At 67.7% G+C, this 111982-nt stretch carries 110 protein-coding genes and 1 tRNA gene (1 of these 111 cut by a window edge); 70 read left to right on the top strand and 41 right to left on the bottom strand.

From position 1 onward, the window contains the following. From ACOTSS_RS00555 to ACOTSS_RS00540, 4 genes are all read left to right on the top strand, one after another. On the top strand, positions 1-268 hold the 3' end of the coding sequence (locus tag ACOTSS_RS00555) for a TonB-dependent receptor (protein ID WP_448689626.1). The gene continues 2588 nt to the left of window position 1, outside the view; only the last 268 of its 2856 coding nucleotides appear in the window; its start codon lies off the left edge, out of view; it ends in the stop codon at positions 266-268. A 91-nt stretch (positions 269-359) separates the two neighbouring features. After that, positions 360-1106, top strand: coding sequence for a FadR/GntR family transcriptional regulator (locus ACOTSS_RS00550; RefSeq protein ID WP_448689625.1), 747 nt, complete (start codon positions 360-362; stop codon positions 1104-1106). Positions 1107-1125: 19 nt separating this feature from the next. Then, a complete protein-coding gene (locus ACOTSS_RS00545; protein ID WP_448689624.1) occupies positions 1126-1908 on the top strand; it encodes a 2-keto-4-pentenoate hydratase in 783 nt (260 codons plus the stop codon). Beyond that, entirely contained in the window at positions 1905-2924 is a 1020-nt protein-coding gene (locus ACOTSS_RS00540) for a sugar kinase (RefSeq protein WP_448689623.1), read from the top strand. The genes ACOTSS_RS00545 and ACOTSS_RS00540 overlap by 4 nt, the downstream gene beginning before the upstream one ends. On the opposite strand, the gene ACOTSS_RS00535 is transcribed toward ACOTSS_RS00540, so the two are convergent. Next, positions 2921-4156 (bottom strand): histidine-type phosphatase, encoded by a 1236-nt coding sequence (locus ACOTSS_RS00535; RefSeq protein ID WP_448689622.1) that lies wholly within the window; start codon positions 4154-4156, stop codon positions 2921-2923. The two genes, ACOTSS_RS00540 and ACOTSS_RS00535, sit on opposite strands and share 4 nt — an antisense overlap. Before the next feature lie 360 nt (positions 4157-4516). Between ACOTSS_RS00535 and ACOTSS_RS00530 the strand changes: the two genes are divergently transcribed. From ACOTSS_RS00530 to ACOTSS_RS00515, 4 genes are all read left to right on the top strand, one after another. Continuing rightward, a complete protein-coding gene (locus ACOTSS_RS00530; protein WP_448689621.1) occupies positions 4517-6997 on the top strand; it encodes a TonB-dependent receptor in 2481 nt (826 codons plus the stop codon). 228 nt (positions 6998-7225) lie between these two features. After that, positions 7226-8260 (top strand): 2-oxoadipate dioxygenase/decarboxylase family protein, encoded by a 1035-nt coding sequence (locus ACOTSS_RS00525; RefSeq protein WP_448689620.1) that lies wholly within the window; start codon positions 7226-7228, stop codon positions 8258-8260. After that, a complete protein-coding gene (locus tag ACOTSS_RS00520) occupies positions 8260-9648 on the top strand; it encodes an FAD-binding oxidoreductase (RefSeq protein WP_448689619.1) in 1389 nt (462 codons plus the stop codon). Before ACOTSS_RS00525 ends, ACOTSS_RS00520 begins: the two co-directional genes overlap by 1 nt. A 6-nt stretch (positions 9649-9654) precedes the next feature. Further along, the gene (locus ACOTSS_RS00515; protein WP_448689618.1) at positions 9655-10857 is read left to right on the top strand and encodes an acetylornithine transaminase; all 1203 of its coding nucleotides are present in this window, start codon (positions 9655-9657) and stop codon (positions 10855-10857) included. 45 nt (positions 10858-10902) lie between these two features. On the opposite strand, the gene ACOTSS_RS00510 is transcribed toward ACOTSS_RS00515, so the two are convergent. From ACOTSS_RS00510 to ACOTSS_RS00490, 5 genes are all read right to left on the bottom strand, one after another. After that, entirely contained in the window at positions 10903-12327 is a 1425-nt protein-coding gene (locus tag ACOTSS_RS00510) for an amino acid permease (protein ID WP_448689617.1), read from the bottom strand. Between the two features lie 117 nt (positions 12328-12444). Next, positions 12445-14832 (bottom strand): TonB-dependent receptor, encoded by a 2388-nt coding sequence (locus ACOTSS_RS00505; protein WP_448689616.1) that lies wholly within the window; start codon positions 14830-14832, stop codon positions 12445-12447. Between the two features lie 99 nt (positions 14833-14931). Continuing rightward, on the bottom strand, positions 14932-15942 hold the full coding sequence (locus ACOTSS_RS00500; protein WP_448689615.1) for a DUF1611 domain-containing protein: 1011 nt from the start codon (positions 15940-15942) through the stop codon (positions 14932-14934). Positions 15943-15965: 23 nt separating this feature from the next. Beyond that, positions 15966-17504: an N-acyl-D-amino-acid deacylase family protein gene (locus tag ACOTSS_RS00495; RefSeq protein ID WP_448689614.1), complete on the bottom strand. Its 1539-nt coding sequence runs from the start codon at positions 17502-17504 to the stop codon at positions 15966-15968. Positions 17505-17860: 356 nt separating this feature from the next. Next, positions 17861-18781 (bottom strand): LysR family transcriptional regulator, encoded by a 921-nt coding sequence (locus tag ACOTSS_RS00490; protein ID WP_448689613.1) that lies wholly within the window; start codon positions 18779-18781, stop codon positions 17861-17863. 93 nt (positions 18782-18874) lie between these two features. On the opposite strand from ACOTSS_RS00490, the gene astD reads away from it, so the two are divergent. After that, positions 18875-20314 (top strand): succinylglutamate-semialdehyde dehydrogenase, encoded by a 1440-nt coding sequence (astD, locus tag ACOTSS_RS00485; RefSeq protein WP_448689612.1) that lies wholly within the window; start codon positions 18875-18877, stop codon positions 20312-20314. Here astD and iolG read toward each other — a convergent pair. Further along, positions 20304-21290, bottom strand: a complete 987-nt coding sequence (gene iolG / locus ACOTSS_RS00480) for an inositol 2-dehydrogenase (protein ID WP_448689611.1) — start codon at positions 21288-21290, stop codon at positions 20304-20306. The two genes, astD and iolG, sit on opposite strands and share 11 nt — an antisense overlap. Before the next feature lie 149 nt (positions 21291-21439). Between iolG and ACOTSS_RS00475 the strand changes: the two genes are divergently transcribed. The 10 genes from ACOTSS_RS00475 to ACOTSS_RS00430 all read left to right on the top strand — a co-directional run bounded on the left by ACOTSS_RS00475 (position 21440) and on the right by ACOTSS_RS00430 (position 33527). Continuing rightward, positions 21440-22312, top strand: a complete 873-nt coding sequence (locus ACOTSS_RS00475) for a MurR/RpiR family transcriptional regulator (protein ID WP_448689610.1) — start codon at positions 21440-21442, stop codon at positions 22310-22312. A 94-nt stretch (positions 22313-22406) separates the two neighbouring features. Beyond that, positions 22407-24344 carry a bifunctional 5-dehydro-2-deoxygluconokinase/5-dehydro-2-deoxyphosphogluconate aldolase gene (locus ACOTSS_RS00470; RefSeq protein WP_448689609.1) on the top strand — a complete coding sequence of 646 codons (1938 nt, stop codon included), beginning with the start codon at positions 22407-22409 and terminating at the stop codon, positions 24342-24344. Beyond that, positions 24341-26176: a 3D-(3,5/4)-trihydroxycyclohexane-1,2-dione acylhydrolase (decyclizing) gene (gene iolD / locus ACOTSS_RS00465; protein ID WP_448689608.1), complete on the top strand. Its 1836-nt coding sequence runs from the start codon at positions 24341-24343 to the stop codon at positions 26174-26176. The genes ACOTSS_RS00470 and iolD overlap by 4 nt, the downstream gene beginning before the upstream one ends. After that, on the top strand, positions 26173-27066 hold the full coding sequence (gene iolE, locus ACOTSS_RS00460) for a myo-inosose-2 dehydratase (RefSeq protein WP_448689607.1): 894 nt from the start codon (positions 26173-26175) through the stop codon (positions 27064-27066). The genes iolD and iolE overlap by 4 nt, the downstream gene beginning before the upstream one ends. Next, the gene (iolB, locus tag ACOTSS_RS00455; protein WP_448689606.1) at positions 27066-27857 is read left to right on the top strand and encodes a 5-deoxy-glucuronate isomerase; all 792 of its coding nucleotides are present in this window, start codon (positions 27066-27068) and stop codon (positions 27855-27857) included. Before iolE ends, iolB begins: the two co-directional genes overlap by 1 nt. A gap of 9 nt (positions 27858-27866) precedes the next feature. Next, positions 27867-29375 carry a CoA-acylating methylmalonate-semialdehyde dehydrogenase gene (locus ACOTSS_RS00450; RefSeq protein WP_448689605.1) on the top strand — a complete coding sequence of 503 codons (1509 nt, stop codon included), beginning with the start codon at positions 27867-27869 and terminating at the stop codon, positions 29373-29375. An 84-nt stretch (positions 29376-29459) separates the two neighbouring features. Beyond that, complete coding sequence (locus ACOTSS_RS00445) at positions 29460-30794, top strand: MFS transporter (RefSeq protein ID WP_448689604.1); 1335 nt, start codon at positions 29460-29462, stop codon at positions 30792-30794. A gap of 10 nt (positions 30795-30804) precedes the next feature. Continuing rightward, positions 30805-32211 (top strand): alkaline phosphatase D family protein, encoded by a 1407-nt coding sequence (locus tag ACOTSS_RS00440; protein WP_448689603.1) that lies wholly within the window; start codon positions 30805-30807, stop codon positions 32209-32211. Positions 32212-32214: 3 nt separating this feature from the next. Further along, the gene (locus ACOTSS_RS00435) at positions 32215-32415 is read left to right on the top strand and encodes a hypothetical protein (protein ID WP_448689602.1); all 201 of its coding nucleotides are present in this window, start codon (positions 32215-32217) and stop codon (positions 32413-32415) included. After that, positions 32412-33527, top strand: coding sequence for a Gfo/Idh/MocA family protein (locus tag ACOTSS_RS00430; protein ID WP_448689601.1), 1116 nt, complete (start codon positions 32412-32414; stop codon positions 33525-33527). Before ACOTSS_RS00435 ends, ACOTSS_RS00430 begins: the two co-directional genes overlap by 4 nt. Positions 33528-33833: 306 nt before the next feature. Here the strand turns inward: ACOTSS_RS00430 and ACOTSS_RS00425 are convergent, their stop codons facing one another. Next, positions 33834-34625, bottom strand: a complete 792-nt coding sequence (locus ACOTSS_RS00425) for an inositol monophosphatase family protein (RefSeq protein ID WP_448689600.1) — start codon at positions 34623-34625, stop codon at positions 33834-33836. A gap of 100 nt (positions 34626-34725) precedes the next feature. On the opposite strand from ACOTSS_RS00425, the gene ACOTSS_RS00420 reads away from it, so the two are divergent. After that, entirely contained in the window at positions 34726-36759 is a 2034-nt protein-coding gene (locus ACOTSS_RS00420) for a phytase (RefSeq protein WP_448689599.1), read from the top strand. Between the two features lie 148 nt (positions 36760-36907). On the opposite strand, the gene ACOTSS_RS00415 is transcribed toward ACOTSS_RS00420, so the two are convergent. The 7 genes from ACOTSS_RS00415 to ACOTSS_RS00385 form a co-directional block, all read right to left on the bottom strand. Next, positions 36908-38119, bottom strand: a complete 1212-nt coding sequence (locus ACOTSS_RS00415) for a copper resistance protein B (RefSeq protein WP_448689598.1) — start codon at positions 38117-38119, stop codon at positions 36908-36910. Continuing rightward, positions 38116-39909 carry a copper resistance system multicopper oxidase gene (locus tag ACOTSS_RS00410; RefSeq protein ID WP_448689597.1) on the bottom strand — a complete coding sequence of 598 codons (1794 nt, stop codon included), beginning with the start codon at positions 39907-39909 and terminating at the stop codon, positions 38116-38118. The genes ACOTSS_RS00415 and ACOTSS_RS00410 overlap by 4 nt, the downstream gene beginning before the upstream one ends. 89 nt (positions 39910-39998) lie before the next feature. After that, complete coding sequence (locus ACOTSS_RS00405) at positions 39999-40589, bottom strand: RNA polymerase sigma factor (protein ID WP_448689596.1); 591 nt, start codon at positions 40587-40589, stop codon at positions 39999-40001. After that, entirely contained in the window at positions 40586-41020 is a 435-nt protein-coding gene (locus ACOTSS_RS00400; protein WP_448691382.1) for a periplasmic heavy metal sensor, read from the bottom strand. The genes ACOTSS_RS00405 and ACOTSS_RS00400 overlap by 4 nt, the downstream gene beginning before the upstream one ends. 5 nt (positions 41021-41025) lie before the next feature. Then, positions 41026-41274 (bottom strand): hypothetical protein, encoded by a 249-nt coding sequence (locus ACOTSS_RS00395; protein ID WP_448689595.1) that lies wholly within the window; start codon positions 41272-41274, stop codon positions 41026-41028. Positions 41275-41527: 253 nt separating this feature from the next. Further along, complete coding sequence (locus tag ACOTSS_RS00390; protein ID WP_448689594.1) at positions 41528-42139, bottom strand: helix-turn-helix transcriptional regulator; 612 nt, start codon at positions 42137-42139, stop codon at positions 41528-41530. Between the two features lie 70 nt (positions 42140-42209). Continuing rightward, a complete protein-coding gene (locus ACOTSS_RS00385) occupies positions 42210-42605 on the bottom strand; it encodes a hypothetical protein (RefSeq protein ID WP_448689593.1) in 396 nt (131 codons plus the stop codon). An 86-nt stretch (positions 42606-42691) separates the two neighbouring features. Between ACOTSS_RS00385 and ACOTSS_RS00380 the strand changes: the two genes are divergently transcribed. Further along, positions 42692-43642: a hypothetical protein gene (locus ACOTSS_RS00380; RefSeq protein ID WP_448689592.1), complete on the top strand. Its 951-nt coding sequence runs from the start codon at positions 42692-42694 to the stop codon at positions 43640-43642. A gap of 23 nt (positions 43643-43665) precedes the next feature. On the opposite strand, the gene ACOTSS_RS00375 is transcribed toward ACOTSS_RS00380, so the two are convergent. The 5 genes from ACOTSS_RS00375 to ACOTSS_RS00355 all read right to left on the bottom strand — a co-directional run bounded on the left by ACOTSS_RS00375 (position 43666) and on the right by ACOTSS_RS00355 (position 45797). After that, positions 43666-44160: a hypothetical protein gene (locus ACOTSS_RS00375; protein ID WP_448689591.1), complete on the bottom strand. Its 495-nt coding sequence runs from the start codon at positions 44158-44160 to the stop codon at positions 43666-43668. 15 nt (positions 44161-44175) lie between these two features. After that, positions 44176-44511, bottom strand: a complete 336-nt coding sequence (locus ACOTSS_RS00370) for a hypothetical protein (protein WP_448689590.1) — start codon at positions 44509-44511, stop codon at positions 44176-44178. Between the two features lie 10 nt (positions 44512-44521). Next, entirely contained in the window at positions 44522-44998 is a 477-nt protein-coding gene (locus tag ACOTSS_RS00365) for a hypothetical protein (protein ID WP_448689589.1), read from the bottom strand. A 7-nt stretch (positions 44999-45005) separates the two neighbouring features. After that, positions 45006-45464 (bottom strand): hypothetical protein, encoded by a 459-nt coding sequence (locus ACOTSS_RS00360; protein WP_448689588.1) that lies wholly within the window; start codon positions 45462-45464, stop codon positions 45006-45008. A 259-nt stretch (positions 45465-45723) separates the two neighbouring features. Continuing rightward, positions 45724-45797, bottom strand: a tRNA-Cys gene (locus ACOTSS_RS00355). A 235-nt stretch (positions 45798-46032) separates the two neighbouring features. On the opposite strand from ACOTSS_RS00355, the gene ACOTSS_RS00350 reads away from it, so the two are divergent. From ACOTSS_RS00350 to ACOTSS_RS00340, 3 genes are all read left to right on the top strand, one after another. After that, a complete protein-coding gene (locus tag ACOTSS_RS00350; protein WP_448689587.1) occupies positions 46033-46695 on the top strand; it encodes a protein-L-isoaspartate O-methyltransferase family protein in 663 nt (220 codons plus the stop codon). A gap of 36 nt (positions 46696-46731) precedes the next feature. Further along, positions 46732-48243: a TolC family outer membrane protein gene (locus ACOTSS_RS00345; protein WP_448689586.1), complete on the top strand. Its 1512-nt coding sequence runs from the start codon at positions 46732-46734 to the stop codon at positions 48241-48243. A gap of 75 nt (positions 48244-48318) precedes the next feature. After that, positions 48319-48726: a DUF2497 domain-containing protein gene (locus ACOTSS_RS00340; protein ID WP_448689585.1), complete on the top strand. Its 408-nt coding sequence runs from the start codon at positions 48319-48321 to the stop codon at positions 48724-48726. A 178-nt stretch (positions 48727-48904) separates the two neighbouring features. Here the strand turns inward: ACOTSS_RS00340 and nudC are convergent, their stop codons facing one another. Genes nudC through ACOTSS_RS00325 form a run of 3 tightly spaced genes read right to left on the bottom strand, consistent with a single transcriptional unit; the run spans position 48905 to position 52058 of the window. Next, positions 48905-49774 (bottom strand): NAD(+) diphosphatase, encoded by an 870-nt coding sequence (gene nudC, locus ACOTSS_RS00335; protein ID WP_448689584.1) that lies wholly within the window; start codon positions 49772-49774, stop codon positions 48905-48907. Further along, positions 49774-51060, bottom strand: coding sequence for a serine hydrolase domain-containing protein (locus ACOTSS_RS00330; protein WP_448689583.1), 1287 nt, complete (start codon positions 51058-51060; stop codon positions 49774-49776). The genes nudC and ACOTSS_RS00330 overlap by 1 nt, the downstream gene beginning before the upstream one ends. After that, positions 51057-52058 (bottom strand): A/G-specific adenine glycosylase, encoded by a 1002-nt coding sequence (locus tag ACOTSS_RS00325; protein WP_448689582.1) that lies wholly within the window; start codon positions 52056-52058, stop codon positions 51057-51059. Before ACOTSS_RS00325 ends, ACOTSS_RS00330 begins: the two co-directional genes overlap by 4 nt. A gap of 196 nt (positions 52059-52254) precedes the next feature. Here ACOTSS_RS00325 and ACOTSS_RS00320 point away from each other — a divergent pair, with 196 nt between their 5' ends. From ACOTSS_RS00320 to smc, 4 genes are all read left to right on the top strand, one after another. Further along, the gene (locus tag ACOTSS_RS00320; protein ID WP_448689581.1) at positions 52255-52821 is read left to right on the top strand and encodes a DUF721 domain-containing protein; all 567 of its coding nucleotides are present in this window, start codon (positions 52255-52257) and stop codon (positions 52819-52821) included. Positions 52822-52841: 20 nt separating this feature from the next. Next, positions 52842-53567, top strand: a complete 726-nt coding sequence (locus ACOTSS_RS00315) for a thioredoxin domain-containing protein (protein WP_448689580.1) — start codon at positions 52842-52844, stop codon at positions 53565-53567. A gap of 34 nt (positions 53568-53601) precedes the next feature. Next, entirely contained in the window at positions 53602-54354 is a 753-nt protein-coding gene (locus ACOTSS_RS00310) for a thioredoxin domain-containing protein (protein WP_448689579.1), read from the top strand. 212 nt (positions 54355-54566) lie between these two features. Further along, positions 54567-58010, top strand: a complete 3444-nt coding sequence (smc, locus tag ACOTSS_RS00305) for a chromosome segregation protein SMC (RefSeq protein WP_448689578.1) — start codon at positions 54567-54569, stop codon at positions 58008-58010. Here the strand turns inward: smc and ubiA are convergent, their stop codons facing one another. The 4 genes from ubiA to ACOTSS_RS00285 form a co-directional block, all read right to left on the bottom strand. Next, the gene (ubiA, locus tag ACOTSS_RS00300) at positions 58011-58919 is read right to left on the bottom strand and encodes a 4-hydroxybenzoate octaprenyltransferase (RefSeq protein WP_448689577.1); all 909 of its coding nucleotides are present in this window, start codon (positions 58917-58919) and stop codon (positions 58011-58013) included. It abuts the gene before it with no gap. Between the two features lie 64 nt (positions 58920-58983). Beyond that, positions 58984-59565 (bottom strand): TadE/TadG family type IV pilus assembly protein, encoded by a 582-nt coding sequence (locus ACOTSS_RS00295; protein ID WP_448689576.1) that lies wholly within the window; start codon positions 59563-59565, stop codon positions 58984-58986. 83 nt (positions 59566-59648) lie between these two features. Then, positions 59649-60245 carry a TadE/TadG family type IV pilus assembly protein gene (locus tag ACOTSS_RS00290; protein ID WP_448689575.1) on the bottom strand — a complete coding sequence of 199 codons (597 nt, stop codon included), beginning with the start codon at positions 60243-60245 and terminating at the stop codon, positions 59649-59651. Further along, on the bottom strand, positions 60242-62137 hold the full coding sequence (locus tag ACOTSS_RS00285; RefSeq protein ID WP_448689574.1) for a TadE/TadG family type IV pilus assembly protein: 1896 nt from the start codon (positions 62135-62137) through the stop codon (positions 60242-60244). Before ACOTSS_RS00285 ends, ACOTSS_RS00290 begins: the two co-directional genes overlap by 4 nt. 208 nt (positions 62138-62345) lie before the next feature. Here ACOTSS_RS00285 and ACOTSS_RS00280 point away from each other — a divergent pair, with 208 nt between their 5' ends. From ACOTSS_RS00280 to ACOTSS_RS00255, 6 genes are all read left to right on the top strand, one after another. Continuing rightward, positions 62346-63098 (top strand): 16S rRNA (uracil(1498)-N(3))-methyltransferase, encoded by a 753-nt coding sequence (locus tag ACOTSS_RS00280; protein ID WP_448689573.1) that lies wholly within the window; start codon positions 62346-62348, stop codon positions 63096-63098. A 35-nt stretch (positions 63099-63133) separates the two neighbouring features. After that, positions 63134-65122 carry a proprotein convertase P-domain-containing protein gene (locus ACOTSS_RS00275; RefSeq protein ID WP_448689572.1) on the top strand — a complete coding sequence of 663 codons (1989 nt, stop codon included), beginning with the start codon at positions 63134-63136 and terminating at the stop codon, positions 65120-65122. Positions 65123-65162: 40 nt separating this feature from the next. Further along, positions 65163-66536 (top strand): glutamate--cysteine ligase, encoded by a 1374-nt coding sequence (locus ACOTSS_RS00270; protein ID WP_448689571.1) that lies wholly within the window; start codon positions 65163-65165, stop codon positions 66534-66536. A gap of 140 nt (positions 66537-66676) precedes the next feature. After that, positions 66677-67315: a 50S ribosomal protein L25/general stress protein Ctc gene (locus ACOTSS_RS00265; RefSeq protein ID WP_448689570.1), complete on the top strand. Its 639-nt coding sequence runs from the start codon at positions 66677-66679 to the stop codon at positions 67313-67315. A gap of 145 nt (positions 67316-67460) precedes the next feature. Further along, positions 67461-68030 (top strand): aminoacyl-tRNA hydrolase, encoded by a 570-nt coding sequence (gene pth / locus ACOTSS_RS00260; protein ID WP_448689569.1) that lies wholly within the window; start codon positions 67461-67463, stop codon positions 68028-68030. A gap of 2 nt (positions 68031-68032) precedes the next feature. Continuing rightward, complete coding sequence (locus ACOTSS_RS00255; protein WP_448691381.1) at positions 68033-68437, top strand: GNAT family acetyltransferase; 405 nt, start codon at positions 68033-68035, stop codon at positions 68435-68437. An 18-nt stretch (positions 68438-68455) separates the two neighbouring features. Here the strand turns inward: ACOTSS_RS00255 and ACOTSS_RS00250 are convergent, their stop codons facing one another. Further along, positions 68456-69118, bottom strand: coding sequence for a CAP domain-containing protein (locus tag ACOTSS_RS00250; RefSeq protein ID WP_448689568.1), 663 nt, complete (start codon positions 69116-69118; stop codon positions 68456-68458). 201 nt (positions 69119-69319) lie between these two features. On the opposite strand from ACOTSS_RS00250, the gene ACOTSS_RS00245 reads away from it, so the two are divergent. The 3 genes from ACOTSS_RS00245 (at position 69320) to ACOTSS_RS00235 (ending at position 72730) form a co-directional block, all read left to right on the top strand. Next, positions 69320-71188 carry a PhoX family protein gene (locus tag ACOTSS_RS00245; protein ID WP_448689567.1) on the top strand — a complete coding sequence of 623 codons (1869 nt, stop codon included), beginning with the start codon at positions 69320-69322 and terminating at the stop codon, positions 71186-71188. Positions 71189-71260: 72 nt separating this feature from the next. Then, positions 71261-72358: a redox-regulated ATPase YchF gene (gene ychF, locus ACOTSS_RS00240; protein ID WP_448689566.1), complete on the top strand. Its 1098-nt coding sequence runs from the start codon at positions 71261-71263 to the stop codon at positions 72356-72358. A gap of 93 nt (positions 72359-72451) precedes the next feature. Next, positions 72452-72730, top strand: a complete 279-nt coding sequence (locus ACOTSS_RS00235) for a GIY-YIG nuclease family protein (RefSeq protein WP_448689565.1) — start codon at positions 72452-72454, stop codon at positions 72728-72730. Between the two features lie 129 nt (positions 72731-72859). Here the strand turns inward: ACOTSS_RS00235 and ACOTSS_RS00230 are convergent, their stop codons facing one another. Beyond that, positions 72860-73261 (bottom strand): MerR family transcriptional regulator, encoded by a 402-nt coding sequence (locus ACOTSS_RS00230; RefSeq protein ID WP_448689564.1) that lies wholly within the window; start codon positions 73259-73261, stop codon positions 72860-72862. A 41-nt stretch (positions 73262-73302) separates the two neighbouring features. On the opposite strand from ACOTSS_RS00230, the gene ACOTSS_RS00225 reads away from it, so the two are divergent. After that, complete coding sequence (locus ACOTSS_RS00225) at positions 73303-74049, top strand: glutaredoxin family protein (RefSeq protein WP_448689563.1); 747 nt, start codon at positions 73303-73305, stop codon at positions 74047-74049. Positions 74050-74125: 76 nt separating this feature from the next. Here the strand turns inward: ACOTSS_RS00225 and ACOTSS_RS00220 are convergent, their stop codons facing one another. Continuing rightward, positions 74126-75151 (bottom strand): DUF2167 domain-containing protein, encoded by a 1026-nt coding sequence (locus tag ACOTSS_RS00220; RefSeq protein ID WP_448689562.1) that lies wholly within the window; start codon positions 75149-75151, stop codon positions 74126-74128. A 159-nt stretch (positions 75152-75310) separates the two neighbouring features. Between ACOTSS_RS00220 and ACOTSS_RS00215 the strand changes: the two genes are divergently transcribed. After that, on the top strand, positions 75311-76882 hold the full coding sequence (locus ACOTSS_RS00215) for an alkaline phosphatase D family protein (RefSeq protein ID WP_448689561.1): 1572 nt from the start codon (positions 75311-75313) through the stop codon (positions 76880-76882). A gap of 159 nt (positions 76883-77041) precedes the next feature. On the opposite strand, the gene ACOTSS_RS00210 is transcribed toward ACOTSS_RS00215, so the two are convergent. Next, positions 77042-78649, bottom strand: coding sequence for a M20/M25/M40 family metallo-hydrolase (locus ACOTSS_RS00210; RefSeq protein ID WP_448689560.1), 1608 nt, complete (start codon positions 78647-78649; stop codon positions 77042-77044). 135 nt (positions 78650-78784) lie between these two features. Between ACOTSS_RS00210 and ACOTSS_RS00205 the strand changes: the two genes are divergently transcribed. Together ACOTSS_RS00205 and ACOTSS_RS00200 are read left to right on the top strand one after the other, a co-directional pair. Continuing rightward, the gene (locus ACOTSS_RS00205; RefSeq protein WP_448689559.1) at positions 78785-79996 is read left to right on the top strand and encodes an alkaline phosphatase family protein; all 1212 of its coding nucleotides are present in this window, start codon (positions 78785-78787) and stop codon (positions 79994-79996) included. A gap of 41 nt (positions 79997-80037) precedes the next feature. Next, a complete protein-coding gene (locus tag ACOTSS_RS00200) occupies positions 80038-80496 on the top strand; it encodes a MaoC family dehydratase (RefSeq protein ID WP_448689558.1) in 459 nt (152 codons plus the stop codon). Between the two features lie 9 nt (positions 80497-80505). Here the strand turns inward: ACOTSS_RS00200 and ACOTSS_RS00195 are convergent, their stop codons facing one another. Both ACOTSS_RS00195 and ACOTSS_RS00190 read right to left on the bottom strand, forming a co-directional pair. Beyond that, the gene (locus ACOTSS_RS00195) at positions 80506-80988 is read right to left on the bottom strand and encodes a hypothetical protein (protein ID WP_448689557.1); all 483 of its coding nucleotides are present in this window, start codon (positions 80986-80988) and stop codon (positions 80506-80508) included. 148 nt (positions 80989-81136) lie between these two features. Further along, a complete protein-coding gene (locus ACOTSS_RS00190) occupies positions 81137-82528 on the bottom strand; it encodes a methyltransferase family protein (protein ID WP_448689556.1) in 1392 nt (463 codons plus the stop codon). A 271-nt stretch (positions 82529-82799) separates the two neighbouring features. Here ACOTSS_RS00190 and ACOTSS_RS00185 point away from each other — a divergent pair, with 271 nt between their 5' ends. Further along, positions 82800-84011: a M23 family metallopeptidase gene (locus ACOTSS_RS00185; RefSeq protein WP_448689555.1), complete on the top strand. Its 1212-nt coding sequence runs from the start codon at positions 82800-82802 to the stop codon at positions 84009-84011. A gap of 1 nt (position 84012) precedes the next feature. Beyond that, entirely contained in the window at positions 84013-84414 is a 402-nt protein-coding gene (locus ACOTSS_RS00180) for a bactofilin family protein (RefSeq protein ID WP_448689554.1), read from the top strand. 12 nt (positions 84415-84426) lie between these two features. Here the strand turns inward: ACOTSS_RS00180 and ACOTSS_RS00175 are convergent, their stop codons facing one another. The 3 genes from ACOTSS_RS00175 to ACOTSS_RS00165 form a co-directional block, all read right to left on the bottom strand. Then, complete coding sequence (locus ACOTSS_RS00175) at positions 84427-84798, bottom strand: STAS/SEC14 domain-containing protein (protein WP_448689553.1); 372 nt, start codon at positions 84796-84798, stop codon at positions 84427-84429. Between the two features lie 58 nt (positions 84799-84856). Beyond that, positions 84857-85249 (bottom strand): GFA family protein, encoded by a 393-nt coding sequence (locus ACOTSS_RS00170; RefSeq protein ID WP_448689552.1) that lies wholly within the window; start codon positions 85247-85249, stop codon positions 84857-84859. A gap of 97 nt (positions 85250-85346) precedes the next feature. Next, positions 85347-86855 (bottom strand): YifB family Mg chelatase-like AAA ATPase, encoded by a 1509-nt coding sequence (locus tag ACOTSS_RS00165; protein ID WP_448689551.1) that lies wholly within the window; start codon positions 86853-86855, stop codon positions 85347-85349. A gap of 183 nt (positions 86856-87038) precedes the next feature. Here ACOTSS_RS00165 and ACOTSS_RS00160 point away from each other — a divergent pair, with 183 nt between their 5' ends. The 22 genes from ACOTSS_RS00160 to ACOTSS_RS00055 all read left to right on the top strand — a co-directional run bounded on the left by ACOTSS_RS00160 (position 87039) and on the right by ACOTSS_RS00055 (position 101454). Then, complete coding sequence (locus ACOTSS_RS00160) at positions 87039-87746, top strand: TetR/AcrR family transcriptional regulator (protein WP_448689550.1); 708 nt, start codon at positions 87039-87041, stop codon at positions 87744-87746. Positions 87747-87784: 38 nt separating this feature from the next. Beyond that, complete coding sequence (locus tag ACOTSS_RS00155) at positions 87785-88225, top strand: VOC family protein (protein WP_448689549.1); 441 nt, start codon at positions 87785-87787, stop codon at positions 88223-88225. Between the two features lie 22 nt (positions 88226-88247). After that, positions 88248-88664 carry a DoxX family protein gene (locus ACOTSS_RS00150; protein WP_448689548.1) on the top strand — a complete coding sequence of 139 codons (417 nt, stop codon included), beginning with the start codon at positions 88248-88250 and terminating at the stop codon, positions 88662-88664. Between the two features lie 54 nt (positions 88665-88718). Beyond that, positions 88719-89684, top strand: coding sequence for an alpha/beta fold hydrolase (locus tag ACOTSS_RS00145; RefSeq protein WP_448689547.1), 966 nt, complete (start codon positions 88719-88721; stop codon positions 89682-89684). Between the two features lie 40 nt (positions 89685-89724). Next, positions 89725-90399 (top strand): glutathione S-transferase family protein, encoded by a 675-nt coding sequence (locus tag ACOTSS_RS00140; RefSeq protein WP_448689546.1) that lies wholly within the window; start codon positions 89725-89727, stop codon positions 90397-90399. Between the two features lie 51 nt (positions 90400-90450). Further along, entirely contained in the window at positions 90451-91170 is a 720-nt protein-coding gene (locus ACOTSS_RS00135) for a DUF1428 domain-containing protein (RefSeq protein WP_448689545.1), read from the top strand. Positions 91171-91220: 50 nt separating this feature from the next. Next, a complete protein-coding gene (locus tag ACOTSS_RS00130; RefSeq protein ID WP_448689544.1) occupies positions 91221-91952 on the top strand; it encodes a DUF899 family protein in 732 nt (243 codons plus the stop codon). Further along, on the top strand, positions 91949-92746 hold the full coding sequence (locus ACOTSS_RS00125) for a VOC family protein (protein ID WP_448689543.1): 798 nt from the start codon (positions 91949-91951) through the stop codon (positions 92744-92746). Before ACOTSS_RS00130 ends, ACOTSS_RS00125 begins: the two co-directional genes overlap by 4 nt. 45 nt (positions 92747-92791) lie before the next feature. Next, positions 92792-93214: a VOC family protein gene (locus ACOTSS_RS00120; RefSeq protein ID WP_448689542.1), complete on the top strand. Its 423-nt coding sequence runs from the start codon at positions 92792-92794 to the stop codon at positions 93212-93214. Then, positions 93211-93699, top strand: coding sequence for a VOC family protein (locus ACOTSS_RS00115; RefSeq protein WP_448689541.1), 489 nt, complete (start codon positions 93211-93213; stop codon positions 93697-93699). Before ACOTSS_RS00120 ends, ACOTSS_RS00115 begins: the two co-directional genes overlap by 4 nt. Further along, on the top strand, positions 93696-94154 hold the full coding sequence (locus ACOTSS_RS00110; protein WP_448689540.1) for a hypothetical protein: 459 nt from the start codon (positions 93696-93698) through the stop codon (positions 94152-94154). The genes ACOTSS_RS00115 and ACOTSS_RS00110 overlap by 4 nt, the downstream gene beginning before the upstream one ends. Further along, positions 94154-94807: a glutathione S-transferase family protein gene (locus tag ACOTSS_RS00105; protein WP_448689539.1), complete on the top strand. Its 654-nt coding sequence runs from the start codon at positions 94154-94156 to the stop codon at positions 94805-94807. The genes ACOTSS_RS00110 and ACOTSS_RS00105 overlap by 1 nt, the downstream gene beginning before the upstream one ends. Next, positions 94807-95193 (top strand): VOC family protein, encoded by a 387-nt coding sequence (locus tag ACOTSS_RS00100; protein WP_448689538.1) that lies wholly within the window; start codon positions 94807-94809, stop codon positions 95191-95193. The genes ACOTSS_RS00105 and ACOTSS_RS00100 overlap by 1 nt, the downstream gene beginning before the upstream one ends. A gap of 74 nt (positions 95194-95267) precedes the next feature. Continuing rightward, positions 95268-95660: an SRPBCC domain-containing protein gene (locus tag ACOTSS_RS00095; protein ID WP_448691380.1), complete on the top strand. Its 393-nt coding sequence runs from the start codon at positions 95268-95270 to the stop codon at positions 95658-95660. Between the two features lie 81 nt (positions 95661-95741). Beyond that, positions 95742-96533 (top strand): alpha/beta hydrolase, encoded by a 792-nt coding sequence (locus tag ACOTSS_RS00090; RefSeq protein ID WP_448689537.1) that lies wholly within the window; start codon positions 95742-95744, stop codon positions 96531-96533. A 339-nt stretch (positions 96534-96872) separates the two neighbouring features. Next, on the top strand, positions 96873-97184 hold the full coding sequence (locus tag ACOTSS_RS00085; protein ID WP_095386837.1) for a PGPGW domain-containing protein: 312 nt from the start codon (positions 96873-96875) through the stop codon (positions 97182-97184). A gap of 101 nt (positions 97185-97285) precedes the next feature. Continuing rightward, positions 97286-97420, top strand: a complete 135-nt coding sequence (rpmH, locus tag ACOTSS_RS00080; RefSeq protein ID WP_448689536.1) for a 50S ribosomal protein L34 — start codon at positions 97286-97288, stop codon at positions 97418-97420. A gap of 41 nt (positions 97421-97461) precedes the next feature. After that, a complete protein-coding gene (gene rnpA / locus ACOTSS_RS00075; protein ID WP_448689535.1) occupies positions 97462-97800 on the top strand; it encodes a ribonuclease P protein component in 339 nt (112 codons plus the stop codon). A 166-nt stretch (positions 97801-97966) separates the two neighbouring features. After that, positions 97967-98179, top strand: coding sequence for a membrane protein insertion efficiency factor YidD (gene yidD / locus ACOTSS_RS00070; RefSeq protein ID WP_095386836.1), 213 nt, complete (start codon positions 97967-97969; stop codon positions 98177-98179). A gap of 46 nt (positions 98180-98225) precedes the next feature. Further along, positions 98226-99983 carry a membrane protein insertase YidC gene (gene yidC, locus ACOTSS_RS00065; protein ID WP_448689534.1) on the top strand — a complete coding sequence of 586 codons (1758 nt, stop codon included), beginning with the start codon at positions 98226-98228 and terminating at the stop codon, positions 99981-99983. A gap of 97 nt (positions 99984-100080) precedes the next feature. After that, complete coding sequence (gene yihA, locus ACOTSS_RS00060; protein WP_448689533.1) at positions 100081-100734, top strand: ribosome biogenesis GTP-binding protein YihA/YsxC; 654 nt, start codon at positions 100081-100083, stop codon at positions 100732-100734. 48 nt (positions 100735-100782) lie between these two features. Next, positions 100783-101454: a glutathione S-transferase family protein gene (locus tag ACOTSS_RS00055; protein ID WP_448689532.1), complete on the top strand. Its 672-nt coding sequence runs from the start codon at positions 100783-100785 to the stop codon at positions 101452-101454. On the opposite strand, the gene ACOTSS_RS00050 is transcribed toward ACOTSS_RS00055, so the two are convergent. Continuing rightward, the gene (locus ACOTSS_RS00050) at positions 101451-101918 is read right to left on the bottom strand and encodes a cupin domain-containing protein (protein ID WP_448689531.1); all 468 of its coding nucleotides are present in this window, start codon (positions 101916-101918) and stop codon (positions 101451-101453) included. The two genes, ACOTSS_RS00055 and ACOTSS_RS00050, sit on opposite strands and share 4 nt — an antisense overlap. A gap of 95 nt (positions 101919-102013) precedes the next feature. Between ACOTSS_RS00050 and dapE the strand changes: the two genes are divergently transcribed. Next, complete coding sequence (gene dapE, locus ACOTSS_RS00045) at positions 102014-103147, top strand: succinyl-diaminopimelate desuccinylase (RefSeq protein WP_448689530.1); 1134 nt, start codon at positions 102014-102016, stop codon at positions 103145-103147. 3 nt (positions 103148-103150) lie between these two features. On the opposite strand, the gene ACOTSS_RS00040 is transcribed toward dapE, so the two are convergent. The 3 genes from ACOTSS_RS00040 to ACOTSS_RS00030 all read right to left on the bottom strand — a co-directional run bounded on the left by ACOTSS_RS00040 (position 103151) and on the right by ACOTSS_RS00030 (position 105953). Continuing rightward, the gene (locus ACOTSS_RS00040; RefSeq protein WP_448689529.1) at positions 103151-103726 is read right to left on the bottom strand and encodes a Smr/MutS family protein; all 576 of its coding nucleotides are present in this window, start codon (positions 103724-103726) and stop codon (positions 103151-103153) included. Positions 103727-103728: 2 nt separating this feature from the next. Further along, positions 103729-105042 carry a murein transglycosylase A gene (gene mltA / locus ACOTSS_RS00035; RefSeq protein WP_448689528.1) on the bottom strand — a complete coding sequence of 438 codons (1314 nt, stop codon included), beginning with the start codon at positions 105040-105042 and terminating at the stop codon, positions 103729-103731. A 242-nt stretch (positions 105043-105284) separates the two neighbouring features. Then, complete coding sequence (locus tag ACOTSS_RS00030; RefSeq protein WP_448689527.1) at positions 105285-105953, bottom strand: Tim44/TimA family putative adaptor protein; 669 nt, start codon at positions 105951-105953, stop codon at positions 105285-105287. A gap of 260 nt (positions 105954-106213) precedes the next feature. On the opposite strand from ACOTSS_RS00030, the gene secB reads away from it, so the two are divergent. The 4 genes from secB (at position 106214) to ACOTSS_RS00010 (ending at position 110383) form a co-directional block, all read left to right on the top strand. After that, entirely contained in the window at positions 106214-106729 is a 516-nt protein-coding gene (gene secB / locus ACOTSS_RS00025) for a protein-export chaperone SecB (protein WP_095386829.1), read from the top strand. 203 nt (positions 106730-106932) lie between these two features. Then, positions 106933-108543 (top strand): murein biosynthesis integral membrane protein MurJ, encoded by a 1611-nt coding sequence (gene murJ / locus ACOTSS_RS00020; RefSeq protein WP_448689526.1) that lies wholly within the window; start codon positions 106933-106935, stop codon positions 108541-108543. A gap of 3 nt (positions 108544-108546) precedes the next feature. Then, positions 108547-109563 (top strand): tryptophan--tRNA ligase, encoded by a 1017-nt coding sequence (gene trpS, locus ACOTSS_RS00015; RefSeq protein WP_448689525.1) that lies wholly within the window; start codon positions 108547-108549, stop codon positions 109561-109563. 124 nt (positions 109564-109687) lie between these two features. After that, positions 109688-110383: a DUF4136 domain-containing protein gene (locus tag ACOTSS_RS00010; RefSeq protein ID WP_448689524.1), complete on the top strand. Its 696-nt coding sequence runs from the start codon at positions 109688-109690 to the stop codon at positions 110381-110383. A gap of 237 nt (positions 110384-110620) precedes the next feature. On the opposite strand, the gene dnaA is transcribed toward ACOTSS_RS00010, so the two are convergent. Next, the gene (gene dnaA, locus ACOTSS_RS00005) at positions 110621-111982 is read right to left on the bottom strand and encodes a chromosomal replication initiator protein DnaA (RefSeq protein WP_448689523.1); all 1362 of its coding nucleotides are present in this window, start codon (positions 111980-111982) and stop codon (positions 110621-110623) included.

Here is a 111982-nt window from a genome sequence, read left to right as displayed (position 1 = left end):
CCCGGTGTCGCTGCAGGCGATCTACAACTACCGGTCGAAATATTATCAGGACTTCGTCGGCGGCAACAGTCAGCTGCGCTTCGTCGGACCCAGCGAAACCGTGGATTTCCGCGCTTCGCTCGCGCTGATGAAGGGAGTATCGCTGCGCTTCGAGGCGCTCAACATCTTCAACGAGCCCAAGTCGACCTATATGCCGGTCTATGGCAGCAGCCGCCAATATCATTATTACGGCTCGAAATATTTCATCGGCATCCGGGCGCGAATCTGACGAGGCCGGCACGACGTTCGGTCATGGCTTCAAAATTGTCATACCTGATTGTATGCAGGGGCTGACGCCTATGTGGGGAGACGATTGAGTCATGGCCGAACGCCGCCTTTTTGAAGACATCGCCGACGCGATTCGCCGGCTGATTCTCGACGGAACCTATCCGCCGGGAACCCGGCTGCCCGGCGAGCGCGAGCTTTCCGAACGCTTCGAGGTCAGCCGCGTCACGATTCGCGAGGCCGAAATCGCGCTGCAGGCGACGGGGTGGATTCACATCCGCACCGGCGCGGGCGCCTATGTCCAGGCCAAGCTCCCCGGCGATGGCGGCATATTGCCGCAGGTCAGCGCCTTCGAACTGACCGAGGCGCGCTCGCTGTTCGAGGCCGAAGCGGCGGCGCTCGCCGCACCGACCATCTCGGCCGAAACGCTCGCGACGCTCGAGGGGCTGCTGGAGGCGATGGCGAACGAGGACGCGTCCGAGGACGAGATCAGCGCGATCGACCGCGAATTTCACATGACGATCGCCGCCGCGTCGAACAACAAGGCGATCATCCACGTCATCGAAAGCCTGTGGCGGATGCGGATGGAATTGCCCGAGGTGCGAACCAGCCATTCGATGATCTGCCGCAAGGACGGTGAGGCGCGCCAGGCCGAACATGCCGGCGTCGTCGAAGCACTGAGGAAGCGCGACGCGGGCGGCGCGCGGCTCGCGATGCGGCGCCATTTCAACCGCCTGCTCGAATCGATGCTCGACGAGACCGAGGAACGCGCGATGGTCGAACTGCGCCAGCGCGCCGCCGAAAGCCGCGAACGCTATCTTCTGAGCGCCAAGCTCGCCTGATGTCCCGCGGACGCCTCGCATGAGCGCCGCATCGGGCGCGGTCGCCGCGCTGCTTGACGCGCGCCGCTCGGGCCTGGCGCTCGCCGCCTTTCCCGCACCGGTCCCCGCGAACCTCGCCGACGCCTACGCAGTCCAGCGCGACCTCTGCGCTGCGCTCGGCGCGCCGGTGCTCGGATGGAAGGTCGGGCGCATCCCGCCGGCGCTCGTCGATGCTCTCGGCACCGAGCGCCTCGCCGGGCCGGTCCTTGGCGTCACGGAGCTCGATGGCGAAGCCCCCGGCGACGCGCGGGTCTTCGCGGGCGGCGCGGGCGCGATCGAGGCCGAGGTGATGCTCCGCCTGTCCGCCGTCCCCGGCCACCGCCTCGCGACCGAGGCCGAAGCGATGGCTTTCGTCGACACCATCCGCGCCGGCTTCGAGATCGCAAGCTCGCCCGCGCCCGACGTTCACGATCATGCCCCCTATGGCATCATCGCCGACATCGGGATCAACAACGGCCTGCTGCTCGGCCCCTGCCTCGACGCGGACGGCTTCGACCGGGTCGAGGTCGTCACCGAGATCGACGGCGCCCGTGTCGGCGCCGGTCGCCCCTGCGATGTTCTCGACGGCCCGCTCGGCTCGCTCCGCTTCCTCGCCGGCCTCCACCATGATGGCGTGATCAGGCTCGAGCCGGGGCAATGGATTTCGGCGGGCGCGATTACCGGCGTCCATCCGATCGCCCCCGGCCAGACCGCGACCGCGCGCTTCGGCGAAACGGTGCGCATTGTCTGCACCGCCCGGCCCGACCCCGGATTCGCGCCATGATCGACCCGAACAAGACCATCGCCTGCTTCGGCGAGATCGTCCTTCGCCTTGCGATCCCCGCGGGCGAGCAGCCGCTGCAGTCGCCGCGCTTCGACGTCCATGTCGGCGGCGCCGAAGCCAATGTCGCGGTCGCGCTCGCCGCGCTCGGCCACCGGGTGCGCATGATCAGCGCGCTTCCCGAAGGCCCGATAGGCGACGCCGCGATCGCCGAACTGCGCCGCCACGGCGTCGACACCGGCGCCATCCTGCGCCGGCCGGGACGCGTCGGCCTCTATTATCACCTGCCCGGCGGCCCGGCGCGCGCAAGCGAGGTCGTCTACGACCGCGCCGACTCCGCCTTCGCCGCCGCCGAGCCCGGCGCGTGGGACTGGGCTGCGCTGCTTGCCGATGCGGGCTGGCTGCACCTGTCGGGTGTCACCCCGGCGCTCGGCCAGCACGGCGCCGACGCCGCGCTCGCCGCCGCGCGCACCGCGCACGCCGCGGGGATCGGCCTGTCCTTCGATGGCAATTGGCGCGGCCGTCTGTGGGAGCGCTGGGACGGTGATCCGGCAACGATCCTGCGCGCGATCATCGGCGAGGCGACGCTGCTGTTCGGCAACCACCGCGATGCCGCACTGCTCCTCGGCCGCGATTTTTCGGGTGACGGCGGCGAGCGGCGGCGCGACGCCGCGCTCGCGCTGCTCGCGGCCTTCCCGAATCTCGACCTCGTCGCCTCGACCGCGCGCCACATCGTCGGCCCCGATCGGCACGAGATCGCCGCGCGGATCGACCGGCGCGCCGCGAGCTGCCAGACCGAAGCGCGCGTGGTCGCGCCGATCGTCGACCGGATCGGCACCGGCGACGCCTTCGCCGCCGGGGTGCTGCACGGCCTGTTCACGGGCGCAGATATCGAGGGTGCGGCGCAGCGGGGTCTTGCGCTCGCCACGCTCAAGCACGGCCTGCGCGGCGATTTCGCGCCCTTCTCCTCCGCAGCGCTCGCCGGCGCCACCGCCGGGTCTAGCGACGTCGCGCGCTAGGTTCCCGCAGCCTTGCGCGCCTCAATCAGCTTTGAAAAAGCCTCCCAGGAGCAGGCCTCGGCGGCGATTGAATCGCCGCAGCCGGGAATCGGAAGATATTGGCGGAAGGCCGCATCGCCGCCGGTCAGCGGGCGCAGCTCGCGTAGCTGGTCCATCGTCTGCGCACGATAGAAGGCGCGGACATAGCGCTGCCCTCCCGCGCCGCTGAGTAGTTCGAACCCCAGCGCGCTGCCCGGCGGGATTTCGTCGGCAGGGTAGCTCGGCACCTTCCAGTGCAAACGGAGGAAGCCGCCGACGTCGGCGATATTGGTGTCGTGCCCGGCGAGCAAGGTCAACCGCGGGCCATCGGGCGCGCCGAAAGCCGAGGCGATTTCGCTGGCGATCGGCGCCGCGGCGGCGCGCGCGACATAATCGGGCCGGTTCGCATATTTGAACTTGAGCGGGTGGAATTGCAGCAGTTGCTCGATCTCGTCGCGGCTGACGCGGCCCCAGCCGACATCCTTCATCGGCATGCCCTCCAGATATTCGAGCAGAAAGGTCTGGCTCGCGGTCGAGGCGACGTCGAACGGCCCTTCCATATCGGGGCGGTCGTGCGCGGCGGCGACCAGCCGGTTGGGTTCGGTCACAACCGGGCAGGCAGGGAGCGCGCAACCGAGCACTCGCGCGAGCAGCAGCAGGTCGGCGCGGTGCGCCTTTTCCTCTGCGGCGAGCCCGCCTTCCGGCGCCTGCGCGAGCGCCGCGGCATAGGCGTGCTGGCCGTCGAACCACGCGGGCTCCCCGTCGAGACCGTGGAAGATCGGGTCGGGCTGCCCCTCGCCCGGATGCGCGACGGTCGCGGGACAATCGGGCATGAAGCCTTCGGCCCAGCTCTCGGCGGTGCGGATCGCGCGCTGCTTGTTGCTCGCGTGGAGATCCACCGTCCCCGCCGCGGGGCAGCCCGCAGGGAGCAGCCCGCGCGCTTCATAATAAGCGCGGTCGCTCGCGCCGAGCAGCTTGACGCCCGCGGCGCCGCGCTCGGTGAGCAGGCCATAATCGACCGTCCACGCCGGCCAGGTCTCGGGCGAATAGCCCTCGGGAACGACCTTCGCCTTCGTCGGCGGGCGGATGCCGTGGCGCATCAGCATGACGACGCGTTCGAGCTTGAGCGCGGGCGCCGCCTCGGGCTCGGCCCGCGACGCGCTCGCGGTGCAGGTGACGATCAGGGCAGCGGACAAAAGAAGCGCAGGTTTCACGGCATCCTCCATATAGAACATAAATTTTGAATATGTGTTATATTAGAAAATTCCGTTTATCAATGACCAGCGCTCCCGCGCGATCTCGACCCGGTCAACGAGCGGCCCGTCGCGCGCGACGCTGCGCGGCGGCATCCTGGCCCGGCTTCGAACCACCGTTGCCCCTGCACGAGACCTCCCCACGGGACGGCACATCACATCCTTGCAAGAATTTTTCCATTTTACTTGCATTATGGAATAAACGTGCCATTATTGCATCGAGAGTGACGCGCCGAAGAGTCGCGCGCGAAAGGAGAGGGGATGATTATGAATCGCCGGTTCGCAAGAGCGCTTTTGCTCACCACCTGTTTCATGGCTCCAGTGTCCGCCTGGGCCCAGACCGCCGACGAGACCGCGCCGCAGGACGAGATCATCGTCAGCGGCCGCCGCGCCGCCGACCGCGCCGCGCTTGAATCGAAACGCGATTCGAACGCCCAGGTCGACGAAGTCCGCGCCGATGACGTCGGCCGCCTGCCCGACCAGAATGTCGCCGAAACGCTGCGCCGCCTGCCCGGCCTCAGCGTCGCCAACGACCAGGGCGAAGGGCGCTACCTGACCGTTCGCGGCGTGTCGCCCAATCTGCTCAACGTCACGCTCAACGGCCAGACCGCAGCGGCGCCCGAGCCCGACTCGCGCCAGGTCAAGCTCGACGACATTCCCTCGGCGCTGATCGGCGCGGTGACCGTGTCGAAGACGCTGACCCCCGACATGGACGCCAATGCGATCGCCGGCGCGGCGAATATCGAAACCGTGTCGGCGTTCGACCGCGCGGGAACCTTCGGCAGCGTGCGTGGCTCCTATGGCCGCTACGATCTCGGCGGCAGCCATCCTTATGAAGTCGACGGGTCGGTCGGCACCCGGTTCGGCGCCGACCGCCAATTCGGCGTCGTCCTTGCGCTCAACTATTCGAACCGCGAATTCATCGCCGAGAATGTCCAGTCGGGTGCAAGCTGGGAAGAGGTCAACGGCCAGTTCCTGCCGCTCGAACAAACGCTGCGCCGCTACCAGACGCACCGCCAGCGCTATGGCGCGGTCGCCAATTTCGACTGGCGTCCGACCGACGACGTCAAGACCTATCTGCGTTTCCTTTATTCCAAATATAAGGACAAGGAGTCGCGCCCCGGCTTCACTGTCGAACTCGACGAGGATGCGATCACCAACCAGACCGCGACGAGCGGCGACTTCACCGGCGCCGACGGCGCGCGGGCGCTACGCTCGCGCGAGGAGGATTCGGACACCTTCACCGCCTCGCTCGGCGGCGAGTTCAACCTCGGTCCGAACTGGCTGCGCGTCGAGGGAAGCTTCACCCGCGCCAACAAGCGCGACCCGCATCGCGACGAATGGAAGTTCGAGTCCGAGGACATCGGTGGCTCGTACGATCTTTCCGAAAGCATGCCGCTCTTCTCACCCGACGCGAGCGCGTTCGATCCGGCGAACTATGAGTTCCACGAGACGAGCTACGAGCATCGCAAGGCGCGCGAGGACCTCTACCAGACACGCGCCGATTTCCGGACCCCGATCGCGGTCGGCGACGATTCGAGCATCCAGGTGGGCGTCAAATATACCAAACGCCACAAGACCAACGAGATCGATTCGCGCATCTATGGCGACTATTCGGACGACCTGACGATGGACCAGGTTCTCGGCAGCCCGGTGAGCGGCATCTATAACGGCCGCTATCCGTTCGGACCGACGATCAGCCGCGCCGCCGCCGACGGTTTCTTCGACGCGCACAGCGGCGATTTCGAACTCGACGAGGAGGGCACGGTCGGCGACAGCCTTGCCGGCGACTATCGGATCAACGAAAAGATCTTCGCCGCCTATGCGATGGCGACGTTCAAGGCCGGCAACTTCACCGCCATCCCCGGCGTCCGCATGGAAAAGACGAAGAGCGACTATGCCGCGAAGGCGGTGCTCGATTCCTCGACCATCGCCGATCTGTCCAAGGGTTTCGATTCCTTCGGATCGCAAAGCTACACCGACTGGTTTCCGGGGCTGAACTTGCGCTGGAACGCCACCCGATCGCTCGTTCTCCGCGCCGCGGTGACACGGGCGATCGGCCGGCCCAATTACGAGCAGCTCGCGCCGACGGTGAGTGTCAACACCGGCGACAACGAGGTCACGATGGGCAATCCCAATCTCCTGCCGCTGAAATCGACCAACTACGACATCGCCGCAGAATATTATCTCGGCCGCAGCGGCATCATCAGCATCGCGGGTTTCTACAAGACGATCTCGAACCCCATCTATTCGTCGACGGTCGAGCAGTCGGGGACCTTTGCCGGGCGCGATCTCGTCGATGCGCAGGTCACCCTGCCGGTCAACGCCGACAGCGCCTTCGTGAAGGGGATCGAGATCAACGCGCAGACCGAACTCAGCTTCCTGCCCTCGCCGCTCAACGGCTTCAGCGTCGGCGGCAGCATCACCTTCGTCAAGTCGCGCGCCAAGGGCATTCCGGGCCGCGATGGCGAGCGCCTCCCGCTCGCCAACCAGTCGAACCGGGTCGCGTCGGCCTATCTTTCCTATGAAAAGGGCGGGCTGTCGGCGCGCATCGCCTACACCTACCGTTCGGCCTATCTGCTGGAACCCGGCGAGGACACCGACAACGACACCTATGTCGGCGCCTTCAACCAGTGGGATGCGCGCATCGGATATGATGTCGTCAAGAATGTCACGCTGTTCGTCGAAGGGTCGAACCTCAACGACGAGCCCTACCGCGTCTATCAGGGCATCCCGAGCCGCATCGACGAGGTCGAACGCTACGGGCTTTCGGTGAAGGGCGGCGTGCAGTTCAAATTCTGAGCCTGCTGCTGGGTCGCATCGCCCCGGGGGGCGGAAGGAAAGGCCGGGGAATTCCCCGGCCTTTCTGCTGTCCGGCGAAGAAAGACAGCGCCCTCCCCATGGGCCGCCAGCGGTCGCGTCATTAGGCGCCAGCCTATATTCCAAAACGGAAAGAATAGCTGCCGAACCATTGTTGGCATTCCCCTTGTCTCAAGCGCATCGGAAGCGAGTTGAGTGGAAGGGGTATATATGACGATTCGGGATGGAAAGCCGCTGTTGGCGGCATTGGTGAGCCATGTGCTGGGCCGGGACCGGGCGGCGCAGGCCATGACCGGCCTCGAACTCGCGGGCGGCATCTTCGCGGAGACGGCGGAGGACCGTGCTTCCGGCCCACTGATCGCGATGGCGCTGAATATCATCCTGTTCGCCGAACTGCTCGATCGCGTGCCCACGGCACACCGCTGGGTGGCGGCGGAGCGCGCGGCGGGGCGCGGCCGGACGCTGGATCATGGCGCGGTGCGGACGATGCGCTTTCCTGGCCGGGGGACCGGCGCGCTGCCCGGCGGCGTCGACGCCATCGCGCGCATCCTGGGGCCGCTGGGCTATGCCGCGGTCGAGGTTTATCCGCTGCCCCGCCTGCGCATGACCGGCTATGCGTTCCGCCACCGCGCGCTGCCGGCCGATGTGCCGCAATTCTTCATCAGCGAGCTGGACGTCGCACAATTCGACCCCGAGTGGACCGAGGTCGCGGCGCGGGTCTTCGCCTCGAGCCGCGATCCGCTCGACCCCGCGACACTGGCGCTGCTCGCGCTGCTCGAAAGCCGGGGATGGCTGACCCGCACGCAGGCGCATGCGCTGCTACCCGCCGTCGCGGGCGCCTTTGCCCGCACCCACAATCCGCCGTCGCTCGCCGATTATGAATCGCTGAAGAGCCGATCGGCGGAGGCGGCGTGGATCGCCACCGAGGGCAACGCCTTCAACCATGCGACCGAGCGCGTGGCCGACGTCGATGCGCTGGCGCTGCGGTTGAAGGAGCAAGGCTATCCCGTGAAGGCGGCGGTCGAGCATTCGGCGACTGGGCGCGTCCACCAGACCGCGTTCCGCGCCGATCCCGTCCGCCGCGTCTTCCGGGGTACGGAAGGGGCGACGGAGGAACGCGAGGTGCCGGGATCCTTCTATGAATTCATCACCCGCGATATCGACCCCGCCACAGGCCGCATCGACCTCGCCTTCGACAGCAGCAACGCCACCGGCATCTTCGCCGTGACGCGAGCGGCGGCCTGATGGCGCGCGATCTGATCCGCGCTCTCGTCGATCTGGTGGGCGAGCGGCATGTGATCGCCGACCCGGCCGAGCTCGAGGCCCTGGCGCGCGACGGGCGCGGCGTCGCCGGAAGGCCGCTTTGCGCCGTGCGCCCCGATGGCGCCGGTCAGGTGGCCGAACTGCTCGCATCATGCCGCGCGCATGGCGTCGTGGCGGTGCCGCGCGGGGCCGGCACCGGCCTGTCGGGCGGCGGCTGCGCCGACGACAGCGGCACCCAGATACTGGTGCTGACCGACCGGATGAACGCGCCGCCGGTGATCGACCCGATCAACCGCACCGCGGAGGTCGGCGCGGGGGTGCGCCTGTCGGCGCTGAACGCGGCGGCGATGGCGCATGGCCTGTTCCTGCCGATCGACCTCGGCGCCGATCCGGCGATCGGCGGCATGATCGCCACCAACACCGGCGGGGCCCGGCTGCTCCGTCACGGCGACATGCGCCGGCACGTTCTGGCGGTCGAAGCGGTGTGCAGCGACGGCACGGTGGTGCGGCTCGGCCGCGGGTTGTGGAAGGACAATAGCGCGCTCGACCTGAAGCAGCTCTTCATCGGGGCGGGCGGCGCGACGGGCATCGTCACCGCGGCAACGGTCGCACTCGAGATCGTGCCGTCGCATCGGGTCACGGCGATGCTCGCGCTGCGCGACGCACGCGACGCCCCGGCGCTGCTCGCCGCCGCCGAACGCCAGTTCGGAACGCTGCTCGCGGCGTTCGAGGGCCTGTCGCCCAATGCCATGCAAGCTGCGCTCGACCATGTGCCGGGCCTGCGCCCACCCTTTCCCAATCACCCGGACGCCTATGCCCTGCTGATCGAACTGTCGGGAAACCCGCTTTGCGATTCGGCGATGCTCGAGGAGGCGCTCGCCTGCTGGTGCGAACCGCATATGACGGGCGGCGATGCGGCCGTTCTCGATGCGGTCACCGACGGCGGCTCGCGTCATTGGGCGATCCGCCACGCGGTCCCCGACGGCATCCGCGCGCGCGGCAACGTCATCGCCTGCGACATCGCGATGCGCCGCGGCGCGGTCATGGACGGCCGCGCGCTGCTGATCGACCGGGTCGCGCGGCGCTGGCCCGAGCTGGTCGTCCATGATTTCGGTCATATCGGCGACGGCGGCCTGCACTTCAACATGGTCTGGCCCCACGCGGCCGGCCTCATGCCCGCCGGCCTGACCGAAGCAGTGCGTACCGATGTGTTCGATCTCGTCGCCGGCCCGCTGGGCGGCAGCTTCAGCGCCGAACACGGCGTCGGCCCGCGCAACATCAGCCATTACGAGCGGCTGACCCCCGCCGCGGTGCGGACGCTTTCGGACCGCATCGCCCGCCAATTCTCCATCACCACCAGCCAAGGATGACCGGCCATGACCATTACTCCCCTGTTGCCCGTCTATAACCGCGCCGAACCCGTCTTCACCCACGGCGAAGGCGCGTGGATCGTCGCCGACGACGGCCGCCGCTTCCTCGATTGCGTCGCCGGCATCGCCACCAACGCGCTGGGCCATGCGCACCCCCGTCTGGTCGACGCGCTGTCGCGGCAGGCCGGGAAACTATGGCACGTTTCGAACGTCTTTCGCGTGCCCGGTCAGGAAGAGCTGGCCGAAAAGCTGATCGCCGCCACGTTCGCCGACACCGTCTTCTTCGCGAACAGCGGCACCGAAGCGATCGAATGCGCGCTGAAGATGGCGCGCAAATATCATGCGGCGAAAGAACAGCCGGAGCGGATCGACATCATCGGCTTCGCGGGCTCGTTCCACGGACGCAGCTATGCCGCGGTGAACGCATCGGGCAACGCCGCCTATTTGAGCGGCTTCGGCCCGCGCCTGCCCGGCTATGTCCAGCTCACCGTCGACGACATGCCCGCGCTGCTCGCGGCGATCGCCGCGCCGACCACCGCCGCGGTCATCGTCGAGCCGGTTCAGGGCGAAGGCGGCGCCCGGGCGCTCTCCGGCGAATGGCTGCAGACGGTGCGCCGCGCCTGCACCGATGCCGGCGTGCTGCTGATCTATGACGAGGTGCAGGCGGGCATGGGCCGCACCGGCAAGCTGTTCGCACATCAATGGGTGGACGATGCCGCGCCCGACATCATGGCGATCGCCAAGGCACTCGGCGGCGGCTTCCCGGTCGGCGCCTGCGCCGCGACCGAGGACGCGGCGAGCGGCATGGGGGTCAGCGCGCACGGATCGACCTTCGGCGGCAACCCGCTCGCCATGGCGGTGGCGAACGAGGCGTTCGACCTGATCAACGCTCCCGGTTTCCTCGATCGGACGGTTGTGGTCGCGGCCCGGCTGCGCGCCGGACTGGAGCAGCTGGCGGCGCGCCACCCCGGCCTCATCGTCGATGTGCGCGGCAAGGGCATGCTGATCGGCGTCAAGCTGACCGGCAACAACCGCGAATTCATGGCGATGGCGCGCGAGAAGCTGTTGCTGGTCGCGGGCGGCGGCGACAATTGCGTACGCCTGCTGCCGCCGCTGAACCTGAGCGAAGCGGAGGCCGACGAAGCGGTCGCGCGCTTCGCGGCAACGCTGGACCTCGCCGCCGAGCGTTGGGCCAAGGAAGCGGCCTGATTGCCCCCCAGCCCGGCGGGCAGGCGTTTCCACGCCCGCCGGTGATCAGGCGGACAGACCGTCCGCCCGCCGCCGGGGCCGCGAATAGCAGAGATAGATGACCGTCCCCATGATCATCCACAGCAGCAGCCGGATCCAGGTGTCGGCCGGCAGGCTGACCATCAGATAGAGGCTGCTGAGGATGCCGACGACCGGCACCAGCGGCGAGAAGGGGACGCGGAACGGACGCGGCGCATCGGGTATCCGCCGGCGCAGCACCAGCACGCTCCAGCACACGAAGGCGAAGGCGAGCAGCGAGCCGATCGACACCAGTTCACCCAATATATCGATCGGAAACAGTCCGGCGATCAGCGCGCAGGCGAGGCCGACGATCACCGTGCCGTGCGCCGGGGTGCGGAAGCGTGGCGCGATGCGCGCGAAGAGGGGCGGCACCATGCGGTCCTGCGCCATCACATAGAGGATGCGGCTCTGGCCATAGAGACCCATCAGGATCGCCGAAGCGAGGCCGATCACCACGCCGATATTGACCAGCGAGCGCAGCCAGTCGAGGTCGCCGCCCGCCGCCGCGAGCGCGACCGACACCGGGTTGGCGACGTTGAGGGTGCGATAGTCGGCCATTCCCGTCATCACCATCGCCATCGCCACATAGAGGATGGTGCACGCCGCGAGCGCGCCGATGATCCCCCAGCCGATGTCGCGCTGCGGGTTGCGGCTTTCCTGCGCGCTGGTCGACACGCCGTCGAAGCCGAGGAAGGCATAGAAGATCACCGCCGATCCGCGCAGTACGCCGCTCCAGCCATATTCGCCGTAATGCCCCGTGTTTTCGGGAATATAGGGGGTGAAATGCTCGGCCCGTACATAGGCGGCGCCGAAGCCGACGACGAGCAGGATGATCCCCACCTTGATGATCACCATCGCGATATTGGCGCGGTTGGTTTCCTTGATGCCGACGATCAGCAGCCCCGTGACGAGACCGACGATCAGCGCGGCGGGCAGGTTGAAGATCGCGCCCGTCGCGACGGGGTGGCCCGCCTTGTCGAAATTCACCGGCGCCGCCGCGATCCATTCGGGAATCGGCAGGCCGATGCTCGCGACCAGATCGGCAAAATAGCTCGACCAGCCAACCGCCACCGTCGAGCAGGCGACGAGATATTCGAGCACCAGGCACCAGCCGACCGTCCAGCCGATCAGCGGTCCCGAGCTGGCGAGCGCATAGCTGTAGGCCCCGCCCGACTTGGGCAGCAGCCCGGCAAGCTCGCCGTAACAATAAGCGGTGCACAGGCAGACGAGCGCCGCGAAGGCGAAGGACAGGGTGATCGCCGGACCCGCATATTGCGCCGCCGCCGTCCCCGTGATCACGAAGATGCCCGAACCGATCGTCGACCCGACGCCGGCGGCGACGAGATGCCAGCGGCCAAGGTGCGGACGGAGCGTCAGATCATCGTCGTCGATAGCTGCAACCTGCGTCATGTTCGGAATATCCTCGCAGAGGTCATGAGCGAGCGAACCGGGACGCCAGCGAACGGCGTCCGGTGAGCAATGGAAGGATGCCCCGTCCCGATGGGTGGGACGGGGCGCCCCTCCCGCTTAGAATTCGGTGCCGAGCTTCAGCCCGAAAAACCGCGGCTTCGTCGGGTAGACCCGGCGATAGGGGCCGCAGAAAGTGGTCGCGCAATAAGTGTTGAGGCTCAGCTGCCCGCGCCGGTCGAACAGATTTTCGATGAACGCCTCGACCTTCCAGTCGCCGATGTGCATGCCCGCCGACAGGTCGAAGGTGACGAACCCTTTGGTCGCCCCGATCGCGGCGAAATCGGCGTCGGTCAGGAAGGACCGCGTGCCGTCCTGGAAGAACATCGACGCCTGAACGAACGCCTTGTTCTCCGCACCCGCGGGGAATTCGTAGCGCGCGGTGAGATTGCCCTTCACCTTGGGCTGGACGGGCAGCCGCGTCCCCTTGGGCGCCGCGGCGGGGATGCCGGCCAGGCAGACGATATTCTGGGTGACCGGATCGATCTGGCAGAAATTGGTCGCCAGCCGCGCATCGATATAGGCGATGGCGCCCACCAGGCTGAAGCCGTTCGCGCGATAGGAAATATCGCTCTCTATGCCGTAGATGTTCGCATCGCCGGCGTTGTAGATGTTGGTGATGCCATTGTTGTTCAGCGGCACCAGCCCGAACTGCATGTCCTTCCATCGCTGGTAAAAGGCCGCGCCGTTGAGGGTGACGCGGCCCAGCCCCGCCTTCCAGCCGACCTCGTAATTATAGAGCTTGTCGGCCTTGAACGGGTCGACATTGGCACGGCGGTTGTTGCCGCCGGGCCGGAAGCCGCTGGACACGGTGGCGTAAAGCATCAGGTCGGGCGTCGGTTTCCAGCTCAGGTTGAACTTGTAGGTATAGCTGGTCTGCCGGGTGCTCTTGTCGATGTTGATGCAGACCTTGTCGGGCGTCGGCGACGGCCGGATGCAGCTGTCGATCGAGCTGCCGGTGGCGATGCCCGAAAAGCCGACGATCGAGTTTTTCGTCCGAAAGCCGCGAACACCCGCCGCGAGGGTGAGGTTCGGCCGGATGTCATATTCGCCCTGGGCGAAGACCGCGTAATCCTTGTCGACGCGATAGACGCGGGTCATGTAGATCGAATCGGGATCGCCGGTGCTGGCGGGAAACGGCGTCGCCCAGATCGGCAGCGGGATGCTGCCGATGCCGGGAATGTCGTAATTGGTCCGCGCCCTGTCGCTCTGACGTTGATAGAAGAGCCCGGCGGTCAGCCGGAACCGGTTTTCGGACGGCGACGAGACGCGCAGCTCGTGCGTCTGCTTGGTATAATCGTCGTGCCCATAATAGGTCTGCTGCGGGTCGAGGAAGCCGCCGTTCCCGTCGGGGAAGTAGTTGGCGTAATAGCCGTAAGTGTCGTAAGCGACGGTATAATAAGAATAATCGACCGTATTATCGATCGTGCGCTCGAAATATCCGCCCGAATAGACGAGGTCCCAGTTGCTGATCTTGCCCTCGACGGTCAGCGCCGACTGAAACCAGCGGTCGAGGTTGCGCGACGGGCGATAGTCGGTGACGTTGAGGTCGCCCTTGCGCGGATCGTACAGGAAGCCGCCGTGGGTGAGCTGGCGCTGGTAGATGAACTGCGGGGTGATCGTCCAATCCTCGTCGAGATCGATCCCCAGCGCGACCCGCCCGCCATAGGTTTCGGCGTCGTTGAAGTCGTTCTCGACGAGCGTGTGATTGTCGACGGTGACGTTGGTGTCGGGGTCGGCATCGTCGAGCGTGAAGGTGCGGGTGCCCGGGATATTGTCGATATAGCCGCCTTCCTTCTGGTAGAAGCCGACCACCCGCAGCGCCGCGGCGGGCGATAGCGGCAGGTTGACATAGGCTTCGAGCGTGCCGCCGAAATCGCCCTTGCCATATTTGTTCGCCTGCGCGTCGACCGAGCCCGAGAAACCCGACGGATCGGGCTTGTTGGTGATGATCCGCAGCGTGCCCGACAGCGAGCTGGCGCCGAACAGCGTGCCTTGCGGGCCCGACAGCGCCTCGACGCGCGCGATGTCGTAGACGTGGAAATCGACCGAACCGAAGATGGTGGTCACCGGAATCTCGTCGATATAGAGGCTGCTGGTGGGCAGCGACCCCGTCTGCAGCCCGTCGCTGCCGCTGGTGACGCCGCGAAAGACGATCTGCGCCTGGCTCGGTCCATAGGACTGCGAACTGACGCTGGGCAGCAGCTTCTGATAATCGTCGAAGCTGGAAACCTGGGCATTTGCGAGGCGGGTCTCGCCCAGCGCCTGGATACTGATCGGGACGTCCTGAAGATTCTGTTCGCGTTTCTGCGCGGTCACAACGATGTCATTGTCGTTACCTCTGTCCGCGCCGCTCGCTTCCTGCGCCAGCGTCGGGCCCGCGCCCAATATGGTGGTCGTGAGCAGCGCGGCGAGCAAACGGCCAACGGGCTGATGATATCCTCTCATAAAACCTCCCGAATTATTCGGCGATCAAGCTGTTGTTATTATTATATATTCAATCTCCATGGCGACATGATGCCTTATCCGCCCCGGCCCGTTCCGGCATCACGTCCCGAATTCCCGGACGAGATGATCGACGATATCGCCCGCCCCCCAGCGGAGGGGGTCGACCGCAGGCAGCCCGAGTTGGTCCTCCGCGCGCTTCAGCGCGTCGCGCGCCGCCGGTTCGTCGAGCGTCGAAGTGTTGAGGCCGACGCCGGCGCCGCAGGCTTCGGGATTGGTGAGGCGCGCCGCTGCGACATGGACATCGAGCGCCTCGCGCAGCGAAGGACAGGTGAAATGGCCTTCATAGCCCTGCAGATCGACCCGCCCTGCCTCGTGACAGACGATGATCGCGTCGGGCTGGCTGCCATGCACCAGCCCCAGCGTGACCCCGGCATAGGCCGGGTGGAGCAGCGTGCCCTGCCCTTCGATCAGGTGCCAATGATCGGGATCGGCGGCGGGCGACAGCCATTCGGCCGCCCCCGAGATAAAGTCCGCCACCACCGAATCGATCGCGACGCCGCGTCCCGTGATCATGATCCCGGTCTGGCCGGTCGGGCAGAAGGTGGCGGGGAGCCCGCGCCGGCTCATCTCGCGCTCGATCGCGAGCGCGGTATATTTCTTGCCCACCGCGCAGTCGGTGCCAACGGTCAGCAGCCGCTTGCCCGGCCGTTTCCTGCCCGTGCCGGGGGAGAAGCTGCGATCGGGTCGGCGCAGGTCGGACAGCGTCCGGCCCGCCTCGCGCGCTGCCGCCGCAATCCGGGGATGGTCGGCGAGCCGCTCGTGCAGACCGGCGGCCAGATCGAGCCCGGCCCGCAGCGCCGCCTCCAGATGCGGCACCCAATGTTCGGCGATGAAACCGCCGTCGTTGGCGATGCCGATCACCAGCGTGCGGACGCCCGCTGCCCTGGCCGCCGCGAAATCCATGTCGGGCAGGCCCAGGTCCACCTTGCATCCGACCAGCCGATATTGGCCCGCGCAATCCTCCGGCCGCCATTGGGCCAGCCCGGATGCGGTCTTCGCCCAGCCGATATCGGGCGCGTCGCCCAGGAAGAGGAGCAGTGGTGGGATCATTCGATCGTCTTTCAACACGCCGGTCAGTTGCGGGCCGGAGCGGGCTGCCGGCGCAGCACCTGGCCCGGCGTCGCCCCGGTGGGCGCGCCCTCGTTCATCACCATCACGCCGTTGACCCAGACCGAGCGGATGCCCACGGGCCGCGCGGCGGGGTTGGCGAAGCTCGATCCGTCGGCGATCGTCGCCGGGTCGAACAGCACCAGATCGGCCGCCATGCCCGGAGCGATCCGCCCGCGATCGGCAAAACCCATATGGTCGGCGGCGAGCCCGGTCATCTTGTGGACCGCCTGCTCGAGCGTCAGCGCCTTCCGCTCGCGCACCAGCCAGGCGAAGACGCGTGGGAAGGAGCCCGCGCCGCGCGGATGGCGATCCTCGAGCTGGCCGTCGGAGCAGATGTTGGTGTTCGCCCAGCCGATCAGCGTCGCGACATCGTCCTCCGACATCGCGTGGCCCATCACGCCGCTGCCTTCGCCTTTCGCGGCCGCCTCGCGGTTCAGCGCCAGGAACGCCTCCGCAGGCGAAATGCCGCGCAGCTTCGCGACGTCGGCAACCGATTTGCCGACCAGCGACGGATCGGGCGGGAAGTCCGTCAGCACCAGCCCCTCGGGCGGCGCCAGATGATCGAGCGCGAACTGCGCCGCCTTCAGGTCCGTGAAATCGCGCGCGGGCAGCAGCACGTCCAGCCCCGACTGCCACCAGGCATAGGGATAGGCGTCGGCGGTGACGTCGATTCCTTCCGCGCGGGCGGCATCCAATCGCCGCAGCACCGTCGCGGCATCGCCCCACCGGTCGACCAGCGCGATCTTGAGGTGCGAGATCTGCACGGGCATCCCGGTCGCCCTGCCGATCGCGAGCAGTTCGCCGATCGCGTCGTCCAGCCCGACGTCCTCGCTGCGCATATGGCTGATATAGCGTCCGTGATGCGCCGCCGCGACGCGGGCCAGCTCCAGCACCTCCGCGCGGGTCGAATAGATGGCGGGATCATATTCGAGGCCGGTCGACAGACCGAGCGCGCCGGCGTCCATCGCCTTCGCCACCAGCTCTTTCATCCGCTCGATCTCGTCGGGCCGCGCCGGCCGCTTCGCATCCTGGCCCATCACCGCTTCGCGCACGCTGCCATGGCCGACATAGGAGGCGATGTTCACCGCCGCCGGCTTCGCCGTGAACGCCGCGAACTGCCCGGCGACCGGCAGGGCGCTGAACCCGTCCTGTCCGACGACGATCGTCGTCACTCCTTGCGATGTCACAGGCACCGCTTCAGGCTGCTCGGCCAACCCCTCGCCATGATGGCTGTGCGTGTCGATGAAGCCCGGAGCAAGCGTCAGCCCCGCCGCATCGACCCGCTGGTCGCCGCGTGCCGCGCGGCATTTGCCCACGCAGCGGATGCGCCCGTCGACGACCCGCACCGTCCCCGGCCGCGCCGGCGCGCCGGTGCCGTCGACGATCGAGGCATTGACGATCACCAGCCCCGCATCGGCCGGCGCGAACGCCCCTGCCGGCGCACACCACATGCCGGCGGCCATGGCCAGAGGCAGGACACCCGATTTCAGAACCGCCCGCATCAGCCGCTCCCCTCGCTATGATGTATAATGAACTTATACTATCTTCTGTTATCTTTCTAACAATAATGGATACTCGATGCAAGCGGCGATTGCATCCCGCTTCGAACGGGACGGGCCGGAGCGATTCAGCCTTATTGCGGCGGACGATCGGGAGGCCGGGATTCCGGCAATCGGCGCACATGGCGGCGGCGAAATCCGATTGCCACCCCAAAGTCCCGGACGGGACAAGGTGGCGAGCGGCAGAGCCTCATCCGCGACGAGGGTTGCGCGCGGAGATCATCATGACGCGTCTGTATTTATGTCAGTTAAATAATATGATGCCTCAAGGACCGACACGCGCGAAGGCGTTCGCGGGCTCAACGCCCGCCGCCGACCTCCCCTCGCATCCGCGACGCTTCCGCCACGATCCAGTCGCGCAGCAGGCGGAACCTCGGATAGCCGAGCCGGTCGTGCGGATAGACCAGATAATAAGCGAGTCGACTCTGCAGCGGCCGATCGACGGGGATGACCAGCGCACCGCTCGCCAGCTCCTGCTCGACCAGAAAGCGCGGCATCATCGCCACGCCGCCCCCCGACACCGCCGCCTGCGCGAGCATCATGAAATGATCGAACCGGCCCGACAGCTTGACCGGTCCCGCAACGCCGGCCAGCGCGAACCATTCTTCCCACGCGGACTGGCGGAGCGACTGGCCGAGCAGCGGACAGCCGATCAGGTCCGCCGCCCGCACGATCGGATGCGCGGCCAGGAAGGCGGGCGCGCAGACCGGCACCGATTCCTCGGGAAACAGCAGGTCATGCGCGGCATTCTGCCAATCGGGCCGGCCATAATGGATGGCGGCGTCGAAGCCGCTCGCCGCCAGCTCGAACGGTTCGGAGCGCGCGGCGATGTTCACGATCATCTCGGGATGCGCGCTGGTCAGTTGCGGCAGGCGCGGAGCGAGCCAGCGCATTCCGAAACTGGGCAGCGTGGCGATGGTGAATTCGCCCTCGCGCCGCTTCGCCATCGCCTCTCCCGTCGCGCGGCGGATCGCGTCGATCGCCGGGCCGATGGCGGCGGCATAGGCGGCCCCCGCCTCGGTCAGCGCGATGCGCCGGCCGGTGCGATGGAACAGCGGCCGCCCGACGATCTCTTCGAGCTGCGCGACCTGGCGGCTGACCGCACTCTGCGTCAGCCCGGTTTCGCGCGCCGCCACCGAAACGCTTTCGTGGCGCGCCGCGATCACGAAACTCTGCAGCACCCCGATGGGCGGCAGCAAGCGCCGGCGCAGATCGTTCATTCCATATCCTCATAAGCAATTGCCGCAATCTCGTTGGATATACAGGCAGCCTGATGGCTAGAAATATGACGAACATGGACAAGGAGCGCAATCATGGACGTCGCCTTCCAATCGACCTGTCCGGCGGACGGCAGCCTGATCTGGGAGGGGCGCGCCGATGATGCCGCCGCCTGCGCCGCCGCCGTGGCCCGCGCCCGCGCGGCGCAGGCCGGCTGGGCCGAAACACCGCTCGACGCGCGCACCGCCGTCGCCCGGCGCTTCGCCGAACGGGTGCGGGCGCAAGTCGACGATCTGGCAACGCTGATCGCGCGCGAAACCGGCAAGCCCCTATGGGAAACCAGGACCGAAGCGGCAGGCGTCGCCGGCAAGGTCGATCTCTCCATCGCCGCGCAGGCCGAGCGCGCGGGCGAACGCCGGTCCCCGGCCGCCTTCGGCGAAAGCGTGCTGCGTCACCGTCCGCACGGCGTACTGGCGGTGCTGGGGCCGTTCAACTTCCCGGCGCATCTGCCGAGCGGGCACATGATCCCCGCGCTGCTCGCCGGCAACGCCATCGTCTTCAAACCGTCCGAACAGACGCCGGCAGTGGGCGAGATGCTCGTCCGCCTGTGGCGCGAGGCGGGGCTTCCCGCAGGCGTGCTCGAACTGGTGCAGGGCGGGCGCGAGACCGGCGCGGCGCTGGTCGATTGCGACCTCGACGGCCTGCTCTTCACCGGGTCAGCGCGGGCGGGGCTGCATTTCCAGCGGCATTTCGCCGCGCGGCCCGGCTTCATGCTCGCGCTCGAACTGGGCGGCAACAATCCGCTGATCGCGTGGGACGGCGATGCCGGGGCGGCCGCCGCGATCATTGCGCAATCCGCCTTCCTGACCGCGGGGCAGCGTTGTTCGTGCGCGCGGCGGCTGATCGTGCCCGACGATGCGCGGGGGACCGCGATCGTCGATGCCGCCGCCGCGCTGGCCGGCCGGCTACGGATCGGCCGATGGGACGCCGACCCGCAGCCCTTCATGGGATCGCTGATCTCGACCGAGGCCGCGGCGGGCGTCGATCGCGCGATCGACCGACTCAAGGGGCAGGGCGGCGTCGTGCTGACCGACGCGCGGACCGATCTGCCCGGCCGGGCATTCCGCGCGCCCGCGATGATCGACATGAGCGACGCCGCGCGCGACGATGAGGAGATTTTCGGCCCCGTTCTGCAAGTGCTGCGGGTGCCCGATTTCGATGCCGCGATCGAAGCCGCGAACCACACCGCCTATGGCCTGTCGGCGTCGCTGCTGAGCGCCGACGACGCGCTGTGGGGCCGCTTCCTCGCGCGGTCGCGCGCGGGCGTGGTCAACCGCAACCGGCCGACCAACGGCGCCGCCTCGAACATGCCCTTCGGCGGCTCGGGCGCGTCGGGCAACCATCGGCCGAGCGCCTGGTACGCCGCCGATTATTGCGCCTATCCGGTGGCGAGCGCCGAGGCGCCGTCGCTCGACGCCGCGCCGCCGGACCTGGCGCCCTTCGTGGACGCCGGGCTCCCGATCCTCAAAGCCTGACGCGCTCTCCCGTCGTCGCCGAGCGCGCCGCCGCCTCGGCGAGGGCGAGCGCCGCGACCCCGTCGCGATAGCCGACCAGCGGCGCGGTCTTGCCGTCCAATATGTCGGCGAAATGCTCGGCCTCGCGCGCATAGGCCACCGCGTAGCGGTCGAGGAAGAAATTCTGGAACCGGTCGGCCGCCGCGCCGCCCTCGCCCCAGGTTTCGACCGTGGTTTCGAGCTGGTTCTGCGCGCGGATCATCCCCTGCGACCCGAAGACCTCGATGCGCTGGTCATAGCCATAGCCGCTGCGCCGGCTCGACGAGATCATGCACAGCCGCCCCGACGCGGTGCGCAGGATCGTCTTCGCGGTGTCGGCGTCGCCCGCGGCGCCGATCGCGGGGTCGACGAGCACCGACGCGCTCGAGAACACCTCGGTCACTTCCTCGCCGAGCAGCCAGCGCGCCATGTCGAAATCGTGGATCACCATGTCCTTGAAGATGCCGCCCGACACCTTGATGTAATCGACCGGCGGCGGCGCGGGATCGTGGCTGATGATGTGCAGCGTTTCGAGCGCCCCCACCGCGCCGTCCGCGAGCCGCGCCTGCAGCGCCGCGAAATTGGGGTCGAAGCGCCGGTTGAACGCCAGGAACAGCCGCGCGTCCAACTCGGCGAAGCGCGCCGCGGCTTTCTCGGCGCGCGCGAGGTCCTGGTCGAGCGGCTTTTCGCAGAAGATCGCCTTGCCCGCGGCCGCGGCGGCGAGGCTGTAGTCGAGATGCGTGTCGGTCGAGCTCGCGACGACGACGCCCGCGATCGCGGGATCGGCGAGCGCCTCGTCGAGGGTCGAGACCGCCGCGCCATGCTCGGCCGCGATGGCCGCGGCCGCGTCGGCGAAGGGATCGACCACCCGCGCGAGCCGCAACCGCGGGCTCGCCGCGATATGGCCGGCGTGGATCTTGCCGATCCGGCCGGCGCCGATCAGGGCTATGTCGTGCATTCATCCTCTCCTGTTGGAATTCATATTTCACACATATATTGTGCAGAACATTCATTCCATAGCGCGATCTGGTGCGCCTTGCGATAGTTGCGTTACAAGAATTGAACAGATATTCCGTTTTTCAGGAACGACCGGGGAGAGACGAACCGATGACCGACGCCACGACCGCTCCCGCCACCGCGGAAGCGCTGCGCGCCGAGATCGTGCGCCGATACGAGACGCTGAGCAAGCGGCTCAAGCAGATCGCGCGCTATATCCTCGACGAGCCCAACGACATCGCGCTCGAAACGCTGGCGGTGATCGCCGAGCGCTGCGGGGTGCAGCCGTCGGCGATCGTGCGTTTCGCCAAGAGCTTCGGCTTCGAGGGCGCGAGCCAGATGCAGCGGCTGTTCCGCGACGGGCTGCTCAGCACCAACGCCGCGCTCGGCTATTCGGAGCGCGTCCGTCAGCTCGATCAGGCGACCAACGCGAGCGATGCCGAGCCCGCCGACCTGCTCGCCGAATTCGTCGAGGGCAACACGCTGGCGATCCAGAATCTGCTGCAGACGGTGTCGGGGCCCGACATGCGCGCCGCGGTCGATCTGATCCTCGCCGCCGATACGGTCCACGTCGTTGGCTTTCGCCGCTCCTTTCCCGTCGCCTCCTACCTCGCTTACTCGCTGCTCCAGGCGGGCAAGCGCGCGGTGTTCGTCGACGGGGTCGCGGGCCTCGCCAAACAGCAGGTCCAGATGATCGGCGCGAGCGACCTGCTGATCGCGGTCAGCTTTCACCCCTATTCGGAAGAGACGGTGGGCATCGTCGACATCGTCCGCGCGAACGGCGGGCGAATCCTCGCGATCAGCGACAGTCTGGTCAGCCCGGTCGCGAAACCCGCCGACCATGTCCTCCAGGTGCGCGAATCCGAAGTGCGCAAGTTCCGCTCGCTGTCGGCGTCGATGTGCCTTGCGCAGGCGCTGGTGATCAATTTCGCCTTCGAAGCGACGCGCGCGCCGGCCGCGACGAAGGGCCGCGCGCGGAAATAGAATTCCAGTTCAGGCAAATTGTGAAACATATGTTGCAAAACTTCTAAAGTTGGAATAGGCGTTACAGACCAAGGAAGAAGGTGGTCTGAAACTGATGGTGCAACAGCGGGCAGCAGGCGGGGAGCGCCGACTGGATATCCTCACGCTCGGCCGGGCGGGGGTCGACCTATATGGCGAACAGATCGGCGGGCGGCTCGAGGATATGGCGAGCTTTGCCAAATATATCGGCGGCAGCCCGACCAACACCGCGGTGGGCGCAGCGCGGCTCGGCCTCCGCGCCGGGCTGATCACCCGCGTCGGCGGCGACCATTTCGGCCGTTTCATCACCGAAGAACTCGAACGCGAGGGCGTCGAGACGCGCGGCGTGACGGTCGACGTCGACCGGCTGACCGCGCTCGCGATCCTCGGCATCCGCGACCCCGACACCTTTCCGCTGATCTTCTACCGCGAAAATTGCGCCGACATGGCGCTCTGCGCCGCCGACATCGACGCCGATCTGGTCGCGTCGGCCGGCGCGCTGCTGGTGAACGGAACGCATCTGTCGCAGCCGAACGTCTTCGAGGCGAGCCTGAAGGCGGCGACGCTGATGAAGGAAAGCGGCGGACGAGTCGTGTTCGATATCGACTATCGCCCGGTGTTGTGGGGGCTGGCGGGCAAGGATAATGGCGAGGATCGTTTCGTCGCGAGCGCCGGGGTTACCGCGGCCTTGCAGCGCATCCTGCCGCTCTGCGACCTGATCGTCGGCACCGAGGAAGAGGTGCATATCCTCGGCGGCACCACCGACACGCTCGCGGCGCTCCGCGCCATTCGCGAGCAGAGCGACGCGCTGCTCGTCTGCAAGCGCGGCGGCGCCGGATGCGTCGCCTTTCCCGGTGCGATCCCCACCGACCTCAGCGACGGCACGGTCGCGCGCGGCTTTCCGATCGAGGTGTTCAACGTGCTCGGCGCCGGCGACGCCTTCATGGCGGGCTTCCTGCGCGGCTGGCTGAAGGACATGCCGCTCGAAAAATGCTGCGAGATCGCCAATGCGTGCGGCGCTATCGTCGTGTCGCGTCACGGCTGCGCCCCGGCGATGGCGTCGTGGACCGAGCTTCAGCATTTTCTGGCGGGAAGCTGGCCGCACCGCCTGCGCGAAAGCGCCGAGCTCGAACAGCTGCACTGGTCGACCAACCGCCACGGCGACCGCGACGAGCTCACCGTTCTCGCGATCGACCATCGCAGCCAGTTCGACGACCTGCTCGCCGATCTGGGCGCGGGCAGCGAAGAACGCGTGTCGCGCTTCAAGGACCTGTCGCTTCAGGCGCTCCACGGGCTCGCCGACGGCGACGGCAATTACGGCATGCTGCTCGACGGCCGGTTCGGCGCGCGCGCGCTCGAGGCGGCGGCCGACCTCCCCTATTGGATCGGACGCCCGATCGAGGTGCCGGGATCGCGCCCGCTGGCCTTCGAAGGCTATGCCGACGTCGCGATGACGCTGCGCGAATGGCCGGCGAACCATGTCGTCAAGGTGCTCGCCTTCTATCACCCCGACGACGATGCCGAAATGCGCGCGCGGCAGGACCGCCAGCTGCTGCGGCTGTTCGACGCGTGCCGCCGCACCCGCCACGAGTTGCTGGTCGAGATCATCGCATCGAAGCACGGCGCGATCGAGAGCGACACGATCGCGCGGGTGATCGACCATCTCTACGGGCTCGGCATCTACCCCGACTGGTGGAAGCTCGAACCCACCGCCGACCCCGAAGCGTGGGCCGCGAGCGAGGCGGCGATCCTGCGCCACGATCCCTTGTGCCGCGGCATCGTCCTTCTCGGCCTGTCGGCGTCGCAGAACGAGGTGCTCGCGGGCATCGTCGCCGCGGCCGCCTTTCCGCTGGTCAAGGGCTTCGCGGTCGGCCGCACGATCTTTCACGACGTCGCGCAGCAATGGCTCGCCGGGACGATCGACGACGCCGAGGCGGTGGCGCGGCTCGACGCCAATTTGCGGGTCCTCGTCGATGGCTGGCGAACTGCCCGGCGTGCTATGGTGCCGGCATGACAAAGCATGTGCGATTGACGATGGCGCAGGCGCTCGCGCGCTGGCTCGCCGCGCAGCGGGTCGAGATCGATGGCGTCGAGTTGCCCTATTTCGCGGGCGTCTGGGCGATCTTCGGTCACGGCAATGTCGCGGGGCTGGGCGAGGCGCTCGCCGGAATGGAAGCCGAGCTCCCGACCTTCCGCGCACACAACGAACAGGGGATGGCGCACGCCGCGATCGCCTTTGCCAAGGCGTCGCGCCGCCGCCGCGCGATGGCCTGCACCAGCTCGATCGGGCCGGGCGCGACGAACATGGTCACCGCGGCGGCGCTCGCGCACGTCAACCGCCTCCCCGTGCTGTTCCTGCCCGGCGACGTCTATGCGAGCCGCCGCCCCGACCCGGTGCTCCAGCAGATCGAGGATTTCGCCGACGCGACAATCAGCGCCAACGACTGCTTCCGCCCGGTATCGCGCTATTTCGACCGCATCACCCGCCCCGAGCAGATCATCGACGCGCTGCCGGGCGCGATGGCGGTGCTCACCGACCCCGCCAATTGCGGGCCGGCGACGCTGTGCCTGTGCCAGGATGTGCAGGCCGAAGCCTTCGACTATCCTGAAAGCTTTTTCGCACCGCGCGTGTGGCGTCAGCGCCGCGTGCGCCCCGATACGGGCGAACTCGCCGCCCTCGTCGCGGCGCTGCGCGGGGCACGGGCGCCGCTGCTGGTCGCGGGCGGCGGCGTCCTCTATTCGCGCGCCGAGACCGAACTCGCCGCCTTCGCCGCACACAGCGGCGTTCCGGTCGCGGAGACGCAGGCGGGCAAGGGCGCGCTCGCCTGGGACCATCCGCAGGCGCTGGGCTCGATCGGCGTCACCGGAACGAGCGCCGCGAACCGCGCCGCCGAGGGCGCCGACCTGATCGTCGGCATCGGCACGCGGCTCCAGGATTTCACCACCGGATCGCGCACCCTGTTCGCGGGCAAGCGGCTGTTCCAGATCAATGTCGCGCCGCACGATGCCGCCAAGCATGGCGCCGAGGCCGTGCTGGGCGACGCGCGCGAGACGCTGCGCGCGCTCGCCGACACGCTCGAGGACTGGCACGTCGACGCCGCGTGGCACGACGCCAATGCCGCGGCGGTCACCGAATGGAACGCGGCGTGGGACGCCGCGACCGCGCCCGGCGACGCGCTGCCCTCGGATGCGCAGGTGATCGGCGCGGTGTGGCGGCAAGCCGATGACGACGCGACCGTCGTCTGCGCCGCGGGCGGCCTCCCGGGTGAACTCCACAAGCTTTGGCGCAGCCATCGGCCCGGCGGCTATCATGTCGAATACGGCTTTTCGTGCATGGGCTACGAGGTCGCGGGTGGGCTTGGGGTCAAGATGGCCGACCCGGCGCGCGACGTCTATGTGATGGTCGGCGACGGCAGCTATCTGATGCTCAATTCGGAACTCGCGACCTCGGTGATGCTGGGGCGGAAGATCACCGTCGTCCTGCTCGACAACCGCGGCTACGGCTGCATCAACCGGCTCCAGCAGGGAACCGGCGGACGCCCGTTCAACAATCTGCTCGCCGACGCGGCGCACGAGAGACTCCCCGACGTCGACTTCGCCGCCCACGCCCGCAGCCTCGGCGCCGCGGCCGAGAAGGTTGGCGGTCTCGCCGAACTCGACGCGGCGCTCGCCCGTGCGAAGGCGTCGGACAAAAGCTATGTGATCGTGATCGACACCGATCCCGCCATCACGACCGAGGCCGGCGGCCACTGGTGGGACGTCGCGGTGCCCGAAGTGTCGGACCGCGCCGAAGTGCGCGCCGCGCGCCGCGATTACGAGGCCCGCATTCAGGGAGAGAGACAATGACGATCCGCTGGGGCGTGAGCCCGATCGCCTGGTGCAACGACGACATGCGCGAACTCGGCGGCGACACGACGCTCGACGAACTGCTCACCGACGTGCGCGACATCGGCTTCGACGGGGTCGAACTCGGCAACAAATTTCCGCGCGACCCAGAGGTGCTGGCGCCGATCATGGCGGGTTACGGCCTCGACATCGTCGGCGGCTGGTATTCGTCGAATCTGCTCGTTCGCGATGCCGACGCCGAAATCGACGCGCTGTCGAAGCATCTCGCGCTGCTCGACTATATGGATTCGAGCGTCTTCATCCTCGCTGAAACCTCGAACGCGGTGCATTGCGACCGCTATGGCAGCCGGCTCGACACCCACCCGGTGCTGCCCGCCGCCGACTGGGAACAATTTGGTGAGCGGCTCAATACGGTGGCGCGCTTTATCAACGATCGCGGGCTGCGCTTCGCCTATCACCATCACTTGGGAACGGTCGTCGAGACGAAGGACGAACTCGACCGCTTCTTCGATGCGACCGGCGACCATGTCGGGCTGGTGCTCGATACCGGTCACGCGCTGTTCGGCGGGATCGAGCCGATCGACGTGATCAAGGCGCACCCCGAACGCATCGCCCACGTCCACTGCAAGGACGTCCGCACCGCTAAATATGACGAATTTCTCGCCAATGGCACTAGCTTCCTCAACGGCGTCGTCGGGGGCATGTTCACCGCGCCGGGCGACGGCGATTACGACTATGCCCCCTTCATGCACGCGCTCGCCGACATGGATTATTCCGGCTGGATCGTGATCGAGGCCGAACAGGACCCCGCGATCGCCAACCCGCGCGAATACAGCCAGCTCGGGCTCGACACGCTGAAGCGGCTGGCCAGCCAGGCGGAGCTCGCCTGATGTCGCTGCTCGTCCGCCCGCACGCCCCCGACGCCGACGGCGCGGTGCTCGATATCACCCCCGAAAGCGCGGGCTGGAAATATGTCGGTTTCCGCGTCGTTCGCCTCGCCGCGGGCGCGCGATACAATCGTGTCGAGGATGGGCGCGAGGCGTGTCTCGTGATCCTGACCGGCACGGTGTCGGTCGAGACGGGGGGCGAGCGCTTCGAGGCTATCGGCGGCCGCCAGACGGTGTTCGACGGTGCCGCGGCCTCGGTCTATGTGCCCGCGGGCCATCGCTATACGATCGAGGCGGCATCCGACGCCGAAATCGCGGTCTGCACCGCGCCCGGAACCGGCGCCGGGACCGTCCGCCTGATCCGCTCGGACGCGGTCGAGGTGCGCGGCAAGGGCACCAACACCCGCCACGTCCGCAATATCCTCTCGGATGCCGACGAAGCCGAAAGCCTGCTCGTCGTCGAGGTCATCACCCCCGGCGGCCACTGGTCGAGCTATCCCCCGCACAAGCACGACCGCGACGCCTACCCCGAGGAGACTTTCCTCGAGGAAACCTATTATCACCGCCTGTCGCCGCCGCAGGGCTTCGCCTTTCAGCGCGTCTACACCGACGCGCGCGACATCGACGAGACGATGGCGGTCGAGGACGGCGACGTCGTGATGGTGCCGCGCGGCTATCATCCGGTCGGCGCCCCGCACGGCTACGACCTTTATTATCTCAATGTGATGGCGGGACCCCGGCGCAACTGGGTGTTCCGCAACGACCCCGCGCACGAGTGGATCGTGCGCCAGTAAGGAAGAGCGATGAGACAGATCGAGGCTTTGATCGCCGGCGACGCCGCCAGCGGCGGTTCCGTGCGCCCTGAAACCGGCCGCGGCGGCGACGTGTTCAACCCGAGCACCGGGCAGGTCCAGGCGCGCGTCGCCTTTTCGACCGCCGCCGATCTCGACCGCGCGGTCGCGGCCGCAGCCGCCGCACAGCCCGAATGGGCGGCGACCAATCCCCAGCGCCGCGCGCGCGTGATGTTCCGCTTTCGCGAACTGCTCGAAGCGAACATGCAGGCGCTCGCCGAGCTGCTCGCGAGCGAGCATGGCAAGGTCGTCGCCGACGCCAAGGGCGACCTTCTGCGCGGGCTCGAGGTGATCGAATTCGCGTGCGGCATCCCCCACGCGCAAAAGGGCGAATATACCGAAGGCGCCGGGCCGGGAATCGACACCTATGCGCTGCGCCAACCGCTCGGGGTGGTCGCGGGCATCACGCCGTTCAATTTTCCGGCGATGATCCCGATGTGGATGTTCGGTCCGGCGATCGCGACCGGCAACGCCTTCATCCTGAAGCCCAGCGAGCGCGACCCCTCGGTCCCTGTGCGCCTCGCCGAACTGATGCGCGAAGCGGGGCTTCCCGAAGGCATTTTGCAGGTCGTCCATGGCGACAAGGAAATGGTCGACGCGATCCTCGACCATCCGGCGATTGCGGCGGTCAGCTTCGTCGGCAGCAGCGACATCGCGCACTATGTCTATGCACGCGGCGCCGCGGCGGGCAAGCGCGTGCAGGCGATGGGCGGGGCAAAGAACCACGGCATCGTCATGCCCGACGCCGATCTGGACCAGGTCGTCGCCGACCTGTGCGGCGCCGCCTTCGGCTCGGCCGGCGAGCGCTGCATGGCGCTGCCCGTCGTCGTGCCGGTGGGCGAGCGAACCGCCGATGCGCTGCGCGAACGGCTGATCCCGGCGATCGCCGCGCTCAAGGTCGGGGTGTCGAACGACGCGCAAGCGCATTACGGCCCGGTGGTGAACGCCGCGCACAAGGCGCGGATCGAGGATTGGATTCAGACCGGAGTCGACGAGGGCGCCGAGCTCGTCGTCGATGGCCGAGGCCTCGTGCTGCAAGGGCATGAACAGGGTTTTTTCGTCGGCCCGACCCTGTTCGACCGGGTGACGACCGGCATGCGCGCCTATCGCGAGGAGATCTTCGGCCCCGTCCTCCAGATCGTCCGCGCGCCCGATTTCGAGACGGCGCTGCGGCTGCCGAGCGCGCATCAATATGGCAATGGCGTCGCGATCTTCACCCGCAACGGCCATGCCGCGCGCGAATTCGCGCAGCGGGTCAACGTCGGCATGGTCGGCATCAACGTCCCGATCCCGGTGCCGGTCGCCTATCACAGCTTCGGCGGCTGGAAGCGATCGGGCTTCGGCGATCATAATCAATATGGGATGGAGGGCGTGCGCTTCTGGACCAGGGTCAAGACGGTGACCCAGCGCTGGCCCGATGGCGGCGCGGGCGACAATGCGTTCCTCATTCCGACGGCGTAAAATGAAACAAATCTTCCATATTACAAGAAAATGAAATAGACTTGTAACTGAGGTGCCGCAAAGGCGCGGCGAGGGAGAGGGTCGATGCTGAGATATTTCGCCACGGGTCCCGACCTGCCGGTGCGGGACGATGCCGACGTCGACGGGCTGTACCGCCGCTACCGGATGCGGATCATCCTGGCGATCACCCTCGCCTATGCCGTCAGCTACACCTGCCGGCTCGCGATCAACATCGTCAAGAAGCCGCTGATCGATCAGGGCATCTTCACCCCGCTCGAACTCGGCATGATCGGCTCGGCGCTTTTCTACACCTATGCCGCGGGCAAGCTGATCAACGGCTTCGTCGCCGACCACAGCAATGTGAAGCGGCTGTTCGCGGCGGGAATGATCCTGTCGGCGCTGTGCAACATCGCGATGGGTTTCTCGACGCTGTTCTGGGCGACGCTGCTGATCTGGGGGCTCAACGGCTGGTTCCAGAGCTATGGCGCGCCGTCGTGCGTCGTCGCGCTGGCGAGCTGGTTCTCGAACCGCGAGCGCGGGCGCTATTACGGCATCTGGTCGACCGCGCATTCGATCGGCGAGGGGCTGACCTTCGCAGTCGTCTCGGCGCTCGTCGCCTATGGTGGCTGGCGCTGGGGCTTCTGGGGTCCGGGCGTGGCCGCGGTCCTTGCGGGAATCGCCGCCTTTTACGCGATGGCCGACCGGCCGCGCGCGCTCGGGCTGCCGGCGGTCGCCGACTGGCGGAACGACCATTATGCACCGCCCGCCGAAGGCGCGCCCGAGCGCGGCGTCTTCGCGACCCAGCTTTCGATCCTCAAGATCCCCGCCGTGTGGATTCTCGCGCTCGCGAGCGCCGCCAACTATGTGACGCGCTACGCGATCAACAGTTGGGGCATTCTCTATCTGCAGGAAGCGCGCGGCTATTCGCTGGCGGAGGCGGGCGCAGTGCTGACGGCAAGCACGCTCGCGGGGGTTGCGGGCGCGGTCGCCTATGGTTTCGTCTCCGATAAATTCTTCGGCGCGCGCCGTCCGCCCGCCAACCTGTTGTTCGGCGTCCTCGAACTGGTCGGGTTGCTGCTGCTCTTTTTCGGACCCAATAATCCGGCGGTAGTGCTGGTCGCGGTGATCCTTTTCGGGCTCGGCATGACCGGCCTCGTCACCTCGCTGGGCGGCCTGTTCGCGATCGACATCTGCCCCAAGCGCGTCGCGGGCGCGGCGCTCGGCATGGTCGGGGTGTTCAGCTATCTGGGCGCGGCGATCCAGGAACAGGTGTCGGGGGCGCTGATCGACGCCAACATGCATGTCATCGGCGATACGCGCATTTATGATTTCGGTCCGGCGATCTGGTTCTGGATCGGCTGTTCGGTGCTCGCGACCCTGCTCGCGACGACGCTCTGGAACACGAAGCTACGCGACTGAGGACAAGGTGATGGATCGACGCAATCTCCTGCGCGGGGGGGCCGCGCTCGCCTTTCTCGCCGCGCTGCCGCGCCGGCTCTATGCCGCCGCGACCGGCTATCCGCGGCTGCTCGACGGGCCGATGGTCGGCGCGACGACGCCGGGGAGCTTCGCCGTCTGGTCGCGCGCGAGCGGGGCGTTCGACGTCGCGGTCGAATATGCGACGCGGCGCGACTTCGCCGATGCGCAGACGACGGTGCCGGTCGCCGCATTGCAGGAAAACGATCTTTGCACGAGGGTCGAGGTCACGGGGCTCCAGCCAGACACCGCCTATTACTACCGCATCAAGACCGACGGCATCGACGACCGGCACCAGCCGCTGCCCTTCCGCACCCGCACCGCACCCGACCGGCCGCGCCCGATCCGCATCGCCTTCGGCTCGTGCGCGCGCGTCCAGCTTTATCCCGACCAGCCGGTGTTCGACGCGATCGCCGCGATGGAGCCCGACCTCTTCCTGTGGCTCGGCGACAATATCTATGCCGACAGCGACAGCGAAACCGCCTTTTCGGCGATGTACACGCGCCAGCGCAACGTCGCGAGCCTCGTCCCGCTTCTGCGCTCGGTGCCGCAGCTCGCGATCTGGGACGACCATGATTTCGGCTATAATGATTCGGATCGCCGCAACCCCGCGAAGGCGATGACGCACCGCCTGTTCAACCGCTGGTGGGCGAACCCCGCCGCGGGGCTGCCCAATACGCCCGGCGTCTTCTTTCGCCACAGCTTCGGACCCGTCGACATCTTCATGCTCGACGGCCGCTATTACCGCGATCCGCCCAAGGCGCCCGACGGCCCCGACAAGACGATGCTCGGCGCCGCGCAAAAGGCGTGGCTGAAACGCGAGCTCAAGGCGTCGAAGGCGGTGTTCAAGATTCTCGCCTCGGGCACCGGCTGGTCGCGCGCGGAGCAGGGCGGCGACAGCTGGGCCGCCTATCTCCACGAACGTGACGAAATCCTCGACTTCATCCGCGACGAAGGGATTGCGGGCTGCTTCGGCATTTCGGGCGACGTCCATCAGGGCGAGGCGAACTGCATCCCCCGCTCCGACCAGGGCGGCTATGATTTCTACGACCTCGTCAGTTCGGGGCTCGCCCAATATCTCAGCCCCAAATTTATCGACCAGCATCCCGAGGTGCGGCTGCGCGCGCCGTGGGTACGCAGCGCCAATTTCGGGCTGCTCGAATTCAGCTTCGATCCCGAACCGCGCGTCGAGCTCAGCATCCGCGACGTCGTCGGCGCATCGGCCTCGGGCGACCCGATCGTTCTGACCGCTGCCGACCTCGTCAACGGGCGGCAGAGCTGGCGCGCGGCGATCGACGCCGACGAACTGGAACGCCGCGAACGCGCCGAGCGCGGCGGCAGCTATTATGGAGGTGAATGAGAGATGCGGTTCGAGATGGTGACCATCGCCCCCGACGAGTTCGAGGCGATGAAGGCGCATCTGCCGTGCGCGACCCGCGAAGGTCTGTTCGAGACCTACCGGATCAGCCAGAACAGCTGGTACAAGCTGCGCGACGGCCAGCCGGTCAAGCGCCAGACGGTCGAGCGGCTGCGCGCGCGTTTTCACCAGGTCGCGGGCGAATGAGCGGCGCGCCCCTCAACATCGCGTTGATCGGCAGCGGGTTCATGGGCCGCGCCCACGCGCTCGCCTTCGCCGCCGCCGATCGCACCTTCGACCTGCCGCGCAGCCCGCGCGTCACCATCCTCGCCGACCGCGATCTCGAAACCGCGACCGCCGCCGCGGCCTCGCTCGGCATCGCGCGCGCGAGCGGCGACTGGCGCGACGCGATCGCCGACCCCGGCATCGACATGGTTGCGATCGCGACCCCGAACAATCTCCACGCCCCGATCGCGCTCGCCGCGCTCGCGGCGGGGAAGGCGGTCTATTGCGAAAAGCCGCTGGCGACGACGATCGCCGATTCAGAGGCGATGGTCGCCGCGGCCGCCGCGTCGGGCAAGCCGACCGCGGTCGGCTTCACCTATCTCTATAACCCGATGATCGTCCTCGCGCGCGAGTTGATCGCGGGCGGCGAGATCGGCGAGGTCACCGCCTTTCGCGGCATCCATGCCGAGGATTTCATGGCCTCGGCCGACGCGCCGTTCAACTGGCGCTGCGAGCCCGGTCAGGCGGGTGGCGCGCTCGCCGACATCGGCAGCCACATCATCGCGCTCGCGCAGCATCTGGTCGGCGAGATCGCCGCGGTGTCGGGGCGGCTCCACACCGCTTACCCGACCCGGCGCGACGCCCGGAGCGTCGACCGCGCGGTGACGGTCGACGACCAGATGGACGCGGTGGTCGAATTCGCGGGCGGCGCGACGGGCACGCTCTCGGCAAGCTGGATCGCGAGCGGGCACAAGATGGGCCTCGCGTTCGAGGTCAGCGGCACGCGCGGCTCGATTAGCTTCACGCAGGAACAGTTCAACGAACTCAAGCTCTATCGCTCCGGGCCGGGGCGGACGAACGGCTTCACGACGATCTGCGCCGGTCCCGAGCATGGCGACTATGGCGCCTTCTGCCCCGCGTCGGGGCACCAGATCGGCTATAACGACCTGAAGACGATCGAAGTGAAGTCGGCGGTCGAGGCCGCGTCCGGCCTGCCGTCAGCGGCCAAGAGCTTCGCCGACGCCCTCGCGGTCGAACGCGTGGCCGATGCGATCCGGCGGTCGCACGGGGCGAAGGGTTGGGTGCGGCTCTAGTTGCCGGATGGCGCTGGATGGAATGGCGGCTAATGGCCGGAAGCCGACATTATTTTTGATCGTCATCCCGGACTTGATCCGGGATCCATTCACGCAGCGTCGAGCTAATGGATCCCGGATCAAGTCCGGGATGACGATGCGGGTGAGGTCCGCTGTCGAGCGAAGGGCAACGGCGACTTCTCTTAGCGTCGTCATTCCCGCGAAAGCGGGGCCCCAGTGTGGGGGCAGCCGACGCTCGCTCTGGGTTCCCGCTTTCGCGGGAATGACGAAGGTGGGGATGGCAGCTTTCCACCCCCAAGGGCGAGTCTAAACCGGCGCCAGCGCCTTCAGCAGATCCCCATGAATCGCCGGCGTCGACGCCAGCACCGTACCGTTCATCAGGTCGAGCGCATTGCCCAGCGTGTCGGTGACGACCCCGCCCGCCTCGCGGACGATCGCAACCCCGGCGGCGATGTCCCACGCGCTGACGCTCTGCTCCCAATAAGCGTCGTGGCGGCCGCAGGCGACCCACGCCATGTCGATCGCGCCGGCCCCCAATCGGCGGATTCCGGTGACGCGCGGGGTGAGCCGCTCCATCTCGGCATAGAATTGCTCGTGGCGCGGCTTGGTCGCGAACGGAATGCCGACTCCCAGCACCGATTCGCCCAGCGTCGCGCGCGGCGACACCTGCAGCCGCCGCTCGCCGAGCCACGCGCCGCGGCCCGTCTCGGCCCAAAACAGCTCGTCCATCGCAGGAACGAAGGTCACCCCGGCGACCACGTCGCCCTTCGCCGCCAGCGCGATGTTGACGGCGAAGAGTGGGCTTCCTGTCAGGAAGTTGGTGGTACCGTCGAGCGGGTCGACAATCCACACATGGTCGGGGTCGCGGCCGGGCATCAGCCCGCCCTCCTCGCCCAGAAAACCATAATCGGGAGCATGAGTCATCAACGCGTCACGAACCGTCGCTTCGGCTTTCAGATCGGCCTCGGTGAACATGTCGGCGGCGCCGGCCTTGCTGTGGATCGTCAGCGACGCGATGCGCGTCCGATCGGCGGTCAATCCTTCGCCGGCCTTTCGGGCCGCGGCGATCATGGCGGAAATAAGGGGTGACATGGTCATGGAATGAATATACGTTCTGTTTTGTGATAAAGATAGAAAAATTATTCTGAAATGCGAGATTCGGCCTGCAACGGCTTTGGATAGATCGAGGGAGGGTAATGTGAAAACCAGTTTGACGGCGCTCGCGGCGCTATTGGCCATGGGTCCCGCAGCGCAAAGCGCGGCGCAGGACGCGGCGGCGGCCCCGACGGTCGCGGCTTCGGCGGAGACGCAGGCGACTTTGGGGTCGGGCGCCGACGGCGCTGCGATCGTCGCCGACCCGGCCGATCCCGCCAGGACGCTGATCCTCACCGGCGCCGAATCGGCGGGGATCGATGTGTTCGACGCCGCGGGCCAGCGCATCGCCACCCATAAGGTCGGCAATATCCGCGCGCTCGACCTGCGCGAGGGCGCGGCGCCCGGCGGCGGCGCGCTGCTCGCCGCGCTCGACGGCCCGGCCAATGCGCCCAAGCTGTTCCGCATCGGTGCGGGCGGCGTTCCCGCACCGGTCGCGCTCGCCGGGGTCGCGCCCGCGATGACCGTCGCCGGCCTCTGCTTCGCGCGCAGCCACCGCGACGGCACCCTCTATCTCTTCCTGCTCGGCGACGAAGGCGGGGTCGAACAATGGTCGCTGTTCGCCGACGCGTCGGGCGGCATGGCGGGCCGCATCGCACGGCGCTGGTCGCTGGGGTCGGAGGCCGGCTATTGCGCCGCCGACGATCGCGGGTCGATTTACATCTCGCAGGAAGCGGTCGGCGTGTGGCGCTTCGCCGCCGAGCCTGAGGCCGAGATCAAGCCCGAGATCGTCGATATCGTCCGTCTCGGCCATATCACCGACGAGGCGAAGGGGGTCGCGGTCGCGCCCGACGGCCGGCTTGTCGTGTCCGACGCGAAGGCGAACCGGCTCAACCTCTATGATCCCGCGAACGATTATGCCTATCTCGGTTCGGTCGCGCTCGCCGCGGGCGCCGACGTCGTCGAGGATGGCGGCAGCGTGACCGTCGCCGGCGGGGCGATCGTCGTCGCCGACGACGATAATGCGCCCGAGCTTCCCAATTTCAAAATCGCGAGTTGGGCCGCGCTGCTCGCCGCGGCGAAGCTGCCCGAAATCGCGCCGCCGCCGCCGCCGAAGACGATGCCGCTCGCCCATGCGAGCGTCGAGACGGTGCCGGTGGAGACCGGCGGCGACGCCGCCGACGATCCGGCGATCTGGATCAACCCCGCCGACCCCGCGCAAAGCGTGGTGATCGGGACGCAAAAGCAGTCGGGCCTCTATGTCTATGGCATGGACGGCAAGGTGCTGCAGTTTCTGCCCGACGGGCGGATGAATAATGTCGACCTGCGCGGCGGATTCAGGCTCGGCGGGCGCGAGGTCACGCTCGTCACCGCGAGCAACCGCACGACCAAGGGCATCTCGATCTACGCGCTCGATCCCGCGACGCGCAAGCTGACCGACGTCGCCGACGGGCTTCAGGATACCGGCTTCGACGACCCCTATGGCCTGTGCATGTATCAGAGCGCGAAGACGAAGAAGACCTATGTCTTCGTCAACCAGGGCGACGGCAAGATGCGCCAGTGGGAACTGGTCGCGACCCCCGCGGGCAAGGTGCGCGCGAAGCTGGTGCGCGACCTGCCGTTCGCAAGCCAGGTCGAAGGCTGCGTCGCCGACGATGAAACGGGCATGCTCTACACCGGCGAAGAGGATGTCGGCATCTGGCGTGAGGGCGCCGAACCGCGCGGCGGCCTCGCGCGCACGATGCTCGCGAAGATCACCGACAATCCGGCGCTGAAGGACGATATGGAGGGGATGAGCCTCTACAAGCTCGACGCCACGCGCGGCTATCTGATCGTGTCGAGCCAGGGCAACGACAGCTACGCGGTGTTCCGCCGCGAGGGCGGCAACGACTATGTCGGCTCGTTCCGCGTCGGCGCCGACGCCGCGGCGGGTATCGACGGCATCTCCGAAACCGACGGCCTCGACGTCGTGAGCCTCTCCGCCGGCCCCGGCTTCGCGCACGGGCTGATGGTGGCGCAGGACGGCCGCAACGTCTCGCCCCCCGAGCATCAGAATTTCAAATTCGTGCCGTGGGACCGCATCGCCGACGCGCTGGGGCTGGAATCGAACGCGGGCGGCGCAACCCCACCGCAACGGTGATCGAGAAGCTTGCCGGGCCTCCGCATCCTATGCCACCTGGGACTTCATGGTCACATCGGCCCGCCCGACCCCATGAGGTCGAAGAGGCTGCGGCGGCTCAACCCTTCTGTCATCATCATTCTCCGCACGGCGGTTTGTCGTCCGCCGATCAGAACCAGGCCTTCACACCCATCACAAAGCTGACGCCGTTTGGATCCTCGCCAGCGGCGCGCGCGAAGCGCGCCGTGTCGCCGACCTTGCGCGCCCATTCGACACCGACATAGGGCGCGAATTCCTTCACGATTTCGTAGCGGAGGCGAAGTCCAAGCTCGAAGCCGGAGAGGCCCGAGCCCACGCCGGTCTCGGGCACGTCCTGCAGAGCAAAATTGACCTCCGCCATCGGCTGGAGGATCAGCTTCTGGGTGATGCGCTGGTCGTAATAGCTTTCGAGGCGGGCGAGCAGGTCACCCTTGTTCGAGAGGAAAAGCGCGCCCTCCACTTCGAACCAATAGGGCGCGAGCCCCTCGAAGCCTATCGTCGCATAGGTGCGGTCGGGGCCGGACCCCAGGTCCTGCCTGATACCCGCCTGCGCGTTGAAATAGGGTCCGATCGCCCGGCTGTAGAGAGCCTGGACCTCGGCACCCTCGATCCCTTCGCCGAAAACGCCTTCGCCCTCGCTCTTGAGCGTCAGCCGGTTAATATCGCCGCCATACCAGGCTTCGCCGTCCCAGCGAACACCGTCGCGGCCCTTGCGCGCTTGGTATTCGGCGAGGTTAAAGCTGATGAAAGCGATGGCCTGGGCGCCGTTCTCTTTCATCATCTCGTGACGCGAGTGATCCATTTCCGCTTTGGGGTATATACGGTCGGCATACCAATCGCCGGGGGGCGCGGGCGCGGCGGCATCGCCCGGCGGCAAGTCGGTGCCGCTGGCGCTGCTCGTCGCGGTCATGCCTTCCATTCCCGCCATGGGCTCCCCCGACCCGCCCTTCGGGGTGCAATGGCCCATTTTGGCATGTTCGGGCGGACAGTCGGGATCGGACGGCGACGGCGTACCATGGTCCATCGTGCCCATGTCCGAAGCGCCCTTGTCCGAAGCCCCTGCCTCGGGCGTACAATGACCCATCGCCGCATGTTCGGGCGGGCAGCTCGAAGCCTCGGGCACCATGCCCATCCCCGGCATGCTGCTATGGTTCATCTGCCCCATCGACCCTTCGGCGGGCGCTTCGGGCGCGGGTTGCGCTACCGGGGCCGGCGTTGGCGCGGGAACCGGTGTCGGTGCGGGCGCCGAACCGTGCGTCGAATGATCCATCGACTGCGCCGCAGCGGGAACCGCAAAGGCAAACGACGCGATGCCGGCGAGAAGGAGCGCGATCCGGGTCATTCGCCGTCTCCCTGCGGACGGACGCTGACGACGCGCATCATCCCCGCGTGCATATGATAGAGAAGGTGACAGTGGAACGCCCAGTCGCCGATCGCGTCGGCGGTGAAATCGAAGGTCGCGATGCCGCCCGGCTGGACGAGCACCGTATGCTTGCGCGGCGAGCGACCGCCCTTCCCCGTCACCAGCTCGAAGAAATGGCCGTGCAGGTGAATGGGATGGCTCATCATCGAATCGTTGATGAGGTTGATTCGCACGCGCTCGCCCTCGATGAAGGGGATCGGCTCGTGATGGTCGGACATCTTCACCCCGTCGAACGACCACATGAAGCGCTCCATATTGCCTGTGAGATGGATGTCGAGCGAGCGCGAGGCGGCTCGGACGTCCGGGTTGCGTTCGAGCGCGACGAGATCGTGATAGGTCAGCACCTTGTGTCCGACATCCTCGAGCCCCTGTCCCGGCTCGCCCATGCGGTCGACCGGCATCGGCGAAATCGTCTGGACACCGGGATCGCGCTTGACCTGCGGCGCGACACCGAAGTCGCGCATGCTGTGCTGCATTGCGGCTCCGCCTGCCGCGCCGTGCGCGCCATGATCCCCGGTCGCTGCATCGACAGACGCCGGCGTGCAATGCCCCATCGCGGCGTGTTCCGGCGCGCACGACGCATCCCCGCCACTCGCCATCGCACCCATGCCCATGTCCTTCATCGTCGCAAGCGGACGTTCGCGAAGCGGGGGCACTTCGGCCACCATGCCGGCGCGCGGGGCGAGCGTTGCGCGGCCCATCCCCGACCGGTCGTTTGCTTCGGCGACCAGCGTATAGGCGCGGTCCTCGACCGGCGTGACGATGACGTCATAGGTTTCGGCGACCGCGATCTGGAATTCGTCGATCTCGACCGGCACGATGTTGAGCCCGTCGGCCTGCACCACGGTCATCCTGAGGCCCGGGATGCGGACGTTGAAGATCGACATCGCCGAGGCGTTGATGATGCGCAGCCGCACGCGCTCACCGGGCCTGAAGAGCCCGGTCCAGTTATCGCGCGGACCATGGCCGTTGACCAGGAAAGCGTAGGTCGAGCCGCTGACGTCGGCGACGTCGGTCGGATCCATCCGCATCGCGCCCCACGCAACGCGATCTTTCAGCGACTGGTCCTTGCCCGCGAGCAGCCCGCCGAGCGTCTGGCGCTGCATGTTGAAGTGGCCGGGATCGACCTTGAGCTTGCGGAAGATTTCCTCGGGCGCGAGCCGGCTGTGGTCCGACAGGACGACGACATGCTCGCGGTCGTAGCCGATGGGGTCGACCCCTGCGGGATCGATGACGATCGGCCCGTAATGGCCGAGTTGCTCCTGCAACCCCGAATGGCTGTGGTACCAGTAGGTGCCCGACTGGACGACCGGGAACTCGTAGACGAAGGTCGACTTGGGTTTGATGCCCGGAAAACTGACCCCCGGCACGCCGTCCATGTGAAAGGGCAGGATGAGCCCGTGCCAGTGGATCGAGCTGTCCTCATCGAGATCGTTGACGACGGTCAGGCGTGCGGTTTGCCCCTCCTTCAGCCGGACGAGCGGCGCAGGCACGGTGCCGTTGATCCCGATCGCGCGGCTTATTTTGCCGTCGATGCGCATCGTCTGGCGCGCGATACGCAGCCTGATGTCGCTCCCCGATACGGTCGGCAGCGTTGCGGCGATGCCAGGGGACACGGACCGCGCCCAGGCGGGGAACCATGATGCCATCGCGGCCGTCGCGCCGCCGCCCAATGCTCCGCCCATGAAAAGACGCCTGTCTATCCGCATGATCTTCTGATCGCCTCCAGTTGTTCCAGCCATGATACGCAGGTGGCAGGCATTGCCCTCATGGAAAAACCCGGAGCCGTTCGAACCGCTCAGGCCGGATACCGAGAGGTTTCCGGGGTTTCGGCCAGCAGCTCCCTGAGCCGGGCGCGCGCGCGGTAAAGCCGCGTTTCGACAGCTTTTTCGCTGAGATTCAGGACCGCCGCGGCTTCCGCTTGGCTATAGTCTTCGATGGCCCGAAGGACGAGCACTTCGCGCAGGCTCTGGGGAAGGGCGGCAATTGCGGCGCGGACCCGGGCCAGCTCCGATTTGGCACTCGTCTCCTCATCGGGGGACGGCGCGTCACTCGCCATATAATGCACGGTCTCCATGGGAAGAGCGCGGGAGAAGAAGGCTCGAACCTTTCGTCGCCGCGCCCAGTCGCGGCATTTGTTGATTGCAATTTGGCTGATCCAGATCCGAAACGGCCGCTCGCTGTCATAGCGACCAATCGCCGAAAAGCCCGCGACGAAACTTTCCTGGGTCAAGTCCAGCGCTTCATCGGCATCGCCGACATGCTTGACGATCAATCGATAAACCGGCTGCTTGTAACGGCTCAGCAGTTCACGAAAGGCCGCTTCATGCCCCGCGCGTGCAAGCGCCGCCAATTCCTGGTCGCTGCATCGAGAAATCGGGGCGCTCACCGCGCTTCGGTCGTCAATGCCTTGACAACGCGCTTGTCGAACATGCGCGCCTGATCGGGATCAAGCACCCCGCGCATCGCGAACAGATGCTCGAGCGTTTCCTTTTGCAACTCGCCCATCACCGCGTGCGTCTCGTCGATCGCCTTGGTGACCTGCGGGCCATAGCCATGCTCGGCCTCGATCGCTTGCGCGAGCCGGATATTCGCGGCGCGCATCTCGAGTTCGAGCGCCTCGTGCCGCGCCTTGAACTGCGCTTCGATCGGGCGGAGCCTTTGCTGCTGATCGGCCGACAGCTTCAGCTCGCGATGGAGCATGGCATGGAGTTCGGTCTCGTTCGCGCGCGGCGCATCGACGAGCGCGCGGCCGACGAAAACGCCCGCCAGCGCGGCCAGAAAGGCAATCAGGCCGATGATGAGAAAACGGCGCGGCATCGTCATCAACGCGAATCCAGCGGGCTTGCCGGGACAAGCGGCGTCAACGGGCTCGCCGCAATCGCCGGCGGCGTGAAAGCGCTCCCGGCGATCACCCCGCCGCCCAGTGAAATGAAGGCGGCAAGCGCGATGGCGCGGCGCGTGGCCACCGCCTCGCGGCGGCGGACGGCAAGTGCGCGAATGACACGATCGTCGAGGGCTTCGAGTGCCGCCGGCGGTTCGTTCCTTCTCAAAATGTGAAGCTCTTCGTCCATGGCCTTGTTCCGTCATCTACCTGCTGATCGATAATACGCGCCTGAAATGATCGCCCCTCACGCGACGAATATCCAAGGGGTGAAGATTCCGCCTGCCTATTGTCGAAAGGACCCATATCTGGAGGTGTTATGTTCAAAGTGTATCTCCCCTCAATGGCTGACCGAGAAGCTGGGGCTTGGCCGCTATTGGCGCGAAACGCGGGTGCAGCCCGCTTATCGGAACGCCTGACGGATTGTCAGAGCGAAGACGCACCTATCCATAGGCATCGCGTCGTGACCTGGGGAGCGCGCAGGGATGCGCTTCGGGCTCGCAATGGCCGCTGGCCAGCGCGCTATGCCTCACATCCGAGGGGGTTTTGCCATAAAGCTTGCGGAAACTGTTGGTGAAATAACTCAAGTCGCCAAAGCCGCAGTCATAAGCGATCTCGGTGATCGTCCGCTCCCGAAGATGCGGCATCGACAGGCGGCGACGCGCCAGCGCCAGCCGCTCGCGCAGGACGAAGGCGGTGAAAGTCAGGCTCTCTGCCTGGAACAGCAACTGAACCGAGCGCGGGCTCAGTCCGACCGCGGCGGCGGCGGCCGTGACGTTCAGATCGGGCGAGGTCAGATGAGCGAGCGTCCAATGCTTGATCGCGTCCAGCCGCGCGGTGCGCGGCCCGCATCGCGAGGCGATCCCAGCTGCGTCGTGGTCGGTTCCGACCGCCAGCGCCACCAGATCGGCCACATGGCTGGCGACGCGGCGCGCAAACTCGGCAGTGGGGCCGGCCTCGTGGAGGGCGCGATAGGCGACAAGATAGGATTGCAGCAGTTGCATCGCCTGATTGTCCGGCGATATCCGCTGCATCGGCGCGTCGGATGGGATCATCGGAGTGAAGCCGGCCGGACGTCATATCCTCCGACATGACGCCGTGGCACGTGCGAAGGGCGCGGGCGCATCAGCGAACTTCCATAGCTTCGGCGACCCTGTCGATGCTCATCGCGCCGTGGACCCGCGCGCGGTGAATCCGGCGAAACCGCCCGAGACCCAGACATGATCGGTGATCCGCGCCACCACCGCGCCGGAAAAGGCCTGTTGGCCGCGATGCCGCGGCAAGCGCGAGCGGGGCGGCGGTGGTCAGGGCGGCGGTACGCATCTCGTCATGTCTCCCGTTGCGGGCCGGCGGCACGCCGGCCGTCATCGGGATGGCCGAGCCGCCGCCGGGGCGGGAGGATGAGAAGCTGATCGAGCGCCGATTTTTCGCCGATGAACGAGTGATTTCTGCCGCATGGCCGCCGAAATCGGCGCCCCACGGCTCCAGTGGAAGAATCGGCCTCATTTCGTCTTCCGGCAACTCCCGCTTTCGCTGCGGCCCAAGACAAGCGGGGCGCAAAGCCATCAGGATATGGCTCGCATAACGGAGGCAGCGCGATGTGGAGCATGCGTCATCCGACTCGAACGGGGCTGATCTGGGTCAGCGTGCCGCTGATCGGTCTGATGCTGACGGCGGCATTTGCCGTGCTGGGGGATCGGGTGACCGCATCCTATCATGCGGCATCGAAGACGCCTGCATCGACGACCGAGACACTGATTGCGCTGCCCGGCGCCTTCTCGGGCGCGATATTCCTCCTCAGCCTCTTCATCGTGCCGCCCCATATTGCCAGGGCGTGGCGCGCGTGGCGATATATGCGCCGCCTCGCGAAGCCTGAAAGCGCGAGCCTCGTCGCCGGCTGGACGGTGAATGCGTCGACCTGGGCGCGGTTTCAACGCGATTTGCAGGATGCGCGCGACAAGGGCGACGGCGACGGTCTTTCCAAGATGGCGCTGTCGCTGGCCGACCTCGATGCGCCGGCGGCCGGGGTCGATATTCGCGTCGGGGAGGAAGGGGTTCGGGTCGGCGCGCGATATTTCGCCCTGCGCGGCGGCTTGTCATCCAGCCTGACCGGGGTGGCGTCGGGGGCATTGGGGCGCGGTGCGCCGCGTCCCGGTGCCGACTATCTGGCGTTCGTTTCCACCTTCGAGGGCTCGTCGCGCTCGCTTGGCGCCTATGCGGTCGAGGAGATCGGACTGCTCGTCCCCGTCCCGCCCGCCAATCGCGCCGCGATGCAGCGCGTGCTCGATCATTTCACGCCGGCGGCGATAGCGGCACTGGCGGCGCGCGACGCGCGGCGAGGGCGGGTCGGCTGCCTTCTCAACCTGAGCTTGCTGGCCGTCAGCATCGGGATGCTCGCGCCGTCCGCCATCTTCGATGGCTATTATCAAGTCGGCTGGTACGGACTGCAGTTGTTCGCCGTCTGGCTCGCGTGGCTGGCCTATTATCTCATTCAGGGTATTTTCGGGATGATCGTCGGCCTCGGCCATATGATCCGGATGATGCGCGCGCCGCAATAGAGACGGAACCGGGGCGCCGATGGCTATGCGGCTGGGTCGCCCGCTTGACCGGCGCGCTTGCGGGCCCGCGCCGATGCCTGCGCCGCCCCGGTCAGCGAGAAACGGGCTTCGCCGAACTGTCCCGCACCCAGCGGGAAGGCGATGCCAAGCTCGCCGCCCGCCGCCATCGCATCGGCCAATTCGCCGCCCAAGGGGAGGATGAAGGCGCGGAAATCGCCGATCGTCGTGCATCGCAGCCTGGCGGCGAAGGTTGCCGTCCGCGAACCGATCAGCGCCGGATAGTCGCGCCCGTCGTCGCACGCGATTTTCGGATTGAAGAAGGCGTCGCATTTCGAACGGTCGCACACCACGCCGAACAGCGAACCGGCCGACGTGGCGGTGCTGGCGGTGATCGCGCCGCCCGCCGGGGCCCGGACGGTCCAGTCGCCATAGGTTTCCGCCTGCTGCGCCGCCGCGCCGGGGGACAGCGCCAAGGCTGCGGCGCCGAGCGCGGCCCCGAAGGCGCTACGCGGCATCATGGCTCGTCCCGGCGATCATCGGGCTTCCATGGCCGCGACGCATTTGTCGATGTTCATCGCGCCATAATCGAAGACATGCTGGCTGCCGTCGGCAAGCGTCACCGTCGCCCGCTTGCTGAACAATTTACGCTGGACGTCGATCGCCCGAATGTCGGTCTTCTCGATCGCCAGCTCGCCATCGGCGGCGTAATGGCCGAGCGTGCCGACAAGGCTGGCGTCGAGCTTGGCATCATAGAGCAGCCGCTGGTTGGTGACGGTCAGCTTGCCGTTATACTTGCCGCCGCCCGGCGGGAGATAGAAGAGCGTCCAGGTGTCGATGATGCCCTCTCCGGGGCGGATGGTCGCGGTCATGGGGCACTCCTCATCGTATCGGTCTACCGGATAGGGTCGCGCTGTCGCCGGGCATCAGCGACCATCGTCCGAGGAACAATCCGATCAGGACCGATGCGAAAAAGGTCAGCGAATGGCCGTCGTGGCTGGTAAGATGGAACAGCGCGCCGAGCGGGACGGTCTCGATCACCCCCACGATCGCGACCGTCGTTCCGGTCCTCCTGGCGCCGGGCAGCGTAATCCAGTCCGCCTCGGCTTGAGTACCCTGGGCACCGGACCATGCCAAGGGACTGGCACGGCCCGATGCCCAGGCCCCGGCACCGCCGAAGCCGAACAGCCCGCAATAGATGCCGACCACCAACCAGATCGCATAGGGCAGCGGCGCGCTGAAAAAACGGGGCAGGAGGATTTCGAGAAAAGCACTGCCGATCGTGCCGATGATCGCCGCCAGCACGAGGGCGCACGTCAGCACGACGATCGTTTTCAGCGCCGTCACGAGCACGCCCATGCCAGGCTCAGCTCCGGCCCGTCAGCGCCTTGCGGCACTTGGTGTCGACCTCGTTGCCGACCCAGGCGGCGAAGTCCTCGAACGGGCGCTTTTCGAACTCGGCCTGCACGGCGGCGTCGGCATCGCGGATCGCCTGCGCGGCCTGGTCGGAGGTTTTGCCGATCGTGCCGCCGGCGCGCTCGGCGATCTGTGCGAACGCGGTCGCGGCGCTTTCGCGCTGTGCGGCGCGTTTCGCGAAATCCTCGGCCTCGGCCCCGCTGCTCCGCTTCGCGAGGGCGCCATAGAGGCTGGAGAGGGATTTGAGCTTGGCCGAACAGTCGGCGGCCATGGCAAAGCCGGCCTCGCCGGACAGAGCGGTCGGCAATGACTCATCGCCAGCACCCTGTTTCACGATGCTCTGATCATCCTCGCTCTTGGCCCCCGAACAGGCGGCGAGCGCCGCGGCGGCGGCGACGGTGAATGTCATGAACCAGTATCGCGGCATCGGACGGACTTCCTCCCCTGCATGGCAAAGCTGCCGTGCCATCCTCTTGTAACGGCGTTCGGAGGACCGTCTTGGGCTGTCGCGCAACGGTTCTTTGGACGGAAGCGAAATGGCCCCTCACGCCGATCCGCGGATCAGGGAGTGGAACTGCGGCGCCAGAGACCGGCGCACGTCGGTAGAGGCGCAGAATTTCGCCATTTCGCAGGCGAAACTGTCTATTCTCGGGTTCGAGGAATATGGTTGGAGGCCCGAGCCGGAATCGAACCGGCGTATACGGATTTGCAGTCCGCTGCGTCACCACTCCGCCATCGGGCCTTGATCGCAGAATTGCGTGGGTCCAGCGCCCCTAGCGATTTCGTTTCGCACTGGCAATCCGTTCGTTTCGCAAATTTTCCCGATCCCGGCGCGATGATGCGGGGTTGGCGGCGTTCTTTCGCCCCGCTATGCGCGGCGGCGGTGCGGCAGCGGGGCTGTATTATTGTTGCAATACAGCATCGCTTCGGCTAGAGCTGCGCCGCAAGGTTGAAACTCCAGGAATCGGATTGCACCCATGGCAACCAAATTGAGCGATATCAGCGCCGCCGACATGCGGTCGGCGATGATCGACAGCCAGCTTCGGACCAACGACGTCATCGACCCCGCGGTGGTCGCCGCGATGGCGGCGGTGCCGCGCGAGGCGCATGTGCCCGCGGCGCTGGCAAGCGTCGCCTATATGGACCGCGCGATCGACCTTGGCGGCGGACGCTGGCTCAACGCGCCGCTCGTCACCGGACGGATGCTCGTCGAGGCGGCGATCCGTCCCGGCACCCGCGTACTGCTCGTCGGCGCCGCGACGGGCTATAGCGCGGTGCTCCTCGCCCGGCTCGGCGCGAAGGTGACCGCAGTCGAGGAGGATGCCGCGCTGATCGCCGCCGCACGGCAGGCGGCGCCGAAGGACGCGATCGACTGGATCGAAGGCCCGCTCACGGCCGGGGCGCCGGGCGCCGCGCCGTTCGACCGAATCATCATCGAAGGCGCGATCGAGATCCTGCCCGACGCGATCGCGGGCCAGCTCGCCGAGGGCGGCCGGCTGGTCGCGGCGCGGCGCGAGGGTGCGGTCACGCGCCTCGTCCAGGGCGTCAAGGCCGGCGGCATCGTCGCGCTGCGCCCCTTTGCCGACATGGACGTCGCGCCCCTGCCCGGATTCGCCGCTCCCGCCGGTTTCCGCTTCTAAGACCCTTCCCTTCTTTCTCGTCAGGCTGAAACGATCATGCACGATCCCGACCACAGACTGCCCCGCCGCGGCCACTGGCTTGCCGGCCTGGCGGTCGGCGCCCTGATGATCGCGTCGCAGGCGCAGGCCGAAACGCTGCAGGGGGCGCTCGCCAAGGCCTATGAGAACAACCCGACGCTGACCGCGGCGCGCGCCGGCCAGCGCGCGAACGACGAAAATGTCCCGATCGAGAAGAGCTATGGCCTGCCGAGCATCGGCACGAGCACCGACTATACCGAGAATATCATCATTCCCGGCAACAGCTTCTCCTCGCCCACGCGCTCGATCAGCGCCGGCGCGCAGCTGTCGGTCCCCATCTATCAGGGCGGCGCGGTGCGCAACGCGGTGCGTGCTGCCAAATTTCGCGTCGAAGCCGGCCAGGCCGACCTCCGCGCGACCGAGGCGAGCGTCTTCGCGCAGGTCGTCGGCGCCTATATGGACGTGCTGCGCGACATGGCGATCGTCCAGCTAAACCAGAACAATGTCTCGGTGCTCAAGACCAATCTGCAGGCGACGAGCGACCGGTTCGAAATCGGCGATCTGACGCGCACCGACGTCGCGCAGTCGGAGGCGCGGCTCGCGCTCGCCGAGGGCGATCTGCGCACCGCCGAAGCGAGCCTGATCGCCAGCCGCGAGGCCTATATCCGGCTGGTCGGCGAAGCGCCGGTCGACCTCCAGCCGCCGCCGCCGCTGCCGAATCTGCCGGCAACCGCCGAAGATGCGGTCGCGGTCGCACTGACCAGCAATCCCGACATCGAGGCTGCAAACCAGCTCGTCAGCGCGTCGCGCGCCGACATCGGCACCGCGAAGGCGAGCCGCGCGCCCAAATTGTCGGCGACGCTCGGCGGCGGCTACAATAATTACCTCGGATCGCTGTCGAGCGGCGTCGTCGGCGTCGGCGTGTCGCAGGAGACCTCGAGCGCCGCTGCGGGCGTGTCGCTGACCATCCCTGTCTTCCAGGGCGGGCGCCCTTCGGCGCAGGTGCGCCAGGCGCAGTCGCGATCGAGCCAGGCGATCGAAACCTATGTCGCGACCGAACGCGACGTCATCGCCCAGACGCGCGGCGCCTATGCCGCGTGGCAGGCGAACGAGCGGATCATCTCGGCGACCCAGCAGGCGGTCAGCGCCAATGCGCTGTCGCTCGAGGGCGTGCGCGCCGAGAACAGCGTCGGCACCCGCTCGATCCTCGACATATTGAACGCCGAGCAGGAATATCTGAACACCCAGGTCCAGCTCGTCTCGGCAAAGCGCAACAGCTATGTCGCCGCCTTCTCGGTCCTCGCCGCGATGGGCAAGGCCGAGGCGCGCGACCTCGGCATCGAGGGCGGCCCGCTCTACGACCCCGCCGCCAATTACGAGCGAGTGAAGGGCCAGATCTGGGACTGGGCCGACGATCCGGCGCCGCAGCAGCAGGCGACCGACACGCGCGGCGTCGCCGCAGCCGACGCCAGCGTCCCCGCGGGCGCCAATCCCTTGATCGGCCCGGTTGATCCCGCCAGCGGACAATAGGGCTTGGCAAGCGCCGCTCGCTCCCGGTAAGAGATGGTTAATCGCCCGCCAACGGGCGCGCCGGAAGGGGCACATATGGGCGACCTGTCGCGAGAGCCGTCGATGGAGGATATTTTGTCGTCGATCCGGCGCGTGATCGCGCGCGACGAAGCGCCCGGCACCGCGCGCGCGTCGCGCGCCGACGACGATGTCCTCGACCTCGCCGAGGAAGAGGCCGATGAAGCGGCCGCCGAAACCTCCGCTGCCGACGAACTCGTCTCTTCCGAAAGCGCCGACGCCGCGCGCCAGTCGCTCGACGCGCTGAGCGCCGCGGTCACCTCTCCGACGCCAGCCGCGATCCCCGCGGGCGGCCGCACGATGGAAGAGGTGGTGATGGAGGCGCTCCGCCCGATGCTCAAGCAATGGCTCGACACGAATTTGCCGGGCATGGTCGAGGCGATGGTGGCGAAGGAAATCAGCCGGATCACCGGGCGGCGGCTTTGAAGCGGCATTAAGCCGCGCCTCCTGAATCCGCATCCCCGAGCCCTTCGTCTGCCCTGGCGGGCGCTCAGGATAAACTTCGGCCTTTGGCCGAAGACGAGGGGCCCGTTCGAGCAAAGCGAGAACCTCCGGCGCCGCTGGCCTCGACTTCGCTCGGGAAAGCGGATTTCCGGCGTCGATCCTACCCCGCCCAATCCTCCAGCAAATGCCGCGCGATCGCCAGCGACGGCGGCGCCAGGAAGGGCGCGCCCATGTCGCCCGCGAGCGCCGCGCGGACCTCGGCGCGGTCGACCCACATCGCCGCCTCGATCTCGGTCGTATCGAGCGTCAGCGCGGGATCGAGCGCCCGCGCGCGGCATCCGATCATCAGCGAGGAGGGGAAGGGCCAGGGCTGGCTCGCCACATAGGCGACGTCGGCGACGCGAATCCCCGCCTCCTCGAACAATTCGCGCGCGACCGCTTCCTCGAGCGATTCGCCGGGCTCGACGAAGCCCGCGAGCGCCGAGAAGAAGCCGGAGGGAAAGCCCCCCTGGCGCCCCACGAGCACGCGTCCTTCATATTCGGCGAGCATGATCACCACCGGGTCGACGCGCGGAAAATGCTCGGCGTTGCACGCCCCGCAGCGGCGCCCCCAGCCCGCGCGGAACAGCGCCGTCGGTGCGCCGCACACCGCGCAGAAGCGATGCCGCGCGTGCCAGTCGACCAGGCTGCGCGCGCCGCCGTAGAGCGCCGCCTCCTCGGGCGCGAGAAGCGGCAGCAGCCGCATCACGGTGCGCGACCGCGCATCGACGCGCGCACCCGCCGCCGCCTCGCGCACGAAATGCGGAATCCCCACCGCGTCGAGCCCGAGCAGCAGCAGCGCGCGATCATCGGCAGGGTCGAGCGGCTCCCAGCGAAGCCCGCCGCCCTCGCCCGGCACGAAGTCGATCCCGTCCATCGCCAGACAGAGCGCGCGCGGGTCGGCGACCGCCTCCGCGAGCCGGCCCTCGTCGGTACGCAGCTGGTCCGCGCGGTCGAGCCGCGCCCCCGTGAACCCGAGCGGCAAGGCCATCAGCGCATCACATCCTTATAGAATGCCTTGCCGAAATCCGCCTGGAAGGGGACCGCGTCGGATGGCATATATTGGGTATAGCCGCCGACGCGATAGCCGCGCGCGCGGTCGACGAAGCCGACGGTGCCCGCCGCCCCCGCCCAGCCGTAGAGCCCCTCGCCGGTCGGCGAGGTCGGCAACGACACGCGCCCGCCGGCGCCGAAGCCCTCGCCGTCGATGAAGGTCCCCTTGCGGTCGACGGCGTCGTCGATCAGGTTCGACATCGCGAGCCGCGCCGTATCGGCCTTCATGACCCGCACCCCACCCGTCTCGCCTTCGCCGAGCAGCATCGCGAGGAAGCGGTCGTAGTCGCGCGCGCTCGACACGAGCCCGCCGCCGCCGAACGGATAGGGCGGCTTGTCGAGATAGATCGAGCTGGTGGCGGGGTCGATCGGGATCAGCACGCCGCCCATGGGCGCATAGTTGGTCGTCAGCCGGTGCGCCTCGCTCGCGGGAACCTGGAACCATGTGCTTTTCATGCCGAGCGGATCGAAGATGCGTGCTTTCAGGAAGACGTCGAACGGCTGGCCCGACACCACCTCGATCAGCCGGCCGGTAAGGTCGAGGCTGACCGAATAGCTCCACCGCGTGCCGGGCTCGTAGACGAGCGGCAGCTCGGCGAGCCGGTCGGCGAAGGCGGCGAGGCTCGGCGCCGCGGTGACCGGGGCGAGGCCGGGGATCGGCAGGCGGCTCACCTGCCCGCCGACAATGCCCGCGGCGTCATAGGCCGCCTTGATCGGCCCTTTCTGGATGATGTTGTAGCCGAGCCCCGCAGTGTGGGTGAGCAGGTGGCGCACGGTGATCTGCGCCTTCGCCGGATGCACCTCGGTGATCGACCCGTCGGGGACATTCTGCACCTTCATCGCCTTGAAGGCGGGCAGGAAGTCGGCGATCGGCTGGTCGAGCCCCATCTTGCCGTCCTCGATCAGCAGCATCGCCGCCATCGCGGTGATCGGCTTGGTCATCGAATAGAGCCGCCACAGCGTGTCGGGACCGACGGGCACGCGCGAGTCCATCGCCTGCGTCCCATAGCCGAAGCTCAGCGCGTCCTCCTGCCCCTTGCCGATGCAGACGAGCGTGCTCGCAAGCTCGCGGCGGTCGACGAAGCCCTTGATGAACGCGTTGGTCGCGGGATAGAGCGTCGCGCCGTCGGCGCGGAAAGCCAGCGCCGTTCCCGGCAGGAAGGCCGCGGCGCCGCCCAGCGCCATCCCGCCGAGCAGCGCCCGGCGCGTCACCATCATGTTCATCCGTCGGTCTCCCGCAGCCTGTCGATCAGCTTGCGATAGAGCGTCGGCAACCCCGCCGCGTCAAGCGCCGACAGCGGCCACCATTCGCCTTCCGCTGCGGCATCCGGCATTTCGCCGCGGACCAGCGTCAGCCGAAGGTCGAAATGGGTGAAGCCATGGTCGACCCGCGCGATCCCCGACTCGGCCGGCGGCATCCCGGTCCACTCGCCCCCGGGCAGCGCGCGCATCCCGCCGAGCATTCCCTTGCCGGGGCGCCGGACGAGCCACACCCGCCCCTCGCGCTCGATCCAGTGCGCGATGCCGTAACGCTGCGGCTTGGCCTTCTTCGGCGGCTTCACCGGCAGCCGCTCGATGTCGGCGCGTCCGCGCGCGCGACAGTCGGCCATCAGCGGGCAGATCGCGCAGGCGGGTGATCGCGGGGTGCAGATTGTCGCGCCGAGATCCATCAGGCCTTGCGCGAAATCGCCGGGGCGATCCGCCGGCACCAGCGGTGCGAGCGCCGCCTTGATCTCGCGCTTCGCGGCAGGGAGCGGGGTTTCGATCAGCCGGTGGCGCGCGATGACCCGCTCGATATTGGCATCGACGACCACCGCCGGCCGGCCGAAGGCGATCGCCGCGACCGCCGCCGCCGTATAGTCGCCCACCCCCGGCAGCGCGCGAAGGCCGGTCTCGCTATCGGGGAAATGCCCGCCATGCTCCGCGACCACCGCGCGCGCGCAGGCAAGCAGATTGCGGGCGCGGGCATAATAGCCGAGCCCCGCCCACGCCGCCATGACGTCGGCATCGTCCGCGGCCGCGAGGTCGGCGACGGTCGGCCAGCGCGCGGTGAAGCGTTCGAAATAGCCCGCCACCGCCGCGACCGTCGTCTGCTGGAGCATGATCTCGGCCATCCAGACGCGATAGGGGTCGGGCGTCGCGGCGCTGCCGGGGGGCACCCGCCACGGCAGCACCCGCGCCGACCGGTCGTACCAGCCGAGCAGGCGCGCGGCGAAGCTCATAAGCCCCTCCCCTTCAGGGGAGGGGTTGGGGTGGGGTCCATCGGCCTTGCGCAAGGCCGATGGACCCCACCCGCTGCGACTAGGCGGCAAGCCGCCAAGTCTCGCTGCCCTCCCCTGAAGGGGAGGGACATTTCTCTCTCAATCGCAAAGCCTGACGTCTGGACGCTCACCCCTCGCCTATGGCATGGCGCTCCCCATGACGAAAGCAGGGAGCGGAGAGACGCCCGCCAAGAAGGCGAAGGCGAAAGGCGCGGCGAAAAAGCCCGCCGCGCGCCCTTACGAGCGCCCGCGCGGCGGCGAGGCGCGCGCGATCTCCGACCTCGTTCCCGAAATCGGCCGCACCGCCTTTCGCAAGTTCGGCTTCATCCAGTCGTCGGTGGTCAGCCGCTGGCGCGAGATCGTCGGCGCGAAACTGGCCGACGTCACCCAGCCCGCGATGATCCGCTTTCCCGCCGGGCAGAAGGCGGGGGGCACCCTCCACCTGACGATCAGCGGCGCGCATGCCCCGATGCTCCAGCATGTCGCGCCCGACATCATCGCCGCGGTCAACCGCTTCTTCGGCTATGCCGCCATCGCCACCGTCCGCATGACCCACGGGCAGGTCGTCCCCGCGGCCCCCGTTCAGCCGCCGGCAATGCTGAAACCGATACCCGCCGAACTGGGGGACAGTCTCCGCGATATCGGCGATCCCGAACTCAGGACCGTGCTCGAACGCATGGCCGCCGGGCTCGCCGCGCCGCCGAAGCTCCCCCGGATCAGTTGATGGAAAGACCCGGCCCGATCATGTTCCCTATCGCCATCGCATCGCTGCCGCGCCGCTCGGCCATCGCGGCGCTGTCCGCCGCCGCGCTCGCGTTGCTCGTCGCCGCCGCACCTGCCAAGCCCGCCGGCCCGCGCTGGTCGGCGACCGTCGCCGAAAGCGGTATCGGCGCCTACAGCGTCGGCAACCCGCAGGCGAAGGTGAAGCTGGTCGAATATTTCAGCTACACCTGTTCGCACTGCGCCGAGTTCGCGAAGGAATCGAGCGCCGCGCTCAAGACCCAATATATCGACCGCGGCCTCGTCCTGTTCGAATATCGCAACCTGATCCGCGATCCCGTAGACATGACCGCGGCGATGCTCGCGCGCTGCGGCGGCCCCAAGGCTTTCGCCGCCAATCACCAGGCGATCTTCGCCGCGCAGCCCGCCTGGCTCGGCAAGGCCGCGAAAATGACGCAGGCGCAGCAGGCGCCCTGGTATCAGGGCTCGCTCGGCGACCGGACGCGGCGGATGGCCGCCGACACCGGGCTCGACGCGCTGATGCGCGCGCGCGGCTATACGGCGGCGCAGCTCGACGCCTGCCTTTCCAGCGGCGTCGCCGAGGCCGAGCTGATGGGCATGACCAATATCGGCCTCAATGCGGACAAGGTCGCCGGCACCCCGACCTTCTTCGTCAACGGCCGCAAGACCGAAGTCGGCCATTGGGCCGACCTCAAACCGGTTCTCGACGCGGCGCTCAAGCAGAAGTAAAGACGCTCCCCATCACGACCAGACGGAGAAGACCGTGTCCAAGACCTTGCCCACGCTGCGCATCGCGCTCCTCGCCTCGCTCGGCGCCTTCGCCCTCGCCGCCTGCGGCGACAGCAAGACCGACCCCGCCAAGCAGCAGGAGGTGATCGCGAAGGTCGCCGCCCCCGCGGGCAAGAGCTGGTCCGACGTCGTCGCGGTGACGCCCGAAGGCGGCCATGTGATGGGCAACCCCGACGCGCCGATCAAGATCATCGAATTCGCGTCGCTGACCTGCCCGCACTGCGCCGATTTCGCGACCGAAAGCCATGACGAGCTGAAGCGCGACTTCATCGACACCGGCCGCGTCAGCCTCGAACTTCGGAACTTCATCCGCGACGGCATCGACCTCACCGCCGCCGCGATCACCCATTGCGCCCCGCCCGAGCGCTATTTCCCGCTGACGCAGAGCACCTTCGCTTCGCAGGCCCAGATCTTCGAAGCCGCGCAGGCGAATCCGCAAGGTTATGAAGCAGCGATGAAGTCGGCCCCCGGCGTCCGTTTCCAGCAGCTCGCCAAGGCGATGAAGCTCGACCAGTTCTTCCAGTCGCGTGGCATGACCGGCGAACAGGTCAACGCCTGCCTCGCCAACCTCGACGGCATCAAGAAGCTCGAGGACGGCACGAACAACGCCCAGCAGCAATATAATGTCCAGGGCACGCCGACCTTCATCATCAACGGCCAGGTCGCCGAGGGCATCGCCACCTGGCCGCTGATGCGCGACCGCCTGCGCACGATGGGCGCGCGCTGACGCGACTTTTCCTTCGTCATGCCGGGCTTGACCCGGCACCCGCCTTTTCTTCGAAGGACAGGCGGACCCCGGATCAAGTCCGGGGTGACGAGGGAAGCGACGTCCAACCCCCTTGCGACTCCTCCGCCCGCACGGCATGACGGCGCTTTAGGGGGATATGTGACGCCGACGTTACACAACCTGCGATTCCACCGACTGCACGGGAGCCTTTCGTGCAGATAAAGCGGCTGCGCCTGACCGGTTTCAAAAGCTTCGTCGAACCCACCGAGCTGCGCATCGAGCCCGGGCTGACGGGCGTCGTCGGCCCCAACGGCTGCGGCAAGTCGAACCTTCTGGAAGCGATCCGCTGGGTCATGGGCGAATCCAGCCCCAAGTCGATGCGCGGCGGCGGGATGGAGGATGTGATCTTCGCGGGCACCTCGTCGCGTCCCGCGCGCGACTTCGCCGAGGTCGCGATCCACTGCGACACCGAGGGCGCGCTCGTCGCCGGGCTTGCCGACGCGAGCGAGGGACGCGAGCTCGAGATCATCCGCCGCATCGAGCGCGGCGCGGGCAGTGCCTATCGCGCCAACGGCCGCGACGTGCGCGCGAAGGACGTCGCGCTGATCTTCGCCGACGCCGCGACCGGCGCACACAGCCCCGCACTCGTCAGCCAGGGCAAGATCGCGAACGTGATCGCCGCGAAGCCGACCGACCGCCGCGCGATGCTGGAAGAGGCGGCGGGCATCGCGGGGCTGCATGTGCGCCGCAAGGATGCCGAGCAGAAATTGCGCGCGACCGAGACCAACCTCGCGCGCCTGTCGGAGATCGTCGCCGACATGGAGGTGCGCGCGAACGCGCTCCGCCGCCAGGCGCGCGCCGCCGAGCGCTACCGCAAGCTCAGCGACGAGATCCGCGTCGCCGAGGCGCGGCTGATCTATGCGCGCTGGCGCGACGCCGCCGCCGCCGCCGACCAGGCGCGCCGCGACGCCGATGCCGCCGAGGCGGCGGTGAAGGCGGCGCAGGACGAGCTGGAACTCCTGTCGCGCGCGCAGACCGAGGTCGCGACCCGCGTCGCCTCGGCGCGCGCCGACGCGCAGGCGCAGCGCGATGCGCTCGCCGAGGCGACCGCGACGCAGGTCCGCCTGACCGGCGAGGAACGCGCGGCGCGCCAGCGCATCGACGACCTTATGGCGCAACAGGCGCGGCTCGCCGACGACCGCGCGCGCGAGGGCGAGCTCGCGCGCGACGCGCATGGGGCGCTAACCGCGCTCGATAGCGAGGGCAAAGCCCTTGCGCAGAGCATCGCCGCGCACGACGCCGGCAAGGCCGCGCTGGTCGAGGCGCATCAGGCGGCGCAGGCGCGGCTGCGCGATGCCGAGGTCGCGCTGGCGCAGGCGCGCGCGAAGGCCGCGAGCGAAGCGGCCGACCGGCGCGTCGCGCTCGGCGCCCGTGACGGCGCCGAGGCGGCGGTGCGGCGAATCGCGAGCGAAGGCGCGCGGGTCAAGGCCGAGGTCGCCGCACTCGGCGACAGCGACGCGCTCGCCGCGACCGTCGAAGACAGCGCGCGCGCCGCCGAGCGCGCCGAAGCCGCGATCGCCGACGCCGAAGCGGCGCTCACCGCCGCCGACGCCGACCGCGGGGCCGCCACTGCTGACCTCGCCGCGCTCGACGCCGCGCTCGCCGAAGCGCGCGCCGCGCTCGCCGCGCTCGAAAGCGAGGCGGCAACGCTCGACCGCGCGCTCGCCGCCGCACGCAGCGATGCCGATCGCATCCTCGACCGGATCAGGGTGAAGCCGGGCTATGAGGCCGCGCTCGCCGCCGCGCTCGGCGACGATCTCGACGCGGGCACCGACGCCGACGCGGCGCGGAGCTGGCGCGGCGCCGAAACGCCCAAGAACGACCCCGCTCTGCCCGCCGGCACCCGCGCGCTCGCCGAGGTCGTCGAAGCGCCGCCCGCGCTCGCACGCCGCCTCGCGCAGGTTGCGGTTGCCGAGAGCGACGCGGGCCAGCCGCTCGCCGTCGGCCAGCGCCTCGTGACGCTCGACGGGGTGATGCGGCGCTGGGACGGCTTCGTCACGCGCGGCGACGGCGCGACGGCGAGCGAGAGATTGCAGCGCCAGAACCGCCTCGACGCGCTCGCGGCGCAGCGCCCCGGGGTCGAACTCGGGGTCCAGGAACTGCGCGACCGGCGCGAAAAGGCTGCCCTCGCCCTCACCGCGCGCACCGAGGCCGCCGCCGCCGCGCGCAAGGCGCTCGCCGACGCCGATGAGACGCGGCGCGGCGCGCTGCGCGCCGCCGACCAGGCGCAGACCGCGCTCGATCGTCATCAGAGCGCCGCCGCACTGTTCGCGGGCCGCCTCGCCGAAATCGCCGCAGCCGCCAAGGAGGCGGGCGAACAACTCGCGGCGCACGAGGCGGCGCTCGCCGCGCTCCCCGACGAGGCGCTCGCCCGCGCCGCGCTCGATGGCGCCGAGGCCGACACCGAGCGCGCGCGCACCGACGCCGGCGCCGCGCAGGGCGCACTCGCCGACCACGACCGCGCGCTCGCGGCGCTCAGCGAGCGCCAGGCGGTCGTCAGCGCCGAGATCAAGAGCTGGAAGGCGCGCGCCGGCGAGGCGGCGCGCCGCGTCGCCGACATGGACAAGCGTGCCGACGCGCTTGCCGCCGAGGCCGCGAAGCTCGCCGATCTGCCCGACAGGCTCGCCGCCGACCGCGCCGCCGCCGAGGCGCGGCAGGCGGCCCTGCGCGAAAAGGTCGCCGCCGCCGAAACGCAGGAGCGCGAGGCCGAGGCGGCGCTGCGCGAGGCCGAGGCCGCGCTCACCACCGTCCGCGAGCGCGTCGCCGCGGCGCGCGAAACCCGCGCGGGGGCGGTCGCACGCTCCGAAAATGCCGAGCTGCGCCGCGTCGAGATGGGCCGCCTGTCGGGCGAGCGCTTCGAATGCCCACCGCCGCTCCTCCCGCAGAAGGCGGGCTTCGAAAGCGACGGTGTCGGCGACACGGGCGCCGAATCGGCGCAGCACGACCGGCTGATCGCCGACCGCGAGCGGCTGGGCCCGGTCAACCTCGTCGCCGCCGACGAGCTCGCCGAACTCGATACCGAGCGCGAGAGGAACGCCGCCGAGATCGAGGAGCTGCAGCAGGCGGTGAACCGGCTGCGCGGCTCGATCGGCAATCTGAACCGCGAGGGCCGCGTCCGCCTGCTCGCTGCCTTCGAGGCGGTGAACACCCATTTCCAGCGCCTCTTCACCACGCTGTTCAACGGCGGCCAGGCGCATCTCGAACTCGTCGATTCGGACGATCCCTTGGAGGCCGGACTCGAGATCATGGCGCAGCCGCCGGGCAAGCGCCTCGGCACCCTGACCCTGCTTTCGGGCGGCGAGCAGGCGCTGACCGCCGTCGCGCTGATCTTCGGCCTCTTCCTCACCAACCCCGCGCCGATCTGCGTCCTCGACGAGGTCGACGCGCCGCTCGACGACGCCAATATCGAGCGTTTCTGCGATCTCCTCGACCGGATGAGCCGCGAGACCAACACCCGCTACCTGATCGTCACCCACAATGCGGTGACGATGGCGCGCATGCACCGATTGTTCGGGGTGACGATGATCGAAAGGGGCGTCAGCCGCCTCGTCTCGGTCGACCTCGGCGGCGCCGAGGAACTGCTCGCGGCGGAATAGCTACCCCGCGCTTCCCACCACCAGCATCGCCGCGAACACCAGCAGCCCCGCGAAGCGGTTGCTGCGGAATTTCGCCAGCGCATCGCCGCCGTTCGCCGGCTCGAGCGTCGCGACCTGCCCGGTCAGGTGCAGCGCCGCGGGCACCAGTGCGACGAACACCAGCGGGTCGGGCCGCACGGTCCACAGCGCCCCCGCCCACAGCAGCAGCGCGGTGGCGTAACAGAGCGCCACCCCGGCGCGCACCTGCGTCCCCATCGCGCGCGCGCTCGATTTCACCCCGACGAGCGCGTCGTCCTCGATATCCTGCAGCGCATAGATGGTGTCATATCCGATGACCCAGGCGATCGTGCCTGCGTAGAGCAAGGGCAGCGCCAGCCCGTCCCCGCCGCCGACCGCGATCCAGCCGACGAGCGCCCCCCAGCTGAACACGAGGCCGAGCCAGGCCTGCGGCCACCAGGTGATCCGCTTCATGAAGGGATAGGCGGCGACGAGCGCGAGGCTCGCGAGCGCGACGATCTGCGCGGGCAAGGGCAGCTGCAACAGCACCACCAGCCCGACCAGAGACAACAACAGAACCCACAGCAGCGCATTCCGCACCGATACCGCCCCGCTCGCGACGGGGCGCGAGGCGGTGCGCGCAACGCGCGCGTCGAGATCGCGATCGACGATGTCGTTATAGACGCAGCCCGCGCCGCGCATGACGATCGCGCCGAGCAGCATCCAGAAGAAGAGCGTCCAGTGGCTGCGCGCGCCGCCGCCGAGCGCGAGCCCCCACGCGCAGGGCCAATAGAGCAGCCACCAGCCGATCGGCCGGTCGAAGCGCGCCAGCAGCGCATAGGGCCGCATCGCGGCGGGAAGCAGGGCCAGGAAGCCCTGGTGCTGGCTGTCGGGAGGATGCGCCGCGGTCATCGACCCGGGCGATAGCAGCCGCGGCGTCCGCGATAAATGCCTGATTGGCGCCGGACGACCGGCCTCAGGAACAGGTGGCCGCGGTCGCCGCGGGCGAGGGGTTATAGATCTGCGCCAAATCGCGCGCTTCGCGGATGTTGAACGCGGCGGTCGACCGGATCGTCTTGGCGCCCAGCCACTTGCCATAGAGAAGCGGCTGGTATTCGTAGACGATCTCGACGAACATCACCGCCGTACCCGCCACCGCTGTGACCTCGGCGCCTTCGGGCCCCATGCCCGGAAAGTCGGTCCCGCTTTGCCCCTCGCCCTCATCACCATAGCTCGAGTCGACGTTGAGGTCGCCAAAGCAACGCTGCCAGTGAATCCACTGCCCGCCGTCGCTGTTGCGCTCGAGGCTCGACAGGATGATCCGGCCGTGCTGCTGGAAATCGAGATTGCCGGCCTGCTTCTCGACCCCCGCGAAGACGTCGTTGATGTCGGCCTCGCGTACCTGCGGCTGCGCGAGATTGCTGCCCGTGGCGATGCGCGAGGCATTGTCGGCGGTGTTGAGGCCGAGCTGGCTGATGCGCGTGGTGGTCAGCGTCAGATTGGCGATTTCGAGGCCGCCGAACCCGACCAGCACCAGAAAGGGAATGACGAAGGCCATTTCGATGATAACGGCCGCGCGGACGTTCCGCACGAAGCGCGCGAAGGCGACACGGCCCCGTCGCCGGAGGAGCGATCGGGCGGTCACGGGCAGCTGTCCGGGGCGGCGTCGGAACCGGTGGCGAACGGCTGGTTGCGCAGCACGGTCGTATAGGACAGCGTGATCGACTGCGGCTGGCCTAGCATCCGCCACACCGGCAGGACACGGTCGAAACTCATCGACGCGGTATAGAGGACGATGTCGTCCGCGCCGCCATTGCCGGTGCGACCGCGATCGGGGTCCCAGCGGCCATTACCGTTGCTGTCGTCATAACATTCGCCCGCATCGTAGCTGCCGTTGCCATTGGCGTCGGTATAGCGCTCCTCGACGCCGACCTGGCTGAACTGGTCATAAGCCTTGCGGCTGAATTCCACATCGGCGTTCCGGAACACGCGAAGCACCTGCTCGCGAACGCGCGTGTCGAGCGCAGTCTGGCTATCCGCATAGGTTTCCAGCGTCGAATCGCGCCCGGCTTCGCTGACCGCGCCTTGCAGCACCTGCTGTGCGTACATCTGCCACGAATAATCGAATATGCCCATCAGGACGAGCAGGAAGAGCGGCGCCGTCAGCGCGAACTCGACCATCGCGATCGCTCGCTCATCGCAGCGGAGGCGGCGCAGGAGGGCAGTCACACGCGTCACTGCGACAGCCTCAGCTTGGAAATCTGGCGCGCGATCGACTGGAAATTCTCGTTCAGCTCTTCCGAATCATCGGCTTCATAGGCCTGCCCCGATGACGCGCATTTGTTGAGGTTGCTGTTGCTTCCGACCCCGAACGAGACCACCCAGATGGTGATGCCGCGGTCGCGCGCGGCCTTGCACAGTTGCACGAAGCGATTGTTGTGGCGCGAAATCGCATTGTCGTCGCTGGTCGCCCCGATACGCGGCATCGAGCTTTCCTGGCCCTGGTGCGACAGGTTGGATCGCGGGGTCATCATTTCGCCGTCGGTCATGAAGATGATGTGGCGGCTGATCGGCCGTCCGTTATCGGCGGTCGCATTCTCCGACGCGAACAGGCCGGTCGGCGACATCAGCCGCGCGCCCCACGCCATGCCGGCGTCGTGATAGGTATAGCCCTTGGGCTGCAGCGAGTTGATATAGTTCGCGAAGGTGCCCGCATCGGCCTTGGTCATGACGGTCAGGTTCATCGCCGGCACCGGGCAGGCGGCATAATCGCCGCCCTTTTCGACGAAATTCTTATAGTCGCTCGACGAGGTGAAGGGGGTCTCTTGGCCACGGTCATAGGTGACGTCGGGCAGGAACAATTTCCATTGGGTCTCGGGATCGCTCGTCGTCGGAAGCATGTCGATGTCCATATCGTAGGCGTCCGCCGGCGCGGTCTCGTTCGCCGCAAATTTGGTCGTCCCCCGCTCGATGATGCACCCGGCCCAACTGGTGGTGACAAGCGCCGCCTTGTCGCCCGTGTCCGACTGGATCGTCGATCCGGATTTCAGCGGACGCGTGTCGAAGCTGCGATTCTCATAATTATACTTGCCGTCGAACACCTTGGTCGGGGTTTCGGTAACCGTCGTCGTGCTGGTGCGCTTGAAGCTTGCGATCCAGCGCCCCTCGCGGCATTGTCCCTTCGAATTTTCGAACTGCTTATACTTGTAATAGCTATAGGTGCGTTCGACGTCATAGGTCGAAATGCGATTGCCGTCGGCATCGACATATTGCTCGGTCAGGTTGGCATCGGGATCGCCCGGCTGCGGCGTTGTGTCGGCCGGAAGACTGCCCTTGCATTTGCCCAGGTCCTTATCGAAAACGTCCGGATTCGGCGTATCGACGACATTGCTTTCGTCATAATCGGTCGTGGTATAGACGATCTTGGTTTTTGGCGTGCGCGATGGAAGTTTGACCTCGTCCGACAGCCAGTCGGGATTCTTCGCCATCAAAATCCCGCCGACATTGACCGACGAGCTGTAGGGAACGACGCCGAACCGCAGGCGGCCGTCGCCGATGTCGGCATCGGTCAGCGTGCCGAAAAAGTCGATCGCCGCGGTGCGCAGCCCCTCGATCTTGGTCACCGTGTCGCTGCCATTGGCGCGCGACATCGACCCGGTCACGTCGAGCACCAGCATCACGTCGACGTTGGAAATCTCCAGCTTGGCGGTGCAATTCACCGAGAGGTCGAACTCGCTCTTGCCGAATATATACATCAGCGCCGTCGGCAGAACCGCGCTGGCGGTGCCGGTGACGTCCGACGCGCCCGACGCTTCCGAGGTGAAACCGACGTCGTGGCTGCCATAGCTGTCGTCGGGATAGTTGAAATTGAACATCTTGTTCGCTTCGGCTTGGGCGACCGAATCATAGGTGCCGCCGGCCATCGAACGGCGCCCGGCGAGCACGCCCGCGTCGCACGCTTGCTGCAAGCGCAGCTCGGCCATGTATGCGCGGCCGATATCGACCGCCGAACCGACGAAGCCGATCAGCGGCACGACCGCCGCGGCGGTCAGGAACATGGTGTTGCCGCGCTGGTCGCGAAGCAGCTTCCTCGCGCCCTGCCGGAAACGACGGATGATGGTCCCTCGCATGGTCTCTCACACCCCCCTGGGGCCAGGCACGCGGCCCACTCAGATGCGTGGCTGGCATCCTGCACCTAAGCCCGAACTGCTTACCAAAACGCTAATCGCAGGCGGGCGCGGACGGCTTGCAAAGGGCGGATCTGGCCCGAATCGGGACAGAGCATTCTGCGCCGCGCCCGGCTGGGCAAAGCGGCGTGCATCCGCTATCCCGCTCGCCATGCCCGCGACACCCGCCTGGCCGCCCGCCAGCACGCCCCGCCTGTTCGTCGATCTGCCGCTCGGCCCCGAAAGCGCGCCCGTGATCGAGGGGCCGGCGGCGCATTATCTGCTCCACGTCATGCGCGCGAAGACCGGTGATCCGCTGCTCCTCTTCGACAATCGCAGCGGCGAATGGCTCGCCAGCATCGCCGAGGCCGGCAAGCGGTCGCTGACCGTCCGCATCGAGCGGCAGACGCGGCCGCTCGAACGCGTTCCCGACCTCTGGCTCTGCTTCGCGCCGGTCAAGAAGGCGCGGCTCGACTGGATCATCGAAAAGGCGACCGAACTCGGCGTCGCCCGCCTTCAGCCGGTGATCACCGAACGCACCATCGTCGAGCGGGTCAAGCGCGAGCGGCTCGAGGCGCAGATCGTCGAGGCCTGCGAGCAATGCGGCCGCACCGCGCTCCCCGAGCTCGCCGAGCCGGTGAAGCTGCCGCAGCTCCTGCGGGACTGGCCGCGGGACCGCGCGCTGCTCTTCGCCGACGAGGCCGGCGGCACACCGCTCGCCGACGCCGACGCGCCCGCCCCCGCCGCGATCCTGACCGGGCCCGAGGGCGGCTTCACCGACCGCGAGCGCGAGGCGCTGCTCGCCGCGCCCGCGATGCGCCGCATCACGCTCGGCCCGCGCATCCTGCGCGCCGAAACCGCCGCGGTCGCCGCGGTCGGCATCTGGATGGCGGCATACGGCGACTGGCGGGACGATCGTTCTTAACCCGCCGTTAGCCATGCTGCGGCTATGGCGGCGCGATGATGCGGCGGGACCAGAGCCGATATCGCCGGCGTGGGGGCTGGCGGGGGCAGATCATGCAGGCGGCGATGGCGCTCGCCTGGCTGGCGATGGCGCTCGTCTCCGCGCCCGCAATGGCGCAGACCACTTCGACCACCAGCAACAGCACGGGCGGCGCGATCAACGCCTCGACCCCCTGCTCGTCGCCGCTCGTCCGCAATTTCAGCGTCGGCGGCGGGGTGATGGTCGCCGACGTCGACCTCGGGGTGCTCGCCACGCACAGCTGGCGCGGCGACCTGCGTATCACCCTGCAATCGCCCGCGGGCACCCGCGTCCAGCTCGTCGACGGCGATACCGGCAATCTGCAGGGCAATAATTTCAACGTCCGGCTCGACGACGACGCGGCGCAGACCGTCAACACCGACGGCAATAACGCGAATCATTCGACCTCGGCGCCGCCCTATCAGCATGTCTTTCGCCCCAATGCGCCGCTCTCGGCGTTCAACGGCGAGAATGGCGCGGGGACGTGGCGGCTCGAGATCTGCGACCAGTTCCCCTCGGCCGACAACGGCAATTTCGTGCGCGCCGACCTCACGCTGACCAGCCTGCCCGCCAACTATGCCGACCTGTCGCTCGCCAAGAGCGTCAGCACCGCCTCGCCGGCCGCGGGCGCGAGCATCAGCTACACACTCAGCGTCACCAACGCCGCCGCCTCGCCGGCGACCGCGACCGGGGTTTCGGTGCTCGATCCGCTTCCCGCGGGCTTCACCTTCATGGGCGCATCGGGCTTCGGCAGCTATGACGCCGCGACCGGCGTGTGGAGTGTCGGCAACGTTCCGCCGGGCGCTACCCGCACGCTGACGATCAGCGGCAGCGTCAATGCGAGCGCGGGCGCGACGGTCGTCAACAGCGCCGAAATATCGGCCTCCTCCGCCCCCGACAGCGATTCGACGCCCGGCAACGGCGGCGCGGGCGAGGACGACCAGGCAAGCGCGAGCTTCACCGTTTCGGGCAGCCGCATGGCCGGCGCGCCGCCGGTGCTCACCTGCCCTGCGGGCAGCAGCCTCTTCGACTGGGACGGCATCGCCTGGCCCGCCGGAACGACGAGCGGCAGCACGACGCTCGCCGGTATCGGCACCGCGGGCCTGTCGATCGGCATCAGCGGCGGCAGCTTCCTGAGCAACGCCACCTATGGCGGTCCGTCCCCGACGCGCCAGAATGTCGTGACCGGCGGATTGACCCCGGCGCAATATTCGCTGTTCGAGATCGTCGATTTCACCAGCCAGGCGGGCAGCGTCACCTCGACGATCACCCTTCCCGTCGCGGTGCCCGGCGCGCAGTTCCGCCTGTTCGACATCGACTATGCCGCCGGCCAGTTCGCCGATCGCGTCACCGTCACCGGCAGCTACGGCGGCGTCACCGTCTATCCGGTGCTGACCAACGGCACCGCCAATTATGTCATCGGCAACAGCGCCTATGGCGACGCTCTGTCGGCCGACGGCGAGGCGGCGGGCAATGTCGTCGTCACCTTCGCCTCCCCGATCGACACGATCACCATCGACTATGGCAGCCACGGCCTCGCCCCCGCGAACCCCGGCCAGCAGGGCATGGCGATTCACGACATCAGCATCTGCCGCCCGACGACGACCCTGACGATCGCCAAGACGAGCAGCGTGGTCAGCGATCCGGTCAACGGCACCGCGAACCCCAAGGCGATTCCCGGCGCGACGATGCGCTATTGCCTGCTCGTCACCAATAGCGGCGGGGCGAGCGCGAGCGCGGTCAGCGTCGCCGACTTGCTTCCCGCGACGCTCGCCTTCATCCCCGGCTCGCTGCGCAGCGGCACGAGCTGCGCGGGCGCGACGACGGCCGAGGACGACAACGCCAGCGGCGGCGACGAGAACGACCCCATCGGCGCCTCGCGCAGCGGCGCGAACATCGCCGCGACCGCCGCGACGCTCGCCGCGTCGGCCAGCATGGCGATCAGCTTCGAGGTCCTCGTCAACTGACCACTGGTCAGACGCCTCGCCGCACCCTAAATGCTCGCGCATGAGCACGCGGACGGTTTCAGATCAAAACGATCCCATCATCGAAAGCCGCGACCAGCTCGCGGCCCCCATGGCCAAGGGCGAAAAGCCCCGCGACCGCTGGCGCATCGGCACCGAGCACGAGAAATTCGTCTATCGCACCGGCGACCACTGCGCCCCCTCCTACGATGAGCCCGGCGGCATTCGCGACCTTCTGATGGCGCTCACCCGCTATGGCTGGGAACCGGTTTACGAGGGCGGGAACGTCATCGCGCTTTCGGGCAGCGACGGTGCGATCAGCCTCGAACCCGCGGGGCAGCTCGAACTGTCGGGCGCCCCGCTCGAAAATCTCCACCAGACCTGCGCCGAGACCGGCCGCCATCTGAAGCAGGTGAAGGAAATCGGCGCCGAGCTCGGGCTCGGCTTCCTCGGCCTCGGCATGTGGCCCGACAAGAGCCGGGACGACCTGCCGCGCATGCCCAAGGGGCGCTACAAGATCATGCTCGAGCATATGCCGCGCGTCGGCACGATGGGGCTCGACATGATGCTGCGCACCTGCACGATCCAGACCAACCTCGACTATGCGAGCGAGGCCGACATGGTGCAGAAATTCCGCGTTTCCCTGGCCCTCCAGCCGCTTGCGACGGCGCTGTTCGCCGCCTCGCCCTTCACCGATGGCAAGCCCAACGGCTATATGTCGTACCGCAGCCATATCTGGACCGACACCGACCCCGCGCGCACCGGGATGCTGCCCTTCGTGTTCGAGGACGGGTTCGGCTATGACCGCTATGTAGATTACATGCTCGACGTGCCGATGTATTTCGTCTTCCGCGACGGCCAATATATCGACGCCGCGGGGCAGAGCTTCCGCGCCTTCCTGAAGGGTGAGCTGCCCGCGCTCCCCGGCGAGCTGCCGCGCCTTTCGGACTGGACCGACCATCTGTCGACCGCCTTCCCCGAGGTGCGCCTCAAGAGCTTCCTCGAAATGCGCGGCGCCGACGGCGGGCCGTGGAACCGCATCTGCGCGCTTCCGGCGCTGTGGGTCGGCCTGCTCTACGACCAGGGCGCGCTCGACGCCGCCTGGGATCTGGTCAAGGGCTGGAGCATCGAGGATCAGCAGGCGCTGCGCGACGCGGTGCCCCGCGACGGTCTCTGCGCCCCCGCGCCCGGCGGCGGCACCGTCGGCGACCTCGCGCACCAGGTGCTCGACATCGCCGCGGCGGGCCTCGCGGCGCGCGGCGAGGTCAATTCGATGGGCGACAATGAGGTCGGCTTCCTCGAGCCGCTGCGCCGCATCGCCAAGAGCGGCAAGTCCCCCGCGCACGATCTGCTCGACCGCTACGAGGGACCGTGGGCGCACGACCTGTCGAACATCTATGGCGAGCTCAGCTTCTGAAGGTTTGCGCGGGCTCGTCCCTTCGCACCGGCCCGCACCTGCCCTTGCATTTTCGCGCGGCGCCCGCTATGCGCCCGCGCTTCCGCCATGGTCATCCCTGGAGGCGTGGCGGACTGTGCAATCTGTTTCGGAGAAAAATGATGAGCGACCAGCTGGTGCTGTCGGCCGAGACGCGTGAACGCGGAGGCAAGGGAGCCTCGCGCGAACTGCGTCGTGAGGGCCGGGTCCCCGCCGTTGTCTATGGCGGCAAAGAAGAACCCCTGATGATCCATGTCGAAGAGAAACTGCTGATGAAGCAGCTGATGACGGGTCACTTCATGAACTCGGTCGTGATGATCGAGGTCGGCGGCAAGCAGATTCGCACGCTGCCGAAGGACGTCGCTTTCCACCCGGTCAAGGATCGTCCGATCCACGCCGACTTCCTGCGCATCGCCAAGGATGCCAAGGTCCAGGTCGCGGTTCCGGTCATCTTCCAGAATGAAGAAGCCTCGCCGGGCCTGAAGCGCGGCGGCGTGCTGAACATCGTTCGCCACGAGCTGGAACTCGTCTGCGACGCGGACAAGATCCCCGACGAGATCGCGATCGACGTCACCGGCTTCGACGTCGGCGATTCGATCCACATCAGCAACGTCGCGCTGCCCAAGGGCGCCGAAAGCGCGATCACTGATCGCGATTTCACCATCGCCACCATCGTCGCCCCGTCGGCGCTCAAGTCGAGCGACGGCGACACGACGAAGGACGAGGGTGAAGGCGAAGCCGAAGGCGGGGAAGAAGCCTGATCACCAAGCTCTGGCCCCTCCCCTTCAGGGGAGGGGTTGGGGTGGGGTTTCGCGGGGCCGCGCAGGGGTCGAATACCCACCCCGCTGCGGCCCGGACTTGATCCGGGGCCCGCTGCCCCTCCCCTGAAGTGGAGGGGTTTTTCATATGCAGCTCTGGGTCGGCCTCGGCAATCCCGGGCCTCAATATGCGATGCACCGCCACAATGTCGGCTTCATGGCGGTCGACGTCATCGCCGACATGCACGGCTTCGGCGCGCCCGCGAAGAAATTCCAGGGCTGGCTGCAGGACGGCCGCATCGGCCGCGAACGCGTGCTGATCCTCAAACCCGCGACCTTCATGAACGAAAGCGGCCGCAGCGTGCGCGCAGCGATGGATTTCTACAAACTGACGCCGCAGGACGTCACCGCTTTCTACGACGAGCTCGACCTCGCACCGATGAAGGTGAAGGTGAAGCGCGGCGGCGGCGCGGCGGGGCACAACGGCATCCGCAGCATGATCGCGCATATCGGCGACGATTTCCGCCGCGTGCGGATCGGCATCGGCCATCCGGGGCACAAGGACCGGGTGACCGGCCATGTGCTCGGCAATTACCACAAGAGCGAGGTCGAGCCTTTGACCGACCTCTTGGGCGCGATCGCCGCCGAGGCGCCGTGGCTCGCCGAGGGCGACGATGTGCGGTTCCAGAACGATCTCGCGCTGAGGCTCCAGCCGTGACCATGGTGCGCCCCGCCACGGCGGGCGACGCCGAAGCCACGATCGGGGTCTGGGAGGCGTGCGGGCTGACGCGCCCGTGGAACGAGCCTCGCGCCGATTTCGCGCGCGCGCTCGACCATGACGCCGCGACGGTCCTGCTCGCCGAATATGATGCGAAGATCGTCGGCACGGTCATGGCGGGCTTCGACGGCCATCGCGGCTGGATCTATTATCTGGGCGTGCTGCCCGACCATCAGGGCTCCGGGATCGCGCGGCGCCTGCTCGACGCGGCGTGCGACTGGCTACGCGAGCGGGGCTGTCCCAAGGTCGAGCTGATGCTGCGCGACGGCAATCCCGCGGCGGGATTCTACGAGCACCTCGATTGGGAATTGCAGCCGGTGAAGGTCTTCGCGCGGTGGCTGGTTTAGCGGGGCACCGCCCCGCCGCTAGGGCGCCGCGCGTTCGCGCCTGGGCGGCGGCGGCGCGCTGCCGTCGGGGGTTTCGGACAGCTCGATGACGCACATGCTCCGCCATCTCGGATGCGGGCCGCAGGCGACCCCCGCGTAGCGATAGCGCGCCGAAAGCAGCTCGAAGCGATGGCCGCGCCCGGGAACGCCATCGTCGACGAGCAATTGGCGGATCACCGATTCGGGGTCGCTATGGCCGTAGGTGATGACCTCGCTGACATAGCGGCCACCGCCCCGCGCGACGAGTCGCGCGGCGGGGTCGCGGCCCCGCGAATAATGCCCCACCTCCCCCGAGCGCGATTGCGCCGCGACATGGTCGACCGCCGCCAGCGCGAGCAGCCGCCCCTCGCGCAGTTGGGGCAGCGGACCGGCGCGGCGCAGAGCCCCGATCGCCTCGTCGACGGGGCGCACGCCTTCGCGGGTCTGGAAATCGGCCTCGCCGTCCTCGCCATAGACGATCAATCCGTCGAACCGGTCGCGATAGTCGCGGAGCGATTCGCTATAATCGCCCGGGTCGGCGTGCATCGCGTTGAGCTCGTCGAGCACCGCCGCCTCGAACGACGACGCGCCGCCGGTCGCGACGAGCAGGATGAGCAGTGCAGCAAGCGGCCGCGATAGGGCCTTGTTGATGAGCGGGCGCATTTGCCCGCCCTATGCCGCCGAGGATGAACCCACCGCAACGCCCGGTTTCCATGGCCGGTGCAATAATTTCGTCATTGATGATCCGCCCAACTGACGCGGTCGGGCAACGCCCCTGCAATGCGCGCCCGGCAAGGCGCGTCGGGTGGACGCGGAGGGAGTCCTTCCTTCGCCCTGTCCAGCGCAACCAGAAAAGGGGACTGCATGTCATATCTGACCGACGAGGCGCGCGCGCCGTACCGCCGCGCGACCGACGATTTGAACGGGCCGGACAGCCTGGAAGCCATCGTCGGGGAGAATCCCTCGCGCCGCTCGATCCTGCGAAACGGCCTGTTCGGCCTGTCGGTGCTGCCCGCGGCGGCGCTCGCGGCGTGCGGAGACGAGAGCGGCCCCACGGTCACCCTTCCGCCGACCCCCTCGCCGACGCCGACCCCGACTCCGACGCCCGCCAGCTATGCGGTCACCTTCGCCTCGGTGGCGGCGAACCAGGACGATAAGGTCACCGTTCCCGCGGGCTATTCGGTCGAGGTGCTGCTGAAGGCCGGCGATTCGATCGAGGCCGGCGCGCCCTATTCGGGCAACTATCCGAGCGCCGCGGTCGCCGAGAAATGGGCCGGGGGCAACCACGACGGCATGGAATATTTCGCGCTGCCGGGCATCGATGCGAACACCAACGGCCTGCTCGCGATGAATTTCGAACTTCCCGACTTCAACATCCTGATGGCGGGATCCTATGACGCGGCGAGCGCGTCGGCCGAGCAGAAGGCGATCGCGCTGTCCGCGGTCGGGGTCGGGGTGGTCGAGGTCGTCAAGGGCGGCGACGGCATATGGGGCGTCCGCCAGGGGTCGACCTACAACAAGCGCTACACCGGCAACAGCAGCTATCGCGCGGGCGGTCCCGCCGCCGGGCTGCTGTCGGGGACGATCAAGGGCATGCTCAACAATTGCTCGAGCGGCCGAACTCCGTGGGGCACCTATCTGACCTGCGAGGAAACGACCGACAATTATCTCGATCCGACCCGGCCCGAACGCGATTATGGCTGGGTGGTCGAGATCGACCCGCTGCGCGAACTCGCGGCACCCACCAAGCGCACCGCGATGGGCCGCTTCAACCATGAGAATGTCGCCTTCATGGCCAGCGGCGACAATCGCGTCGCCTTTTACATGGGCGACGATTCGACGCCGGGGTGCATCTATAAATTCGTCCCCGACCGGGCGTTCAGCCCTTCGAACCGCGCAGCCAACACCGAGTTGCTCGATTATGGCACGCTCTATGTCGCGCGCTTCAACGGCGACGGCACGGGCGAATGGCGGGCGCTGACGGTCGGGCAGAACGGCCTTGTCGCGGGCGCGTCCGACCCCGGCAACGTCAGCCAGAGCACGACCCCACCGACGCCGGCCAGCGTCGATTTCAACACCCAAGCCGACGTGCTGATCGAGTGCCAGTCGGCCGCGCGGGTCGCGGGCGGCACCGTGATGGACCGCCCGGAATGGATCACGGTCGCGCCCGACAACAAGGCGGTGTTCGTCACGCTGACCAACAACAGCGGCCGCAAGGTCACCGACGCGATGAACCCGCGCGTCGCCAACCTGCACGGCCATATCATCAAGTTCCGCGAGGACGGCGATTCGCCGCTGGCGACCAAGTTCAGCTGGGAAATCTTCCTGCTCGGCGGCGATCCCTCGCTGGCGGCCGGCGGCAGCAACCTGGTCGGCACCATCAACGGCGACACTTTCTCGAGCCCCGATGGCCTGCGGATCGACCCGCAGGGGCGCCTCTGGGTCCAGACTGACCATAGCGTCCCCGGCAATTCGGGCGTCGCCGGCACCTCGATCGACGCGGCCTTCGGCCATAATGCGATGTTCTATCTCGACCAGGCGACCAAGGAATCGAAGCGCTTCCTGGTCGGGCCCAAGGGGTGCGAGATCACCGGGCTCGCCTACACGCCCGACCTCACGACCTTCTTCGTGAACATCCAGCACCCGACGGGCGACTGGCCGGTGGCGGGCGAGGCGCCGCGGTCCTCGACCATCGTGGTCCGGCGAACGGACAGCGCGCCCGTCGGCAAGTGATCCGACGCACTGGAAAAGGCCCGTCCCTGTCGCTAAGGGGCGGGCCTGTTTCCAGTTCGATCGGATGATTTCATGGGTTTCAAATGCGGGATCGTCGGGCTGCCCAACGTGGGCAAGTCCACCCTGTTCAACGCGCTGACCGAGACGCAGGCGGCGCAGGCGGCCAACTATCCCTTTTGCACGATCGAGCCGAATATCGGCAATGTCGCGGTCCCCGACGACCGGCTCGACAAGCTCGCCGCGATCGCGGGCAGCCAGAAGATCATCCCGACCCAGCTCGCCTTCGTCGATATCGCCGGGCTGGTGCGCGGCGCGTCGAAGGGCGAGGGGCTCGGCAACCAGTTCCTCGGCAACATCCGCGAGGTCGACGCGATCGTCCACGTCCTGCGCTGTTTCGAGGACGACGATATCCAGCATGTCGAGAACAAGGTCGATCCGGTCGCCGACGCCGAGACGGTCGAGACCGAATTGCTGCTGTCCGACCTCGAAAGCCTCGAGAAGCGCGTTCCCGCCTTCGCGAAGAAGGCGACCGGCGGCGACAAGGAAGCCAAGGCCGCGGCCTCGGTGCTCGGCCAGGCGCTCGACCTCCTGCGCGCCGGCAAGCCCGCGCGGCTGACCGAGCCCAAGGATATCGAGGAAGAGCGCATCCTGAAACAGGCGCAGCTCCTCACCACCAAGCCCGTCCTCTATGTCTGCAACGTCGAGGAAGCCAAGGCCGCGACCGGCAACGCGCACAGCGAAGCCGTCTTCGCGCGCGCCAGGGCCGAGGGCGCGCAGGCGGTGATCGTCTCGGCGGCGATCGAGAGCGAGCTGGTCGGCATGGAGGCCGACGAGCGGATGCTGTTCCTCGAGGAAATGGGGCTGCATGAAACCGGGCTCGCGCGCGTGATCCGCGCGGGGTACGAATTGCTCCACCTCCTGACCTTCTTCACCGTCGGGCCGAAGGAAGCGCGCGCGTGGACCGTCCACAAGGGCGCGAGCGCGCCCGAGGCCGCCGGCGAGATTCACAGCGATTTCCAGAAGGGTTTCATCCGCGCCGAAACGATCGCCTTCGACGATTATGTCGGACTGGGCGGCGAAGCCAAGGCGCGCGAGGCGGGCAAGCTGCGCGCCGAGGGCAAGGCCTATGTCGTCCAGGACGGCGACGTGATGCACTTCCTGCACAGCTGATCGGCGCCGCCCTGAAACTTCGTCATTGCGAGGAGCGCAGCGACGAAGCAATCTCCAGCCATGCGCCCGGACGCTCAGCCCGCAGTCTACATCATGACCAATCGGAAGGGCGGCGTACTGTATACCGGCGTCACCTCGAACCTGATCGGTCGTGCATGGCAGCATCGGCAGAAGCTAAGCGGTTTTTCAGCCCGTTACCGATGCGACAAGCTGGTCTGGTTCGAAATACATGGCGATATGTATTCCGCCATCAGCCGCGAAAAGCAAATCAAGGCAGGATCACGCGCGAGGAAAATCGCGTTGATCGAAGCCGAAAACCCGGAATGGCGCGATCTGTTCTCTAAGTTGACTGGAGAACAGACAGACCACTGAACTCAGATGATTTGGGATTGATCCCTTTCGTCATTGCGAGCGGAGCGAAGCAATCTCCAGCTATCGACCATGTGCAAAGTCGATGGCTGGAGATTGCTTCGTCGCTACGCTCCTCGCAATGACACGGTGTTACGGCTCGAATGCCGCCAGGATCGGGCACGGTCCCTTGTCGCTTGCCGCGCATTGATCAGCCAGGCGCGCGAGCGCGGCGCGGGCTTCGGCCATTTGCGCGATCTTTTCGTCGAGCGCCGCGATACGCTGCCGCGCGAGGAACCGTACGCGAACGCGGTCGTCGCTTTCCTCGAGCGCGAGCAGTTCCGAAATCTCGTCGAGCGTGAAGCCCGCCGCCTGCGCCGCGCGAATGAACTTCAAGCGCGAGAGATCGCTTTCGCCATAGCGGCGGATGCCGCCGCGCCAGCCGTCGCCACCGCTTCGCGCCGGCGTGCCGAGCAGACCGCGGCGCTGGTAGTAGCGGATCGTCTCGACCCCGACCCCGCCCGCGGCGGCCAATTTGCCGACAGTGAATTGCATCGCTTGACTCCGTACCATGGTACAGACGCTATATGGGACGCATGACGAAACAGACAAGCAGCGCAACGCTCCATCGCATGGTCATGCCCGACCATATCTGTCCCTATGGCCTGAAGACCAAGCATCTGCTGACAAGCCGCGGCTTCGCGGTCGACGACCGATGGCTGACGACGCGCGCCGAAACCGACGCCTTCAAGGCCGAGCATGGCGTCAAGACGACGCCGCAGACCTTCATCGACGGGGTGCGCATCGGCGGCTACGACGATCTGCGCCGCCATTTCGGGCTGAAGGTCGCCGATCCCGAGGCGACGAGCTACACGCCGGTCATCGCGCTGTTCGCGATGACCGCGCTGATGGCGCTTGCCGCCAGCTTCGCGGTCGAAAGCGATGCCTTCACCATCCGGGCGGCCGAATGGTTCATCTCGTTCAGCATGATCGTGCTCGCGCTGCTGAAGCTGCAGGACGTCGACAAGTTCGCGACGATGTTCCTGAACTACGACCTGCTCGCGCGCCGCTGGGTGCCCTATGCGAGCATCTATCCCTTTGCCGAGGGCCTCGCGGGCGTGCTGATGACCGCGCACGCCCTCCCCTGGCTGTCGATTCCGGTTGCCCTATTCATCGGCGGGATCGGCGCGGTGTCGGTGTTCAAGGCGGTCTATGTCGACAGGCGCGATATCAAATGCGCCTGCGTCGGCGGTAGCAGCAAGGTGCCCCTGGGCTTCGTCTCGCTGACCGAGAATCTGATGATGATCGCGATGGCGCTCTGGATGCTCCCGGCGCTGGTGTGACGATGCTGGCGCGCCAGCCCGTCATAGGTGGCAACCGCCGCCCCGTCCCCGCCGTGCGCGAAGGACGGGGTGAAGCCTATCGGCTTTTGGCGTCGTCGCCGGGCTCGTCGGCCCGTGCCTCGGGCGTTTCCCATTCCGACACCTCGAGCGCAGGCTTGCGCCCGAATAGGCGGCCGATGCGGTTGCGCAACGCGACGAAGGCACCGATGATGCCGATGATGATGACCTTGCCGAATTTGGCGAAGATCGCGAGCAGGCCGACTTTCTTGGCGACCGCCGCGCCCGCGCCTGCGGCGACGAGCCCGGCGAGACCATATTCGGCCTTCTTGTCCATCGACGGGTCGAAGTCGGCATAGCGCGCGCCCGAGCGGAAGCTGCCGACCTGCGCGAAGGTCTTCGCGGCCTCGTGCACTTCGCCGAGCTGGCTCATCCCCGCGATGATGTTCATGCTCAGTACTCCCGAGCGGCCGAGCAGGCGGATGTCGTAGTTGAGCGTGTCTTCGGGCGTGCCGTCGAACTTGATGTCGCGCGCCCAGACGAGCGAATGTTTCGCGGCGTCGTAGGTCGGCGCCTGCGCCCAGCGTTGGACGATGCCGGCCGGATAGCCCTGCGCACGGACGCTGTCGGCCTGTTCCTCGTCGCTCTTCTTCATGTCGGCGAGCAGCGCGTCATAGTCGATCGTCTTGGCGTCGTCGTCGGAGACGTAACCCGAGCGTTCGAAGGTGATCACCGCCGACCAGGTATCGTCGACGAAGCTCTTGCCCTTCGGAAAGACCATGCCGAGCACATTGTCCGCCGCGTCGGGCGGATTGCGCCAGATGTCGACAAGGATCGAGCGCGCCTGGTCGGGGCCAACGAAATAATAGCGATCGCCGAGGACGAGGTCGGCCTTCGCCTCTTCGATCGGGATCGTCCCCGTCTGGCGCTTCAGCGAGGCGAGCAGCTTTTCGGCGGTCGCCTGCTGCTGCGCGAGGGCGGCCTGCTCCGCCGCACCGGCACTCGCCGCGGGGGCGGCGGCGTGAAGCATGGTCGCGGGCACGGCGGCGATTGCGAGCGCCGCGGCCAAGACGCGCGCGCTGTTCCTGTCGAACGCTTTTGTCATCGATTTTCCCCCGGTTGCCGGCAAAATAGTTTCAGACGCACGCCGCGATGGCAAGCCGCAAAATAGGACGCGCGAGACGGGCAATGGGCATCATCGCCAGGCTGAGCTATGCCGCTCCGCACCGAATCGAAATCTCGGCCTCAGCCTGCAGGAGCCGCCATGGTCAGCCGCCGCTTGTTTCTCGCCACCGCCACCCTCGCCGGCCTGTCGGCGCCCGCGATCCTGCGCGCCGAAGGCGGGCTGTTCCGCGACTTCCCCTTCAGCCTCGGCGTCGCGGCGGGGGACCCGTCGAGCGACGGTTTCGTCATCTGGACCCGCCTCGCCCCCGAACCGATGGCGCCGCACGGCGGCATGCCGCTCGCGCCGGTGCCCGTCGAATGGGAGGTCGCGAGCGATGGCGGCTTTCGCGAGGTGGTGGCGAAGGGCACCGAACTCGCGCATCCCGAGCTGGCGCACAGCGTCCATGTCGAGGTCGCCGGCCTGCAGCCCGACCGCCCCTATTATTACCGCTTCACCGCCGCCGGCGAGCGCAGCCTGCGCGGTCGCGCGCGGACGCTTCCGGCCGTCGGCGCGCGCGTCGACGCGCTGAAGTTCGGCGTTTGCGGCTGCCAGCATTTCGAATCGGGCTTCTTCGGCGCCTATCGGCATCTGGCGCGCGAGGACCTCGCCTTCGTCTATCATTATGGCGACTTCATCTACGAATATAGTCAGGACTATCTGTTCAGCGACGGGCTGCCGAGCCGGCCGGTACGCCAGAACGCGTTCCGCAACCTGATCGACCTTTCCGACTTCCGCACCGCCTACAGCCAGCAGCTCGGCGACATCGACCTGCAGGCGGCGCGCTGCAGCCACGCCTTTCTGTCGAGCTTCGACGATCACGAGATCCGCAACGACTGGGTGTCGGACCGCGACAACTGGAAACTCGGGCTCGATGCCGAAGACCCCGACGCGCCGCCGCCCGAGGTGTTCATGCTCAAGAAGCAGGCGGCGATGCAGGCGTGGTACGAGCATATGCCGGTACGCCGCGCGCTGCTGCCGCGCGGCGGCATGGTCGCGCTCAACCGCGAACTGCGCTTTGGCGATCTGATGTCGATGCAATTGCTCGACACGCGGCAGTATCGCAGCGACCAGCCGTGCGGCGACGGTTTCAAGCCCGCCTGCGCGCAAGTCTTCGACAAGCAGGCGCAGGTGCTGGGCAAGGCGCAGGAGGATTGGCTCGCGCGCAATCTGGGCGAAGGCGGCGCGACGTGGAACGCGATCGCGCAGCAGGTGACGATGATGTCGCTCGACCGGCGGCGCTTTCCCGACGAGCCCAAGAAGATCCTCAACCTCGACAGCTGGGCGGGTTACGAAGCGCCGCGCGAGCGGATGCTGGCGCGCCTCGGCGGGGTCAAGAACGCCGTCGTGCTGACCGGCGACGAGCATCAGAATTTCTGCGGCGACCTGGTGCTCAAGGACAAGGTCGTCGGCAGCGAATTCGTCGGCACCTCGATTTCGAGCGGCGGCGACGGCAGCGACAAGCGCAAGGGCACCGACGAGTGGCTGGCGCTCAACCCCGAACTCAAATTCGCGAACGACCAGCGCGGCTATCTGGTCTGCGACGTGAACCGCGAGGCGTGGCAGACGCACTTCATGGTCGTCGACAAGGTGACGACGCCGGTGAACACGCTGTCGAAGCGCGCGACCGGCGTGGTCGAGAATGGCGTCGCCGGGATCAAGATGTCGGCCTGAATCACGGACATATCGTAAAATCCGTTCAGATTTAATGTCGTCATTGCGAGCGTAGCGAAGCAATCTCCAGTTCGATGGCTGGAGATTGCTTCGCTGCACTCGCAATGACGATATAATCGACGTCATCTGCCCTCCCCTGAAGGGGAGGGCGTGGATGGCTTACTCGTTCGGATCCTTATATTTGAACGGGTCATAGGCCGAGGGCTGGCTCGGCACCGGGAAGCGCGGCAGCGTCTTGTCGCTGTTCGCCGAGGCGAGCAGCATGCCCGCCATCACCACCGACGCCTGGCGCAGATCCTCGGCCTTCAGATGGTCGTAGGTGTCGGCGCTGCTGTGGTGGGTGCGCGATCCGTAATCGAGCGGGTCCTGGATGAACTGATAGCCGGGAACCCCGACCGACTGCATGAAGACATGGTCGGTGCCGCCCGTGGTCGCGGCGACGACGCGGCCCGCGCCGAGGCTGGCGTAAGGCGCGAGCCATTCCTTGAGCAGCGGCACCGCGGCGACATTGCCCTCGGCATAGATGCCGCGCAGCTTGCCCGAACCATTGTCCATGTTGAAATAGGCCTTGAGGTCGTAATAGCCCGGCTTGGGCGTGATCGGATAGCGGTTCGGCCAGCCGTAATAGAGGAGGTTGCCGTCCTCGCCCTCCGCCGGGCCGGGGCGCGAGGCGAGATATTTGTCGACATAGGCGAGGCTGCCGAGCAGCCCCTGCTCCTCGCCGCTCCACAGCACGAAGCGGATCGTGCGCTTCGGCCGGACGCCGAGCGACTTGATGATCCGCGCCGCCTCCATCACCACCGCGCTGCCCGCGGCATTGTCGGTCGCGCCGTCGGCGGCGACCCAGCTGTCGAAATGCGCGCCCGCCATCACATAGCCCGCCTTGGGGTCGGTGCCGGGGATTTCGGCGATGATGTTGTATGCTTTGGTGTCGCTGTCGTCGAAGCGGACGTTGCTGTCGATCTCGAGCTGGGGCGCCGGGCCCGACTTGGCGAGGCGCGCGAGGCGGCGATAATCCTCGGCGGCGAGTTCGATCCCCGGCAGGGTCAGCGTGTGGCCGGCGCGGTAATTATAGCCCTCGCCGTGCACCAGCTTGCCGTCGCGATACGACTGGCGCACCCAGGCGACCGCGCCCTCGGCCTTCAGGAAGGCGTCGAGCTTTTCGGGAAAGGTGACGCGCTCGAGGCGGCGGTTGAGCGCCTCGGGGTCGTATTTGGGCTGGCGGAACGCCTCGAGCTTCTCGAAATCGTCGCCATCGAGGCGCCGGAACGCCGGCTTGTCGGGTTCGCTGCCGTCGGCGGGAAGCGAGACGAGCACGATCTTGCCCGCGAGCTTGCCGCGCCATTCGGCGAAATTCTCTTCCTTCGACATCGGCGCGACGACGATCGGCGCCGCGATCGCGCCGTTCGTCGGCGGCGTCCAGGCGACGGGAATCGCGGTGAGCGCAAGCGGGCGCGGGCTCGTCATGCGCGCGCTGACCGAGACGATTTCCCACCCGCGACCGAATTCGAAGCCGTCGCGGCGGACGTTGGAGAGGCCCCAGCCACTGAACTTGTCGATCGCCCATTGTTCGGCGCGGCGCATCCCCGGCGAGTTGGTGAGGCGCGGACCGAGCCCGTCGGTCATTTCCTGCGCGATCACCATCACCTGGCTGTGGTTCATCCCCTGATCGATGATGCCGATGGCGTCGTCGGCCTTCTGTCCCATCGCCGGCGCGGCGACGAGCGCCGCCCCCGCCATCATCACGGCGACCCAAGTCTTTTTCATTTCTGGCTTCCCCTTTTTGCGATGGGAACCGGTGCACCATCCAGCCCCAAGAAATGCAAGGAAATTTCCGACCGACGGCGCGCGCGCGGCGACGCACGACTTGTCGCCGCGCTGTCATCCGCCCATCCTAGCGGCATGACCATGACCCGAATCGTCTCGCTGATCCTCACCCTTGTCTTCCTCGCCGCCGCGCCGCTGTGTGCCGGGGAAGGCGGCGACCGCCAACCCGTCACCATCCTCATCTCGATCGACGGGTTCCGCGCCGATTATCTGGACCGCGGCCTCACCCCGAACCTGTCGCGGCTCGCTGCCGAGGGCGCACACGGCAAGCTGCGCCCCTCCTTTCCGACCAAGACCTTCCCCAACCACTATGCGATCGTCACCGGCAAGCGGCCCGATACCAACGGCATCGTCGGCAACCGGATGATCGACCCGCGGCGCCCCGACCAGATCTTCAGCCTCGGCGATGCGAAGCAGTCGCTCGACCGCTTCTGGTGGGACGAAGCCGAGCCGGCCTGGGTCACCGCCGAAAAGGCCGGGGTGCGCAGCGCGACGATGTTCTGGCCGGGCAGCGAGGTCGACATCCACGGCGCCCGGCCGCCCGACTGGCTGCGCTTCGACCAGCATGTCTCGGGCGCCCAGCGCGTCAACACCGTGCTCGACTGGATGCGCCGGCCGGCGGCGATCCGCCCGGCCTTCGTCACCCTCTATTTCGACATCGTCGATACCGCCGGGCATCGCTTCGGCCCCGACAGTGCCGAGGTGAACGCCGCGGTCGCCGAGGTCGACGCCCGCATCGGCGAGCTTGTCGCGGGGCTCGACGCGCTGGGACAGCCCGTGCGCCTGCTGGTCGTCGCCGACCATGGGATGCGCGCGGTCGACGCGGCGCGCGTGATCCAGCTCGCCGACCTGATCGACCTTCCCAGCATCATCGCGGTCGAGACCGGCCCCTATGCCGCGATCGAGCCCGCGGCGGCGACCGACGACCGGGTGTTCGCGGCGCTGCTGAAGCCGCACGACCATATGGACTGCTACCGCCGCGAGGATCTGCCCGCGCGGCTCCACTATGGCCACAACCCGCGCGTCGCCGCGATCATCTGCATCGCCGAGCCCGGCTGGTCGATCATCGCGGGCGAGCCCGAATGGCCGATCGCGGGCGGCGCGCACGGCTATGACAATCAGGACCCCGACATGCTGGCGCTGTTCGTCGCCGCCAACACCGGTCTCAAGGGCGATATCGGCATCGTCGACAATGTCGAGGTCTATCCGCTGCTGATGACGCTGATCGGCGTCGCGCCGCTGCCGAGCGACGCGACGGGCGCCCTCGCGAAGCGGATCGTGCCTTAGGCCGCTTGCCTTTGGTCGCCCCGGCGCGCCATAGGATCGCCATGCTCTATTATGAAGATATCGAGGTCGGCGCGACCGAGCGCTTCGGAAGCAAGCGCGTCACGCGCGAGGAGGTGATCGACTTCGCGAGCCAGTTCGACCCGCAGCCTTTCCACCTCGACGATGCGGCGGCGGCGGCGACGCATTTCGGGCGGCTGTCGGCGAGCGGCTGGCACACCGGGTCGATGACGATGCGGATGCTCGCCGACAATATGAAAGCGCGCGAGCAGGCGAGCCTCGGCTCGCCGGGGATCGACGAACTTCGTTGGCTGAAGCCCGTCTATCCCGGCGACACGCTGCGCTGCGAGACCGAAGTGCTGGGCAAGAGGCGATCGAAAAGCCGGCCCGAGATGGGATTGTTCCAGTCGAAGCTCACCGTCCTCAACCAGCATGACGAGCCGGTGATGACGATGCGCTCGACCGGCCTCATCCGCGTCCGCGAGCCCGGCATCGATCGATAGGGTTCAGGCTCAGGCCTTGCAGGCCCACGCGCCCTCATAGCTGCGTTCGCCGCCATAGGTGCGCTGCGCGGTGAGCGTCGCGACCTCGGACCCTTCGGCCGGCTTGACCGCCAGCTTCATGCCGGGACCCGAGAGCTCCATGCCCTTTTCGAGCGCCTTGAAGCCGCCCGAACCCGCGACGCGCAGCACCTTGCCGCCGATCTTGTAGGCGCCCGAGGCGAGCTCGTCGTCGCCGGTGTCGGCCTTGGCGACGAGCGCCGGACCCGACTGGCCCTTGATGGTGAAGCTGCATTCATGGTCGCCGTCGAGGCGCAGCAGTTCGCCCTTTTCGATCGCGCTCAATTCGATCGGTTCGCCGCCGCCGGTGTCGGGCAGCTTCTTTTCGTCGACCGCGGTCTTGGTTTCGGGGGTTTTGGCTTCGGACTGGGGCTGGCCCGAACAGCCGGCGAGCAGCAACAGGGCGCCGAACGACGCCGCAAGAGGGGATTTCATCGACTTTTCTCTCCTTTGGCCTTCGACTTGGCGGGCAACAGCCCGCTAGTTTCGAAGACGAGGAGTCCCGTAACGGCGCAAATCCGACCGCGCAAGACCGCCATTTCCGCAATTTCCGGAGCGACGCGTCCGCTCGGCGATCCTTCGGCTAGGCGACCGGCCCCACGCGCGGATCGGGCTCGAGCCGGATCAGCGGCGCGCTCCGCCCCGTCAGCTTTGCGAAAAGCCGCGGGACGAGTGCATTTTTCTGCGCCCAGGTCCAATAGGCCTGATAGGCGGGATCGGCGAGCAGATGCTTTTCCTCGGTCTTCGCGCGCCAGTAATAGACGCTGCTGACCAGCGCGAGCAGCGCCGTGTTGCGCGCGCCCTCGACCCAGCCGCCGCTGGTGACGAGAAAGGGCAGCGAGCCGACCCACCAGCTCAGATTCTTCGAGATATAGGCGGGGTGACGCGTCAAGGCATAAGGGCCGTGGGTGATCACGCCGCGGTGCGTCAGGTTCGAAAAGCGGATGCCGAACGCCATCGTCGCCCAAGCGTAGACCGCGATCAGGCCGACGAGCAGCGCGCCCCAGACCGCCATCAGCGTGTCGTGGCCCTGAAGCCAATAGCCCCAGTCCGCCCCGCCGACCTGATAGTCGAGCGGCCCGCCGTTCATCAGGATGAAGGGCGGATAGCAGATCAGCGCCGCGACCCACGCCATGCCGTAAGGGTTGGCGGTGCGGATGTGCGCGTCGAGCGGCTTCAGCGTCAAAATATAGCCGACGGTCGCGATATGGACGTCGACCAGATAGAGAAGATTGATCGTCCACAGCCCGGTCATATAGGGATTCGCCAGCACCTCGCTCATCGACACGCTGACCAGCGACGAGAAATTGCCCGGCACGATCGACAGCATGAAGGCGGTGAAGAAACCCTTCACCGCCCAGGCGCGGAAATGATGGCCGATCGCGCGGCCATCGACCGGCTGCCCCGGCGCGATGAGCCAGCGGCCGAAGGCGTAGCAGCCGTCGCGCGGATCGACCAGGCGGCGGTCGAGCCACAGCATATAGGGGACCGAGACGAGCAGCAGCCACGGCGCGACGCGCGCGAGCAGCTCCATCGAAAATTCATATTGCCCCGACCAGTAATAGCGCATCGTGGCATAGCCGAGCGCGATCAGCCCCCAGGTCGCCCAGAGGCCGGCGAGCTTGGTGAGGCTTATGTCGAGCGTCTCGCGCCAAGGCCGGCGCAGCGACCAGTCGATCCCGGTCGACGGATTGCGGTGCACCTTGTCGACGAACAGCGACCAGAGCACCATCGGAATGCCGCAGGCGAGCACACTGGCGATCGCCGAGCTCGGCCCGCTCATCGGGCCGCGATTCCCCCAGTCGATGCCGAGGAAATTGGCTATCTCGGGCGCATAGCGCGCGATCAGCAGATAGGAGAAGAGGCCGATCAGCCCGGCGATGCCGACGCCCGCGCTGACCGCCGAACGCGGCCGCGCCTCGCGGGCGGCGGCGCCGGTGTCCGCCGCGTCGATCGCTGCGGAAAGGTTGGGCATGTGCGTCACCCGCTCCGCCTAGCCCGAAATGGTAAGCAAGCCGTCAACGATGGCGGCGGGCGCCCTCTGCTCTGCGCCTGTGCGTTCGCGATTCGCACTGTGATTTCGGCGGAAAAGTCGCCATTTTGGCACTTTCCCTCGACTCATCGCATCCCCCTTTCGATTCAGCCCGAGTCGAGGCGCAAAGATTCGCGCTGGGCTGACACCGCTGGTAAAGCGCGCTTCACGTCGGGGCGGAGGGCTCCATCAGAACAAAAGACGGGGTCGTTACTTGTCTTCGCAATCGACCGGTCTGCGCCACTGGCGCCAGCGCTTCAACGCGCTGTTTCAGGACCATGAAATCTTCGTACGCACGCACGGACACGTCCGTTTCCTGCGCGTGAGCGCTGTCTGGCAGAAGCGCGTCGCGCTGATCGCCGGGGCGGTGCTGCTCATCTGGGCCGGCGTCACGCTCACGATCTTCGTCAACCAGCTTCTGACCGCCGGCGAACGCGCCGAGGTCGCGCAGAAGGCAGCCGCCGCGGCCGCTGGCGAAGCGCGCATCGCCAAATATCGCGACCGCATCGGCGAGATCGCCGCCGACCTCGACGAACGCCAGGCGCAGCTCGAGGATTGGCAGAAAACCTATTTCGGCGCCGAGCCGCTCCCCACCGATGCCAAGGCCGATGCGGCAGACGCGGCGGCCAAGCCGCTCGAAACCAGCGCGGCCGATCCGCGCCTGCCCCCCGAGGCGCAGGTGCTCGCGCGGCTCGAAGCGCGGCAGGAGGCCTTTTCGGCGCGCCTGCTCGCGGCGGTCAACGCGCGCGCGGGCAAGGCCGAAGGCGCGGTCGCCAAGCTGGGGCTCGACCCGAAGTCGCTGGTCCGCAAGGCGAGCAGCGGACAGGGTGGCCCCTTCATCCCCTGGCGCGGCCGCATCGGCCGCGCGGGCGCGCTGGGCAAGAGCTTCGCCGCGCTCGAAGGCGCGCTGTTCCGCATGGAGGTGCTCGAACGCACCCTCGTCGCCATCCCCTCGGGCCAGCCCGCGCATGTGCTGATGCTCTCGTCGAGCTACGGCTATCGCCATGACCCCTTCACCGGCGCGAGCGCGATGCACGCCGGGCTCGATTTCCCCGGCCCGCTCGGCACCCCGATCCTCGCCGCCGCGCCGGGCAAGGTTGCGTTCGTCGGTCGTCGTTCGGGCTATGGCAATGTCGTCGAGGTCGATCATGGTCAGGGCATCATGACCCGCTACGCCCATCTGTCCGGCTTCAACACCTCGGTCGGCGCGCGCGTCGTCGCCGGCCAGCAGATCGCCAAGATGGGCTCGACCGGCCGCTCGACCGGAAGCCACCTGCATTTCGAAGTCCGTTTGAACGGCGTCGCGGTCAACCCGCGCCGCTTCCTGGAGGCCAAAGCCGATGTTCTCGAAGTCAAAGCCGATGCCCGCCAGCGAGTCGGTGCCCTCGCCCGCGCCAATGCCGGCAGCGCAGCCGCAGCCCGCTAAGATGGCGACCGGCGCCCGCCACACGACCTTCTCGATCATCGGGTCGGACGTCGTCATCACCGGCAACGTCGCGGCGAGCGTCGACCTGCACGTCGACGGCAAGATCGAAGGCGACCTCAAATGCGCGAATCTCGTCCAGGGCGAGGCGAGCGAGATCAAGGGCGCGATCGTCGCCGAGACCGCGAAGATCGCCGGGCTGCTCGACGGGTCGATCGAGGCCAAGATGCTGGTCATCCACGCGAGCGCGCGGATCACCGGCGACGTCGTCTACGAAACGATCACGATCGAGAATGGCGGCAAGGTCGACGGCAAGCTGTCGCACCGCCGCCACGGCGCGGCGCCGGCCGCGGTCAAGGCCCCGCCGCCGCTCGAAGTCGTCGAGAACAAGTCGGTCGGCCTCTGACCGGGCGGCGCATCACGCGCCGCCGGTAACCCAGGCCAGGGCCTCGTCGCGCGCGTCGGGTTCGAAGACGCGATAGCCGATATGCGGCAGGATCACGCTTTCGATCTTGGTCAGGGCGCGAATCCACGCCTGATCGGCAACCACGGCGACGCGGCCGAAGCGATCGAGCTTTCCGAATAAAGGTAGCGCGCGTTTCATATAGGCACCGAGCCCCGCGACCTCGATCCCGTCGATCGAACGCGTCTCGACGAAGACATGCACCGTGTCGTGCCGCGCCATCGCGCCGTCGAGCCGGTTCATGACCGCATCGAGCTCATTGCCGCTGATCCGGTCCGAAACGATGAGCGCGATCATGTCGTCGGCGCTGTCGATCATCTCGAGCATGGCTTTCTCCTCCCGCCAAAACGCGGTGGGACGCCCGGCCGTTCCCCGGGGCAGGCGTTCAACCCTGCACGACGGGCGACCCGAAGCCCTCGGCATATTGCGGGGCGCCGTCGGTGATGCACACCCACGGCGCCTTCGATCCCACGAAGATATGCGCCGCATAGCCCCGAAACCCCGGGTCGTCGTCGAGCAGCCCCGCCGGCACGAAATAAATCTTTCCCTCGGCATCGGGATGCGGCGTCGGGCTTCCGCACGTCCGGCAGAAGCTGGATGTCCAGCCCTCGCCGCCGGGAACCCTAAAGCTCGCGATATTCGCCTCGCCACTCAGCCAGCGAAAGCTGCGGACCGATGTATAGAAGACGGCATTGCCGTCGGTCCCCGAAACCTTCCGGCATTTCGAGCAATGGCACTGCCCGGCCGGGCCGATCTTCCCGTCGATCGCGAACGACACCGCCCCGCAAAGGCACGATCCTCTGATTGGCTCTGACAATGTGCGCTCCTCTGCGGATCAGGATAAAGGGTCGCGGGCGGGCCGCAAGGATTCATCCTCAATTGCGCGGCGCCTGCCGCCGATAGCTGAGCGCTTCGGCGATATGGATGCGGCCGACGGTGTCGACCCCCGCGAGGTCGGCGATCGTCCGCGCGACGCGCAGCATCCGCGTATAGCCGCGCGCCGAGAGCCGCATCGCCTCGGCCGCTTGCGCCAATAATTTGCGCCCCGCCTCGTCGGGCGTCGCGACCGCTTCGAGCAGTTCGCCGTCGATCTCGGCGTTGGTCCGCGCCTTGTGCCCGGCGTAGCGCCGGGTCTGAATGCCGCGCGCCGCGGCGACGCGCGCCGCGACCTCGGCGCTGCCCTCGGCGGGCGGCGGCAGGACGAGGTCGGCGGCGCTCACCGCCTGCACCTCGACATGCAGGTCGATGCGGTCGAGCAGCGGCCCCGACAGCTTGGCCTGATAATCGGCGGCGCAGCGCGGCGCGCGGCTGCACGCGAGCGCCGGATCGCCCAGATGCCCGCAGCGGCACGGATTCATCGCCGCGACGAGTTGCACCCGCGCCGGAAAGGTGACGTGGGCATTGGCGCGCGCGACGCTGACCTCGCCGGTCTCGAGCGGCTGGCGCAGGCTGTCGAGCACCCCGCGCTGAAACTCCGGAAGCTCGTCGAGGAACAGCACGCCGAGATGCGCGAGGCTGACCTCGCCCGGCCGCACCCGCAGTCCCCCGCCGACGAGCGCGGGCATCGAGGCCGAATGGTGGGGGCTGCGGAACGGCCGCGCGCGGACGAGCCGCCCGCCCTCGAGCGTGCCCGCGACCGAGGCGATCATCGACACTTCGAGTGCCTCGGCGGGCGTCAGATCGGGCAATATGCCGGGCAGGCAGGCGGCCATCAGCGACTTGCCCGCCCCCGGCGGCCCCGCCATCAGCAGATTATGGCCGCCCGCCGCGGCGATCTCGAGCGCGCGCTTCGCAGTCTCCTGCCCCTTGACCTGCGCGAGATCGGCGGTGCGGACGGGCGGCTCGACCTCCCCCGGCCGCGGCGCGGCGAGCGGCGCGCTGCCCTTGAAGTGATTGAGCAGCGACAGCAGGTCGGGCGCCGCGAGCACCTCGACATTGCCCGCCCACGCCGCCTCGGGGCCTTGCGCGGCCGGGCAGACGAGTCCGCGCTCGACGCTGCCCGCGTGGAGCGCGGCGAGCAATACGCCCGGCGATGCCGCGACGCGCCCGTCGAGCCCGAGCTCGCCGACGACGACGTAGCTCGCGAGCGTCTCGGGATCGACCACCCCCATCGCGCCGAGCAGCGCGAGCGCGATCGGCAGGTCGTAGTGCGAGCCCTCCTTGGGCAGGTCGGCGGGCGACAGATTGACCGTGATCCGCTTCGGCGGCAGCGCGAGGCCGATCGCCGAGAGCGCGGCGCGGACGCGTTCGCGGCTTTCGGCGACCGCCTTGTCGGGCAGGCCGACGACCGCGAAGCCAGGCATGCCGGGCGCGATCTGACACTGCACCTCGACCCCGCGCGCTTCGAGCCCGAGATAGGCGGTGGTGGCGACGATCGCGACCATGGACATCCCCCTCGCGGGCCTTGTGCCCGCTTTGTTCCCCAGTCCTTCATAGGGCAAGCGGCGGGAGGGTCGAGTCTTTTTCCCCCAGTTTCCCGAAGTTGTTTTCCCGAAGTTGGCGAAGGGGTCGCGGAGCGTGGGGTCCGCGAGTTGACAACATACCAACCAGTCGGTATGTAAATTCGCATGACGACGAATCACCACCCCTCGACCCCCTCCCGCCGCGCACCGCGCGGTTCCGCTGCCGCCGCCCGCACTGTCCCCTCGGCGGGCGGCGGCGCCCCCGCGGGCGGGCGGGCGGCGCGAGGAAGCGCGCGCGACAAGCTGATCGCCGCGGCGCATCAGACCGTGCGGCGCAAAGGCTATGCCGCAACGACGGTCGACGAGATTTGCGCGGTGGCCGGGGTGACCAAGGGCGCCTTCTTCCACCATTTCGCATCGAAGGATGCGCTGGCGGTCGCCGCCGCCGAAGGCTGGACCGCACGCGCGGCGCCGATGTTCGAACTGCCGCCGCACACGAAGCTCGACGATCCGCTCGACCGCCTGCTCGGCCATATCGACTTCCGCCTCGCGATGCTCGACGGCCCGGTCGAGGATTTCACCTGCTTCGTCGGCACGATGGTGCAGGAAGCCTATGCGACGAACGACGCGATCCGCGCCGCGTGCGAGGCGAGCATCGGCGCCTATTGCGAGGCGCTGGCCCCCGACATCGAGGCCGCGATCGCGCGCCACGGCATTTCGCATGGTGTCGGCGCGATGAGCCTCGCGCGGCACGTCCAGGCGGTGCTGCAGGGCGCGTTCATCATGGCGAAGACCACGAACGATCCCGCGATCGCGCGCGACAGCGTCACCCACCTGAAGCGTTACATCCTCATGCTGTTCGGCAGAGGCTGATCCATCCCCCAGAAGCGAAGCGAAGAGAGGAATTTCCCATGTCCGATACCCCCAGGATGATTTTCGTGAACCTGCCGGTCGCCGACCTCGAAAAGTCGAAGGCCTTCTACACCGCGCTCGGGTTCACCAACGAGCCGCGCTTCACCGACGACACCGCCGCCGCGATGGTCTGGTCGGAGAGCATCTTCGTGATGATCCTGACCCACGACAAGTGGAAGAGCTTCACCGACCGCCCGATCCCGCCCGCGACGTCGAGCGAGGTGTCGCTGGCGCTGGCGCTGGGCAGCCGCGAGGCGGTCGACGCGATGATCGCGGCCGCGGCCGCGAACGGCGGCACCGCCGACGTCAATCCGGTGCAGGATCACGGCTTCATGTACGGCCGCGACCTTCTGGACCCCGACGGCCATGTCTGGGGCCCGTTCTGGATGGATCCCGCGGTGGCGAGCGGTGAGGCCGAACTGCCCGAAGTCGCGGCCTGATCCCCGAACCAGGAGAGAGACGATGACGACGACCGCCCTCCCCTCCCGCAAGGCGCTGATCGCCGGCCGCATCCTCAGCGGGCTCGTCATCGTCTTTCTGCTGCTCGATTGCGGAACCAAGCTGATCGCACCGCAATTCGCCATCCAGTACAGCCCGCCCGGCCTTGGCTGGCGGCTCGACGTCGCGACGATGCGGACGCTGGGCGTGCTGCTGCTGATCCCGACGCTGCTCTATATCTGGCCGCGCACCGCCGTGCTCGGGGCGATCCTGATCACCGGCTATCTCGGCGGCGCGATCGCCACCCATCTGCGCATCGACAGCCCGCTGCTGAGCCACACGCTGTTCGGCGTCTATCTGGGCGTCATGCTGTGGGGCGGCCTGTGGCTGCGCAGCCCGGCGCTGCGCCGGCTGATCCCGCTGCAGGCCCCACAGGCCTGACCCGGCCAAGGAAAGCCGCCCGCGGCTCCGTCACCTCCCGAGAAGGAAGTTCCCATGTCCTTTCATCCTCCCCAGCTTTCGATGCCGCGCCTTGCCGCGGCGCTGATCCCGGCGCTCCTGCTGGCCGCCGCCGCACCCGCCCACGCCCAGCCCGCCCTGGCCAGCGCACCCACGACGACCGCCGTCGCGGCGAAGCCCGGCACCGCCGAGGTCAACGGCATCAAGCTCCACTATGCGGTTCACGGCGACCTCGCCTCGGGGAAGACGCCGCTGCTGGTGCTCCACGGCGCCTTCATGTCGGGCGAGGCGATGAAGCCGCTGGTCGATCGCTTCGCCGCGACGCGCCCCGTCATCACGGTCGACGCGCGCGGTCACGGCCGCACCGGCGAGGTCGGCGGCACGACGAGCTATGAGGCGATGGCCGACGATGCCGCGGCGCTTCTCGCCGACCTGGGCGTCGCGCGCGCCGACGTGCTCGGCTATTCGATGGGCGGCAGCACCGCGGTCGCGCTCGCGGTTCGCCATCCGGGTCGTATCGGCAAGCAGGTCATATTGTCGGGCACCGCGAGCCTCGACGGCTGGTATCCCGAAGTGCTCTCGGGCATCGCCGAAATGACCCCCGAGGCGCTGGCCGGATCGCCGATGGAAAAGGCCTATCGCGACATGTCGCCAACCCCCGACGCCTTTCCGAAGCTCGTCGCGGCGATCAAGCATCTCGATTCGACGCCTTTCGCCTTCAGCGACGAGCAGCTCCGCGCGATTCCGGGCAAGACGATGATCATCCTCGGCGATGCCGACGGCGTGACCTTCGATCATGCGATCAAGCTGTTCAAACTGCGCGGCGGCGGCGACATGAAACCCGTCACCCAAGGTTTCATGACCGAGGCGCCCAGGGCGCGGCTCGCGATCCTGCCCGCCACCTCGCACATCGGCGTGATGGCCGAGGCGGCGACGATCGCCGCGATGGTCATCCCCTTTCTCGACGACGCAACGCCGCCGCTGCCTGCGGAGTTCTTCTGAAAACCCGGCGGCAAAACCCGACGATCCAAGGAGAGGATCCATGCCCGTCAATCCGAATGCCACCATCGAAATCACCGCCTTCGACTGGGTTCCCGACTTCGCGCGCGGCTTCGTCCGCGACCTGCGTCCGCGCTGGGCGTGCGAGGAAATGGGGATTGACTATGCCGAACATCTGATCAGCGCGGTCAACCGCCCGGCCGAACATTATCGCGACCAGCCGTGGGGCCAGGTGCCCGTGCTGCGCGACGGCGATGTCCGCCTGTTCGAAAGCGGCGCCATCCTGCTTCACCTCGCCGAAAAGGATGCGGCGTTGCTGCCGCGCGATCCGCAGGGCCGCGCGACCGTCACGAGCTGGCTGTTCGCCGCCTATAACAGCGTCGAGCCGCTGATGTTCGAGCTGTCGAACGTCGACCTGTTCGCCGCCGGCGAGGAATGGGCGAAGCTGCGCCGGCCGGGGCTGATGGAGTTCATCCACCAGCGTTTCGGCAAGCTCGCCGAGGCGCTGGGCGACCGGCCCTGGCTGGCCGGCGACTTCAGCGTCGCCGACATCGCGATGGCGACGGTGCTGCGCGAAGGCATCGAGAGCGGCGCGGTCGCCGAGCATCCGAAGCTCGAGGCCTATCTGGCGCGCTGCCTCGACCGTCCGGCCTTCGACCGCGCGCTGAAGGCGCAGCTCGCGGCGTTCCGCGAGGACGCGGGGCCGGTGGGGGAATGAGAGTAGCCCCCCTCTCCAGAGGAGGGGAAAGCAAAACAAAGGAGAGAGACGATGACCTATGTGGAAGGATTTGTCCTCGCGGTGCCCAGCACCCGGAAAGAGGAATATCGCAAGCATGCTGCCGACGCGGCGGCGTTGTTCAAGGAATATGGCGTACGCCGCCACGTCGAGGCATGGGGCGACGACGTCCCCGCGGGCAAGCTCAACGATTTCCGTACCGCCGTGCAGGCGAAGGACGGCGAGGAGATCATCTTCAGCTGGTTCGAATATCCCGACCGCGCCACGCGCGACGCCGCGAACGCGAAGATGATGAGCGATCCCAGGATGGAAAAAATGGGCGAGACCATGCCGTTCGACGGGCAGCGGATGATCGTGTCCGGTTTCGATTCGCTCGTCGAGGAAGGGCTCGGCGGGTCGATGGGCTATACCGACGGCTTCGTGCTTGCGGTGCCCGACGCCAACAAGGACGCCTATCGCGCAATGGCCGACAAGGCGGCGGTCGTCTTCCTCGATCATGGCGCGACGCGCGTGCTCGAATGCTGGGGCGACGACGTCTATGACGGCAAGGTCACCGACTATAAGCGCGCGGTCCATGCCGAGACCGGCGAGACCCCGGTGTTCAGCTGGATCGAATGGCCGAGCAAGGAGGCGCGCGTCGCGGGCTGGGAAAAGGTCGTGGCCGACGAACGGATGAAGCATGATCCGAATGATCAGACCTTCGACGGCAAGCGGATGATCTATGGCGGGTTCGCGCCGATACTGGATGCCTGACGCATTTTCGCCCCTCCCCTGAAGGGAGGGGCTTTAGAAAGGCAGAGACGATGCAACATCTGACCTTCCCGAACGAGAGCGCCGACTATCGCGAGGCGCGCGCCGCTTTGCTCGACGCCGAGATCGCGCTGAGGCGGCAGATCGAGGCGGTTGCGGCGCAGCGGCGGGCGCTGCCGCCCGGCGGCGCGGTGCCCGAGGATTATGCGTTCGAGCGCATCGGTGCGTATCAGCGCCCCGAAACGGTGCAGCTGTCCGAACTGTTCGGCGATCACCCGAGCGTCATCCTGCAAAGCTTCATGTTCGGGGCCGAGCGCGACACGCCCTGCCCCGGCTGCACGCACATGCTCGACGCGATCGACGGCAGCGCGCGCCATATCGGACAGCGCGCGCCGCTCTATATCGTCGCCAAGTCGCCGATCGCGCGGCTCGAAGCCTGGGCGAAGGAACGGCGCTGGCCGCACCTTCGCTTCCTGTCCGATGTCGAGGGCCGCTATTCGGCCGATTATTTCGGCGACACGCGGCGGCTGAGCGCGGCGAAGCGCGCCGAGCGCGGCATGGGCGAAGGCGAGGATTGGGACGAGACGATCTTCAACGTCTTCTGCAAGGACGGCGACGCCATCCGCCATCATTGGGCGAGCGAGATGGCCTATGCGCCCGAGGATCCCGGCCAGCACCACCGCGCCGGCGACCTCGTCGACCCCTTGTGGGGGCTCCTCGACATGACGCCCGAAGGGCGGGGCAATTTCTTCCCGAGCCTGAGCTATGAAGGAGAGAGACGATGACCAATCCCAAGGGCAGCTTCATCTGGTACGAGCTGATGACGAGCGCCCCCGACGGCGCGGCGCGCTTTTACGGCGCGGTCGTCGGCTGGACGATCGCGGCGCATTCGGACCCCGCGGCGAGCGGCGTCGACTATCGCATGATCGCCCGCTCGGACGGCGGCAACGCCGGCGGCGTGCTGGCCTTGGGTGCCGACATGCTGGCGGGCGGTGCGCGGCCGGCGTGGATGGGCTATCTCTACACCCCCGATGTCGACGGCACGATCGCGGCGATCACGGCCGACGGCGGCGCGGTGCACATGCCCGCGACCGACCTGCCGGTCGGGCGCATCGCGATGCTGTCGGACCCGCAGGGCGCGGTCTTCTATGTCATGAACCCGATCCCGCCCGCCGGGATGGAGGATATGGAGAGCGACGTCTTTTCGGTGACCGAGGCGCAGCATGTGCGCTGGAACGAGCTGATGACCAGCGACCCCGACGCCGCGATCGCCTTTTACCGGAAGCATTTCGGCTGGGGGCAGGAGGGCGCGTTCGACATGGGCGACATGGGCGCCTATCGCTTCCTGCAACTGGGCGAGGTCGGGATCGGCGCCGTCATGGGACTGATGCCCGGCGTGCCGGCGCCGATGTGGTCCTATTATATCGGGGTCGACGACATCGACCGCGCCGCGGCGGCGATCACCGCGAACGGCGGCACGATCACCAACGAACCGATGGAAATCCCCGGCGGCGAGTTCGCGATGAACGGCGTCGACCCGCAGGGCGCGGCGTTCGGCCTCGTCGGGCCGCGGCGATAAAAAGCCCTCTCCCCTTAAGGGGAGAGAGATTAGAGGAGAGAGACGATGACGACCCCCGCGAACCAGGCGCCGACCGGCGGCCTGACCCCCCATCTCACGATTCGCGACAAGCGCGCCAGGGAGGCGATCGACTTCTATGGCAAGGCGTTCGGCGCGACCGAGGTGACCCGCGTTCCCGCCGACGACGGCGAGCGGCTGATGCACGCGCATGTCCACATCAACGGCGCGTCGCTGATGATGCACGACGATTTCCCCGAATATTCGGGCGGTCCCGCGCCCGAGCCCGCGGGCGCGGTGCTCCACCTGCAAGTGGACGACACCGACCGCTGGTACGGCCGCGCGATCGAGGCCGGCGCGACGTCGGTGATGGCGCCCGAGGACATGTTCTGGGGCGACCGCTACGCGCAGGTCAAGGATCCGTTCGGTCACCTCTGGTCGATCGGCACCCCCCTGAAGGGAGAAGGATGATGAGCAGGAACCCCGTGACCCTGTGCCTCTGGTACGACAAGGAGGCCGAGGAAGCCGCCGCCTTCTATGCCGCGACCTTTCCGGACAGCGCGGTCGGCGCGGTCCACCGCGCGCCGCTCGACAATCCGAGCAGCAAGGAAGGCGCGGTGCTGACGGTCGAGTTCACCGTGCTCGGCGTGCCGTGCGTCGGGCTCAACGGCGGCCCCGCCTTCCGGCATAGTGAGGCCTTTTCCTTCCAGGTCCATACCGACAGCCAGGAGGAAACCGACCGCTATTGGAACGCCATCGTCGGGAACGGCGGGCAGGAAAGCATGTGCGGCTGGTGCAAGGACAAATGGGGCGTAAGCTGGCAGATCACCCCGCGCGCGCTGCTCGAGGCGACCGCCGGGCCCGACAAGGCGGCGGCGAAGCGCGCCTTCGAGGCGATGATGACGATGAAGAAGATCGACATCGCGGCGATCGAAGCCGCGGTGAAGGCCGCATGACGGCGGCGCGGCGGAGCGCAGCGCTCCGCGCCTGGCTGATCGCGGGGACGCTCGACATCGCCTATGCGGCCGTGCTGAGCGTCGCCGCCGGCGGCAGTATCGGCGGCATGTTGCGCGGCGTCGCCAGCGGGCCGTTCCCGGGCGCGAGCGGCTGGGGCGCGGGCGGTGCGATCGCCGGCCTCGGCGTCCATTTCGCGATCATGGCCGCGATGGTCGCGGCGTGGTTCGCCGCGGTCCGCCGCTGGCCGGCGCTCAGCACCCGGTCGTGGTGGTTGACCGGCACGCTCTATGGCCTCTTCCTCTATCTGGTGATGAACGCCATCGTCCTGCCGCTCCGCTTCGGATCGCCTTTCCCGCCCGCCGATCTGGCGAAGGCCGCGGCGCTGCTTCTTCCGCACATCCTGCTCGTCGGCTGGCCGATCGCCTGGTTCGCCCGCAACAAGGAAACCCGCTGATGCTGACCTTCTATGGCCATCCCTTCTCGTCCTACACTTGGAAGGCGCTGATCGCGCTCTACGAGAAGGATCTCGCGTTCGACTATCGCATCGTCGAGCCCGACCGGCCGCAGCATATGGCGGAGCTGCGCGCGCACTGGCCGATCGGCAAGTTCCCGCTGCTCGTCGACGGCGAACGCGCGCTGTTCGAGGCGACGATCATCATCGAATATCTCGATCGGCTGGCGCCCGAACCGCCGCTGATCCCCGCCGACCCCGACGCGGCGCTGGCGGTGCGGCTGTTCGACCGCGTGTTCGACAATCATGTGATGACGCCGGTGCAGGAGGTGGTGGCCGACGCGCTGCGCGGGGCCGAGAATCACCTGCCGATGATCGTCGACAAGGCGAAGGCGGCGCTGGAGACCGTCTATGGCTGGCTCGACGAGCAACTGGCGAGCGAGGGCTGGGCGACCCCGCACGGCTTCACCCTCGCCGACTGCGCCGCCGCGCCGTCGCTCTTCTACGCCGACTGGGTGCACGAGATCGCGCCGCGCTACGCCAATCTGCGCGCCTATCGCAGCCGCCTGCTCGCCCGGCCGTCGGTGAAGCGCTGCGTCGACGACGCGCGGCCCTATCGCGCCTATTTCCCGCTCGGCGCGCCGGACCGCGACTGATGGCCGAGCTCAACCACACGATCATCTGGTGCCGCGACAAGACGGTGTCGGCGACCTTCCTGTCCGGGATGCTGGGGCTCGCGGCGCCTCAGCCCTTCCTGCATTTCCTGGTCGTCCGCCTCGCCAACCATGTCTCGGTCGATTTCATGGAAAAGGACGGACCGGTCGCGCCACAGCATTATGCCTTTCTGGTCAGCGACGCCGAATTCGACGGCGTGATGGAGCGGATCGCCGCGCGCGGCCTGCCGCACTGGGCCGACCCGGCGCGCACCCGGCCGGGCGAGATCAACCGTCATTTCGGCGGGCGCGGCGTCTATTTTCCCGATCCCGACGGGCATCTGCTCGAAGCGATCACCACCCCCTACGGGAAGGAATCCGACCTGTGAGCGAGACCCGCGATCCCCACGAGCTTTCGATCTCGATCCTGATCGACGCGCACCCCGATACGGTGTGGCGCGTGATGACCGGGCGCACCGCCGAATGGTGGTGCCCGCAGCCGTGGACGGTGACGATCGAGGAGATGGACCTGCGCGCCGGCGGACGCTGTGCGATGGTGATGCACGGCCCCGAGGGCGAGACGCATCCGACCGACGGCCTGTTCCTCGAAGTCGTGCCCGGCCGGCGCTTCGTGACCACCGACGCCGTCGTCCGCGACAAGGGCGGGCGGCTGACGCCGGCCGATCCCTTCATGATCGGCGGCTGGGAAATCGAGCCCGAGGGCGACGGCACGCGCTTCACCGGCTGGGCGCGCCACTGGAGCGACGAAGCGCGTCAGCAGCACGAGGATATGGGCTTCACCGAAGGATGGATCCGCGTCGCCGAACAGCTGAAGGCGCTGTGCGAGGCGGGGTAGAGCCGTCCCATTATGCGGTTAACGCGGCGCTGACCGCGCCTGTTTGCCCTTTGATAGCCGCGCGCGCGCGAAGGCGGCGGCATGGTTTCGCCGGCCGTCATCCTTCGCACGCTGATCGTCGCCGCGCTCGCGGCGCTGCTCGCCTTCGCGCCGGCACATGCGCAGCAGGTCGTGACGATCACCACGACGACGGTGACCTGGACCTATGAGGATGGCGCCTATGAGGAGGCCGGCGACGACGCGGCCGCCCTCGACGAAGCGACCGCGCTGCCGGGCGACGAGGCGCGCGCGGCCGAGACCGATCTCGGTGCGACGCGGCGCTATGCGCCCTCGGCAAGCCTTGCGACGCTCGGCCCAGCCAGGGCGCGCTTCGGCCCCTTCGCGGTGATCGACGCGCAGACGGTGCGGATGGCGGGCGACGTCACCGCGGCGACGCCGCGCCAGTTCGCGGCGATGCTCGCCGCCTTTCCGGGGCTGACGCGGATCGAGATGGTCGATTGCCCCGGCAGCCTCGACGAGGAAGCGAACCTGGTCCTTGCCCGCGCGATCCGCCGTGCGGGGCTGGAGACGGTGGTGCCCGCCGGCGGGTCGGTGCGATCGGGCGCGGTCGAGCTGTGGCTTGCGGGCGTCCGGCGCCGCGCCGCGCCCGATGCCGAATTCGGGGTGCATAGCTGGATGGACGAAAATGGCTATGAAGCGAACGACTATCCCGCGAACGATCCGGTCCATGCCGAATATCTGTCCTATTACCGCGAGATGGGAATGGACGACGCGAAGGCGCACGCCTTCTACGCGCTGACCAACAGCACGCCCTTCGACGACGTGCGCTATCTGACGCGCGGCGACATGGCGCGGTTCGTGGCGCTGGATTGAAGGAACCGTCGCCTCACGTTCGTGTAGGTGGATGGCCGACTTCGGCCGAAAGCAGTCCTATCCGACGCGATCCCGGCGAAAGCCGGGGATCACCAGTTGGGCTATCCACGGGAACGCGCGCCTGTCTTTCATCGTCACCCCGGACTTGATCCGGGGTCCCGCTTGACCTTCCGAAGCCAGTCGATGCCTCAAAAAGCGGGATCCCGGATCAAGTCCGGGGTGACGAAAGAGTGGAAACATCCGCTCCCCACCCCCAAACCGCCGCTCGCGATCATCACCGCCTCGCGCCAAGCTGCCTTAGCCTTGCAACACGCCCTTGGCCTTCCCACATCGCTGCGCATGGCGAAGCGCAGCCTTTATCAGCGATTGCGGTCGAACGCGCAGGTGCGCCTCGCGCTGTTCGTGCTCGGCGTGCTGCTGATGATCGCGGCGCCGATCCTCGGCCCGCTGCCGGGCCCCGGCTTCATCATCCTGTTTCCCGCCGGACTGATGCTCAGCCTGCAGAACAGTCCCTGGGCGAAGCGCGTCTATGTGCGGTTCAAGCGGCGCCACCCGCGCTATGCCGGATGGACCGACCGGATCATGCGGCGCGCGAGCGCGGCGCGGCGGCGCGCGCGCGAAGCGCTGGAAAAGCCGTCCGATGGCGATTGACTTTGCGCCGACTCTCGCTTATCCGCGCCTCCGACAGTGGCCGCCCACGCTTGGCGGCCCTTTTCTGTTGCAGCATTTGACGAGATCTAGGGAAAACCGCGATGAAGCGCACCTATCAACCGAGCCGCCTCGTGCGCAAGCGCCGTCACGGCTTCCGCGCCCGCAAGGCCACCGTCGGCGGCCGCAAGGTCCTGGCAACCCGCCGCGCACGCGGCCGCAAGAAGCTGTCGGCCTAAGCGCCGGCGCTTCGGCACCAGCCCAAAAGGAGCTGGGGCTGGTGCGAACCCTTAACAAACGCAGCGAATTTCTGGCCGCGAATCGCGGCCTTCGCTTTCCCATGCCCGGCTTCGTCCTGCTCGTGCGCCCGCGCGGCGACGCGGACGAGGGCGTCGGCATCGGCTATACCGTCAGCAAGAAGGTCGGCAATGCCGTCACCCGCAACCGGATGAAGCGCCGGCTGCGCGAACTCGCGCGCGCGGCGCTGCCCGAATCGGGGATCGCGGGCGCCGACCATGTGCTGATCGGCCGCCCCGGCGGCAACGATATCGTCTTCGCCGAGCTCGGCGAGCAGCTCGATTCGGCGCTGAAGCGCGCCGCGAAGAAGCTGGCGAAATGAGCAGCGTGAGCGTTTCCAGTTGCCGTCACCCCGGACTTGATCCGGGGTCCCGCTCGGCAACGTGGAAAAGCGGGACCCCGGATCAAGTCCGGGGTGACGATGATTGCAAGGACAGCGCGAAAACCCCAATCGCGTGTGAAGTTCGGCAGTTTTCGGGGCTTTCCGGATGATCGCCCGCCTCCTTATCCTGATCGCGCGCGGCTGGCAGCTCGGCCCGTCGCGAATATTGCCGCCGACGTGCCGCTATGCGCCGTCGTGCAGCGAATATGCGATCACCGCCTTGCAGCGTCATGGTGCGATCAAGGGTGGCTGGCTGGCGACAAAGCGGCTATTGCGCTGCCATCCCTGGGGCGGGCATGGCTATGACCCGGTTCCGTGACGGCCGGCAATCCCGACATTTTTGAGACGAAGAGAGACCGAAAAGCGTGGACGACAAGCGTAACCTGATCGCGGCAATCCTGTTGTCGGTGGCCATCCTGCTGGGTTGGAATTTCGTCGCCGACCGTTTCTTTCCGACGCCCGCCAAGCCCGACGTGACCACGACGGTCGCCGGGACCGACGGCACGGCGCCCGCGGCGACCCCGCCGACACAGGGCCAGCCGAGCGGCCTGCCGGCCCCCGGCGCCGCAGCGCCCGCCGCCCCGGCGCCGCAGGCGATCCGCCCGGTCGAGGCGGTGCTCGCCGAAGGCCAGCGCATCCCGATCGAGACGCCCGCCCTGTCGGGCTCGATCAACCTCGTCGGCGCGCGCATCGACGACATCACGCTGACCAAATATCGCCAGACGATCGAGAAGAACGCCCCGCCGGTGCGGCTGTTCGCACCGGGCGGGACCAAGGCCGCCTATTTCGCGAGCCTCGGCTGGTCGGCGCAGGGCATCGCGGTGCCGGGCGCGACCACGGTGTGGACCGCGACCGGCGCGAAGCTGACCCCCGCGACGCCGGTCACCCTGAGCTGGGCGAACGGCACCGGCCAGACCTTCCGCATCGAATATAGCATCGACGACCATTATCTGATCACCGCGAAGCAGACGATCGCCAACACCGGCACCGCGCCGGTGACCGCGAGCAGCTATGCGCTGATCGACCGCCACGGCAAGCCGACCGACCCGCACGAGCAGAGCAGCTGGACGATCCATATCGGCCCGACCGGCTTCCTCGGCGGCAAGTCGATCCTCGACGTCAACTACAAGGACCTCGATGAGAGCGGCGCGGTCAAATATGACAGCGCGGCCTGGCTCGGCTTCACCGACAAATATTGGCTCGCCGCGATCGTTCCTGCCCGTGGCGAGCGCGTCGACGCCTCGCTGAGCGCGCCGAGCGCCGACAATTACCAAGCGCTCTTCGCACGCAAATATGCGGCGGTCGCGCCGGGTCGCCAGCTGACGACGACGAGCCGCATTTTCGCGGGCGCGAAGGAAGTCGGCGTCCTCGAAACCTATACCGACAAGCTGGGCATCACCCGCCTGTCGCACGCGATCGACTGGGGCTGGTTCGATTTCTTCGAAATCCCGATCTTCAAGCTGCTCGACTGGCTGTTCAAGCAGGTCGGCAACTTCGGGGTCGCGATCATGCTGCTGACGGTGATCATCCGCGCGGCGATGTTCCCGATCGCGCAGCGGCAGTTCCACTCGATGGCGCAGATGCGCCTCGTCCAGCCGAAGATGAAGGCGCTGCAGGAACGCTACAAGGACGACAAGCCCAAGCAGCAACAGGAGTTGATGAAGCTCTATAAGGAAGAGAAGATCAATCCGCTCGCCGGCTGCCTGCCGATCCTGCTCCAGATCCCGATCTTCTATGCGCTCTACAAGGTGCTGATGCTGACGATCGAGATGCGGCACCAGCCGTTCATCCTGTGGATCAAGGATTTGTCGGCGCCCGACCCCGCGCATATCCTGAACCTGTTCGGGACGCTGCCCTTCACGCCGCCCTCCTTCCTCGGCATCGGAGTGCTGGCGCTGATCCTGGGCATCACCATGTTCCTGCAGTTCCGCCTGAACCCGCAGGCCACCGACCCGGTGCAGCAGCAGGTGTTCAAGATCATGCCGTGGCTGTTCATGTTCATCATGGCGCCGTTCGCGGCGGGGCTGCTGCTCTACTGGATCACCAACAACTGCCTGTCGATCGCGCAGCAGCAGTGGATGTACAGGAAGTTCCCGCAGCTCAAAGCGGCGCCGGTGAAGTGAGCCCTTCCCCCTTCCTCGTCATTCCCGCGAACGCGGGAACCCAGAGCGTGAAAGCGCGGACTCCGGCGGCACCCGCCGGGTCCCTGCTTGCGCGGGGATGACGACGGTGGATGAGGAAAACGGCGCCGACCGTCCCGAGCGCGCGCGCAAGCTGTTCGCGGGGCCGATCGCCTTCCTGAAATCGGCGCCCGCGCTCCAGCATCTTCCGGCGCCGAGCGTGCCCGAGATCGCCTTTGCCGGGCGCTCGAACGTCGGCAAATCGTCGCTGCTCAACGCGCTGACGAACCGCAACGGACTCGCGCGCACCTCGGTGACGCCGGGGCGGACGCAGGAGCTCAACTATTTCGACGTCGGATCGCCGCTGGCGTTCCGGCTCGTCGATATGCCGGGCTACGGCTTCGCCAAGGCGCCGAAGGATGTCGTCCGGAAATGGCGCTTTCTGGTCAACGACTATCTGCGCGGGCGGCAGGTCTTGAAACGCACTTTGGTGCTGATCGACAGCCGCCACGGGATCAAGGACGTCGACCGCGAGGTGCTCGAGATGCTCGACATCGCGGCGGTCAGCTATCGCCTCGTTCTCACCAAGGCGGACAAGATCAAGGCGAGCGACCTCGCCGCGGTGCACGCCGCGACCGAGGCCGAGGCGCGCAAACACCCCGCCGCGCATCCCGAGGTCATCGCGACGAGCAGCGAAAAGGGCCTGGGGATCGCCGAGCTGAGGACCGCGGTGCTGGAGGCGGTCGAGAGTTGACGAAACCTCTCCCCTCCCGCAAGCGGGAGAGGGACAAAAGGACGTCGCATGAAACTCTTCCTCGGCAACAAGGCCTATTCGAGCTGGAGCCTGCGCGGCTGGCTCGCCGCCAAGCATAGCGGGCTGCCGTTCGAAGAGGTCACCGTCCCGCTCTATGACGAGGACTGGTCGAACCGGCGCGAGGGCGACGAGTTCGCGCCGTCAGGCGGCAAGGTGCCGATCCTGTGGGACGGCGACGACATCGTCGTCTGGGACAGCCTCGCCATCATCGACTATCTGAACGAGAAGACCGGCGGCACGCGCGGATATTGGCCCGAAGACATGGCGGCGCGCGCGATGGCGCGGTCGATGGCGGCCGAGATGCATTCGAGCTTCGCAGCGCTGCGCCGCAGCCATAGCATGAACATCCGCCGCATCTATCCTGCGACCGAGCTTGCCCCCGACGTGCAAGCCGACGTCGTGCGCATCATGCAGATCTGGGCCGAGGCGCGGGCGCGCTTCGGCGGCGAGGGCGACTATCTGTTCGGCGACTGGTCGGCCGCCGACATGATGTTCGCGCCCGTCGTCACCCGCTTCATCACTTACTCGATCCCGCTTCCGCGGTTCGCCCTGCCCTATTGCCAGGCGGTGATCAGCCACCCGCACATGCAGGAATGGATCGGCGGCGCGCAGGCCGAAGATTGGGTGATCGAGGCGTTCGAGGGCCCGGTGGAGGGCTAGGGAATCCGCTTCACCGGATAGGGCGTGCCGTCCTTTCGCGTATAGCCGTCGGGCGTGAACAGCATGTCGATGTCCGAATAGCCGCCGCCGATATCGTATTTCTTGCCGCCGCCGAGCGCCACGAACACGCAGTCGGCGTCCGATTCGTTGACCAGATGATGGCCGTTGGTGCTACCCTTGGGCCAGACCGCGATGTCGCCGGGGCGCATCGGGGTGCGGCCGTCGTCCTCGATCAGCACCGCCTCGCCCGCGATCATCACCAGCATCTCGTCCTCGCCGTCGTGCCAGTGGCGCTGCGACGACCAGGCACCGGGCTTGAGCACGACATGGCTCGCGGCGAAATCGACAAGACCGGTCGCGGGGGCGAGGCGGCGGTACCAGCGACCCGCGACGGCCTGGTCGAAGGGCGCGGGATAGCCGGTGGCGTTGGTCTGGGGAATCGCGTCGAGGTCGAGCTTGGGCATGGCAGTCGCTTTCTTTGTTCCTCCTTTGTTTCGCACAAAAAGCGGCGCGATGCAAAGCCTCGACTTGACGCGGCGCAAAGGGGTAAGGGAGCGGCATGACCCATGGCATCGACCCGCTCGACCTTGCGAAGGCGCTGATCGCCGCGCCCAGCGTCACCCCCGCGACCGGCGCGGTGTTCGACGTGCTCGAGGCGGCGCTGGCGCCGCTCGGCTTCACCGTCGAGCGCTTCATCGACGGGATCGAGCCCGACGGGCCGGTCGAGAATCTGCTCGCGGTTCGGACGGGTAAGAATCGCAAGCATTTCGGCTTTGCCGGGCATCTCGACGTCGTACCGCCGGGCGTCGGCTGGACGGGCGACGCCTTCGATCCGCAAGTGCGCGGCGAGCTGCTCTACGGACGCGGCGCGGTCGACATGAAGGGCGCGATCGCCGCCTTTGTCGCCGCGGCGGCGGCGACGCCGGCCGACGCGGGAACGATCAGCCTGATCATCACCGGCGACGAGGAGGGGCCCGCGGTGTTCGGCACCCGCGCGCTGATGGAGCATATGGACGCGCGCGGCATCCGCCCCGACATGATCCTCGTCGGCGAGCCGACCTCGGTGCAACGGCTTGGCGACATGGTGAAGATCGGGCGGCGCGGGTCGGTCAATATCTGGATCGATGTGCCGGGGACGCAGGGCCATGTCGCCTACCCACACCTTGCCGACAATCCGATCCCCAAGCTGGTCCGGATTCTCGCCGCGATCGACACGGTGACGCTCGACGAGGGGACGGCGTGGTTCCAGCCGTCGAACATCGAATTCACCGACATCGAGGTCGGCAACGGCGCGACCAACGTCATCCCCGCCTCGGCACGGGCGCGGCTGTCGATCCGTTTCAACGACCAGCAGAAGGGCGCCGAGCTGGTTCAGATGATCGAGCGCATCGCGCACGACGTCGAGCCCGCGGCGAAGGTGGTCGGCAAGATTTCGGGCGAAGCCTTCCTGACCCCGCCGGGCGAGCTGTCGGCGCTGATCGCCGAGGCGATCCACGCCGAAACCGACGCGATGCCCGAGATGTCGACGACGGGCGGCACATCGGATGCGCGCTTCCTCCACGCGCTGTGCCCCGTGGTCGAGTTCGGGCTGACCAACGCGACGATGCACAAGCTCGACGAGGCGGTCGCGGTGGAGGATCTGCGCACGCTGACCGCCATCTATCGCGGGATCCTGATGCGGGCCTTCCTCTAAACCCTAATCCTCGCGCTCGCGCCGCAGGATCACATAGACCGCGCCGGCGCCGCCATGGCTGATGTGCGCGGGACGGAGCGCGACGATCCGGTCGGCGTGGGGCGACGCGGCGAGCCAGTCGGCGAGCGAGGCGCGGATCGCGCCGCGCGGGCGCGGTTCCCCGTGCATCTGCGGCAGGCGGTCGGCGCCCGGGCGCAACCGCCCCGCGACGACGAGCAGCACGCGCGCGCCGCGAACCAGCGCACGACCGATCGCCTCGTCGAGCAGCGCCTGCGCCGAGGCGAGCGTGTGGCCGTGGAGGTCGATGCTCATGTCGGGGCGGACATGACCCTTGCGGAGCCGCCGGTCCCAATGGCCGTCGAGCGTCGCCGTCTGGTGGGTGCGGCGGGGCGGCGGCAGCGGAGATGTGCGCATCGGGACGGCGGGAGCGGCCGCGACGCCGCGCGGTGCGGGCTTGGGTGGGCGCACGGTCGGCGGCGACACCGGCGGGATCGTGGCCGGCCCCTTGGGCAGGGGTCGCACCGTCGCCGCGACCTTCTTCCAGAGCGCGGCTTCGTCGGGGTCGAGCCGGCGCGGCATCGTCAGACGCCTTGCGGCGCCAGCCGCGCGACGCTGGCGCGCGGCAGCAGCAGGAGCGCCGAGCCGCGCGCCGACATGCCGCCAGCAAGGGCGCGCGCACGGTCGCCCGCGCCCCAGAAGCTGTCGAAGCGGTTGGCGCCCTTGATCGCGCCGCCGGTGTCCTGCGCGATCCACAACCCGTTCGGTTCGGCGCGGTCGAGCGAGAGGAAGACAGGGGCGCCGAGCGGCACATATTTGGGATCGGCCGCGAGGCTGACATGCCCGGTCACCGGCACGCCCAGCGCGCCGAGCGGCCCGGGGCCGGTAAGCTCGCGGAAGAAGACCCAGCTCGGATTCTCGTTCATCACCGCCGCGCCGCGCACCGGGTTGGCGCGCAGATAATCGAGGATGCCCTGCATCGACGCCTGCCCCGGCTGGAGCTCGCCGCGGTCGCGCAGCAGCTTGCCGATGCCGACATAGTCGCGGCCGTTCTGGCTGTCGTAGCCGATGCGCATGATGCTGCCGTCGGGGAGGCGGAGGCGTCCCGAACCCTGCACCTGCAGGAAGAAAAATTCGGCGGCGTCGGCCGCCCAGGCGATTTCGAGCCCGCGCCCATCGAGCGCACCGCGCTCGATCGCCGTGCGGTCGTAATAGGGAACGAAATTGCTGCCCTCGACGCGGCCGCGAATCTTCTTGCCCTGAAGCGCGTCCGAAAACAGGCCGAGATCGACGTCGACCAGATCGGCGGGACGGCGATAGATGGGGACGTCATAGCCGGGCTGCTTCGTCCGCGAGGCCGCGATCTCGGGTTCGAAATAGCCGGTGACGAAGGCGGTGCCGGCGCCGACCTGCACCGTGCCGAAATAGCGGCTGAAGAAATTGCCCGCGTCGCGATCGGGCCAGGCGCCCGCCGCGGCGCAGCTTTCGGCCCATTCGGCGGGCTGGGTGAGGCCGCTCGCGTCGGGACGGCGCTGGACCGACGGGCAGCTCAGGCGGAAGGCCTTGAGCGCGGCGATGGCCTGTTCGGGCTTGATGCCGAGTTCATTATACTCGGGGCCGAGGACGACACCCGCTTCGGCGGCGGTGGTCGCGCCGGCTGGCGGCGCGGGCGCGGCGAGCGGCGGGTTGGGTGTCGCCGGGATCGGCTGCGCCGCAGCGTCCGATGCGGTCGACGGGCGCGGCGTATAGGGCCGCGTCGACGCGCCGGGCGTGTGCGCCGGCGCCGGCGCGGGGCCGGGCGCACTGGTCGACGGCGACGCAGGGGCGGCGGCATCGGGAATCACCGATGCGCAGGCCGAGAGCAAAGGCAGCGCGGCGCACAAAGCGTAAGCGGGCATCAGCGACCGCCGCTTTATCGGGTTCACGCGGAGGCGCGGCGACGCGGAGAGAGAATCCCGGACCGCAAGGTCCTTTCCCCTATCAAGGACTGCGGCATTGCGCGACGCGGGATGGAGGAAGCCGCTTCGCGACAAATGCGACATTTCCGCGCCTCCGCGTCTCCGCGTGAACCAATGGAAGACCTGTACGCGGGCAGGTGCCAGCCAGCGCCGGAAGCCGCCGGGGCGTCTCGGCACGGACGTCAGGCCGATTCGGCTTCGTCGAGCACCCAATTGGGGTCGTTGCTGCCGATCGTGCGGCGGAAGGTCCACAGATCGTCGGTCTGCGCCGCGTCGCTCATCGACCCTGCGATCATCCGATCCTCGGCATCGCGGGTCACCGCGCTGATGTCGGCCTGGTAGCGGACGGTGATGCGCGCTTCGCCGCGATGGACCGCGACCGCGGTGATCTTTGCCGAATCGATGCCGACGAGGCGGTTGTCGAGCCGCTCGCCGCGCGCCTCGCGCGCGTCGATCGCATCGGCGAAGGCCTGATAGCTGTCGTCGTCGCACAGGTCGCGCAGCGTGTCGCGGTCGCCCGACCAATAGGCCTCGAGAATCATCCTGTACGCCGCCTCGGCGCCTTCCATGAAGCGGCCTGCGTCGAAATGGCGGTCGCTCGCGAGCAGGCTGCGCAGCCCGGCTTCGGCTGCGGGTTCGTAGACGAGCTTCGACGGATCGGCCGCCGATCCCTGCGGCGCGGGCAGCGCATCGGCGTCGTCGAGGCGCATCGGAGCGGGCGCGGCGCGCTCGTCGCGGCGGGGCAGCACCGGCTCCTGCTCGTGCCCGGTGCGCTTGCCGAGCACCGAATAGAGCCGCATGCCCAGAAAGGCGGCGATCATGGCGAGCAGGACAATCGAAAATGCGGTCACGGGCAAACGTCCAATGCGGCGAGGATAGGTTTCGGTGTCAACATAGGCGATGCACCGCCATGTTTCAAATCTCCCTTGGCCCCGGCTCCGCGACAGGTCAACGCCTGGGACCCCCGGCGGTTGCGGCGATCCGTGCCACGGCCGCGACGGGCAGCCCCATTGTGCTGGCCGCGCACCGCTGCTAAGCGCGCCCGCGAGCGACGCGCGCCGCCCGGTCGGTGCGGGTTCCCGTCCTTCGAGTTTCCAGCGAAAGTGCAATCATGGCCGACGAAACCACCCCCGAATTCACGCCCGAAACCCTGACCAACGGTGAGGACAACAGCCCGGCGATCGGCCTGATCTCGCAATATGTGAAGGATCTGTCGTTCGAGAATCCGAACGCGCCCGCCGCCTATCAGTGGCAGTCCGCGCCGCAGATGGACGTCCAGTTCAACATCAGCGCCGAGGGCGTCGGCGAGAATCTCTATGAGGTCGCGCTGAAGATCGACGTGACCTCGAAGGCCGACGAAGGCACCCTCTTCGTCATCGATCTCAAATATGCCGGCCTGTTCGGGGTCCGCAACGTGCCCGACGACCAGCTCCAGCCTTTCTTCCTCGCCGAAGCGCCGCGCATCCTGTTCCCCTTCGCGCGCCGCGTCGTCGCCGACGCCGTGCGCGACGGCGGTTTCCCGCCGCTGCTGCTCGAACCGATCGATTTCCACGGCCTGTTCATGCAGCAGTTGCAGGCGCAGGGCGAAGGCCAGGGCGAGATTCCTGCGCCGGTCGGCGAGGCCTGAGGCACGCCTTTGGGGGGAAGCCCGACCTTCCCCCTCCTCTTCAGAGGAGGGGCAGCGAGACTTGGTTCGGCGAAGCCGAGCCTAGTCGCAGCGGGGTGGTGCTTTTCCATCCCGCGCAAGATCGGCATCCACCACCCCGCTGCGACTAGCGAGCAAGCTCGCAAGTCTCGCTGCCCCTCCTCTGAAGAAGAGGGGGTCAGGGCGTGACCAGCCTGGTCAAGAGCGTCGGGACGATCGGCGGGCTGACGCTGGTCAGCCGCATCTTCGGCTTCGTGCGCGACATGCTGCTCGCGCGCGTGCTCGGCGCGGGGCTCGCGGCCGATGCCTTCCAGCTCGCCTTCACTTTGCCCAACACCTTTCGCCGGCTGTTCGCCGAGGGCGCCTTTTCGGTCGCCTTCGTGCCGATGTACAGCCGCGCGCTGCACGGTGCGGAAGACGAGACGCGCGGCGAGGAAGCGGCGGCGCGCTTCGCCGACGACGTGCTCGCGGTGTTCCTGTGGGTGCTGCTCGGCTTTTCCGCGGTGATGATGATCGTCATGCCGGGGATCGTCTGGCTGCTCGCGCGCGACTTTCAGGAGGTGCCGGGCAAGTTCGACCTCGCGGTCTTCCTCAGCCGGCTGACCTTTCCCTATCTGGGGCTGATCAGCCTCGTCGCGATGCTGTCGGGGCTGCTCAACGCGCGCTCGCGCTTCGCGCCCGGCGCCTTCGCCCCGGTGCTGCTCAACATCCTGCTGATTTCGGGGATCATCGCCGGCTGGTGGCTGCGCGGCGACAGCCATGACGACCGCATCGTCGCGATCGCGCTCGCCGTATCGGTCAGCCTCGCGGGGGTCGCGCAGCTCGCCTATCTGCTCTGGGCGGTGCGCCGCGCCGGGCTCCGGCTGCACTGGCGCCTGCCGCGCTTCACCCCCGAGGTGCGCAAGCTGGGGATGCTGATCCTGCCCGCGACCTTCGGCGCCGGAATCTATCAGGTCAGCCAGTTCGTCGACACTTTCTTCGCGACGTCGCTGCCGCAGGGGTCGCTGACCTTGCTCAAGCTCGCCGACCGATTGAACCAGATGCCGCTCGGCATCGTCGGCATCGCGCTCGGCACCGCGATCCTGCCGATGCTATCGCGCCACATCCATTCGGGCGACGCCGCCGAGGCGCAGCGATTGCAGAGCAACGCCTTCGAGATGGCGACGCTGCTGACGCTGCCCGCCGCCGCGGCGCTCGCGATCTGCGCCCCCGCCTTCACCGCCGCCTTTTTCGTTGGGGGCAAGTTCACCGCCGCCGACGGCGCGATCATGGCGAACATCGTCGTCGCACTCGTCGCCGGGCTGCCGGCCTATGTGATCGTCAAGATATTGAACCCCGGCTTCTTCGCGCGCGAGGATACGAAAACGCCGGTGTGGACCGCGCTCGCGTCGCTGATCATCAACATCGCGATCAACCTCTATGTCGTCGAACATTATGGTATCGTCGGGCTTGCCGGGGCGACCGCGGCGTCGGCGAGCATCAACTGCCTCCTGCTCTACACCATCCTCCACCGCCGCGGCTGGTTCCACTTCACCGCGCGGCTCGCGGGCCGCATCGCGCGCCAGCTGGTCGCGGTCGCGGCGATGGCGGCGCTATTGTGGTGGATGATGCCGCTGCTCGCGGACCATTATGGCGGAGCGGCGTTCGAGCGCGCCTGGTCGCTCATCGCGCTGGTCGCGGCGGGCGGCGCGGCCTTCTTTACCGCCGCCTTCCTCGTCGGCGCGCTTGACAAGGATCTGCTCGCCATGCTGACGCGGCGGCGCGCGCGCGGTGGAGCGGCGCCGACACAGGAGTAGACCATGCGGATCGTATCGGGCATCCAGCCCACCGGAAATTTGCACCTCGGCAATTATCTGGGCGCGATCCGCAACTGGGTGCGGATGCAGGACAATGCGGCGGCCCAGGGCGGCGACTGCCTCTTCTTCCTCGCCGACCTTCACGCCATCTCGATGCCGCATGTGCCGGCCGACCTGACCGCCAATACGCGCGCGATGACCGCGGCGCTCGTCGCCTGCGGCATCGATCCCGACCGATCGACGCTGTTCAACCAGGCGCGCGTCCCCGCGCATGCCGAGATGCAATGGCTCTTGAACGGCACCGCGCGGCTCGGCTGGCTCAACCGGATGACGCAGTTCAAGGACAAATCGGGCAAGAACCGCGAGAGCGCGTCGGCCGCGCTCTACACCTATCCGGTGCTGCAGGCGGCCGATGTGCTGCTCTATCAGGCGACGCACGTGCCGGTGGGCGAGGACCAGAAGCAGCATCTGGAGCTCGCGCGCGACATCGCGCAGAAGTTCAACAACGACTATGCGACCCCCGAAGCGCCGGTCTTCACCCTGCCCGAGCCGATCATCCCGACGGGCGCGGCCCGGATCATGAGCCTGCGCGACGGGTCGGCGAAGATGTCGAAGTCCGACCCCTCCGACATGAGCCGGATCAACCTGACCGACGACGCCGACACGATGATGCAGAAGGTGAAGAAGGCGCGGACCGACCCCGAGGTGCTGCCGTCGGAGGCGGCAGGGCTCGAAGGGAGGGCCGAGGCGCGCAACCTCGTCGGCATCTATGCGACGCTCGCCGACATCAGCGTCGACGCGGTGCTCGCCGACTATGCGGGGCAGGGCTTCGGCGCGTTCAAGCCGGCGCTCGGCGAACTGCTGGTCGAGAGGCTCGCGCCGATCAATGCGCGCTTCGTGGCGCTCAAGGACGATCATGCGGCGCTCGACGCGATCCTCGACAAGGGCGCCGCGAAGGCGCGCGCTCTTGCAAAACCGACGCTCGATGCCACTTATGATGTGCTGGGCCTGTGCCGCTGATGCGGTGCGGAACCGGAACCGGCGGGGAACAAAGCTGCGACGAACCGGGTTCAACCAAGGTTAAGTCGCATTGGCGTAGTCATGGTATAAAGCGCAGGTCATAGTGCGCACCGAATCACGGAGCATGACAATGAGCAAGATCAACTTCAGGCGCCTCGGCCTCGCCGCGATGACCGGCGCCGCATTGGCGCTCGCGGGCTGCGCGACCCCGTTCAAGGCCGATGTCGCACGCTTCCAGACGCAGCTTCCGGCGCCGCAGGGCCAGAGCTTCGCCGTCGAGGCGGGCAATCCCGCGCTCGAGGGCGGGATCGAATTCGGCCAGTACGCCAATCTCGTCGCGGGCGAGCTGACCCGTTACGGCTATCGCCCGGTCGCGCCGGGCGAAAAGGCCGACCTCGTCGTCCATATGGACTATGGCATCGACAAGGGCCGCGAGCGCGTGGTGAGCACGCCGGGCTTCGGCGATCCCTGGTACGGCGGCTGGTACGGCCGCGGCTTCTATCGCCCCGTCATCGTGCGCGGGCGCCACGGGCGCCGCTATATCGCCGGCTATTACGACCCCTTCATGTGGGGCGGTTTCGGCCCCGGCTGGGGCGGCAGCGACGTGTCGAGCTACACCGTCTACACGAGCGACCTCAGCCTGCGCATCGACCGCGCCGCGGACGGCTACCGCCTGTTCGAAGGCCGCGCCGAGGCGCAGTCGCGCGACAACGACCTCGTCGACATCGTCCCCAACCTGATCCAGGCGATGTTCACCGGCTTCCCCGGCAATTCGGGCGAAAAGGTCCGCATCACGGTGGCGCCGCCCGAAAAGGGCTGACGCCCGCGCATCGAATCGAGAAAGGCCCGCCCTCCCTACGGACGGCGGGCCTTTTTGATGAGCGGGTACCGCGCGCGCATCTCGAACGGAAATGGCCGGCAGCGATCGATTGTGGACCTTTCCATCATCGTCACCCCGGACTTGATCCGGGGTCTGCCCATCTTGAAAGAAAAGGCGGATCCCGGGTCAAGCCCGGGATGACGAAAGTGGGAGAGATGGCAACTCCCCCCGCCCCAATCAGCTGTTCAGGCTCCGCCGGATCGCCGCGATTTCGGCGTCGAGTTCGCTGTCGCTGACGCGCAGCGCCTCGACCGTGCGCACGGCGTGAATCACCGTCGAATGGTCGCGCCCGCCGAAGCGACGCCCGATCTCGGGATAGGAGCGCGGGGTCAGTTCCTTCGCCAGATACATGGCGATCTGGCGCGGGCGGGCGACCGCGCGGACGCGGCGCTTCGACGCCATCTCGGCCTTGTCGAGCCGGTAATGGGCGCAGACCGCGCGCTGAATCTCGTCGATCGTGATCCGCGGGCGGGCGCTGCGCACATTTTCCGCAAGCCTGTCCTCGGCGAGCGTCAGGTCGATACGCGCGCCGGTGAGCGCGGCATAGGCAAGCAGCTTGTTGAGCGCGCCTTCGAGCTCGCGGATGTTGCGGGTGAAATGCTTGACCAGATAGGCGACGACGTCGTCCGGAACCTCGACCATCGGCATCGCGGCCAGCCGCTGGCGGATGATGCGTTCGCGCAGGTCGTCCTCGGGCGCCTCGATGTCGGCGACGAGCCCGCCCGACAGCCGCGACAGCAGCCGCGCCTCGACCCCGTCCAGCATCGCGGGCGGGCGGTCGGCGGTGACGACGAGACGCTTGCCCGCGGTCATCAGATCGTCGATCGTGTGGAGCAATTCTTCCTGCGTCGAATTCTTGCCGATCACGAACTGTAGATCGTCGAGGAGCAGCAGGTCGGCGGCGCGCAGCCGCGCCTTGAACGCCATCATGTCGCCGCCGCGCATCGCGCCGACGAATTCGAGCATGAACTTCTCCGCCGACATCAGGATGATCGTCGCCGTCGGCTCGATCGCGGCATAGCTTTGCGCGATCGCGTGGAGCAGATGCGTCTTGCCCTGCCCGGTGCCCGAGCAGAGATAGAGCGGATTGAACTGCGGCACCTCCGCCATCGCCATGCGGCGCGCGGCGTTGGCGGCGAGGATGTTCGAGCGCGCGACGACGAAGCGGTCGAAGCTGAGCTTGGCATCGAAAGGCGACGGAGCCGCCGGCGCGAACGCGGCGGGCGGGTTGAAGCTCGGCAACGGCGGCGCGGTCAGGGTCGCGGCGCCGCGTTCGGGGGCCGCGGTGCCCGCGCGGACGAGCACCGAGCGCACCGCGGGCAGATGGTGCCGCCACGCGAGCTCGAGCCGGTCGCCGAATCGCTCGTTGATCCAGTTGGCCGAAAAGCGGCTCGCGGTTTCGAGGGTCACCACCCCCGACAGCGAGCAATAGTCGGCGAAACGCACGGGCTTCAGCCAATGGTCGAAGGTACGGACGCCGAGGTCGCGGCGCAGCCCTTCGGCGACACGCGGCCAGAGCGTCGCGGCGTCGCCGCTCAT

It is taken from the genome of Sphingopyxis sp. NJF-3, from assembly GCF_053514865.1.
The sequence above is the reverse complement of the archived record's forward strand: the minus strand, read 5'-3'. Positions and strand labels throughout refer to the sequence as shown.

What these genes read in the sequence shown, in the direction of transcription:
- ACOTSS_RS00225 (WP_448689563.1), top strand. Translation starts at nt 73,303, where the DNA reads ATGACGAAACAGACAAGCAGCGCAACGCTCCATCGCATGGTCATGCCC.
- ACOTSS_RS00210 (WP_448689560.1), bottom strand. Translation starts at nt 78,649, where the DNA reads ATGAAAAAGACTTGGGTCGCCGTGATGATGGCGGGGGCGGCGCTCGTC.
- ubiA (WP_448689577.1), bottom strand. Translation starts at nt 58,919, where the DNA reads ATGACCGCGGCGCATCCTCCCGACAGCCAGCACCAGGGCTTCCTGGCC.
- nudC (WP_448689584.1), bottom strand. Translation starts at nt 49,774, where the DNA reads ATGGCCTTGCCGCTCGGGTTCACGGGGGCGCGGCTCGACCGCGCGGAC.
- ACOTSS_RS00235 (WP_448689565.1), top strand. Translation starts at nt 72,452, where the DNA reads ATGACCAATCGGAAGGGCGGCGTACTGTATACCGGCGTCACCTCGAAC.
- ACOTSS_RS00130 (WP_448689544.1), top strand. Translation starts at nt 91,221, where the DNA reads ATGCAACATCTGACCTTCCCGAACGAGAGCGCCGACTATCGCGAGGCG.
- ACOTSS_RS00245 (WP_448689567.1), top strand. Translation starts at nt 69,320, where the DNA reads ATGTCATATCTGACCGACGAGGCGCGCGCGCCGTACCGCCGCGCGACC.
- ACOTSS_RS00220 (WP_448689562.1), bottom strand. Translation starts at nt 75,151, where the DNA reads ATGACAAAAGCGTTCGACAGGAACAGCGCGCGCGTCTTGGCCGCGGCG.
- ACOTSS_RS00215 (WP_448689561.1), top strand. Translation starts at nt 75,311, where the DNA reads ATGGTCAGCCGCCGCTTGTTTCTCGCCACCGCCACCCTCGCCGGCCTG.
- rpmH (WP_448689536.1), top strand. Translation starts at nt 97,286, where the DNA reads ATGAAGCGCACCTATCAACCGAGCCGCCTCGTGCGCAAGCGCCGTCAC.
- ACOTSS_RS00440 (WP_448689603.1), top strand. Translation starts at nt 30,805, where the DNA reads ATGGATCGACGCAATCTCCTGCGCGGGGGGGCCGCGCTCGCCTTTCTC.
- ACOTSS_RS00180 (WP_448689554.1), top strand. Translation starts at nt 84,013, where the DNA reads ATGGCGACCGGCGCCCGCCACACGACCTTCTCGATCATCGGGTCGGAC.
- ACOTSS_RS00375 (WP_448689591.1), bottom strand. Translation starts at nt 44,160, where the DNA reads ATGATGCCGCGTAGCGCCTTCGGGGCCGCGCTCGGCGCCGCAGCCTTG.
- ACOTSS_RS00360 (WP_448689588.1), bottom strand. Translation starts at nt 45,464, where the DNA reads ATGACATTCACCGTCGCCGCCGCCGCGGCGCTCGCCGCCTGTTCGGGG.
- ACOTSS_RS00540 (WP_448689623.1), top strand. Translation starts at nt 1,905, where the DNA reads ATGATCGACCCGAACAAGACCATCGCCTGCTTCGGCGAGATCGTCCTT.
- ACOTSS_RS00330 (WP_448689583.1), bottom strand. Translation starts at nt 51,060, where the DNA reads ATGAACATGATGGTGACGCGCCGGGCGCTGCTCGGCGGGATGGCGCTG.
- mltA (WP_448689528.1), bottom strand. Translation starts at nt 105,042, where the DNA reads ATGCCCGCTTACGCTTTGTGCGCCGCGCTGCCTTTGCTCTCGGCCTGC.
- ACOTSS_RS00190 (WP_448689556.1), bottom strand. Translation starts at nt 82,528, where the DNA reads ATGCCCAACCTTTCCGCAGCGATCGACGCGGCGGACACCGGCGCCGCC.
- ACOTSS_RS00550 (WP_448689625.1), top strand. Translation starts at nt 360, where the DNA reads ATGGCCGAACGCCGCCTTTTTGAAGACATCGCCGACGCGATTCGCCGG.
- ACOTSS_RS00425 (WP_448689600.1), bottom strand. Translation starts at nt 34,625, where the DNA reads ATGACCATGTCACCCCTTATTTCCGCCATGATCGCCGCGGCCCGAAAG.
- trpS (WP_448689525.1), top strand. Translation starts at nt 108,547, where the DNA reads ATGCGGATCGTATCGGGCATCCAGCCCACCGGAAATTTGCACCTCGGC.
- dnaA (WP_448689523.1), bottom strand. Translation starts at nt 111,982, where the DNA reads ATGAGCGGCGACGCCGCGACGCTCTGGCCGCGTGTCGCCGAAGGGCTG.
- ACOTSS_RS00175 (WP_448689553.1), bottom strand. Translation starts at nt 84,798, where the DNA reads ATGCTCGAGATGATCGACAGCGCCGACGACATGATCGCGCTCATCGTT.
- ACOTSS_RS00370 (WP_448689590.1), bottom strand. Translation starts at nt 44,511, where the DNA reads ATGACCGCGACCATCCGCCCCGGAGAGGGCATCATCGACACCTGGACG.
- ACOTSS_RS00110 (WP_448689540.1), top strand. Translation starts at nt 93,696, where the DNA reads ATGACGGCGGCGCGGCGGAGCGCAGCGCTCCGCGCCTGGCTGATCGCG.
- ACOTSS_RS00340 (WP_448689585.1), top strand. Translation starts at nt 48,319, where the DNA reads ATGGGCGACCTGTCGCGAGAGCCGTCGATGGAGGATATTTTGTCGTCG.
- ACOTSS_RS00315 (WP_448689580.1), top strand. Translation starts at nt 52,842, where the DNA reads ATGTTCCCTATCGCCATCGCATCGCTGCCGCGCCGCTCGGCCATCGCG.
- ACOTSS_RS00285 (WP_448689574.1), bottom strand. Translation starts at nt 62,137, where the DNA reads ATGCGAGGGACCATCATCCGTCGTTTCCGGCAGGGCGCGAGGAAGCTG.
- ACOTSS_RS00345 (WP_448689586.1), top strand. Translation starts at nt 46,732, where the DNA reads ATGCACGATCCCGACCACAGACTGCCCCGCCGCGGCCACTGGCTTGCC.
- ACOTSS_RS00495 (WP_448689614.1), bottom strand. Translation starts at nt 17,504, where the DNA reads ATGCGGGCGGTTCTGAAATCGGGTGTCCTGCCTCTGGCCATGGCCGCC.
- ACOTSS_RS00445 (WP_448689604.1), top strand. Translation starts at nt 29,460, where the DNA reads ATGCTGAGATATTTCGCCACGGGTCCCGACCTGCCGGTGCGGGACGAT.
- yihA (WP_448689533.1), top strand. Translation starts at nt 100,081, where the DNA reads ATGACGACGGTGGATGAGGAAAACGGCGCCGACCGTCCCGAGCGCGCG.
- ACOTSS_RS00500 (WP_448689615.1), bottom strand. Translation starts at nt 15,942, where the DNA reads ATGATCCCACCACTGCTCCTCTTCCTGGGCGACGCGCCCGATATCGGC.
- ACOTSS_RS00450 (WP_448689605.1), top strand. Translation starts at nt 27,867, where the DNA reads ATGAGACAGATCGAGGCTTTGATCGCCGGCGACGCCGCCAGCGGCGGT.
- ACOTSS_RS00010 (WP_448689524.1), top strand. Translation starts at nt 109,688, where the DNA reads ATGACAATGAGCAAGATCAACTTCAGGCGCCTCGGCCTCGCCGCGATG.
- ACOTSS_RS00265 (WP_448689570.1), top strand. Translation starts at nt 66,677, where the DNA reads ATGAGCGACCAGCTGGTGCTGTCGGCCGAGACGCGTGAACGCGGAGGC.
- ACOTSS_RS00120 (WP_448689542.1), top strand. Translation starts at nt 92,792, where the DNA reads ATGACGACCCCCGCGAACCAGGCGCCGACCGGCGGCCTGACCCCCCAT.
- ACOTSS_RS00320 (WP_448689581.1), top strand. Translation starts at nt 52,255, where the DNA reads ATGACGAAAGCAGGGAGCGGAGAGACGCCCGCCAAGAAGGCGAAGGCG.
- ACOTSS_RS00395 (WP_448689595.1), bottom strand. Translation starts at nt 41,274, where the DNA reads ATGGACGAAGAGCTTCACATTTTGAGAAGGAACGAACCGCCGGCGGCA.
- ACOTSS_RS00160 (WP_448689550.1), top strand. Translation starts at nt 87,039, where the DNA reads ATGACGACGAATCACCACCCCTCGACCCCCTCCCGCCGCGCACCGCGC.
- ACOTSS_RS00505 (WP_448689616.1), bottom strand. Translation starts at nt 14,832, where the DNA reads ATGAGAGGATATCATCAGCCCGTTGGCCGTTTGCTCGCCGCGCTGCTC.
- ACOTSS_RS00390 (WP_448689594.1), bottom strand. Translation starts at nt 42,139, where the DNA reads ATGATCCCATCCGACGCGCCGATGCAGCGGATATCGCCGGACAATCAG.
- ACOTSS_RS00105 (WP_448689539.1), top strand. Translation starts at nt 94,154, where the DNA reads ATGCTGACCTTCTATGGCCATCCCTTCTCGTCCTACACTTGGAAGGCG.
- ACOTSS_RS00055 (WP_448689532.1), top strand. Translation starts at nt 100,783, where the DNA reads ATGAAACTCTTCCTCGGCAACAAGGCCTATTCGAGCTGGAGCCTGCGC.
- ACOTSS_RS00100 (WP_448689538.1), top strand. Translation starts at nt 94,807, where the DNA reads ATGGCCGAGCTCAACCACACGATCATCTGGTGCCGCGACAAGACGGTG.
- ACOTSS_RS00085 (WP_095386837.1), top strand. Translation starts at nt 96,873, where the DNA reads ATGGCGAAGCGCAGCCTTTATCAGCGATTGCGGTCGAACGCGCAGGTG.
- iolG (WP_448689611.1), bottom strand. Translation starts at nt 21,290, where the DNA reads ATGCACGACATAGCCCTGATCGGCGCCGGCCGGATCGGCAAGATCCAC.
- ACOTSS_RS00250 (WP_448689568.1), bottom strand. Translation starts at nt 69,118, where the DNA reads ATGCGCCCGCTCATCAACAAGGCCCTATCGCGGCCGCTTGCTGCACTG.
- iolB (WP_448689606.1), top strand. Translation starts at nt 27,066, where the DNA reads ATGTCGCTGCTCGTCCGCCCGCACGCCCCCGACGCCGACGGCGCGGTG.
- pth (WP_448689569.1), top strand. Translation starts at nt 67,461, where the DNA reads ATGCAGCTCTGGGTCGGCCTCGGCAATCCCGGGCCTCAATATGCGATG.
- ACOTSS_RS00490 (WP_448689613.1), bottom strand. Translation starts at nt 18,781, where the DNA reads ATGAACGATCTGCGCCGGCGCTTGCTGCCGCCCATCGGGGTGCTGCAG.
- ACOTSS_RS00275 (WP_448689572.1), top strand. Translation starts at nt 63,134, where the DNA reads ATGATGCGGCGGGACCAGAGCCGATATCGCCGGCGTGGGGGCTGGCGG.
- ACOTSS_RS00090 (WP_448689537.1), top strand. Translation starts at nt 95,742, where the DNA reads ATGGTTTCGCCGGCCGTCATCCTTCGCACGCTGATCGTCGCCGCGCTC.
- ACOTSS_RS00350 (WP_448689587.1), top strand. Translation starts at nt 46,033, where the DNA reads ATGGCAACCAAATTGAGCGATATCAGCGCCGCCGACATGCGGTCGGCG.
- ychF (WP_448689566.1), top strand. Translation starts at nt 71,261, where the DNA reads ATGGGTTTCAAATGCGGGATCGTCGGGCTGCCCAACGTGGGCAAGTCC.
- ACOTSS_RS00115 (WP_448689541.1), top strand. Translation starts at nt 93,211, where the DNA reads ATGATGAGCAGGAACCCCGTGACCCTGTGCCTCTGGTACGACAAGGAG.
- ACOTSS_RS00295 (WP_448689576.1), bottom strand. Translation starts at nt 59,565, where the DNA reads ATGGCCTTCGTCATTCCCTTTCTGGTGCTGGTCGGGTTCGGCGGCCTC.
- iolE (WP_448689607.1), top strand. Translation starts at nt 26,173, where the DNA reads ATGACGATCCGCTGGGGCGTGAGCCCGATCGCCTGGTGCAACGACGAC.
- ACOTSS_RS00430 (WP_448689601.1), top strand. Translation starts at nt 32,412, where the DNA reads ATGAGCGGCGCGCCCCTCAACATCGCGTTGATCGGCAGCGGGTTCATG.
- ACOTSS_RS00230 (WP_448689564.1), bottom strand. Translation starts at nt 73,261, where the DNA reads ATGCAATTCACTGTCGGCAAATTGGCCGCCGCGGGCGGGGTCGGGGTC.
- ACOTSS_RS00200 (WP_448689558.1), top strand. Translation starts at nt 80,038, where the DNA reads ATGCTCTATTATGAAGATATCGAGGTCGGCGCGACCGAGCGCTTCGGA.
- ACOTSS_RS00270 (WP_448689571.1), top strand. Translation starts at nt 65,163, where the DNA reads ATGAGCACGCGGACGGTTTCAGATCAAAACGATCCCATCATCGAAAGC.
- ACOTSS_RS00255 (WP_448691381.1), top strand. Translation starts at nt 68,033, where the DNA reads ATGGTGCGCCCCGCCACGGCGGGCGACGCCGAAGCCACGATCGGGGTC.
- ACOTSS_RS00510 (WP_448689617.1), bottom strand. Translation starts at nt 12,327, where the DNA reads ATGACGCAGGTTGCAGCTATCGACGACGATGATCTGACGCTCCGTCCG.
- ACOTSS_RS00325 (WP_448689582.1), bottom strand. Translation starts at nt 52,058, where the DNA reads ATGAGCTTCGCCGCGCGCCTGCTCGGCTGGTACGACCGGTCGGCGCGG.
- ACOTSS_RS00415 (WP_448689598.1), bottom strand. Translation starts at nt 38,119, where the DNA reads ATGACCCGGATCGCGCTCCTTCTCGCCGGCATCGCGTCGTTTGCCTTT.
- ACOTSS_RS00380 (WP_448689592.1), top strand. Translation starts at nt 42,692, where the DNA reads ATGCGTCATCCGACTCGAACGGGGCTGATCTGGGTCAGCGTGCCGCTG.
- dapE (WP_448689530.1), top strand. Translation starts at nt 102,014, where the DNA reads ATGACCCATGGCATCGACCCGCTCGACCTTGCGAAGGCGCTGATCGCC.
- ACOTSS_RS00205 (WP_448689559.1), top strand. Translation starts at nt 78,785, where the DNA reads ATGACCATGACCCGAATCGTCTCGCTGATCCTCACCCTTGTCTTCCTC.
- ACOTSS_RS00475 (WP_448689610.1), top strand. Translation starts at nt 21,440, where the DNA reads ATGACCGACGCCACGACCGCTCCCGCCACCGCGGAAGCGCTGCGCGCC.
- ACOTSS_RS00095 (WP_448691380.1), top strand. Translation starts at nt 95,268, where the DNA reads ATGACCGGGCGCACCGCCGAATGGTGGTGCCCGCAGCCGTGGACGGTG.
- ACOTSS_RS00515 (WP_448689618.1), top strand. Translation starts at nt 9,655, where the DNA reads ATGACCATTACTCCCCTGTTGCCCGTCTATAACCGCGCCGAACCCGTC.
- ACOTSS_RS00400 (WP_448691382.1), bottom strand. Translation starts at nt 41,020, where the DNA reads ATGCCGCGCCGTTTTCTCATCATCGGCCTGATTGCCTTTCTGGCCGCG.
- astD (WP_448689612.1), top strand. Translation starts at nt 18,875, where the DNA reads ATGGACGTCGCCTTCCAATCGACCTGTCCGGCGGACGGCAGCCTGATC.
- ACOTSS_RS00410 (WP_448689597.1), bottom strand. Translation starts at nt 39,909, where the DNA reads ATGCGGATAGACAGGCGTCTTTTCATGGGCGGAGCATTGGGCGGCGGC.
- ACOTSS_RS00195 (WP_448689557.1), bottom strand. Translation starts at nt 80,988, where the DNA reads ATGAAATCCCCTCTTGCGGCGTCGTTCGGCGCCCTGTTGCTGCTCGCC.
- ACOTSS_RS00435 (WP_448689602.1), top strand. Translation starts at nt 32,215, where the DNA reads ATGCGGTTCGAGATGGTGACCATCGCCCCCGACGAGTTCGAGGCGATG.
- ACOTSS_RS00150 (WP_448689548.1), top strand. Translation starts at nt 88,248, where the DNA reads ATGACGACGACCGCCCTCCCCTCCCGCAAGGCGCTGATCGCCGGCCGC.
- secB (WP_095386829.1), top strand. Translation starts at nt 106,214, where the DNA reads ATGGCCGACGAAACCACCCCCGAATTCACGCCCGAAACCCTGACCAAC.
- ACOTSS_RS00050 (WP_448689531.1), bottom strand. Translation starts at nt 101,918, where the DNA reads ATGCCCAAGCTCGACCTCGACGCGATTCCCCAGACCAACGCCACCGGC.
- ACOTSS_RS00155 (WP_448689549.1), top strand. Translation starts at nt 87,785, where the DNA reads ATGTCCGATACCCCCAGGATGATTTTCGTGAACCTGCCGGTCGCCGAC.
- ACOTSS_RS00470 (WP_448689609.1), top strand. Translation starts at nt 22,407, where the DNA reads ATGGTGCAACAGCGGGCAGCAGGCGGGGAGCGCCGACTGGATATCCTC.
- ACOTSS_RS00520 (WP_448689619.1), top strand. Translation starts at nt 8,260, where the DNA reads ATGGCGCGCGATCTGATCCGCGCTCTCGTCGATCTGGTGGGCGAGCGG.
- ACOTSS_RS00125 (WP_448689543.1), top strand. Translation starts at nt 91,949, where the DNA reads ATGACCAATCCCAAGGGCAGCTTCATCTGGTACGAGCTGATGACGAGC.
- ACOTSS_RS00365 (WP_448689589.1), bottom strand. Translation starts at nt 44,998, where the DNA reads ATGGGCGTGCTCGTGACGGCGCTGAAAACGATCGTCGTGCTGACGTGC.
- ACOTSS_RS00145 (WP_448689547.1), top strand. Translation starts at nt 88,719, where the DNA reads ATGTCCTTTCATCCTCCCCAGCTTTCGATGCCGCGCCTTGCCGCGGCG.
- ACOTSS_RS00135 (WP_448689545.1), top strand. Translation starts at nt 90,451, where the DNA reads ATGACCTATGTGGAAGGATTTGTCCTCGCGGTGCCCAGCACCCGGAAA.
- ACOTSS_RS00140 (WP_448689546.1), top strand. Translation starts at nt 89,725, where the DNA reads ATGCCCGTCAATCCGAATGCCACCATCGAAATCACCGCCTTCGACTGG.
- iolD (WP_448689608.1), top strand. Translation starts at nt 24,341, where the DNA reads ATGACAAAGCATGTGCGATTGACGATGGCGCAGGCGCTCGCGCGCTGG.
- ACOTSS_RS00280 (WP_448689573.1), top strand. Translation starts at nt 62,346, where the DNA reads ATGCCCGCGACACCCGCCTGGCCGCCCGCCAGCACGCCCCGCCTGTTC.
- ACOTSS_RS00545 (WP_448689624.1), top strand. Translation starts at nt 1,126, where the DNA reads ATGAGCGCCGCATCGGGCGCGGTCGCCGCGCTGCTTGACGCGCGCCGC.
- ACOTSS_RS00040 (WP_448689529.1), bottom strand. Translation starts at nt 103,726, where the DNA reads ATGCCGCGCCGGCTCGACCCCGACGAAGCCGCGCTCTGGAAGAAGGTC.
- ACOTSS_RS00525 (WP_448689620.1), top strand. Translation starts at nt 7,226, where the DNA reads ATGACGATTCGGGATGGAAAGCCGCTGTTGGCGGCATTGGTGAGCCAT.
- yidD (WP_095386836.1), top strand. Translation starts at nt 97,967, where the DNA reads ATGATCGCCCGCCTCCTTATCCTGATCGCGCGCGGCTGGCAGCTCGGC.
- ACOTSS_RS00165 (WP_448689551.1), bottom strand. Translation starts at nt 86,855, where the DNA reads ATGGTCGCGATCGTCGCCACCACCGCCTATCTCGGGCTCGAAGCGCGC.